The sequence below is a fragment of the Enterobacter sp. E12 genome (assembly GCF_014596715.2).
Lineage (GTDB): Bacteria > Pseudomonadota > Gammaproteobacteria > Enterobacterales > Enterobacteriaceae > Enterobacter > Enterobacter bugandensis.
The window spans coordinates 3,499,841-3,615,183 of sequence record NZ_CP115601.1; the positions used below are offsets into that span (position 1 = coordinate 3,499,841).

The following is a 115,343-nucleotide window of genomic DNA, read 5'->3' on the forward strand; positions in this document are numbered from 1 at the left end:
TGGAAATGCTCGCCATAATAAGGACGAGACGGATTTACCACGTCCTGTGATTGAACTGGAGTGTGAGCTGTAATGGGTCAGGAAAAGTTATATATCGAGAAAGAGCTAAGCTGGTTAGCATTTAACGAACGTGTACTCCAGGAAGCGGCAGACAAAAGTAACCCGCTGATCGAACGCATGCGTTTTTTAGGCATTTATTCCAACAACCTGGATGAGTTCTACAAGGTTCGCTTTGCCGAGCTGAAAAGACGCATCATCATCAGCGAAGAACAGGGCTTAAACTCGCACTCGCGGCATCTGCTGGGCAAAATCCAGTCCCGCGTGCTGAAAGCCGATCAGGAATTTGACGGCCTGTATAACGAACTGCTGCTGGAGATGGCGCGCAATCAAATCTTCCTGATTAACGAACGTCAGCTTTCCGTTAACCAACAAAACTGGCTGCGCCACTACTTTAAACAGTACCTGCGCCAGCACATTACCCCGATTCTCATCAACCGCGAAACCGATCTGGTGCAGTTCCTGAAGGATGACTACACCTACCTGGCGGTGGAAATTATTCGCGGTGAATCCATCCGTTATGCCCTGCTGGAGATCCCGTCCGACAAGGTGCCGCGCTTTGTAAACCTGCCGCCGGAAACCCCGCGCAGACGCAAGCCGATGATCCTGCTGGATAACATCCTGCGCTACTGTCTGGACGACATTTTCAAAGGCTTCTTCGATTACGATGCGTTAAACGCCTACTCGATGAAGATGACCCGTGACGCCGAATATGACCTGGTGCACGAGATGGAGGCCAGCCTGATGGAGCTGATGTCCTCCAGCCTGAAACAGCGCCTGACGGCTGAGCCGGTGCGCTTTGTCTATCAGCGCGACATGCCGGACGCCATGGTGGAGATGCTGCGCGAGAAGCTGACCATTTCGCGCTATGACTCCATCGTGCCGGGTGGCCGTTACCACAACTTTAAAGACTTCATTGGCTTCCCGAACGTTGGCAAAGCCAATCTGGTGAACAAACCGCTGCCGCGCCTGCGTCATATCTGGTTCGATAAATTCCGCAACGGATTCGACGCCATCCGCGAGCGCGACGTGCTGCTCTACTACCCGTACCACACCTTTGAACACGTGCTGGAGCTGCTGCGTCAGGCCTCGTTCGATCCGAACGTGCTGGCGATCAAAATCAACATCTACCGCGTGGCAAAAGATTCCCGCATCATCGATGCGATGATCCACGCGGCACACAACGGCAAAAAAGTCACCGTGGTGGTTGAGCTGCAGGCGCGCTTCGACGAAGAGGCGAACATTCACTGGGCGCGCCGCCTGACGGAAGCGGGCGTGCACGTGATCTTCTCCGCGCCGGGTCTGAAAATTCACGCCAAGCTGTTCCTGATCTCGCGTAAAGAGGGTGATGACGTGGTGCGCTATGCCCACATCGGCACCGGGAACTTTAACGAAAAAACCGCACGGATTTATACCGACTACTCGCTCTTAACCGCTGACGCCCGCATTACCAACGAAGTGCGCCGGGTGTTTAACTTCATCGAAAACCCGTACCGCCCGGTCAGCTTCGACTATCTGCTGGTCTCACCGCAGAACTCGCGCCGTCTGCTGTACGATATGATCGATAAAGAGATTGCCAATGCCCAGAATGGGCTGTCGTCCGGCATCACGCTGAAGCTTAACAACCTGGTCGATAAAGGGCTGGTGGACAGGCTGTACGCGGCGTCCAGCTCCGGCGTGCCGGTTAACCTGCTGATCCGCGGCATGTGCTCGCTTATTCCGGAACTGGAAGGCATCAGCGACAATATTCGCGTTATCAGCATCGTTGACCGCTACCTGGAGCACGATCGGGTCTATATTTTCGATAATGCGGGCGATAAACAGGTTTATCTCTCTTCGGCAGACTGGATGACGCGCAATATTGACTATCGAATTGAAGTCGCGACGCCGCTGCTGGATCCGCGTCTGAAACAGCGTATCCTCGACATTATCGAGATCCTGTTCAGCGATACGGTGAAGGCGCGCTATATCGACAAAGAACTCAGTAACCGCTACGTACCGCGCGGCAACCGCCGTAAAGTGCGGTCACAGCTGGCGATTTACGACTATATCAAATCACTCGAGCAACCCGATTAACCTATGCCGATAAATGATAAGACCCCACGCCCGCAGGAATACGCCGCGGTCGATCTTGGCTCTAACAGTTTTCACATGGTCATCGCCCGTGAGGTGGATGGCGCGCTGCAGATCATCGGTCGTCTGAAGCAGCGCGTACACCTGGCGGATGGGCTTGATGAGCGCAGCATGCTCAGCGAAGAGGCGATGGAGCGCGGTTTAAACTGCCTGTCGCTGTTTGCCGAACGCCTGCAGGGCTTCTCGCCCTCCAGCGTTTGCATCGTGGGCACCCACACGCTGCGCCAGGCGCTGAACGCGCCGGAGTTCCTCAAGCGGGCCGAAAAAGTGATCCCCTACCCGATTGAGATCATCTCCGGTAACGAGGAGGCGCGTCTGATTTTCATGGGCGTTGAACATACCCAGCCGGAAAAAGGGCGCAAGCTGGTGATCGACATCGGCGGTGGTTCTACTGAGCTGGTGATCGGCGAAGACTTTGAGCCGCGCCTGGTGGAGAGCCGTCGCATGGGCTGCGTCAGCTTCGCGCAGATGTACTTCCCCGGCGGCACCATTACCCGTGAAAACTTCCAGCGGGCGAAAATGGCTGCGATCCAGAAGCTGGAGAATCTGGCCTGGCAGTACCGCATTCAGGGCTGGAACGTGGCGCTGGGCGCGTCGGGCACCATCAAGGCGGCGCATGAAGTGCTGCTGGCGATGGGTGAAAAAGACGGTTTTATTACGCCTGAACGCCTGACCCTGCTGACCGAAGAGGTGCTGAAGCATAAAAGTTTTGACGCCCTAAGCCTGCCGGGGCTTTCCGACGAGCGTAAGGCAGTCTTCGTGCCGGGCCTGGCTATTCTCTGCGGCGTGTTTGACGCCCTGGCGATTAAAGAGCTGCGCCTTTCCGACGGCGCGCTGCGTGAGGGGGTGCTGTATGAGATGGAGGGCCGCTTCCGCCATCAGGACATTCGCAGCCGCACCGCACAGAGTCTGGCCAACCAGTACAACATCGACCGCGAGCAGGCGAAGCGCGTGCTGGAAACCACGGTGCAGATGTACGAGCAGTGGCAGGAGCAGAACCCCAAGCTGGCGCACCCGCAGCTTGCCGCGCTGCTGAAATGGGCCGCGATGCTGCACGAGGTGGGGCTGAACATCAACCACAGCGGGATGCACCGCCATTCAGCGTATATTCTGCAAAACAGCGATCTGCCCGGCTTCAACCAGGAGCAGCAAACCATGATGGCGACCCTGGTGCGCTATCACCGTAAAGCCATCAAGCTCGACGATCTGCCGCGCTTCACGCTGTTTAAGAAAAAGCAGTTCCTGCCGCTTATTCAGCTGCTGCGCCTGGGCGTGCTGCTGAACAATCAGCGTCAGGCCACCACCACACCGCCGACGCTGAAGCTGAAAACCGACGATCACCACTGGACGCTGAGCTTCCCGCACGACTGGTTCAGCCAGAACGCGCTGGTCCTGCTGGACCTGGAAAAAGAGCAGCAGTACTGGGAAGCGGTCACCGGCTGGATGCTCAAAATCGAGGAAGATAGCGCCGACGTCGCCGCGTAACGGCTCAGGCGTCCGCCGTGGACGCCTCTGCTTCCAGCAGTGACTCAAGCGGTGCCGGTCTGCCAATCAGATAGCCCTGCACATAATCAATGCCTAGCGCGTGCACCGCGCTACGTATCTCTTCGGTCTCGACATATTCCGCCACCACCAGCATCTTCTTCATGCGCGCCAGATGACAGATAGAGGCCACAATCTGGTAATCCAGACTGTTGTTGACGATATTGCGGATGAAATCGCCGTCGATTTTGAGAATGTCCGCATCCACGCTTTTCAGCCGCGCATAGCTCGCATAGCCGGTACCAAAATCATCGATAGCAATGCGTACCCCCATTTTCTGCAGCTGCCGCAGGATGTGGAGCCCCTGCTCCGCGTTGCAGAAGGTGCTGCACTCCGTCACTTCAAAGATCAGCTGCCACGGCTCAATGGCATATTTCGCCAGCAGGCGACTCACCTCAAGCGGGAACTGCACCCGACACACCGTTGAAGGGGCCAGATTAATGGCAAAGCGCTGGCCGGGCAGCCGTTCGCGATGCGCGGCGAGGAAGCGCAGCGTATGCTCCAGCACCCACAAATCCACCCGCGAAGAGAGGCCAAACTCCTGGGCTATCGGCAGGAATTGTTCAGGGGAGATCAACAGCCCGTTTGCATCAGTCATCCGCAGCAAGACCTCATGATACCTATCGCCACGCAGGCCGCGTACGGGCTGAACGAGCAGCGTGAATGCGTTGTTATCCAGCGCACGCTGCAGGCGACTCATCACGGCGACTTTATCCTTCAGGCTGCGCTGCAGATGGACGGCGCCGCGCTGCTGAAGATTTTCCGGGTGGTTAGAGGAGAGCGACAGATCGGCCACCACCCCCAGCTCACCCAGCACCAGATAGAGGTGGTTAACCGGCGAACGCACATAGCAGTAGCTCACCCCCACCTGCGGCTGCAGCGGCATGCCGTCCCAGACAAAGCGGAACTGCTTGATGTGCTCGTCCAGGGTTTCAATCCGCTGCTGGTGCGATTCGGCGTTAAGGCGAACCGCAATGTCACAGCCCGTCAGGTGATAGACCTGCTCATTGGGCTGGAGCGTGCCGTTAACCCATTGCGCCAGCTGCTGTTTGTACTGAATGCGCAATAACACGCCATAGTTACGGCCCAGAATTTCAAGCTCCGGAACGCGGAGTAAACAGAGCGCCGACCACGGGTTTTTTGCCAGATCTCGCGAAAGCGCCCGCAGGTTAGGCATATGCAGAACCGGGTCGAGCAGCGCCAGCCTGCGGGAGCGTTTGTTCACCGCCCGCTGCCGGGTCGCCAGCATCGACATGTAAATCACCACAAACGAGAAGACCAGATAGCTGGAAGAGGTGATTGCCAGCTGAATGTCGTACCCCTGGTTCACGGGGATATAGCGGTAAAAATAGTGAATAGACACCAGCAGTATCGGGATCCAGATAAGCGAAATCAGCTTATAGCCAAAGCGCATCGCCCCCCAGAGCATCACCGGCATCAGCAGCGACAGGGTGTAGTTAGTGGTGAAAATCGAACTGTTTTCATTCATCGGCAGCAGCAGGAGCGAAAGCAGCCCGGCAAGCGCAATGGCCCAAATCAGAAACTCAGCGCGCGTCACCTTTTTGTCTATCTGGGTACGGATCTGCGAGATGAGGCTTTTGAGATAGCGCGGATGACGAATCAGGCGGATCAGCAGATAACTTAACGGCACGCCCGTCAGACCGCTGACCAGCAAGGCCTGATAGTTGATCAGCGTGCGAATGTTGAGGGGGTTAAGCCCTGCCAGGCTCTGGCGACTCTCATACACGCCCAGATACACCGCAAACTGGAACAACAGCAGAAACAGCGTCGCGGGGCAGAAGGCCTGCCAGAAGATGCGCTGCGCCATCAGCCGTACGTCGCCGTACGCCGTCATATTGCGTCTGGGCGCAAACACCCGGTAGCCGCCCCAGCTAAGCACTATAGGGACAATAAAATGGAGCACGCCGGCGACGGTTTCAAACATCCCGACCGACGGGTAATAGCGGATAAACAGCGACAACACGATCCCGGGAAGGGCTTCCAGACCAAAAAACATCATCAGCGAAAGCAAAAACGAGAGCGGTAAATAATAAAGTGCCGCTATCCCGTCGCCCAGGTGCGTGAACGTATTCGCCACGCTCAGTACGGGAAGTAAAACCACCGGTAAAATAAGCGGCAATACCCACCAGCGGTGTTTATTCTTTTTCAGGAAAGCAAAAATGTTCATAGATGCCCGGTTAACCCCCTTTTTCTCCAGAAGGAAAATAATGACAGGCATCCAACCTGACCTGGCGCCGCCCGGCGACGTGCGGGGCGAACGGTATGGAGGAGGGATTTTAAATATCAGGGCCGGGAATCCGTTGACATAAATCAAACTATTTTACGCAAATAAGCTTTGCGCAGCGTTTTTTTGAAATAATTTTCTTCATATTATCAATATGGTAAATGCAAATATTAATTTCAATAACAATAATTAATGTAAACGTTGACGGTTATTTACACATGACGGAATTGACCCTCTCTTTCCGCTGTGCCTTAATATCCCCGTCGCCCAGAAGGGCATGCCCAGGAAAAAGAAGAGTGAGTCAGGCCACGCGTATGCGCAAACGACACCGTTTTAACACCCGGATGACCCGCATTATACTGCTCATCAGCTTTCTGTTTTTCTTTGGCCGCTTCGTTTACTCTTCCATCGGCGCCTGGTATCACCATCAGGACAAAATCCAGTCGCAGCAAACGGGTCTGGTGGTCGACGCCCCCGTGCGCTAGCCACAACATCGGGCTTCCCTGCCCTTAGCTGTTAAAGCACGAATCCACCGTCAATCGTCAGGCTCGCTCCTGTCATATATCCAGACTCTTCTCCCGAAAGCCATGCGGCAAGCGATGCGATCTCCTCTGGCTGCCCAATGCGTTTCAAAGGGATATGTGCAGTGATCTGCTCTTCCATTCCGGCCGTCATATCCGTGGCAACGGGGCCGGGCTGGATATTGTTGATTGTGATCCGTTTCGGAGCCAGATCCAGCGCCAGGTTTTGCACCATGGCTGCCACCGCAGCTTTACTCATCGCATAAACGCTACTTCCTGCATGCCCGGTTCGCACAGCGGTATTGCTGCCAATGGTGATTATCCTCCCCCCTTCCCTCATTCGCTTAGCTGCCGCCTGGACAGAGAGGAAAACGCCGCGCACGTTCACCGACAGGGTGGCGTCCAGATCGTCCAGCTGATAATCCTCAAGCATGCCCAGCCGCAGTACGCCTGCGTTCACTACGGCAACATCCAGCCTGCCGTAGTGGTTAATCGTGGCATCGACCGCGGCCTGAATCGCCGTTGCGTCAGCGCTATCAGCGTTAATCGCCAGCGCCACCCCGCCCGCATCAGTAATTGATGAGACGAGAGCATTAACCCGGTCCGGGCGTGATACCCATGTCACGGCAACGCGATAGCCTTCCTTCGCCAGCCGCGTCGCTATAGCCGCGCCAATTCCGCGTGCGCCGCCGAAAATCAATGCAACTTTTTCACTCTTCATGATGTTTTCTCCGGGAAGTATCCGCATCGGATGGATGTGCCTGAAGGCACCATGCCAGCAAACGTCTCGTCATGCTCAGACGAAATGTATCGCACTGTATCTCCCCCACCTGGCTTACGCATCGATACAAAAATCCCGCTTAAGCAAACAGACGCGATACATAAAAATGGTCTGCTGTCTCTCGTGACATAAACCCACGAGGAGATACCGAAATGATTCGCCAGCATCTGTTACTTCCTTTACTCGCTCTGACGACTTCCGTCTGCGCCGCGCCCCTGAGCGGCCTCAGCGCCGCCGATGTTAATGGCCCAGCCGCCGTTGCGCCGTTGGCACAGCCGCAGCCGCCCGCAAAGCTGATAGTCGATCCACCGCTTGCCGGGCCGCTAAGCAAAGGCGCGGTGTTTATTCAGTACCGGGCCGAAAACCTTCGCATTGAACCTGTATTCGGGCCCGACGCGCTGAAAGTCACTCCACGCATCGGCCACATCCACGTCGTGGTTGATGACGCGCCGTGGCACTGGGCTGACGCCAGCGGAGAGCCGGTGATTCTGGTGGGTCTGCCCGCCGGTAAGCACAAGGTGACGATTATTCTGGCCGATCCGACGCATAAGCCCCTCGATCACAAAACCCTCGAATTCACCGTGCCGCCACACGCGGCGATCCGCCATTTTTAAGGAGTCTGAAGATGAAAGCACTGTCTGTACTGACAGCAGGCCTGCTGGCGCTTTCGGCTAGCGCTTTTGCGGAGAATAAAACCAGCGTCGTGCTGGTGCACGGCGCGTTTGCCGACGGCAGCAGCTGGAATAAGGTGATTACCCGGCTGCAAAAACACCATACCGAGGTCATCGCCGTTCAGCTCCCGCTTACGTCGCTAAAAGATGACGTAGCGGCCACCCAACGCGCCATCGCCCGTGCTAAGGGGGACGTCGTGCTGGTCGGTCACTCCTGGGGTGGCACCGTGATTAGCGAAGCGGGCAACGATGCACGGGTCAAATCGCTGGTTTACGTGGCGGCGTTCGCGCCGGATTCCGGCCAGTCGACGGCAGAGCTGGCGAATACCTTCCCGGCCCCGCCCGGAAGTGCAGGCATCGCTAAAACGGCTGAAGGTTACTTATACCTGCCGACCGAAGCCGTCAGGAAGGATTTCGCACCGGATGTCAAACCGGCTGAACAACTGACCATCGCCGCCACGCAGGGGCCAATTAAAGCCGATGCATTTGGCGAAAAGGTCATTCACGCCGCGTGGCACAATAAGCCGAGCTGGTATGTGGTGAGTGAGAATGACAGGATGATTAACCCCGCGCTTGAGCGCGCAATGGCGAAAACGATCCACGCGAAAACCACGCGGGTCGCGGCGAGTCACGTGTCGATGGTGAGCCAGCCAGAGGCCATCGCCCGAACGATTGAGCAGGCGTTAGAAGCAAGGTAAGCGTTTCACAGGCCGGGTAAGCGCAGCGCCACCCGGCAAAAAAGCCGCTTCAGCGGCTGCCTGTGGCGGGATAATCCTGATTAATCCACGCATGGTCCTCTTCCCAGGTGAACATCCATTTGCGCACCGGACCGGCCATCACGTTGAGGTAGTAGCTGTCATACCCGGCCATCGTCGCCACCGGGTGGTATCCCTTCGGCACCATGACCACGTCACGGTTATAGACCGCCATACACTCATCCAGCGCTCTGTCGTCGGTGTAAACCCGCTGCATGCAGAACCCCTGCTCCGGGTTGAGGCGATGGTAGTAGGTCTCCTCCAGGTAAGTCTCCCGGGGCGGGTTATCCGTGTCGTGCTTGTGGCTCGGGTACGAGCTGGTGCAGCCCTCGTTAGTCCAGACTTCCACCACCAGCAGGCTGTCGGCGGGCTTGTCTTCCGGCAGAATGTTGTGCACGTAGCGCTGGTTATGGCCCTTGCCGCGCGCTTCAGCGTCGATATCCTGCGGCGCAATCAGCCGCGTCGGATACGTGCCCTTGCCGGGGGCGGCGCAGACCGCCAGCTCGAGCCTCGTCAGCGCCTTCACCTGCACCGTCTCCTGCGGGGTAACGTACACCGCCCACGGCTTGATGCGCTCGAACGGGCTCATCCGCTCGCCGATGTCGTTAAACTGCGCGGAAGGCGTGCTGATGGAGGCGCGTCCGGCGACCAGCACCAGGCAGCGCTCTTCGCTGACGGCGGGCAGCGTCAGCTGCTGCCCCTCATGTAGCTCATACGCCTCAAAGCCGACGTATCCCCACCCTGCGCGTTCCGGCGTGACGGACTGGGTGCGCCCCTCCGCGTTCGGCTGCTGCCAGCGTGATAACAGACGTGACATGTCACCTCCTCAAATAAGCCCGGCGTCGCGCGCCAGGCGGCTCAGGTTGTTATACCCCAGACGAGCGTAGGTCAGCGGATGGGCAATCGCCGGATCCTGCTCGGCCTCCACCACCAGCCAGCCGCGATAGTCCTGCGCCTTCAGCAGACTCATGATCGGCGGGTAATCGACGCAGCCGTCGCCCGGCACGGTAAACACGCCGCTCAGCACCGCATCGAGGAAGCTGGTTTTGCGGTTTTTCACGTCCGCCAGCACGTCGGCGCGCACGTCTTTGCAGTGAACGTGGTTGATGCGCGACGCCCAGCGCTGCGCCACCGCCAGCGGATCGGCCCCGGCAAAGGTCAGGTGACCGGTGTCCAGCAGCAGTCCCACCGCCTCTCCGGTGTGGGTCATCAGGTTGTCCACATCGTCGGCGGACTCAATCACCGTACCCATGTGATGATGGTAAGCAATCTGGACTCCCTGCTGCTGCGTGTAGCGGGCAAATTCGGTGAGCTTCTCGCCGTACTCCTTCCAGCGCGCCTGAGGGAAGCGCGGACGCAGATGCACCGGGGTCTGCTGCTCGCCGTGAATGCAGCCGCTCACTTCCGCAAAGACCAGCACCTTCGCCCCCAGCTCGCGCAGCAGCGTCAGGTGCGGCTGAACGGCGGCGATCTCCGCCTCCACGCTGCGCTCCAGCAGGCGGCCGGAGTACCAGCCAGAGACCAGCTGCAGGTCGTGGCGCTGCAAAATCGGGCCAAGCAGGCGCGCTTCGCGCGGAAATTTGTTGCCCAGCTCGAAGCCGGCAAAACCGGCCTCTTTCCCTTCGCTCAGGCAGGTCTCCAGCGAGGTTTCCGCGCCGAGGGAAGGCAGATCGTCGTTCGTCCACGTCAGCGGGTTAATGCCTAATTGCACACTCATTGTTATCTCCATTATGCGTGTCCGCGCTCGCGCCACCAGGCGATAAGCTGCAGGTAGTTGTCCCGGATGCGCGCCACCAGCTGCGCATCGTCAATATCGTGCTTCAGCCACGCGCGGGAGGCGTCGCCAAACAGCGTGCGCCCCACGGCGAAGCCTTTAACCAGCGGCTGCCCCGCTGCGGCCTTGAAGCCCGCGCGCAGCTGTTCCGCCGGAGCGTCCAGACCGAGGATCACCACCCCGCGGCAGTGCGGGTCCCGGCGTTCGATAATCTCGCCGAGCGCCGTCCAGCCGTCGGCGGAAAGCGGCGGCAGCTTCCACCAGTCCGGGTAAATGCCCAGGTTGTAGAAGCGGGAGATGGCGCGCAGGTAGAGCTCGTCGCTGCGCGGCATGCTGGCGGGCAGGATCACCTCCAGCAGCAGCTCGTGCCCGGACCGGCAGCAGGCGTGGTACACCTCAGCGATTTTCTGCTCCTGCTCCAGGCGCAGGCCGTGGGCGTCTTCCGGGTGGAAAAAGACCAGGCACTTCACCACGTGCTCCTGCGGCCAGCTGATAAGCTGGGTGCCGATATTGCCGTGCTCCATCTCCAGCGGCCGGGAGCCCGGCAGCTCAATGGGGCGACCAATCCACCACCCTTCCCCGGTGATCGCGTTCAGCGCGTCCTGACCAAAGGTGCCGTCACACAGCAGGCCGGCTTTGCCCTCCAGCCCGGCGCGGCTCGCCGCCTCGCGGCTGGCCTGCAGGATCAGCTGCTTCAGCGCCGGAATGCGCTTAAGCGACGCACCGCACTGCATCGCCATATCCTCAAGCTGGCTGCGGTGGTCGAAAGCCATCACGCACAGCTCCGGCCATTCGCGGCGGCGGGTGGTCACCCGGTGGAGATGGTTAAGACGCGGGTCAAGATCCGGGCGCGGCACATCCGCAGCGCGGGAGAGATAGTCATCCAGCTCGATTTTGCTAGGCATCGCCGGGGCGCAGCCGTGGCGCGAGACCACCAGCGCGCCGCAGGCATTGGCGTAGCGGCACGCCTGCTCCCAGCCCTCGTCGTTCAGGTAGCCGCGCAGCAGGCCGGACATAAACGCGTCCCCCGCCCCGAGAACGTTCAGCACCTCCACGCGCACGCCGGTCACCGTCAGGCCGTCGTCCAGCCGGGACGGAATGGCGTCGGTATAGACCGAGCAGCCCAGCGCGCCGCGCTTGCAGACCAGCGTTGCGTGACACACGTCGCGCACCCGCCCCAGCGCCTGCAGGGTATCCGTGCTGCCGCCCGCAATGTGGAACTCCTCTTCGGTGCCGACAATGACGTCGAAGAGGTGCAGTACCTCCTGCAGCTCGCGGGTGACCTGGTCGGCGGCGATAAAGCGCGTTTCGCCGTCGCCTAAGGAGGTGAGCCCCCACAGCACCGGGCGGTAATCAATGTCCAGCACCGTGCGCACGCCGTGACGGCGGGCATAGCCCAGCGCCGTCAGCACCGCCTCACGGGTCTGCGGATGAGAAAGATGGGTCCCGGTGATGGCAAGACAACGTGCGGAGGCAATGTAGCTTTCGTCCACATCGCTGGCGGTAATCGCCATATCCGCGCAGTTATCGCGATAAAAAATCAGAGGAAAGGTGTCCCGGTCTTTAATGCCGAGTAGCACCAGCGCCGTGAGGCGCTCTTTATCGGTAATCAGATGGCTGGTATCGCAGCCTACCTGGTTGAGCTCTTCGCGCAGGAAGCGGCCCATATGTTCATCGCCGACGCGCGCCAGCATCGACGAGCGCAGGCCCTGGCGCGCGGTGCCGTACGCCACGTTGCCGGAGGATCCGCCAAGGTATTTGGCGAAGCTCGACACGTCCTCCAGGCGGGCACCAATCTGCTGACTATAGAGGTCTACCGCCACGCGGCCCATGCATATCACATCAAACTGCTTTTCCACGTTGATACCTCATCAGACAATGTCGTTCACGTTCAGCCAGCGGCCTTCCCGGTGCGAGAGCGCAATCGCGTCCAGCACGCGCGACACCTTCCAGCCCTCTTCGAAGTCCGGCCACATCGGCGCGTCGGCGGCAATCCCGTCCACCAGGTCGCGCACCTCCACCGTTTTTTGATCGTTAAAGCCAATTCCGTGGCCTGCGCCCATGCAGAACGCGGCGTAGTCCGGGTGCGCCGGGCCGACGAGCAGCGTGCGGAACCCCTGACGGTTCACCGGATCGTCATGCAGATAGAGCTTTAGCTCCGCCATGCGCTCCTGGGTGAAGCTGATGGCGCCCTTCGTCCCGGTGATCACGTACGAGAGCCCCATCTTGCGGCCGCAGGCGACGCGGGAGGTTTCAATGACACCCTGCGCCCCGCCCGCGAAGCGCACCATCGCGTGGGCCTGATCCTCGTTTTCCACCGCAATCATCTCTGACGATCCGGCCTTCGCCGGGCGCGCCGGGACCACGATCTTCAGATCGCCGCAAACCTGCTCGATATCGCCCACCAGGTACTGAGCCATATTGACGATATGCGCCGCGAGGTCGCCCAGCGCGCCCAGCCCGGCGGTCTCTTTAAAGCAGTGCCAGTGGATGGGCGACAGCGGGTCGGCCATGTAGTCTTCGTTGTGGGTGCCGTAGAAGTGGATCACATCGCCAATCTCGCCGCGGCCGATAATCTCCTTCGCCAGCTGCGCCGTCGGGTTCTTCATGTAGTTGAACCCCACCAGCGTTTTCACCCCGGCCCGCTTCGCGGCGTCGACCATCTCGCGCGCATCGTGGGCGTTGAGCGCCAGAGGCTTCTCCGAGTAGACGTGCTTGCCGTGGCGGATCGCCTCCAGCGCCATCTCTTTATGCAGGTGGTTGGGTGAGCAAATATCCACCACGTCAATGGCCGGGTCGGCCACCAGCGCCCGCCAGTCTCCCGTTGAACGGTTAAAGCCAAACGCCCGGGCGCGCTCTGCCGCCAGCTCCGGCGTGACTTCCGCCACCATCTCGCGCACCAGCCTGCCGCGAAGGTTGAACACCGTCGGGGCCTGGGCATAGGCGATAGCGTGCGCCTTGCCGATATACCCGGTGCCAATCAATCCAATACGAACCTCTTTCATCACGATCCTCACAGTGCGCCGCGACGGCTCTTGGCGTAGGTATCAAACGCCACCGCCAGAACGATAATTAACCCGGTGATAATCTGCTGGTAGTAGGCGGAGACGTTCATCAACACCAGACCGTTAATCAGAATACCCATGATGATGGAGCCGATAATGGTGCCGCCGATGCGCCCGTAGCCGCCCATCAGCGAGGTGCCGCCAATCACCACCGAGGCGATGACGCGCAGCTCAAAGGAGATCCCGGCCACCGCCTCGGCGCTCCCCAGACGCGCGCTCAGGATGAAGCCCGCCAGCCCGGCCAGACAGCCAATCAGCACGTAGACGCTGACGAGCACGCGCTTGACGTTAACCCCCGCCAGGCGCGCCGCCTCCGGGTTGCCGCCGATGGCGTAGACGAAGCGGCCCCAGCGGGTTTTATGCAGCGCCAGATAGCCGCCGACGGCGACGATGGCGAAGATCCAGATCGGAATGGAGATGCCGAGCAGCTCGCCGCGTCCCCACCAGCGGTAGCCAGGGTCGAAACCAGCGATCGGCGCGCCGTCGTTGATCACCAGGGTCAGGCCGCGCCAGATGGTCATCCCGCCGAGGGTGACGATAAACGGCGGCAGGCGCAGGCGGGTGACACCCAGGCCGTGCAGGAAGCCAATCGCCGTGCCCATCGCCAGACAAATCCCCAGCCCGATCAGCCAGCTCATGCCGCCCCAGGCGTTCGGGTCGACGGTGGTGAAGTTATCGCCCTTAATGACGTACGCCGCGGTCATGGCGCACACCGCCAGAATGGAGCCCACGGAGAGGTCGATCCCGGCGGTCAGAATGACGAAGGTCATCCCCACGGCCATGATCCCGTAAATGGACACCTCGGTCAGGATGTTGAAAATGTTGCGTTCAGAGAAAAAGTTACTGTTCTGCGACTGGAAGAAGATCAGCAGCAGGATCATGAAAATCAACACCCCGAAGCGCTCGAAGAAGGCGATGGGATCGATGCGTCCGGCGCGTTTGACCGGGGCCTGCGTTTTAGAAATCATCTGCGTCATGAGAAACTCCGTTATGCCGCGTTCAGGGCGTTGTGGTTGATGGCCATCATTGTCATCAGCCGTTCTTCGTTAGCGTCGTCACCGTGGATCTCGCCGGTCACCCGGCCTTCGCTGAGGGTGATGATCCGGTCAGACACCGCCATCACTTCAGGCAGATCGGAGGAGATCACGATCACCGCCACGCCCTTTTTCGCCATGTCAAACAGCACCTGGTGCACTTCCGATTTGGTCCCCACGTCAATGCCGCGCGTCGGCTCATCGACGATCAGCACCCGCGGGTTGAGCGCCATGCAGCGCGCGAGGATCACCTTCTGCTGGTTACCGCCGGAGAGCTTGCGCACCTCCTGCGCGCTGTTGACCATTTTGATCTGCAGGGCCTGGCGATAGGATTCAATCAGATCGTCCTCTTTGCGGGTGTTCACAAACCAGCGCCACTGCAGCAGTGAGGATAGGCACGAGAGCGACAGGTTGTCGCGAATCGACAGTCCTAGCACCGCCCCCTCTTTTTTGCGGTCTTCCGGCACCAGCGCCACGCCCTGGTCGAGGGCATACAGCGGGTCGCGCGGCTGGTAAGGCACGCCGTCCAGCTCAAAGCTCCCGGAGGTAAAGGCGTCTGCGCCAAACAGGCAGCGTGCCACCTCGGTGCGTCCCGCGCCAACCAGCCCGGCAATGCCCAGAACTTCCCCGGCATGGACGTGGAAGCTGATGTCGTGCAGCGCGATGCCATGCGGATCCAGCGGCGGCTTTTCGCGGCTTAGCCCCTTCACCGCCAGGCGGACAGGTTTGTCTTGATGATGGGTTTCGCTGGCGGGGCGACGGTTAAAGGCCACGTCGCGCCCGACCATCAGGCGGATCAGCTGTTCGACGTTGGTCTCCGCCACCGCGCCGGTGCCGGTGAAGCGGCCGTCCTGGAATACGGTGAAGCGATCGCAGAGCTGGAAAACTTCGTGCAGGCGGTGGGTAACGTAAATAATGCTCACGCCGCGGTTTTTAAGCTCCCGCACCACGCGGTGCAGGCTTTCCACCTCGCTGTCGCTCAGCGCGGCGGAAGGTTCGTCCATAATGATCAGGCGGGCGTTGAGGGTCAGCGCCCTGGCGATCTCCACCATCTGCTGCTGGGCGACGCTCAGACGGGCGACAGGCGTGGTCGGCGCAACGTTTAGCTGCAGGTAATCGAGAATGACCTGCGCCTCCTGGTTTACCGCCCTTTCGTCGACGATCAGGTTCCGTTTACGCGGCTCGCGCCCGAGAAACATGTTTTCCGCGACGGTCATGTTGGGCAGCAGGTTGAATTCCTGATAGATGGTGATAATGCCCTTGTTCTGCCGTTCCACCGGGGAGTCGTCCACCGGCAGCATTTCGCCGTTGAACCAGATATCCCCGCGGGTTTGCGGCTGCGCGCCCGCAAGCGCCTTCAGCAGCGTGGATTTTCCCGCTCCGTTTTCCCCCAGCAGGGCGTGGATCTCGCCCGCGCCGACGGTCAGCTGGGCGCTGCTTAGCGCCCAGACGCCGGAAAAGCTTTTTGCCAGGTCGGTCACTTTCAGTAAGGGTTGCGACATCGGTCTGCTCCTCCTCATGTTGAGCCGCCAGAGGCGGCTCGGGACATATCAGTTACCGGCCTCACCGATACGCTCAGCCTGCTGCAGGTTCTCTTTGGTGATCAGCGTTGGCGGGTAGTCGGCCCCGGTGATGGCTTTCTTCTCGCGCACGTTGGCCACCAGCTGGCTCATCGCCGTCTGCACCGCAAAGCCCGGACGCTGATCCGCCGTTACCGCCAGCCAGCCGTCGCGCACGCGGGCCAGCGCTTCCGGTACCGCATCAAAGCCGGTCACGAGGATTTCACCCGGCTTCACGCCCTGGCTCTGCAGGGCTTCAATCGCGCCTAGCGCCATATCGTCGTTGGCGGAGAGGATCACCTGCGGGCGTTTCGGTAGCGAAGGCAGGACGCTTTCGACGATGCGCATCCCTTCAGAACGCATCCAGTTGCCAGTCTGATCGGCGACGATCTTGTACTTATCCCCGCCCGCCTTCAGGCTGTCGCGGATCCCTTTGGTGCGTTCAATATTGGAAGAGGAACCCGGCTGGCCGGTGAGCAGGATGATCTCTGCCCCGTCGGGGAATTTGGTTTTGACGAAGTCGCCAATCGCCTGGCCGCCTTTGTAGTTGTTGGCGCCAAAGTGGGGCACTTTCTTCTGGCTGTCGACGGAGCGGTCCAGGGTGACCACCGGCAGCTTCGCATCCTGAATTTCATCCACCGCGCTGGAGACCGCGTTCACGTCGTTCGGGGAGACGATAAAGCCCTGCGCCCCGCGGGTGATGGCGTTTTCCAGGTCAGCCACCTGCTTCGGTGAGCTGCCCTGCCCGTCCAGTACCTGAAGCTTCACGCCCATCTCTTTCGCGGCTTTCACCGCCGTGCGCTGCATGTGAACCTCAAACGGCATGGCCAGGTTTGGCGTACTGAACACAATTTGCTCGTTTTCGGCGAGGGCGGCCCCGGACGTCATGGCGATGAGGGCGGCTAAGATCAGTTTTTTCATTATTATGTCTCTCTGTGTAGGGTTGTTGTGTTTAGAGGACGATCTCGCGCTGGCTACGCAGCGACTCCAGCGCTTTATCCGCGAGGTACAGCGCACGTTCACCATCATCGCCGCTGCAGTCAGGCACCGCTTCGCCGCGCAGAACCGCAACAAAGTGTTCCCATTCCGCGGCGTAAGCGGATTTGTAGCGCTGCAGGAAGAAGTGTTCCGGCAGCGCGCTGGTGCAGCCCTCTTTGCCGTAGTGCTGCACCTGGTTTTCCAGAATATTGCCGGCGCACAGCAGCCCTTCGGAGCCGTGCAGCTCCAGGCGCTGGTCGTAACCGTAAGAGGAGCGGCGGCTGTTGACGATGGTCGCCATCGCGCCGGAGGCATATTTCAGAACGATAAACGCGGTATCGATATCCCCCGCCTCGCCAATCGCCGGATCCACCAGGTTACTGCCCTGGGCATACACCGACACCGGCTCTTCGCCCATGATGAAACGGGCCATGTCGAAGTCGTGAATGGTCATATCGCGGAACATGCCGCCGGAGACGCGCACGTACTCCGCGGGCGGCGGAGACGGGTCGCGGGAGATGATCAGCAACGATTCCGGCTTGCCGATGCGTCCGGCCTGGGCATCGGTTTTCACGCGGCGGAACTGCGGGTCAAAGCGGCGGTTAAAGCCGATGAACAGCGGCACGTCGTACTCTTTAACCACTTTCAGGCAGTCGCGCACGCGGGCGAGGTCGAGGTGTACCGGCTTTTCGCAGAAGATAGCCTTGCCGTGGCGGGCGGCCATTTCAATCAGATCCGCGTGGGTGTCGGTGGCGGAGGCGATCAGCACGGCGTGAACGTTAGGGTCGGTCATCGCCTCATCCACGCTCTGCTGGCGGGCCTGATACTGTGCGGCGAGACGGGTGGCAAATTCCTGATTCGGGTCAACCACGGACCAGAGCGTAGTCGCGCCGTGGCTGGCGATGTTAGCTGCATGTACCTGGCCAATTCGGCCAGCGCCCAGTAAAGCAATGTTAAACATAACGGCTCCCGGTGTTGGTGAATGCTGTGAACTAACGACCCTATAAATAAAACATTTATTTCATTTTTATAAATAGTGAAAATTATGTTTTTGAGTGCGGGTTAACACTTTTGAGATGAATGAGATAAATTTTGTTATCAATCTCACAACACGGGAGGACGTGCGACTCACCCCAAAGGGGCGAGGGAGAAAAGGCCGCACCGAATCATCCCCTCTCCCCTTTGGGGAGAGGGTTAGGGTGAGGGGAAATGAAATGAAAATTTCGTTATGGCGGTAAATCTTAATACTGACGGGCTTTTTTCACCTGCGCCTGGGTTTGCTCAGCGGCCTCACGCACGGCAGACGATTCCGCCACCTGCGCATCACCGGTTCGCCACCAGGAGGCGTAGTCGTGGGTCATAGTCTTCGGCAGCACCTTGATGTCCAGCAGCGTGGGGCCAGGATGCGCGCGTGACGCCTCAAGCGCCGCCCGCAGGCTCTGCTCGTCGTTCACCCGCCACGCGCGACAGCCGTAGCTTTCCGCGTTTTGCGCGAAGTCGACTTTCACCAGCGGCCCGTCAAGCCGCCCGGTTTCCGGGTTGCGATGACGGTTTTCCGTGCCAAAGCTGCCCATTCCGTGCCCCATTTGCAGGTTGTTGATGCAGCCGAAGCTGGCGTTATCAAACAGCAGAACGGTGACATTAATGCCCTCCTGCACGGCGGTTTGCAGCTCGGAGTGCAGCATCATGTAGGAGCCATCCCCCACCATGGCGTAAACCGGCTGCTCGGGGCGGGCGAGCTTCGCGCCGATGGCTGCCGCAATCTCATAGCCCATGCAGGAATAGCCATACTCCAGGTGATAGCTGTCCGGCGTTTTGACCTGCCAGAGGCGCTGTAAATCTCCCGGCAGCGAACCGGCCGCGCCCACCACGATGGCGTTATCTTCCACATGCTGATTGATCAGCCCCAGCACCCGCGTCTGGGTCAGGCGGGTGTTGAGCGTCTCGCCGTATTCCGCCAGCTGCGCGTCCAGATGCCCCGCCACTTCGGGCGCGTCGTCCGGATGCCACTGGCGATCCCACAGGCGGCGGCACTCATCGCGCCACGCGGATTTCGCCTGGGCGATCGCCTCTCCCCAGCCGCTGCGGTAATCGCCGAGCGCGTGGGTTAAGGCCTGGAGCCCGGTTTGGGCATCGGCAATCAGCGCGGTGGCGTCCAGCTTCAGGGCGTCAAACTCGGCCACGTTCAGCAGCAGGAATTCGACGTCCGGGTGGGAAAAGAGCGCCTTGGAGCCGGTGGTAAAGTCGGTCAGGCGCGTGCCGACGCCAATCACTAAGTCAGCCTGTGGCGCGAGCTGGTTGGCGGCCATTCCGCCCGTCACTCCTACGCCGCCGAGGTTAAGTGGGTGGTCACTTACCAGCGCCCCCTTCCCGGCCTGCGTTTCGGCAAACGGTAGCTGCAGCGTCTCGACAAATTCGCGAAACGCCTCATGCGCGCCGGAGTAGCGTACGCCACCGCCGCACACCACCAGCGGACGGCGTTTGCGGGCAATCAGCGCCCGCGCCTGCGCCAGACGCTGCGGATCGGGCGGACGACGCTCGATGTGGTGCACGCGACGCGCGAAGAAGCTCAGCGGGTAATCCCACGCTTCCCCCTGCACGTCCTGCGGCAGACAGAGGGTCACCGCTCCGGTATCTGCGGGGTCAGTAAGCGTTCGCATCGCGCTTAGCATGGCGCTCATGAGCTGCTCGGGGCGGTTGATGCGGTCCCAGTAGCGGGAAACCGGACGGAAGCAGTCGTTGGTGCTGATGCTGAGATCGTGATACTGCTCGATCTGCTGCAGCACCGGGTCCGGCTGGCGGCTGGCGTAGATATCGCCCGGCAGCAGTAAAAGCGGGATGCGGTTCGCCGTGGCGGTGGCCGCTGCCGTGACCATATTGGCGGCGCCCGGCCCGACTGAGGAGGTGACGGCAAAAATGCGCTGGCGGCGGTGCTGTTTGGCGAATCCCGTCGCCATGTGGGCGATGCCCTGCTCGTTGCACCCCTGCATGATTTTCAGATGACCGGGATCCTGCTCCAGCGCCTGGCCAATACCCAGCACGTTGCCGTGCCCAAAGATCGTCGCCACGCCCTCCACGAAGGGCGTTTCGTTGCCGTCAACGCTGACGTACTGTTGATTCAGGAACCGGACCAGCGCCTGGGCCATGGTCATACGTTCGGTTTGCATAATGCCTCCTGTCAGCCCAGCGTCGGCATGGAGAACGCAGCGCCTGTCTCCTGCTGCATTTCCGGCCAGCGCGCGGTGATAGTTTTCATTCGGGTGTAGAAACGCACGCCGTCGTTGCCGTGCACGTTGAGCGCGCCGAAGATGGAACGCTTCCAGCCACCGAAACTGTGGAATGCCATCGGTACCGGGATCGGCACGTTGACCCCCACCATACCCGCCTGCACCTCTTCGCAGAAGCGGCGCGCGCAGCCGCCGTCACGGGTGAAGATCGCCGAGCCATTACCATATTCATGGCAGTTAATGAGGTCCACCGCGCTGGCGTAATCTGCTACGCGCACCACAGAAAGCACCGGGCCAAAAATCTCTTCTTTATAGATGGTCATCTCCGGTGTGACGTTATCGAACAGCGTCGGCCCGACGAAGTAGCCCTGCTCGTGGCCCTTCACGCTGAAGCCGCGCCCGTCCACGCGCAGTTTCGCCCCCTGCGCTTCCCCGCTGTCGATATAGCCCAGCACCTTGCTGCGGTGCGCGGAGGAGATAAGCGGCCCCATTTCGTTTTCCGGTGTTTGGTCCAGCCCCGGCCCGACGCGCAGCGCTTCAATCTGTTTTTCCAGCCTGGTGCAGAGGTCATCGGCGGTTTTATCCCCCACCGCCAGCACCACCGAGAGCGCCATGCAGCGTTCCCCCGCCGCGCCGTAGGCCGCACCCATGATGGCGTTGGTCGCCATCTCCATGTCAGCATCCGGCATTAAAATGCAGTGGTTTTTCGCGCCGCCCAGCGCCTGACAGCGCTTACCGTGGGCGGAGGCGGTCTGGTAAATGTATTCGGCAATCGGCGTGGAGCCGACAAAGCTCACCGCCTGCACGCGCGGGTCGGTCAGGAGCACGTCAACGGACTCTTTATCCCCCTGCACCACGTTGAAGACGCCGTCCGGCAGGCCTGCCTCTTTTAGCAGCTGTGCCAGCGCGAGCGCGAGAGAAGGGTCTTTTTCCGATGGCTTCAGCACGAAGGTATTCCCGGTCGCCAGCGCAATTGGGAACATCCACATCGGCACCATCGCCGGGAAGTTAAACGGCGTGATCCCGGCGCAGACGCCGAGCGGCTGCATCAGCGAGTGGCTGTCGACGCCGGTACCGACGTTCGCAGAGTGTTCACCCTTTTGCAGATGCGGGATACCGCAGGCAAATTCCACCACTTCCAGGCCGCGGGTCAGTTCGCCCACCGCGTCGGAGAAAACCTTGCCGTGCTCTTCGCTGATGATGCGGGCCAGGCGCGTCATGTTCTCTTCCAGCAGCGCCTTGAAGCGGAACATCACGCGCGCGCGCTTAAGCGGAGCCTGGCGCGCCCACGCGGGAAACGCCTGCTGCGCGGCGGCAATCGCCTGCTCCGTTTCCTGCGCCGTACTCATCACCACCTGGCGGATCTGCTCGCCGGTGGCCGGGTTGAAGATCGCCTGAACGCGCTGGCCTGAACCAGTGACACATTCGCCGTGAATAAAATTCGCTACCGTCTCCATCCTTAACCTCTCGCTGTTGATACGTGACTGTTACCTGAACGCTGTGTACAGGACACTATATATGAAACAAATATTCCATTTTAAGTTGAAATAAAATAAATAATGATTATTGTGATCAAGGATGGATTTTTATGTTAACAGCCAGCAACACTGAAGCTGCGTGCGCTATTAAGGGATTTCGGGCGAGGAAATGACTGAAGCTTCTGTTTCATTTTTGCTGCCAGATGGATGGCCGACATTTAAAAGACGCAGTTTTGCGTTTAGAATCATCAGACTGTATTTGGGGGATAACATGACGACAGCAACCAGCCTGAACGAACTGCAGCAGCAAATCCGCGATCGCTACGATAGCCTGAGCAAGAGGCTGCAGCAGGTCTCCCGCTACGTGCTGGATAACACCAACAGCGTGGCCTTTGATACGGTTGCCGTCATTGCCGAGCGCGCCGACGTGCCGCCTTCGACGCTGATCCGCTTTGCCAACGCCTTTGACTTCACCGGCTTCAACGAAATGAAACAGCTGTTTCGCATGAACCTGGTGGAGGAGACTGCCAGCTACAGCGACCGCGCGCGGCTGTTCCGCGAAATGGAGAGCGAGGCCGTGCCGGAAACGCCGCTCGATATTCTGCAGGAGTTCGCCCGCTCGAACGCGCAGGCGCTGCAGCAGCTGGCCGCCCGCGCCGAGCCGGAAATGCTGGAGCGCGCGGTACAGCTGCTGGCCGACGCCGACACTATCTACATCGCCGGACTGCGCCGCTCGTTTAGCGTCGCGGCCTACCTCACCTACGCCCTGAGCCACCTGGAGTGCCGCCCTATCCTGCTCGACGGCATGGGCGGGATGCTGCGCGAGCAAATCAGCCGCATTAAGGCGCGCGACATCGTGGTGTCGATCAGCTTCTCGCCATACGCGGAAGAGACGGTGATGGTCAGCGAAACCGCCGCCAGCGTCGGCGCGCGGCAGATCGTGATTACGGACAGCCAGATAAGCCCGCTGGCAACGTTCAGCGATCTCTGCTTTGTGGTGAAAGAGGCGCAGGTGGACGCGTTCCGGTCTCAGTCGGCGACGCTGTGCCTGGTGCAGTCGCTGGTGGTGGCGCTGGCGTATCGGTTGGGTGAAGGGAAATAAGGCAATAAAAAACCCCCTGCGCAGGCAGAGGGTTTGGGTGTTAATTCAGAGGGAAATCATTCCCACTCAATCGTAGCCGGTGGCTTACCGCTGATGTCATATACGACTCGCGATATCCCATTGACTTCGTTGATTATTCTGTTAGACACGCGGCCTAAGAAGTCATACGGCAGATGCGCCCAGTGCGCGGTCATGAAGTCGATGGTTTCCACCGCACGCAGGGAGACAACCCAGTCGTACTTACGGCCATCGCCCATGACGCCTACAGAGCGAACCGGCAGGAACACGGTGAACGCCTGGCTTACTTTGTTGTACAGGTCAGCTTTGTGCAGCTCTTCGATGAAGATCGCGTCCGCGCGACGCAGCAGGTCGCAGTACTCTTTCTTCACTTCGCCCAGCACGCGCACGCCCAGACCCGGACCCGGGAACGGGTGACGGTAGAGCATGTCGTACGGCAGACCCAGTTCCAGACCTATTTTACGCACTTCGTCTTTGAACAGCTCGCGCAGCGGTTCAACCAGACCCATCTTCATCTCTTTCGGCAGGCCGCCCACGTTGTGGTGAGATTTGATGACGTGCGCTTTACCGGTTGCGGAGGCCGCAGACTCGATCACGTCCGGGTAGATGGTACCCTGCGCCAGCCACTTCACGTCTTCCAGCTTCAGCGCTTCTTCGTCGAACACTTCGACGAAGACGCGACCGATGATCTTACGTTTCGCTTCCGGATCGTTCTCGCCTTTCAGCGCGTCCAGGAAGCGCTGCTCGCCTTCCACGTGAACGATGTTCAGACCGAAGTGGTCGCCGAACATGTCCATGACCTGCTTCGCTTCGTTCAGACGCAGCAGACCGTTGTCCACGAAGACGCAGGTCAGGTTTTTGCCGATGGCACGGTGCAGCAGCATCGCGGTGACGGAGGAGTCCACGCCGCCGGAGAGGCCGAGGATCACTTTGTCATCGCCAACCTGCTGGCGGATACGCTCAACGGCGTCGTCGATGATTTTTGCCGGGGTCCAAAGGGCTTCACACTGGCAGATGTCACGCACGAAGCGCTCCAGCATGCGCATACCCTGACGGGTGTGGGTCACTTCCGGGTGGAACTGCACGCCGTAGAAGCGTTTTTCTTCGTTCGCCATGATGGCGAACGGGCAGCTTTCGGTACTGGCAACGGTCACGAAGTCGGACGGGATGGCGGTAACCTTGTCGCCGTGGCTCATCCACACGTCCAGCAGCGGCTTGCCGTCTGCGGTCAGGGAGTCTTCGATACCGCGCACCAGCGCGCTGTCGGTGACAACTTCAACCTGCGCGTAGCCGAACTCACGTTCGTTAGAGCCTTCTACGTGGCCGCCCAGCTGCATCGCCATGGTCTGCATGCCGTAGCAGACGCCGAATACCGGCACGCCCGCTTCGAACACGTACTGCGGCGCGCGCGGGCTGTTCTCTTCGGTGGTGCTTTCCGGGCCGCCGGACAGGATGATGCCGCTTGGATTGAATTCGCGAATCTGTGCTTCCGTGACATCCCACGCCCAGAGCTCACAGTAAACGCCCAGTTCACGTACGCGACGCGCCACTAGCTGAGTGTACTGAGAGCCGAAGTCCAGGATGAGAATGCGATGTTTATGAATGTTTTCCGTCATTGACGCTAATTCCGAGGCAAGTGAAACAGATTAAATAAATCGCCCGACACGAGGTCGGGCGAAGAAAAATCAGGAGCCCAGACGATAGTTCGGGGACTCTTTGGTGATCGTCACGTCGTGAACGTGGCTCTCCTGGATACCCGCGCCGCTGATGCGTACGAATTCCGCTTTAGTACGCAGCAGGTCAATGGTACCACAGCCGGTCAGACCCATACAGGAACGCAGGCCGCCCATCTGCTGGTGAATGATCTCTTTCAGACGGCCTTTATAGGCCACGCGGCCTTCGATACCTTCCGGTACCAATTTGTCAGCAGCGTTATCGGTCTGGAAGTAACGGTCAGAGGAACCTTTGGACATCGCGCCCAGGGAGCCCATTCCACGGTAAGATTTGTAAGAACGGCCCTGGTAGAGTTCGATTTCGCCCGGGGATTCTTCGGTACCAGCGAGCATGGAGCCTACCATTACGGCAGCAGCGCCCGCGGCGATGGCTTTAGCGATGTCGCCAGAGAAGCGGATACCGCCGTCAGCGATAACCGGAATACCGGTGCCTTCCAGCGCTTCAACCGCGTCAGAAACCGCGGTGATCTGCGGAACGCCCACGCCGGTCACGATACGGGTGGTACAGATAGAGCCAGGGCCGATACCCACTTTCACCGCGCTGCAGCCGGCGTCAGCCAGCGCGCGAGCGCCTGCGCCCGTCGCCACGTTGCCGCCGATGATCTGCAGGTCAGGGTATTTTGCACGGGTGTCACGAATACGCTGCAGCACGCCTTCGGAGTGGCCGTGAGAGGAGTCAATCAGCAGGACGTCAACGCCCGCCGCCACCAGCGCGTCAACGCGCTCTTCGTTACCTGCACCCGCGCCTACGGCAGCGCCGACGCGCAGACGGCCATGCTCGTCTTTACAGGCGTTCGGTTTACGTTCTGCTTTCTGGAAATCTTTAACGGTGATCATGCCGCGCAGGTGGAAGTTCGCATCCACAACCAGCGCTTTCTCAACGCGTTTTTCGTGCATTTTTGCCAGCACCACGTCGCGAGTTTCGCCTTCGCGGACGGTCACCAGACGCTCTTTTGGCGTCATGTAGACGCTGACAGGCTGGTTCAGGTCAGTCACGAAGCGCACGTCACGACCGGTGATGATGCCCACCAGTTCATTGTCTTCGGTCACTACCGGGTAGCCGGCAAAGCCGTTACGTTCGGTCAGGGCTTTCACTTCGTGCAGGGTAGTGGTTGGCAGAACAGTCTGAGGATCGGACACGATGCCGGACTCATGCTTCTTCACGCGGCGAACTTCTTCTGCCTGACGTTCGATAGACATGTTTTTGTGGATAAAGCCAATGCCGCCTTCCTGTGCCAGGGCGATAGCCAGGCGCGCTTCAGTCACGGTGTCCATTGCCGCGGAGAGCATAGGAATGTTCAGACGAATGGTTTTCGTCAACTGCGTGCTGAGGTCGGCAGTATTCGGCAGAACGGTGGAATGAGCGGGAACGAGGAGGACGTCGTCAAACGTCAGTGCTTCTTTAGCGATACGTAGCATGGGCAATATCTCTGACCTGGGTGGTTAAATATTGCCGTGGCATTATACAGAGCGTAACCGATTGCATCTACACTTTTTTGAAAAAATGCTTGCGAATGCCTCTCAGCAGGTTACTATCGACTGAATAACTTGCTGATTTAGAATTTGATCCCGCTCACATGTTATCCTCTCAATCCCCCTCAATTTATACTGTCAGCCGCCTTAATCAGACGGTGCGTTTGCTGCTTGAGCAGGAAATGGGGCAGGTCTGGATCAGCGGTGAAATCTCAAACTTCACGCAACCGTCTTCCGGACACTGGTATTTTACCTTAAAAGACGATACCGCCCAGGTGCGCTGCGCGATGTTCCGCAACAGCAACCGTCGCGTGACGTTCCGTCCGCAGCACGGCCAGCAGGTTCTGGTTCGCGCCAATATAACCCTGTATGAACCGCGCGGTGATTATCAGATTATCGTCGAGAGCATGCAGCCTGCGGGCGAAGGTCTGCTGCAGCAGAAGTACGAACAGCTTAAAGCCAAACTCTCTGAGGAAGGTTTGTTCGACCAGCAGTTCAAAAAACCGCTGCCCTCACCCGCCCACTGCGTTGGGGTCATCACCTCGAAAACCGGTGCAGCGCTGCACGATATTTTGCACGTGCTTAAGCGTCGCGACCCTTCCCTGCCCGTCATCATCTACCCGACCGCCGTTCAGGGTGACGATGCGCCAGGCCAGATTGTACGCGCCATTGAACTGGCAAATGCGCGTAAGGAGTGTGACGTGTTGATCGTCGGGCGCGGCGGCGGCTCGCTGGAAGACCTGTGGAGCTTTAACGACGAGCGCGTGGCGCGGGCAATCTTTGCAAGCGATATCCCCGTGGTGAGCGCCGTCGGGCATGAAACGGACGTGACAATCGCGGATTTTGTTGCGGATCTGCGTGCGCCTACCCCGTCCGCGGCGGCGGAAGTGGTGAGCCGTAATCAGCTGGAGCTGCTGCGTCAGCTTCAGAACGGCCAGCAGCGTCTTGAGATGGCGATGGACTACTTCCTTGCCAACCGTACCCGCAGCTTTACCCAGCTTCATCACCGTCTTCAGCAGCAGCACCCGCAGCTTCGTCTGGCGCGTCAGCAGACCGTGCTGGAACGCCTGCGTCAGCGCATGAACTTTGCGCTTGATAATCAGCTTAAGCGCGCGGTGACGCGCCAGCAGCGTGTGACCCAGCGCCTGAACCAGCAGAATCCGCAGCCGAAAATCTATCGTGCGCAAACGCGCATTCAGCAGCTGGAATATCGTCTGGCGGAGATTCTCCGGGCGCGCCTGAGCACCACACGTGAGCGTTTTGGCAACGCGGTGACCCATCTGGAAGCCGTCAGCCCCCTCTCCACGCTGGCGCGCGGCTATAGCGTAACGACGGCAGCGGACGGCAAAGTGCTGAAGCAAACCAAACAGGTGAACACCGGTGACGTTCTTACCACCCGCCTGTCTGACGGCTGGGTGGAAAGCGAAGTGAAATCAATTAAACCGGTGAAAAAGACGCGTCAGCGCAAAACCGGATAATTCTTCGCCGGTTACTTACTATACTGCTGCTATTCCCTTTTTTAATAAGGAGAGCAGCATGTCCCATCTTCGTAGCGTTATTCCCCCTTATATTCTTCGTCGTATTATCGAAAGCGGTTCCGAACCGCAGCAGCGCTATGCCCGTCAGACCTTAACCCACGTCCAGACGCTGATGGCGCATATGCCGGGCAAACCCGCCGCGCCGCACGTGAATAAAGCCGGTCAGCTTGAGCGCGATATCTACGATGCGAAACAGACCCAGGAGCTGCCGGGTACCCAGGTGCGTTACGAGGGCCAGCCGTCGAATGGCGATGTGGCCGTGGACGAGGCGTACGATTATTTGGGTATCACCCATGATTTCTTCTGGAAAGAATATCAGCGCGATTCGCTCGATAATAAGGGGCTGATTTTGACCGGCACCGTTCACTATGGTCGGGAATATCAGAACGCCTTCTGGAACGGTCAGCAGATGGTGTTTGGCGACGGCGACGGGGAGATCTTTAACCGCTTTACGATTGCCATCGACGTGGTGGCACACGAGCTGAGCCACGGCGTCACCGAGACCGAAGCCGGGCTAATCTATTTCGAACAGTCAGGCGCGCTGAATGAGTCCCTGTCAGACGTGTTTGGTTCGCTGGTGAAACAGTACCATCTCAAGCAAACCGCCGATAAAGCAGACTGGTTGATTGGTGAAGGGCTGCTGGCCGCGGGCATTAACGGCAAAGGGCTGCGCTCCATGTCTGAACCCGGCACCGCCTACGACGATCCCCTGCTCGGCAAAGACCCGCAGCCCGCGCACATGAAAGATTTCATCAAAACGCGCGAGGATAACGGCGGCGTCCATCTTAACTCCGGCATCCCCAACCGGGCGTTTTACCTGGCCGCGACGGCGATCGGCGGTTACGCCTGGGAAAAAGCCGGTTATGCCTGGTACGACACGGTTTGCGATCGCAATCTGGCGCAGGATGCGGATTTTGATGCCTTCGCAAAACTGACGATAGCGCACGGAGAGAAACGCTCCGGTAGCGACGTTGGGGCGGCGATAAAACAGGCCTGGGAACAGGTGGGAGTGCTGTAAATGCAGGTTCCGGAACTGACGGATGACGCCGTGGTTGAGCTGGCCCGGGAAGGCGGCGTCGCTTTTATTCCTAAGCTGAGCGGCCAGCGTACCATCGCGCTCTCCTCGCTTAATGAGGCCCAGCGCCAGCGCCTGGTGAGCATCCTGGAGCAGGCCTTTCCACGCGGTCAGCCGCCGGGTCAGGCGTCGTCACCCGGCAGCGGTGACCAGCGCTATTTCCGCATCCAGATTATCTGGACCGGCCAAAATCAGGCGCACTACGCCGATATCATCGTGCTGGTACCTGAGCAGGAAGCGCCCGAGTCGCTGGTCGAGCTGTGGAAAAAAGGCGAAGATTGCGTGTGCGATTAATCTTCGGCCGGAACAAACTCCACGCGCTTTTTAGAAATTAAGCCGTGGCCGTTCTGGCAGAAATAGTCCACCGCCCCGCAGGCCTTTAAGACCTGGAGTGGCTGATGGCACTCCGGGCAGCGGGCTTCGAGCGCAATATCTTTATTACAGCTGTCACAGTGCGCCGCCCCGTTCAGGGGTTCAAGCTGTGCCTGGCAATCCGGGCAGGTAATGGTCATGGTGTCTCCTTCAGGGCGTTCAGGTCTGCGATAATTTTACCACGTCTTCAGTGCGGGCCACGCAACTGTTGCTGCAAGGTCAGCAGCAGCGCCACCTCATCGATCCTGCGGCGCGTTGTGCGGCTCACCTCCTGCGGATCGCGCTCAAACAGACTGTTTGCGCCAAGAATATGACCGGCAAGACAGCGTTCGTAGATCGTGCCGGGGATATGCCAGCGCTGAATAGTCTTACCTTTAACTAGCTTCAGCACATCTTCCGCACCGCGTCGGTCGTAGTTGATAATGCGCCCGTCGCGTAAATAGAGACGCAGGCCCTTTTGCCCGCCCGCGGGTCCCGCGTATTTATTAAGCCAGATGCCCACCGGCACGCCGCTGATGGTTCCCTGCAAGTGCGCCTCGCCTTCCGCGGTGGTCAGGTCACCCTTTGCAATATCGTGGCCCAGGCGGTCTTTAGCCGTTACCATCTGCAGCGTCATATCGTCCTGACCGCCCAGATAGCGCAGCGTTTCACGCAGCATCGCCAGCACGTGCGTTCCGATATCCAGAATCACGCCGTCCGGGTGGCGAAGCGTTCTGGTATCCGGTTCTCCGGTCGCGAAATTGAGCGCGATGGGTTCCCCTGCGGCGTTATATCCGCTCGGCTCCTGCAAAAAACCTTCGATTCTGGCAATGTCAGATACATGGCCGACCAGCGACCGCTTCACCGTTTCGATGCGCGCCATCCAGTGATCGAGCGCCAGCACGCGGGACGCCACGCCGGGCGTTGCCAGCAGCGCGTTGAGTTTTTCGATTTGAGGAAGCGTAGCGACAATCGGTTTTTCAATCACAATCCGCGGAACCGGCGAGGCAATCGCCAGCTCAAGCACCTCTAGGTGGTGCAGCGATGCAGTGGTAATAAAAAGGGTATCCAGCGGGGTGGCTAAAAGCGCCGCAAGCGAGGCGCAGCGCGTAACGCCTTCAGGGTGCTTTGCGGGGAGAACATCAAAGCCGAAACAACGAACAGCGCCATCGAACAGATTACGTAGTGCGGGCAGATAGGCTGTTTCCACTACCGCACCAAGACCAACAAATCCTAACTGCATGGTTTCACCTCAGGAAGTACAGTGCCGGGGCATAACGCCTGCCCCGGCACACTGAGGTTTATGAGGCGCTAGCTGCCGGTTTAGTTTGTGCATTTTCCAGCATGCGGCGCACCGGAACAATGAGGACGATCAGCACTGCGGCACAAATCAGCAGCGCGATGGAGCAGCGCGCGAAGAGATCCGGCAGCATATCCAGCTGGTCGGCCTTCACGTGACCGCCAATCAGGCCCGCCGCCAGGTTACCCAGCGCGCTGGCGCAGAACCACAGCCCCATCATCTGGCCGCGCATTCTCTCCGGCGCCAGCAGGGTCATGGTCGCCAGACCGATCGGGCTCAGGCACAGCTCACCCAGCGTCAGCATCAAGATACTGCCCACCAGCCAGAACGGCGACACGCCCGCCCCGCCGTTGCTCAGCACGTTCTGTGCCGCCAGCATCATCAGGCCAAAGCCCGCTGCCGCACACAGAATACCGATAACAAACTTGGTGATGCTGCTCGGGCGAATGTTCATGCTCGCGAGCTTTGGCCATGCCCAGCTGAACACCGGGGCCAGCAGGATGATGAACAGGGCGTTGATCGACTGGAACCATACCGCCGGAATTTCAAAATCACCGATCATGCGGTTAGTGTAGTCGTTGGCAAACAGGTTGAACGAGGTTGGCTTCTGCTCAAACGCGGACCAGAAGAACGCGGCGGAGACCAGCAGAATAAAGCAGACCAGCAGCCTGGCGCGCTCTTTGCGGTTCAGGCCCGCGAAGATGAACAGGTAGATGAAGTAGAGGGCAACAGACGCCGCAATTACGTAGACCAGCACGCTGGCTACCGCGACCGGGTTAATGACAATCACGCCCTGCGCGATCAGCGTCACGAGCGTTGCCACGCCTGCCGCCAGCGCCAGCAGCCAGACGCCCACGCCGTTGCGCTTCACCACCGGGCTGTTCCATGTCGAGTCCAGACCGACTTCGCTGTCGTAGCGCTTCATCGCCGGAACCGCAAACACGCGGAAGATAATCAGCGCCACCAGCATCCCGATGCCGCCAATACCAAAGCCCCAGTGCCAGCCGTGGGTTTTGATCAGCCAGCCAGAAATCAACGGGGCGATGAACGAGCCCATATTAATGCCCATGTAGAACAGCGAGAAACCGCCGTCACGACGCGCATCGCCTTTTTTATACAGGGTGCCGACCATCACCGAGATACAGGTTTTGAACAGGCCAGAGCCGAGCACGATGAACATCAGGCCGATAAAGAACAGGTTGTTGCCCATGATAGCCGACAGCGCAATCGACAGGTGGCCGAGCGCGATCAGAATCGAACCGTACCAGACGGCTCTCTGCTGGCCGAGCCAGTTATCCGCCAGCCAGCCGCCCGGGAGTGCGGCCAGGTACATGGTGCCGGCAAAAATACCGACAATCGCCGAGGCGTTTTCGCGCGCCAGCCCCATCCCGCCGTCATAGACGGTGGCGGCCATAAACAGGATCAGCAGCGGGCGAATGCCGTAGAACGAGAAACGCTCCCACATCTCGGTAAAGAACAGCGAACCGAGCGGATAAGGATGGCCGAAGAAGGTTCGGCTCTCTTTTTGATTAACAGAGGATTGCATAATTCTCCCGAAAGGTATGTGTCGTGCTTGTAAACACCAGCAGGTACGCCGGCCAGTTACGTATCTGACCGATTTTTTACATGCGGCGAAAAGTTAGTTAACCATTTGATAACCAGTCGCTAGTTTTGTCTAGTACCGGACCAGGGACTTTAAGATGAAAATTCGACGATTGTCTACTTTTCTGGATTTAAAGATGGTTGGGAGTGAATAGTGATTGACTTCACACAGAGAGAACCGACGGTATGATTGGGCCAAAAAAAAGCCCGCGATAAACGCGGGCCTTTTTGAGATCGGCAATGATTATTTGCTTTTCTTAATGTGCTTAATCAAACGCTTACGCTTACGCATCTGGTTCGGCGTCAGGGTGTTGCGCTTGTTGGCGAACGGGTTTTCCCCTTCCTTAAACTGGATACGAATAGGCGTGCCCATCACGTCCAGCGATTTACGGAAGTAGTTCATCAGGTAGCGCTTGTAGGAATCCGGCAGGTCTTTCACCTGGTTGCCGTGAATCACCACGATTGGCGGGTTATAGCCACCGGCGTGGGCATATTTCAGCTTCACGCGACGACCGCGCACCAGCGGCGGCTGGTGGTCTTCCGCTGCCATATTCATGATACGGGTCAGCATGGCGGTGCTCTGACGACGGGTGGAGCTGTCGTAGGCTTCACGCACGGATTCGAACAGGTTACCGACGCCGCTGCCGTGCAGCGCAGAGATAAAGTGCACGCGGGCAAAGTCGATAAAGCCCAGACGGAAGTCCAGGGTCTCTTTCACCTGCTCGCGCACTTCATTGCTCAGGCCGTCCCACTTGTTGACGACGATGACCAGTGAGCGCCCACTATTGAGGATAAAGCCGAGCAGAGAGAGATCCTGATCGGAGATACCTTCGCGCGCGTCGATGACCAGCAGCACCACGTTGGCATCTTCAATCGCCTGCAGGGTTTTGATAACGGAGAATTTTTCCACCACGTCGGTGATTTTTCCGCGCTTACGTACACCGGCGGTGTCGATGAGGACATACTCACGTTCATCGCGCTGCATCGGGATGTAGATGCTGTCACGCGTAGTGCCCGGCATGTCGTAAACCACCACGCGCTCTTCACCCAGAATACGGTTAGTAAGCGTAGACTTACCTACGTTTGGACGACCGACGATAGCCAGCTTGATCGGCAGATCCTGCGGGTTGAAGTCATCCTCAGGCTCTTCTTCTTCGCCCTCTTCACCGTCTTCGAACTGCGCCCAGTATGCGGCGTCTTCGTCCACCTCTTCCGGCGGGTTCACTTCGTCCACCCACGGCAGCAGAACGGTTTCCAGCAGGCTGGTCACACCGCGGCCATGCGATGCCGCAATCGGGTGGATATCCCCCATGCCCAGAGACCAGAAGTCCGCGATAGCCTGATCGGCATCGATGCCGTCAGTTTTGTTCGCCACCAGGAAAGTTGGCTTTTCGCGAGAACGCAGGTGCTTAGCGATTGCGGAGTCCGCCGGCATCAGGCCAGCGCGCGCATCCACCATGAACAGCACAACATCTGCTTCTTCAATCGCCAGCAAGGACTGTTCCGCCATGCGGGTTTCAACGCCGTCTTCTGTGCCATCAATACCGCCGGTATCAATACAGATGAACTCGCGTCCTTCCACCTCTGCACGACCGTACTTACGGTCACGCGTCAGCCCCGGGAAATCCGCAACCAGCGCATCACGGGTGCGTGTTAAACGGTTAAAAAGAGTGGATTTTCCAACGTTAGGGCGCCCGACAAGCGCGACCACAGGTACCATGTTTGAAGCCTCATAAAATTCAAATAAACGTCGCATTCGCGGCGTTTTTAAAAATGTCAAAACGGCTCCTGAGTGAACAGGAGCCGTTTAGTATACTACAACCGCCGGGTAATTAACGCGTGATCGCGTACAACGTGCCGTCTTTTGCCTGAATCAGCAGTTTGCCGTCAGCCACAACCGGGTCGGTCAGGAAGCCTGAACCGTCCACTTTCTGCTGCGCCACAAAGCGGCCATTCTCTGGATCAACCCAGTGCATATAGCCTTCGCTGTCGCCAACCACCAGGCTACCGTTGTACAGCACTGGCGCGGTCAGCAGACGGTGCAGCAGATCGCTTTGCGTCCACAGCGTCACGCCGCCTTCGGTGCTCAGCGCCAGCAGGCGATCGTTCTGGTCAACCATATAGATGCGGTTACCGTCCACGATGAAATCATTCACAGAGCCCAGCTCACGTTTCCACATGATCTGGCCGCTGCGCAGGTCCAGCGCGGTCAGGTTGCCGTTATAGGCCAGGGCGTAAACCACACCGTCAACGATAACCGGAGTAGTATCTACGTCGCTCAGGCGGTCGATTTCAGTTGAGCCAGTGGCCTGCGAGATACGCTGCTGCCAGATCATCTGGCCCTGCTGCATCAGCACGGCACTCACGCGACCGTTGTCACCACCCACAATGGCAGCGCCAAATGCGGTTGCAGGTGCGGATTCACCGCGCAGAGACAGCGCTGGCATATCCAGGTTAACGGTCCATTTCACCAGGCCGTCCGCTTCATTCAGCGCCTGCAGCTGGCCGTTGCTGGTATGGATCAGCACCAGCCCGTCGCTCACGACCGGACGTGACAAGGATTCACCGGCTACGGCGGTCTGCCATGCAACAGAACCATCGCTGGCATTCAGCGCGTAAACCTGCGCTTTTTCGCTGCCCACGTAGACATGCCCACCGGAAACGGTCAGGCCGCCAGACAGCAGTGCAGGTTTACGGGAGAACCAGCCGTCTTTTTCCGCCAGGTTAACGGACCACACTTCTTTCCCGTCATCGGCGTTCACCGCTTTCACGGTACCTTTGCGGTCAGCGGCATAGACAACGCTGTCTGCATACGCAGGATGAAGGTTGGAATAGAAATCACCAATCCCACTGCCCACGGAGACATCCCACGCGGTGGATGGGGTAAACTGGTTTTCAACCGTCGGCAGTGGGGACATTTTCACAACGTCTTCTTCGCCACTGAACAGTGAACAACCACTTAATAACGTAACAGAAAGCAGTCCTGGCAGAAGTAATTTACGCAATTGCATCGGGTCCCTCTCAGACGGACAAATTATTTATTTTCATCTGCATCATTTCGCTCAGCGCAGGTGACGCTTTGCTCTCTACGCCAGCTTGCCACGCTTTACGCGCGCCCGCTTTGTCACCTTTGCTCAGCAGTGCTTCACCGCGCAGATCGGCAACGATGGCAGCAAAACCTTCGCCTTTGATGGTATCGAGCGTTTTCAGCGCGTCGTCAGCTTTTTTCTGCTGAACCTGAATACGTGCCAGGCGCAGATTGATCACCGCTTTCAGGTTTTCATCGCTGGCAGCAGCAAGGCCCTGAGACAGCTGAGCAGCGGCTTTATCCAGTTCGTTTTTATCAACGTACTGCTGAGCCACTTCCAGCGCTGCCAGCGCACCGTAGGTGTTTTTGTTGTCAGCGGCAAATTTCTCTGCCGCAGCCAGCGTTTGCGGCTGGTCGGCACGAATCGCGCTAACGGTATTTTCATAGGACAGGGACGCGCCGCGCGCGGAATCCGCCTGATGGTTGTTCCAGTAACGCCAGCCCACCAGCGCACCCACACCTAAAATAACCCCAACAACCAGCGCTTTGCCGTTTTCAGCAAAGAAGCGTTTAATCGCGTCGACCTGATCGTGTTCGTTCTCGTACATTTCCACGCCGTCTTTCTCCTTAGCCCAATAGAGTGCGCAAGTGCGCCGCAACGCCGTCCTGCGTTACCGTTGTCTGCTCACCAGAGCGCAGGTCTTTTACAACCACTTCGCCGTTAGCCACTTCGGACTCGCCCAGCACCAGTGCAATACTTGCGCCCCACTTATCGGCACGAGCAAACTGTTTTTTGAAGTTGCCGCCGCCATGGTTGGTCATCAGCTTAACGCCCGGCAGCGCATCGCGCACGCGTTCGGCAAGCTGCATCGCCGCAGACTGCGTTTCCGCGCCTGAAGCCACCAGGTATATATCGACAACGGAATCTGCTTTAAATTCCGGATTAACTGCCTGAACCAGCAAAACAAGTCGCTCAAGACCCATCGCGAAGCCAACCGCAGGCGCCGCACGACCACCCAGTTGCTCAACCAGACCGTCATAACGGCCGCCGGCACACACGGTGCCCTGAGAACCGAGGCTGGTGGTTACCCACTCAAACACGGTGCGGTTGTAGTAGTCCAGACCGCGCACCAGACGCTGGTTCACGGTGTAGGCAATGCCCGCCGCTTCGAGCAGCTTGCACAGGCCGGTAAAGTGTTCGCGAGACTCGTCGTCCAGGTAGTCACCCAGCGCAGGGGCATCGTTCAGCAGCGCCTGAACATCAGGGTTTTTGGAATCCAGCACGCGCAGCGGGTTGCTGTACATGCGACGTTTGCAGTCTTCGTCCAGCTTCTCTTTATGCTGCTCCAGGAACGCCACCAGCGCATCGCGGTAGTTAGCGCGCGCTTCCAGAGAACCGATTGAGTTCAGTTCCAGCGAAACGTGCTCAGAGATACCGAGGGCGCGCCACCAGCGGGCGGTCAGCATAATCAGTTCGGCATCGATGTCCGGGCCCTGCAGGCCAAAGACTTCCACACCCAGCTGGTTAAACTGGCGATAACGACCTTTCTGCGGACGTTCGTGGCGGAACATCGGGCCGATATACCACAGGCGCTGCTCCTGATTGTACAGAAGACCATGTTCGATGCCGGCGCGTACGCAGCCCGCCGTACCTTCCGGACGCAGGGTCAGGCTGTCGCCGTTGCGGTCCTCAAAGGTGTACATCTCTTTTTCAACCACGTCGGTCACTTCACCGATCGCGCGTTTGAATAACGGGGTCTGCTCTACAATCGGCAAACGGATTTCGCTGTAACCGTAGCTGCCGAGCACCTGCTTCAGCGTGCCTTCAATGCGCTGCCAGATGGCGGTTTCGCCAGGCAGGTAATCGTTCATGCCGCGGATGGCTTGAATGTTTTTTGCCACGTTTATTCTCTTTCTATATACAAAAAAAACCCAAAGAATGGGTTCAATCATACATGGGAAGCGGCACGCTTCCCATCACGTTATTTTTCAACCTGCTGAACGCTGATGCGCTGTGTCTCGTCCATCATCGCGGCTTTGGCGCGGATGCGGGCTTCAAGCTGGTCAATCATGTCGCTATTATCCAGACGATCTTTACGAACGCCATCTTCATAGAGACCACTTTTCTTGTTACCGCCGGTTACGCCCAGGGTTGAGACCAGCGCTTCACCCGGACCGTTCACGACACAGCCGATGATGGAGACGTCCATCGGGGTGATGATGTCTTCCAGACGCTGCTCCAGGGCATTCACCGTGCCGATCACGTCAAATTCCTGACGCGAACAGGTTGGGCAGGCAATGAAGTTGATCCCACGCGAGCGGATACGCAGCGATTTCAGAATATCGAAACCGACCTTGATCTCTTCTACCGGATCCGCCGCCAGCGAGACGCGCAGGGTGTCGCCGATCCCTTCGGAGAGCAGCAGGCCCAGGCCGATCGCAGACTTCACCGAACCGCTACGCAGGCCGCCCGCTTCGGTTATCCCGAGATGCAGAGGCTGGTCGATCTGTTTTGCCAGCAGACGATACGATTCAACGGCCAGGAAAACGTCAGAGGCTTTAACGCTGACCTTGAACTGATCGAAGTTAAGACGATCCAGATGATCGACGTGACGCATGGCGGATTCGAGCAGCGCCTGCGGCGTTGGCTCGCCATACTTTTCCTGCAGATCTTTTTCCAGAGAGCCGGCGTTCACGCCGATACGGATTGGAATGTTTTTGTCGCGGGCGCAGTCAACCACCATGCGAATGCGTTCTTCATTGCCGATGTTGCCCGGGTTAATACGCAGGCAATCAACGCCGTATTCAGCAACTTTCAGCGCGATACGGTAGTCGAAGTGGATATCTGCAACCAGCGGCACGCTGACCTGCTGTTTGATCAGCTTGAACGCCTCAGCGGCATCCATAGTGGGCACTGAGACGCGAACAATGTCCGCGCCTACACGCTCTAATGCTTTGATTTGGTTGACCGTTGCTTCCACATCCGTGGTGCGCGTATTGGTCATCGACTGGACGGCGATAGGTGCCCCATCGCCGACTGGCACATTCCCAACGTAAATCCGTTTCGATTTTCTACGTTGAATCGGAGCCTGGTTATGCATGAAAAATCTCCCGCGTTGCCCGTCTGTTACTGTGCTGCTGATTGTTCGGCATTAACGGTAAGACGTGCAACCTGGTTAGTTCTGATAAAGCGGCTCAGGTCGACAGGTTTTCCTTGATACTGGATCTGTACCGCTGCCGGAGCGCCGATTTTAAGTTTGTAAGGTGCCTGACCCGTTAGGTTTAGCGTGCCATCTTTCCGCTGCAGGCCGCTGAACAGTTTTTTACCTGTCGCGTCAGTCACTTCCAGCCAACAGTCAGCCGTGAAGTTCATCACCAGCGCGTTTGGATCGGCGGCTGGCGCGGCGGTTGCAGCCGGGTCGGTCGGCAGGGACGCCGCGGCGTTGTTCGCCGGCTGAGTCGGTGCAGGGGCGTTCGCCGCAGTATCGACATTTGCCTGAGAAGGGGCGACGACTGCGTTTTGATCCTGAGCCTGAGGCGCAGCGGTGTTCGCCGTTGCGGCCGGAGCCTGTGCTGCATCGGTTGCCGGAGCCGTTGTTTGCGGCTCGCTTGAGGCCGCCGCACCGTCGGTGTTCAGCGGAACGCTCTGGGCACCACTATTGCTCGCCTGATTGAGTTCAGCGGAGGATTGATCGGCCATAGTGGTGATCTCTTCCTGCTGCGCCTTGTGGTTTTGCCACCACCATGCGCCAGTCAGGCCGACAACAACAAACAGCACCAGCCAGGTAAAGCTCATCAGCCAGCCATCACGTTTTTTACGACGTTTCCCCAGGGAGAAAGTTTGCATCGGGGCAACTTTTGCTGCACGAACCGGTGCCTGCTTCTCCATCATTGGCAGTAATTCGTTTTCGGGGATGTGCACCAGTTTTGCGTAAGAGCGGATATAGCCGCGCAGAAATGTTGAAGCCAGATCGGCAGGCGCCTTATCTTCTTCAATATCGCGAACCGTGGAAACTTTCAGGCACAAGCGTTCTGCAACAGCTTGCTGGCTGAGTCCGAGTTGTTCACGGGCGTTGCGAAGACGAACGCCAGTGGAGAGTGCTTCATGTTGGTCGTGAGTGGCTTCAGTATTCATTCGCTACAACTACTGGTACGTGAAAAAAAGGGTTCAGGTGCCGGTGAGTCACAATGCCGCCCGCACCGCGAAACTTCAGGTCAGTTAACCTTGAACAGACAGTATAAGACTGTCAGCCGGTAGATGACAGTGCAGCTCTGCCCGCGTGGCTAAACTGTTGTTACGTCGTTACATACTGCCCGAAACTCATATGAAACGCACCGTAATTATTAATCAAACGTCACGAATCTGACTGATTATTCAGTCAGATTATGCATCACAGCGTAGATAATGCGCCGTGATGCATAATAATCAAACAGCTTTAACCGCAATGGTCTCGCCCTGCATGCGTTTACGCAGGGTACGTTTGGTACGGTCAATGACGTCACCGGCCAACTGTCCGCATGCAGCATCAATATCATCACCGCGGGTTTTACGCACGATGGTGGTGAAACCATACTCCATCAGCACCTTGGAGAAACGGTCGATACGGCTGTTCGAGCTACGGCCATACGGCGCGCCCGGGAACGGGTTCCATGGGATCAGGTTGATTTTGCATGGCGTATCCTTCAGCAGTTCAGCCAGCTGATGCGCGTGCTCAGTACCGTCGTTGACGTGGTCCAGCATCACGTACTCGATGGTGACGCGGCCCTGGTTTGCGTTGGATTTCTCCAGGTAGCGACGCACGGCAGCGAGGAAGGTTTCGATATTGTACTTTTTGTTAATCGGTACAATTTCGTCACGAATTTCATCGTTTGGCGCGTGCAGGGAGATAGCCAGCGCAACGTCAATCATGTCGCCGAGCTTATCCAGCGCAGGCACAACGCCTGAGGTAGACAGCGTCACGCGGCGCTTGGACAGGCCAAAACCGAAGTCATCCAGCATGATTTCCATCGCCGGCACCACGTTGGTCAGGTTCAGCAGCGGTTCGCCCATCCCCATCATTACCACGTTGGTGATCGGACGCGTGCCGGTCACTTTTGCTGCACCCACGATTTTCGCGGCGCGCCAGACCTGACCGATGATTTCAGACACGCGAAGGTTACGGTTAAAACCTTGCTGAGCCGTAGAGCAGAATTTGCACTCCAGCGCACAGCCCACCTGAGAAGAGACGCACAGCGTGGCACGATCGTCTTCCGGGATGTAGACGGTTTCAACGCGCTGATCGCCTACGGCAATCGCCCATTTGATGGTGCCGTCTGCCGAGCGCTGCTCTTCCACCACCTCCGGCGCGCGGATTTCAGCCACTTCTTTGAGCTTGTTGCGCAGCACTTTGTTGATGTCGGTCATCTCATCAAAGTTGTCGCTGCAGTAGTGGTACATCCATTTCATTACCTGATCGGCACGAAACGGCTTCTCACCCATATCTTTAAAGAACTCGCGCATCTGCTGACGGTTCAGGTCCAGCAGGTTAATTTTTCCATTTTTATTGGGAACCGCAGGAATGGCGACTTCGGAGGTATTCACTAGTTCAGACATAATTTTTTCCGGCCTCGTTGTTACACGTTGTGGCCCTTGGTGGGTTGAAAAGAAACGCCCCGGAAAGCGGTCTGCTCGTCCGGGGCGTTGCATTGTACAAAGTCTGGCGCAGGGATGCCACGTTTGCACGCGGCATTTACGAAATTATTAGCGAGTGCGCGGGCACACTTCGCCTTCAGCGAAGAAGAACGCGATTTCGCGCGCGGCAGACTCAACGGAGTCAGAACCGTGGGTGCCGTTCTCGGTGAAGCTGTCCGCGTAGTCAGCGCGCAGGGTACCTGCCAGCGCGTTGTCCGGGTTGGTTGCACCCAGCAGATCGCGGTGACGCTGTACTGCGTTTTCGCCTTCCAGCACGGAGACCACGATTGGACCGGAGGTCATGAACTCCACCAGGCCGTCAAAGAATGGACGACCTTCGTGCTCAGCGTAGAAACCGCGAGCCTGCTCAACGGTCAGGTGCAGCATTTTGGTGCCAACGATCTTAAACCCTGCTGATTCAAAGCGAGCGAAGATGCTGCCAATAACGTTTTTTGCCACCGCGTTTGGTTTGATGATGGAAAAAGTACGTTCAATAGCCATTGATAACCTCTGTAAAATGTTCTGTTGTTTTGCATACCTGAGTATGGTGTGGCGCGGATTATAAAGAGCAATAGCGCCATTGCCTATGGTTCTGCATAACATTTTTTTAAAATGAGACGAAGATTAGCAACAGGCAGGATTTCGCATACCGTGTTGATGGCGTAAACAGAGCGGGCACTGCTTTTCATCAGGCGTAAATGACCAGAACTGGCGCTGGCACGTCAGGCAAACTGCTTTATATGCGGGAGTGGCCACGTTTTTTGCCGGTCCATCTGTTTCTGCGACGTTTATCGCCTCGTGCTGACATACTGCCTCACAGCCACCGCAGCCGGTACAGCGCCCGGTCTCCACCACCAGCGCGGCGTTCTCAAACCGAAACGCGTTTTCCGGGCAGCTTCGCCAGCACGCACCGCACAGCACGCACTTATTAATATCGAGTGCGATATCTGACTCGCTAAATGTCGAGAATGCCCTGCGCAGCTCCCGCGGCCCCGGGGAAACGCGACAGGCTTTTACATCCTCGCGGGGAACGTGCATCAGCGCACGACGAGCGATATTCACCTCGCCGATCGGTATGAGCTTAAACCCCCACTCCGCTTCACCACGGCGACGAAGCGCAAGATTAAGCCGGGCAAGCGCCAGCAGCCAGTCAGGGTATTGCTCTGCGTCGATACTGATAAAACGAACCCGGCGTTGCGCGTGCCACAGCAGCAGCTCATTCACCCCAGGTGCGCGTTCAGTAAAAGGCCCAACAAGGGTATCTCCACGCAGAAATCGCCTTCGCGGCGCGATGCCGGTAATGGCCCCGGAGGGGCAGACGAACAGGCAGTCACCGCATTCAATACAGCGATTTTCATCAACCGAGACGCCGGTTTCCGTAAAAGAAAAAGCCTGCGCTGGACAAACGTCCGCGCAGGCGCAGCAGGAAGCGTGGCGAAAACGGCGACGGACGCACGCATGCGTCACGTCCATCGCCGGGGCAAACGTCAATCTGCCCATCAGCCAATACTGAAGAAAACGAAGCGCAGCATCAGTTCACCCACAATCAGCAAGCCGCTGCCCAGCAGCAGCGTGCCGCGCGCCGCTTTCAGGCCGCCCGCAGCAAAGCAGAGCATACCTGCAACGGACACGCACCAGCTCAGCAGATGTACCGCGCGCAGCTGTTCGAGCATCCGTAGCGGTGCGTGAGGGAACGTCACCACGGTATTGTCCATGGCAGTGATGTCTGCCAGCCAGACGGGCTGCATCACCAGACGCACAAGCACCACCAGCGTGATAATGACAACCGCCGCACGCAGGGTAGTCTGGGAATGCATCCCAACTGCCATGCAGGCTGAACCGATGATACCCACCGAGCCGATAAACAGTACCAGCGTGTTAATGTGCTTCCAGGTCACCACGGACGCGTGCATGTAGATTTGTGCCATGCAGAACACGTCCACCAGCCCGACAAGACCCGCCACGGCCAAAAGCAGCTTCCAGCCAGGCTTATTGGAAAACATCAGCAGCACGGCGAGGCCAAGCGCCGCCAGGTAAAGGCTGGCGAAGATAATCTCGCGGCTCAGCCACGAGCTGGAGACGTGGCGTAGCGCGTTCAGGGCGTTGAGCGGATAGCCCATATGCAGCGCTGAGGCGAGCAGCCCCAGGCTCGCCAGTACAAACGCCCCAGCGGCAGGCAGCAGCGCGCTACGCGGTGTAGTATGCGCCCCTCCGAACGCCAGCCAGAGCGTCACGCCAACCGATCCCTGCAGGAACAGCGTAAAAATCAGCAGCGGTAACTCATGCATGACGTTTCCCCTCTTTCTCTGCGCCCTGATGCGCTTTGATCACCAGGTTCGGTTTTGTAATCGAGGAATCAGGCAAGCCCTTCACATCGCATACCGCACCGTATTTCGCCCGAAGTTCATCAATAGGCCCAAATTTGATCGCCTCAAGCGGACAGGTTGCCACGCAGACGGGCTGCTCGCCCTTCGCCTGCAGATCCACGCAAAAATCGCATTTGGACATCTGCCCGGTCTGCTCGTTGAGCTGTGGCGCGCCGTAAGGGCAAGACCACGCGCAGTAGCCGCAGCCAACGCACTTGTCCGTATCAACGCGCACGATGCCGTCGCCCGGACGCTTGTGCATTGCGGTGGTCGGACAGTTTTTGGTGCAGATTGGGTCCGCACAGTGGTTACAGGAAATAGAGAGCGTGTAGGCAAAAACGTTGTTGCTAACGCCGCCCTGCCCGGTTGGGATGAAATTCCCGCCGTTGACTTCGTATACGCGACGGAAACGACGTCCGACCTCAAGGTTGTTTTTGTCTTTGCACGCCACCTGGCATGCCTTGCAGCCCGAGCAGCGGGAAGAGTCAATATAGAAACCCAGCTGTTTATCGCTCACCGGCGCGTAGTGTTTAAACTGACTCATGCTTTAGCTACCTCCACCAGCATGGTTTGATGGGAATTCCCTTTCGCAAGCGCGGTAATACGGGCAGAGCTGAGCACGTTCGCGCAGCCGCCTTTATCGACGCCCTGTTCGTCCGGCTGCCACCAGGCGCCTGCCTGCATGGCAACAACGCCCGGAATGATGCGCGGCGTGACTTCAGCCGGAATTTCACAAATGCCGCGCGCGTTATGAATGCGCACGGTATCCCCCTGGGAAATGCCGCGCTTTTGCGCGTCCTGCGGGTTAATCCACAGCTTTTGCTGCTGCGCCTCAATCAGCCACGGGTTGGCGTACTGGGTTGAGTTAGCACGGTTTTTCCCTTTCCAGGTGATCAGCTGCAGCGGGAAGGTTTTCGCCAGTTCGTCTTCCGGCCCTTCGTGGGCGGGCACGTAGTGCGACAGCGCCGGAATCTCCGGATGGTGCATGTCGTACAGACGCTTCGAGAAGATCTCAATTTTCCCGGACGGCGTCGGGAACGGATGATTTTGCGGATCGCGAATATTGTCTTCAAAAGCGACGAAGGGCGCGCTTTTGAAAAGATGCTGGCGCGTCTTTTGTAGCGTCGCGAAGTCTGGCAGGTTTTCATCTGGCATGGAGAGCCGCGTCTGCTCCCAGATGTGCTCAATCCACGCTTTTTCGTCACGGCCCTCGCTGAATGCAGGTTCGACGCCAAGCTTAGCAGCAACTTCCCGCAGCCAGTCGTAGTCTGAACGGCGTTCGAATTCAGGTTCAATCAGCTTTTCCGACAGGATCAGATAGCTTGCCGTGCCCCAGGTTTCGCCGATATTCCAGCGTTCCATAAAGCTGGTTTCCGGCAGGAGAAGATCGGCGTATCGGGCGCTCGGCGTCATAAACAGATCGCTTGCGACGATAAACTCGATTTTCGACTCGTCTTCCAGCACGCGCGTCGCCTGATGCAGAGCCGGGTTCTGGTTAGCCAGATAATTTCCCGCCAGCGAGAAGAGGATGCGGATATTGCTGTCCAGCTTCTCTGCATCCTTCAGGCCGTCTTCCGCCGTTACCTTAGAAGCATCATCGGCAGCCTGCACCCAGTTCATCACCGATATTTTGGCTTTTACCGGGTTATCCGGCATCTCCGGCCCGGCAGCAAATTTACGATTAGCGCAGCCGCCATAGCCTGCCGCCCAGCCGCCCTTCACCCCAACGTTACCCGTCAGCGTTGCCAGTAACGTCGAGCCGCGCGCGGTGCGCTCGCCGCAGTTATGGCGCTGCGGTCCCCAGCCCTGGATCAGCGCGGCGGGTTTGGTGGTTGCGTAGTCGCGCGCCAGCTGACGAATGGTCTGCGCAGGCACGTGGGTGATTTTCTCTGCCCACTCGGGCGTTTTCGCCACGCCATCTTTTGCGCCGCTCAGATAAGCCATCAGGGATTCATTGGCCGGAACGCCTTCCGGCATGGATGCTTCGTCAAAGCCCAGGGTATAGCGCTGGATGAAGTCGCGATCGTGCAGATTCTCCGTGACGATCGTGTACATCATGGCGTCCATCAGGGCGTTGTCTGTTGTGGGAAGCAGCGGGATCCACTGGTCGGCAAGAGAGGAAACCGTATCGGAATAGCGCGGATCGACGACGATAAAGCGCGTGCCGTTTTGCTTCATCTTCTGATAGAAGTAGTTGCTGTGACCAAAGATCGTCTCCGTCGGGTTATGTCCCCAGAGGATGACCAGTTTGGTATCCAGCAGGGTGTCCAGAGAGCTGCCGCTGGCGGCGGTGCCGTAGGTATACGGCGTGGCTGCCGCCGTGTTGCCCATACTGACCGAGTGATAGCTTTCAAGATAGCCGCCGGTTAAGTTGAGCAGACGACGAACCATTTTATCGCCGGAAAACGTTCCGCCGGATACCGCAGTGCCCACATGCACATAGCGTGAGGCAGCGCCGTATTTTTGTGTAATCGTTTTTAATTGATTCGCAATAAGCGTGGTGGCTTCATCCCAGGTAATACGCTCGAATTTTCCTTCGCCACGTTTACCCACGCGTTTCATTGGATATTTAAGCCGATCGGGATGATAAACAAATTTCCGATAAGCGCGGCCACGAACGCAGGCGCGCATAACAGGCATTTGAGGATCCAGTTCATTATCCGGACGCGTTGAAATTCTTGTGACTACGCCCTCACTGACGTGAGCGCGAATATCACATTTACCGCCGCAGTCAAACGTGCTGCAGGTTTGCACCACTTTTTCTTCAGGCGTCGCGTGTGTTGCCGCTGCACTCTGTGCCTGTGCTTTACCTGTTGTCGCTACAAAAGGAAGGGCGGCGAGCGCCGACCCTGCCTGAATAAAATGACGCCGGGATAGCGCGGGAATAAGCCCCTCTCCCTGATTTTTATTTTTCTTCATTGCTCGTTCCTTAAAATAAAAACGCATTCTCGTTTTTTTTCAGGAACGAATATTGATAATTATCAAACTAACTCTTCGGGGGTAACACTTAACGGTCTAATTCAAAATTCACTGTCGCCGTTTGTCCTGAGTCATCCATTACAAGTAATTGATATTCGCCAGGCAAATATAATTTTAATGAATGAGTATTATTGCGGCCTTCTAACGGTTCTCCATTTAAAAACCACCAGCGCCCATCTTCTCCTCCAGTCGTAATAACAGATAGCGTCACGTTCCCTTCACCAGGGAGTCGCTTAATAACAGCCCCCTCTCTGATACCCGAAATCATAAGCGGTGCTGCATTGTTATTATCCAGCGGCGGGCAGAGCGTCGATCTCGCAGGAAGACGCGCAGCCCTTTTTTCCGCTGCGGGCAGCCACGGCTCCAGCGGCAGCGGCCAGACGTCGAGAACTTTTTCTGTGGCATCAGGGCAATCTGCCGCCACACGCTTGCCCGTTTTATCCAGCCAGACCGGGAAACGAATGCCGCGAATGCCTTCCTGTTCCGGCAGCAGCAGCGTGGGTGGTTCACTCCCTTCGAGCAGCCAGGTCGAAAGACGACGCCGACAGTTTTCACTGCCTTCCGGCAGCGACTGGCCGCCCGGCCAGCAGATCACGCCCCGCCCAACGCTTTCCGGGCGCGGATCGCGCGGCAGGCGGGCCTCGTCTATTGTCGAGCGTGACTGAAGCAGGTTATTCACCTGGTTTAATAGCGGAACCGCGCTGGCAAAACCAAACTGCCCCGCTACCGGCGTGCCGTCAGGTCGCCCTGTCCAGATACCTATTACATACCGGGCATTGAGACCGATGGCCCAGGCATCGCGGTAGCCATAGCTGGTGCCCGTTTTCCACGCCAGCGGCGCAATTTGCGGCAGTGCACTGTCCGGCAGCGGCTGCGCTTCATTCGCCAGAATACGGCGAATAATCCACGCCGAACCTGGCGATAACAGCGGGCGTTCAGTTAGCGGGTCGCCCGGCTGTAAGCGCAGCCGGCCCGCCTTGCCATGCCTTGCAAAGGCGCTGTACGCGGCGGCGATATTCGCCAGCCTCGCGCCTGCGCCCCCCAGGATTAGCGACAGATTCGGCTGCGCTCCGGCAGGCAGGATCAGCGGCAGGCCTGCGTTACTCAGCATCCCGGCAAACCGTTTGGGACCGTAGGCTTCCAGCACCTGGACGGCTGGCAGGTTGAGCGAGCGCACCAGCGCTTCACTCATGCTGACCGGCCCGTGGAACCCGCTGTCAAAATTTCCCGGGCGATAATCACCGGTTTTTCTGGGCACGTCCTGAAGCAAGGAGGCGGGATGGATCAGGCCATCATCCAGCGCCATACCGTAGATAAACGGTTTCAATACCGAGCCCGGGGATCGGATCGCGTTAACCATATCCACATGGCTGAAACGCGTGTCATCATTGATATCCACCGAGCCGACCCAGCCGCGCACCTTCATGTCGGTATGGTCGACCACGATCATCGCCAGCGAACTGCGTGCCGGCAGGCGGGATTTCCAGTTCATCGCCAGCTCTTCCAGCTGCCGTTGCAGTCCGGCATCCAGCGTAGTGACAATCTTTGTGTCGCGGCTTTTGCCGAGCATCATGCGTGCAAAGAGCGGCGCCAGCTGCGGCATCTGCCGGGGAGCCAGCCATACCGGCTCTTCACGGGACTCCTTCACCTGCTTTGCTGACCAGACGCCCTGAATCATCATGCGATCGAGCACTTTGTTGCGTGCCGCTTCGGCCCGCTCGGGCCAGCGATCCGGGCGCAGACGGCTGGGTGCCTGCGGCAGTACCGCCAGCAACGCCGCGTCGGAGTAGCTCAGCTGCGACGGGGGTTTCCCAAGGTAGGTCCAGCTTGCTGCTCCCACGCCCTGCAGCGTGCCGCCAAACGGAGCACGATTGAGATAGAGCGTAAGAATGTCACGCTTAGAGAGGTGCCATTCCAGCTGCATCGCCCGCCAGAGCTGGCGAATTTTGCCGCCAAAGGTGCGCGGATGCGGATCCAGCAGGCGTGCCACCTGCATGGTAAGCGTGCTTCCTCCCGAAACCACTCTTCCGGAGCTGAGATCCTGCCAGGCGGCGCGCAGAACAGAGAGCGGGTTTACGCCCGGATGCTCCCAGAACCAGCGATCTTCGTACTGGATCAGAGCCTCAATATAACGGGGAGAAACCTCTTCAATGGTCACCGGGTAGCGCCAGATGCCTTTGCTGTCGGCAAAACGCCAGAGCGGCGCGCCCTTCTCGTCCACCACAACTCGTGCGGGGTTAACCTCTTTCAGAGGCAGCGGCCACAGGCGGTCGGCGGCGACAATCAGCCCCCCTAAAACGAGAAGCGCTCCCGCCAGCCAAAGCCAGCGGGAGCGTGTCAGACGCGCTATCAACATATTACGGAACAACAATCAGCGGGCCGCTGGCCGCACCCGTTGCCCGCCACTGCGGAACGTACATAGACTCCACCATCGGAACCGGCACCTGGTAGGTGCCCGGCGTTACGGCACGGGCCAGATAAACCAGCGTAACCGGCTGACCTTCGTTTACCGGCACGGCGGCCACAAAGCGGTCGTCGCGGAACTCCATGTGCTGAATGTCCGCCTGCTGCATCTGGCTGAGCAGGTTCTGCACTTCGCTGCCGCTGTCCTGCAGGCTTGCGCTGCTGCTCGCCAGGTTCTGGTTTTCCAGCTCCAGACCAGCCGGGAGGAGATCCACAACCAGCGCATCCGGCACGTTCTGGCTGGCTTTCACTTCAAGCCAGACCAGCACCAGCTCACCGCTCTTCAGCGAAGAGAGCGATTTGCTGCTGCCATCGGTTGCCAGGATATGACGTTCAACCTGCAGCACGTTGGAACTCGGCTGAGGCGCATATTCCGGATAGCCGGTACTGTCCAGACGTACCCACAGCGGTGCCGTGCCGGTATTGGTTACCTGAAGCGCACCAAGCTGGTCGCCGCTTACGTTTTGTACCTGCGCCTTATCGCCGCCTGATGCGGTATCAGACAGGGAGGTTTTCGCCTGCCATGCGCCTGACAGGGTTTGCAGCGAACGTCCGGCCAGGAACAGCGCATTGCTCTCCTGGGTGGATAGCCAGCGCTGGCTGAATGCCTGTTCAGAAAGAGCAATCAGCAGCGTATTTTGCGCATCCGGCAGCAATTTATACTCCTCCAGAAGGGAGAGCATCAGCGCGTTATCGCGAAGCGGGCTGCCGTAATCGGCCATCCATGTTTTGCTGTCGTTGCGCGGCGTTTTGAGCGCCAGATCCAGCGCCTGCTGGCTGCGCGGCGCGTCGCCCATCAGTTTGAGCGCCATACCCAGCTGCATCAGCGGCAGCCCGGAGGCGGCCTGAGCGTGGCGATCCCAGATTTCACGCAGCGCGCCCAGCGGGGCTTTTTGCTGACGCGCCAGCACCAGCGAGGCATACGCCTGCACGGCAAATTTGCTGGCCTGGGTGTCGTCGCTGTAGCGGATAGACATCATGCCCGGATCCTGCAGATAGCGCAGCAGTCGGTTGTTGGCGTTGTTCACCGCATCGGCAGGTACGCTATAACCCTGCTCGCCCGCGCGCACCAGGAAGTCAGTCACATAGGCGGTCAGCCAGTACTCTTCCGGGCCGTTTTTATCCCACAAAGCAAAACCGCCATCATCACGCTGCATCTGCAGCAGACGGGAGATCCCAATATCAATGGCAGCACGGCGCTGGTCATCGGTATCTCCTTTTATACCAAGCGCGGTAAGCTGCGCGGCGTTGGTATAGAGTGACGGGAACAGGCCGCTGGTGGTCTGCTCCAGGCAGCCATACGGATACGCCTGCAGTTCACGAATATAGCGCGCCAGGTTGAGCGGTGGTTTGCCGCTCAGCAGCAGTTGCCCCTGCAGGGTGGCAGGAGAGAAACCGTTGCTGTGCTGCGCCGGTGCGGTCCAGGACTCGCCGGGGTTCAGCATGGCACCGGTATTGACCGTCTGCGCCGGGAATGCCGGACGTACGCCAATTTTCCAGCTTTTCTGCTGCGGTGCGAAGGTTTCGCCCGGAAGCTGCAGGCCGGTCACCTGCGCGACCACTTCACCGTCACCATAACCGTCCAGTGCGCGCACCGGAATAAACAGCGTGCTGCGCGCCCCCGGTGGGAGCTGGACAGGCTGAGGCTGCGCGCCTTCCAGTGACAGTTTGCCTGCCGCGCTCAGGGCGACGTTCAGCGATTGCGGTTTGTCGGTCAGGTTAGTGAGATCCAGCGTCAGCCGTGAGGTATCTCCACTTGCCAGGAAGCGCGGAGTATTAAGCTCGGTAATAACCGGCGCGGCCACCACAACCTTGCTTTCGCTACTGCCGAAATCATCTTCCGTCCACGCCTGCGCCATCAGACGCAGTTCGCCGTTGAAATCACCAATCGGCAGCGTAACGGTGCCTTCTCCGTTGGCATCCAGCGTAACCGGCTGAGCCTGTTGGGCAATAATGGTGACGTGGTTCACCGGCGGTTTACCGCCGCGCTTGAGTTCATCGCCGTCACCACCGAAACGCAGCGCGGCCATGCGGCCCTGCCCTTCAATGACCTGGCCGTAGATATCATAGATATCCGCGCCGTAACGCTTCTGGCCGAAGAAGGCTTGCCATGGATCTGGCGTAACGTAATCGGTAATGTTCAGCACGCCGCTGTCCACCGCCGACACCAGCACGTTCACTTTCTGCGGAACCGCCCCCTCTTTCACGCTGGCCTTCACCTTCACAGAGAGCGTCTGGTTTGGACGCATTTTTTGCGGGTTATCCAGCGCAATGTTCAGGCGGCGATTTTCGTCGCCCATCGGCAGATGCAGCAGACCAACCGCGCGCTTCGGCGTAGCGGATTTGGATTTATCGCCAGGACGCACCACCAGCGTACTGAGATAGAGATCGTGACGTTTCCAGGCTTTATCCACCGGAATGGAAAGATCGAGCCCGTTTGCCGGTACGTCGATCTCTTTCCACCACAGCGGCCCTTCGCTGGACTCGATCATCGCATAGCCCTTGCCTGCGGCTGGCGCTGCAATGTGCAGCTGGATGGTATCGCCTGGCTGATAGGCCGGTTTATCCAGTTTCAGGGTCACGCGGTCAGGGCGCGCCGCACCCGTGCCGTCGCTGTTATCCTGCCAGCTGTAACCTGCCCAGAAGCGCACGCTGCTGACCACATCATCAGGCGCTTTCACTTCCAGACGGTATGAGCCCCACTCCACCGGGAAGGTGACTTTGCCGGTTTCATCGGCCTTAAGGCTAAGCTCCTGCTCGCCCTCAATCAGATCTTTTTGATCAAACTGAGACTGCCAGCCTTCGCTCTCGGACCAGTTCCAGAAATAGTCGCGGCGTTCACGGATCAGGCGTACCTGCAAACCGGATACCGCTTTTTTCGCGCCGCTGGCATCGGCATAGACGATGTCAAAGTTGGCGTTACCGTTCTCGTCGACGATCGGTTGGTTGACGGTGGTATCGGTACGGTAGTCGTAGACCGCCTTACTGGCGAACTGCGGACGGATACCCGGCAGTTGCGCCGCCGGCCAGATAGCCTGCTCCGCGCGGCGCGTCACCGGACGACCGCCTGATTCCAGCAGGCTCGCCTGCAGGATCAGCTGCAGAGGAGAGTGTACCTCTTTCCACTGGCTTTCGATGGTGACCTGCCCGTGCCCCTGCTCATCCAGCGTAAGCTGCACTTCATCCAGACTGCGGCTCAGGTTTTCTTCCGCAATATCACCAAACTGGAAGCCGGGCAGCGCAGCAACGGCCTCACGCAGCGGACGCAGGAAAAGCTGGCCCTGAAGAGAATTGCCGTTGGCCGGAGCGCCATACAGGTAATAGCCCACGATGTTGAAGTCCACCTCATCCTGTGGGGAAACCGGTGCTTTTTGTCCCGTCAGATTGAGCGCCATACGCTCGGGCATAAAATCTTCGACGTGGAAATCCCACAGGCGCTGCTGGTTATCGCCCGTATTGGCGCGAATATGCCACATGCCGGTCTGCGCGCCGCTATCCAGCGGGTAGTTGAAGCGGTAGAGGCCGTTCTCAGGCTGAACAACGATCGTGCGTGCCACCTGGCCGTCCGGGCGCAGCACGTCAAGCTTCACGGGCTGATCGGGAAGCGGTTTTCCGTCGCTGTCGCGCAGCAGGCCGTTAAGAATAACCGTTTCACCCGGACGATAAAGATCGCGTGGGCCAAACATAAAGAATTGCTTGCTGAAGCCGGGGCTACCGGCGATGTCAAACTCTGCCAGGTCGAGCGCTGGGAGCTTGAGATCGAGCAGCGTAGTCTGGCCGTCTTTGCTGGCGAGGATCAGCGCGGCTTCTTTGTCTGTTTCAAGCTTCGCATGGCCGTCGGCGTCGCTGCTGGCTTCGGCGAGCGTCTGACCTTTGTCATTCAGCAGCGTGACGGTGACGCCGGACTGCGCCGCACCGTTTTCCAGGCTCTGGGTGAAAATGTCCAGCCGGTTATGATAGCGGTGAGCAGACAAACCGATATCGCTCAGGGTAAAGAGCGTTGCGGCATTGCTGTAGTTGTAGTGCCCTGCCTGGTTCATGACGGCGATATAAACGCCGGACTGCTGAAGCGGCTTGATATCTTTAAGCGGCAGGAGCAGTTTTTCACGCGTGTTGCGCGCCGGGTTGAGGTCAAAACGACCGGTATAGACCAGTTCCGCCATCTTCAGCAGATTGTCAGATTCCCAGTTGGTCAGCGAGTTGCGGTACTCCCACTGGCTGACAAACGAGGCCAGCGATTCCGGCTTCACGCGGTAGAAATTGACGTCCACATTGTTGACGTTAAGCGCCATCACCGGCAGCCCTTCCACCACTTTGCCCGGCAGCAGCGAGCCGCGGCTGGCGAAACCGACCGACGGCTCTATATCTCGCGTGGTCAGGGCTTTTTCATAATCAATGCCAAAGGTCGCTTTGTTCAGCGCCACCAGGCCACGATCCACGGTGATAACCAGATTACGGTTTGGCTCCAGATGGCGCAGGCGCAGCTCTTTCAGGTTAGGCGCAAGTTCCCACGCCCCGTCAACTTTGCCGCTTTTCTTATCCACGACGTGAACCGTCTTCGCGAAATCCTGTTCCGGATCCAGCGGGACAGAGAAGGTCAGCACCAGCGTAGCGGCGCCGTCCAGTTGCACCTCAGACGCATCAAGCAGAGTCAGCGCTTTTCCCTGACTCTGGGCGGCCATTTTAGCCAGCTTTTCAGCGTCGGGCTTTTCCGCGGCTTTCGGTGTTGATGCGGTGGATGCTGCGGGAGCCGCAGCCTGAGGTTTATCGTCGCTGTTATCACAGCCGACAAGCGTAAAGGTGGTGAGCAGCGCGAGAGAGATCGCGGCTAAGCGAAACGGTTTCATCCTGTGTCCCTGGCCTGAGGGGGCCTGTTGGTCGTCGTCCGGATAAGTATTATCCGCAAGTTTCGTTAATACAAAAAGTCCAATTTAAGAATCTGGAAAGCGCCTCGCAGAATGGCATCACGCCGCTACACCGGGATGGAACCGCGATCACAACGCATAACGTCACATGTTACCTTTTACGTCATTTGTTTTTAAAACAAGAAGATAGCTGGATATGTTCGCTCAGAGCCTGCTAGTTTTATGACCATGACGCACCCCGAGTGCGCGGTTCAAAAAGAGAGAAAGCCATGAAACGAGCCGTGAACGCCCTACAAAATTTCGGAAAATCATTATACGGACCGGTACTTATCTTACCGATTGTCGGTCTGTTTATCGCCTTTGGCAATGTGCTGGGCAACGGTAACCTGGCCGAATACCTGCCGTTCCTTGGTCATCCGCTTATCCAGAGTATCGGCCAGCTGATCGCCAAATCTGCCGTGTCGGTGCTGGTCAACCTGGCGCTGGTGTTTGCCGTCGGGATCCCGATTGGTCTGGCGACGCGCGATAAAGGCTACGCGGCGCTGATTGGTCTGGTGACTTTCGTGGTGTTTATCAACGCCATGAACGTGACGCTGCAGCTGCAGGGCGAGCTGGCCCCCGCTGAGCAGATGAAAGCTGCGGGGCAAAGCATGGTGCTGGGCGTTCAGGTGCTGGAGATGGGCGTTTTCGCCGGGATCCTGACCGGGGCGCTCTCCGGTTACCTGTATAACAAATACTCCGGCGTACAGTTTAACGGCGCGATGGCGATTTACTCCGGCCACTGTTTTGTGGCGATTGTCATGTTGCCCGTCTCTATGCTGCTCGGCGTGGTAATGAGCGAACTCTGGCCGTTTGCCCAGCACGGCATTAGCGCCCTGGCGCTGGCAATTAAAGGCTCCGGCCCGTTCGGGGTGGCGATCTACGGTTTCCTTGAGCGCATTCTGGTGCCGACCGGCCTGCACCATCTGGTTTATACGCCGTTCCTGTATACCGAACTGGGGGGCACGCAGGAGGTGTGCGGCACGGCTTATCAGGGGGCGCGCAATATCTACTTCGCCGAGATGGCCTGCCCGGACGTGAAGCAGCTCAGCAGCACGGTAGTGTGGGACGCGCGCGGCATCAGCAAGATGTTCGGCCTGCCCGCCGCCGCGCTGGCGATGTACATGACCGCGAAGCCGGAGCGTAAAGCCGTTGCGAAAGCCATTCTGATCCCGGCGGCGCTGACCTCGCTGCTGGTCGGCGTGACCGAACCGATTGAATTCTCCTTCCTGTTCGTCGCCCCGCTGCTGTTCGTGGTGCATGCGGTCCTGACCGGTATTGGCATGATGCTGTTCTCGCTGCTGGGCGTTCATGCCATCGGCGCCAACGGGATTATCGATTTCATTCTCTACAACCTGCCGCTCGGCACCGAGAAATCCAACTGGCCGATGTACATCGTGGTTGGGCTGATCATGTTTGCCCTCTACTTCGTGGTGTTCCGCTTCCTGATCCTGCGTTTCAACATGAAAACGCCGGGCCGTGAGGATGAAGATCAGGAGACACGCCTCTACAGCAAGCAGGAGTACCAGGCGAAAGGCAATAACGACGGGCTGGGCGAGTCCATCGTGGTGGGCCTGGGCGGCCGGGAAAATATTGAGGTTGTGGATAACTGCTACACCCGCTTACGCGTCACGGTGAAGGATGTTGCCATCATCGACGAGCCGCGCCTGAAGGCGACCGGCGCGAAAGGGGTTATCAAACAAGGTAACAACGTTCAGGTGGTCTACGGGCTGCACGTCAAAAAAATGCGAGAAGCCGTTGAGACGTTTCTCTGAAAGGAGCTAAAGATGTTTACACCCCCATTCATTCTGTCGATTGCCGGCGGCGGCAGCACTTACACGCCGGGAATTGTGAAAAGCCTGATGGTGCGCCTGCAGGATTTCCCGCTGGCCGAAATCCGCCTCTATGACATTGACGAGGCGCGTCAGAACACCATTGCGCCGGTGGTTGAGAAAGTGATTCGCGACCACAGCCAGAGCATCAAATTTACCGTCACCAGTGACCCGGAAGTGGCCTTCAGCGGCGCGCATTTCGTTTTCGCCCAGATGCGCGTCGGCCAGTACAAAATGCGCGAGCAGGATGAGAAGATCCCGCTGCGTCACGGCGTCGTCGGCCAGGAGACCTGCGGCCCCGGCGGGCTGGCCTACGGACTGCGCACGATCCTGCCAATGGTCGAGCTTATCGATCTGGTGGATCGTTACGCGCATGAGAAAGCCTGGATCGTGAACTACTCCAACCCGGCGGCGATCGTCGCGGAGGGCGTGCGACGCCTGCGACCAAATGCTCGCGTGCTGAACATCTGCGATATGCCGGTCGCGGCGATGCGTAATATGGGAGCCATTCTGGGTGTCGATCGTCGCAAACTGGAGGTGGACTACTTTGGCCTGAACCACTTCGGCTGGTTTACCCGCGTGCTGGTGGACGGCGAGGACAAATTACCGGAGCTGCGTAAACATATCGCGAAGTTTGGCCTGCTGACGGAAGATGCCGCAAAAACCGATCCGCAGCACTCGGATCCTTCGTGGGTTAAAACCTGGCGCAACATCAAGCCGATTATGGATAACTTCCCTGAGTACCTGCCGAACCCGTACCTGCAGTACTACCTGATGCCGAACCAGATTGTGGAGCATCAGAACCCGGACTATACCCGCGCCAATGAAGTGATGAACGGGCGTGAGAAAAAACTTTTTGCTGCTGCTGAAGAGTACAAGCGCACCGGGATTTTACCGGATGCCTTCCACGTGGGCGTTCACGGCGAGTTTATCGTCGATGTCGCCTGCTCGCTGGCCTTTAACCTGCGCCAACGCCATCTGGTAATGGTGGAGAACCGCGGGGCGATTACCAACCTGCCTTATGATGCGGTGGTGGAAGTACCCGCCTATATCACCTCCGAAGGGCCGGAGCCTGTGCGCGTGGGGCTGGTACCGCTGTTCCACCAGACCCTGCTGCAACAGCAGCTGGCGTCTGAACAGCTGCTCGTAGAGGCGACCATCGAAGGCAGCTATGAGAAAGCGCTTCAGGCGTTCACCCTCAACCGCACCGTGCCCACCATGGAGCACGCAAAAGCGATTCTGGATGAAATGATAGAAGCCAACCGCGACTACTGGCCTGCGCTGCAAAAAGCCTGGCAGGACGGCGAAACGGTGAAAAAATAGGGGCTTGCTCGCGAGTTGAACGTGGTTTGCTTGTCGGTGTCAGAAAAAACACCGACAATCCTTTTTTACGGAAAAGAATGGAGGCAACCCATGTCCACCTCATATTTTGTCGCCGCCGACTGGCTGATTGAGCACGGCGACGATCCGGATGTCCAGATTATTGACGCGCGTATGGCCCCGCCGGGCCAGGAACATCGTGACGTTCCCGGTGAATACCGCGCAGGGCATCTGCCTGGCGCGGTATTTTTTGATATCGAAGCCCTCTCCGATCATACCTCTCCCCTGCCGCACATGCTGCCGCGCCCGGAAGCGTTTTCCGTGGCGATGCGCGAGCTGGGCGTCAGCAAAGACAAACATCTTGTTGTTTACGATGAAGGCAATCTGTTCTCCGCGCCGCGCGCATGGTGGATGCTGAAACAGTTTGGCGTGGAAAAAGTCTCGATTCTGGCGGGCGGTCTGGCGGGCTGGAAGCGTGACGAGCTGCCGCTCCAGCAGGGCGACGTGACGCTGCCGGAAGGCGAGTTCGACGCGACGTTCGACGCTAACGTGGTGAAGCGCCTGACCGACGTACTGGTCGCGAGCCATGAAAAGACGGCACAAATCGTCGATGCGCGCCCTGCACCACGCTTTAACGCTGAAGCGGATGAACCACGTCCAGGGCTGAGACGAGGCCATATTCCAGGTGCGCTGAACGTGCCGTGGGGCGACCTGGTGTTTGAGGGCGAGCTGAAAACTACCGACGAGCTGCGTGCCATTTTTGACCGCGCGGGCGTGAATTTACATCGCCCGATTATTGCCAGCTGCGGCTCCGGCGTGACGGCCTGCGTGGTGATCCTGGCGCTCGCCACCCTCGGCGTCAACGACGTTACGCTCTACGACGGCGCCTGGAGCGAATGGGGGGCGCGTGACGATCTGCCAGTTGAACCGGCGAAATAATGGATAACCGCCTGGCCACGCTGTTAACGCGCGGGGCGTCCCTGACCCGCGCGGAGTATCGCGTCCTCGCCCACCTGACGGAGCATCCGCTGCTGGTGGGCAACATCACGGTGCGCGAACTGGCGCAGGCGACGTTTGTTTCTACCGCCACCATTATGCGGCTGTGTCAGAAGCTGGGGTTTAGCGGCTTTAGTGAGTTTATCTGGCACTGCAAGCAGTTGCTCTCCGACACGCCGCATATTGCCGCTCAGGCGCAATCCCTTCCTGAGCTCCCGGCGCTGTTTAATCAGTTTATCGCTAACTATCAGCACACCTTCCAGTGGATCACGCAGGAGAAGCGCCAGCAGTTCGCCGACCTGCTGCGGCAGAAAGAGAGCTTTTTTCTCTACGGGGCCGGGTTTTCCTATCTCTTTGCCGAATACCTGACCAAGAAGCTGCAGGTGTTGGGCAAAACGGCGTTCATCTCCGGGCCGGGGGACAGCCGAAACATTTTTCTCAGCAACGCTGCGCGTTATCAGGTATTTATTGCCGTCTCCCGCAGCGGCGAAACGGAACAGGTGCTGGATAAGGCGCGGATTGCCAAAAACGTCGGCATGACGGTCGTCGCCTTTACCCGCGCCTCGGCCAATACGCTGGCGGGCATGGCGGACGTGCACTTTGCGCTGTATGACGAGGCGGTGCACTTCGCTGCCGAAGCCGCGGGCGTGACGTCCTTTGAGTCGAATCTGGTGCTGCTGATGGATTTACTGCTGCTGGAGGCAACGGGGTGACATTCACCCCGCCGTAATCAGATGATGCGGTTGGTCTTGAGATCGCGCAGGAAGCCGCCCCAGCGACGCTCATAGAACGGCGTGATGTGCTCGGTAATAAAATGGCTGATGCCCTTCTCACCGTTTTTCACCTGACAGATATCGATCGGCTCATCGCCCGGCAGCGTGTCGGTGGCCACGCTTCCCGCCGCCTGAACGATCTCGTCGAAATCGCCATCGGCTTCAATACCGATCAACAGCACCGGCTTTTCGTCCGCGCGCTCTTTAATGGAGCAGAGAAACGCGCGCCTGACGGGCTTGAGCGTTTTGAACAGCGTCGTCAGGGAATCGATCATCTGCGCAGGCGGCTCGGCCACCTCAGATAGCAGCAGCGTTTCGCCCCCTTCCAGCACTTCCTGCGTGCTGAGCGGATTGCCCTCTTCACCAATCAGGTGGCTGATCTCGCGCGGGGTGAACTCTTTCCCGGTTGGCAGCTTAGCGTTAAGGAACAGCGTCTGGCCCAGCGTCATTTCGAACAGCGTGCGCACCGGCATCACCACGAACGCCTGTTCATCTTCTACCGCTTCCTGCAACGCTTCCAATGAAGTGAAGAACGGGATAACCGACGTGCCGTCATCTTTCTCCCAGTGCAGCAGATCCAGCGCGCTGTCTTCGACAACCTGCTCACCTTCCGCCGCGGTGCCCGGTACCCAGACGGTGGATTCCAGCAGCGTGCGGAAAAATGCCGGACGGTGGGCGGGCTCGGTCGCCGCCTGTTCCAGCAGGGTTTCTAATTCGTTTTTGGTATCTGACATAGTTTGGCTACTTCAATAAACGCCGGGTGGCGCTTTGCTTACCCGGCCTACAAAACCACAGGCCCGTGCAAGCGCAGCGCCGCCGGGCAAAAAAGATCACTCAGCCGTCAGCAGGTTCGCCACGGTACGCACGCCCAGACCGGTCGCACCCGCGGACCACTGCTCAACTGCCGCCTTACGGTAGGTTGCGGAGCAGTCGATGTGCAGCCAGCCTTCGTGATAGTTCTCAACGAAGTGCGACAGGAAGCCTGCTGCGGTACTTGCCCCCGCCGGGTACGCCGCGCTCGCGGTGTTATTCAGCTCGGCAAAGTTAGACGGCAGCTGGCTGCGGTGGAACTCGGCCAGCGGCAGACGCCAGAACGGTTCGTTTTCCGCAGCCGCGCTTGCCAGCAGGCGAGCGGCCAGCTTGTCGTCAAAGCTGAACAGCGCGTGGTAGTCGTTGCCCAGAGCGGTTTTCGCCGCGCCGGTCAGGGTCGCCATGTCGATAATCAGCTCTGGCTTCTGGGCAGAGGCGTCGATCAGGCCATCGGCCAGCACCAGACGGCCTTCGGCATCGGTGTTCATCACTTCGACATTTTTACCGTTGCGGTAGCGAATGATGTCGCCCAGCTTGAAGGCGTTGCCGCTCACCATGTTGTCCGCGCAGCACAGGTAGAGCTTCACGCGCTTGTTCAGACCGCGGGTGATGGCGAATGCCAGCGCGCCGGTGATGGTTGCCGCGCCGCCCATGTCGGACTTCATGGAATCCATGAATGCGCTCTGCTTCAGGCTGTAGCCGCCGGTGTCGAAGGTGATACCTTTACCGACCAGGCAGGCAAAGACAGGCGCTTCTTTATCGCCGGTTGGGTTGTAATCCAGCGCCAGCAGGACCGGAGGACGTTCGGAGCCACGGCCCACGGTATGAATGCCCATGTAGTTCTGCTCGCGCAGATCTTCACCTTTGGTGATGCGGTAGGACATGTTATCCCCCGCCACGCCGCACAGCAGGTCAACCGCACGCTGCGCCAGTTGCTCAGGGCCTAACTCCTCCGCCGGGGCGTTAATGGTGTCGCGCACCCAGTCGATAATTTTCAGGCGGCTTTCCAGCTCTTTTTGACCGGCTTCGTTGAGGTTCGCCCACTCAATTTTGCGGGTGCCTTTCGGGCCTTTGTAGCCCGCCCAGAACGCCCAGCTGCGGTCAGTATCCCAACCTTCGCCTTCCAGCGAGACATGCTTAATGCCCAGGCCGTCAATTTTACGCGCGGCGCGCTGGATCAGACCTAAATCATCTTTGCCCGTCAGGTGCAGGGTGATACCGTCGTTGTTGATGCTGTAGCTGGCTTTCTCGCCCCAGCGCGCGTCGGCGGGCTGCGTAGAGAGCGTAATCTTCATCGCTTCGGTCATTTTATTTATCCTTATTAGCAAACGGGCCGCCTGAAGGCAGCCCGTTAAGTGATTTACTCTGCTTCATCTAACCAGACTAACAGAATCGCCTCCAGAATTTTTTCATTGGATGCGTTTGGATCGTCGTCGAAATCCTCTAAATCGCAGATCCACTGGTGCATGTCGGTGAATCGTACGGTTTTGGGATCGAGATCCGGGTTCGCGTCGTAGAGCGCTTCGCCGATTTCACGGCTGTCTGTCCACTTCAGTCCCATATTAATGCTCGCGTGCGTGGTTGATGGTGTAGCGTGGGAATTCCACGACCAGATCTTCATCGGTCACCGCGGCCTGGCAGCTCAGGCGGCTGTCTGGCTCCAGACCCCATGCTTTATCCAGCATGTCGTCTTCGTCTTCGGTGCTCTCGGCGAGAGAGTCGAAACCTTCACGCACGATGCAGTGGCAGGTGGTGCAGGCACAGGATTTTTCACAGGCGTGTTCCACTTCGATACCTGCACGCAGGGCAACATCGAGAATGGTTTCACCGGTCTTCGCTTCCAGAACAGCGCCATCCGGACAGAGGTCCGCATGAGGCAAAATAACAATCTTTGGCATATTAAACCTCGTCCACGGACTGGCCTTTCAGCGCGACGCGGACAGATTTGTCCATGCGGCGAGCAGCGAAGTCCTGGGTTTGTTTATCAACGTTTTTAATGGCTTCTTCTATTGCGTCAGCGTCATTGCCTTCGGCGACTGCGCGTAAGCGCGCGGCAGCCTCGTCAATCACCTGACGCTCGGCGGCGCTTAACAGCGCGGCATCGGCAGCGAGCGCCCCGTTCAGACTTTCCAGCACGCGTGCGGCTTCAACTTTCTGCTCAGCCAGCATACGCGCCTTCACATCCTGCTCGGCGTAGCTCATTGAATCCTGGATCATGGAGGCGATTTCGCCATCGGTCAGGCCGTAGGACGGCTTCACCTGGATGGACGACTCCACGCCGGTTGATTTTTCCATCGCCGTGACGCTCAGCAGGCCGTCCGCATCTACCTGGAAGGTCACGCGAATATGCGCCCCGCCAGCTGGCAGCGCCGGGATGCCGCGCAGCGCAAAGCGCGCCAGAGAGCGGCAGTCCTGCACCAGTTCGCGCTCGCCCTGCATCACGTGGATGGACATCGCGGTCTGGCCGTCTTTGAAGGTGGTGAACTCCTGCGCACGCGCCACCGGAATGGTGGTGTTACGCGGGATCACTTTCTCCACCAGGCCGCCCATGGTTTCTAAACCGAGAGACAGCGGGATGACGTCCAGCAGCAGCATTTCACTGTCCGGCTTGTTGCCAACCAGAATATCGGCCTGGATAGCGGCGCCGACGGCAACCACTTTGTCCGGGTCGATGGAGGTCAGCGGCGTGCGGCCAAAGAATTCGCCCACGCGCTCGCGCACCAGCGGCACGCGCGTTGAGCCGCCCACCATGACCACTTCCAGCACCTCGTCAGCCTCCACGCCCGCATCCTTCAATGCGCGACGGCAGGCCAGCAGGGTGCGTTTAACCAGAGGCGCAATCAGCTCGCTGAACTGGTCGCGGGTGATTTCACCCTGCCAGCCTGCGACATTAACACTGACCGACTGCGCATCGCTCAGCGCAATTTTGGCGTCGATGGCCGCATCCAGCAGTTCGCGCTGAACGCGCGCATCGCTGCGATCGCTGATGCCCGCCTGCTCGCGGAAGTAGTCCGCCAGCAGATGGTCGAAATCATCGCCGCCGAGCGCGGAATCCCCGCCGGTCGCCAGCACTTCAAACACGCCGCGGCTCAGGCGCAGGATAGAAATATCAAAGGTACCGCCGCCGAGGTCGTAAACCGCAATCACCCCTTCCTGACCGGAGTCGAGGCCGTAGGCAATCGCCGCCGCCGTCGGTTCGTTCAGCAGGCGCAGCACGTGCAGGCCCGCCAGACGCGCGGCGTCTTTGGTGCCCTGACGCTGTGCGTCGTCAAAATAGGCCGGAACGGTGATCACTACGCCGTCCAGATCGCCGCCGAGCGTCGCCGTCGCGCGCGCCGCCAGCGCTTTGAGGATGTCAGCAGACACGCGAATTGGGTTCAGCAGGCCGGCCGCCGTGGCAATCATCGGCAGACCGTTTTCACTGGCCTGCAGCTGATACGGCAGGTGCGGGTAGCGGGTCTGGATATCGGCCAGCGAGCGGCCCATCATGCGCTTTACGGAGCTGATGGTGTTGGCCGGATCGCGCGCGGCGTTGGCGCGGGCGTCATAGCCGACCGCGTGACCCTGCTGCTGGTAGTGGACCACGGAAGGCAGCAGATGGCGGCCCTGCTCGTCGGCCAGCGTTTCCGCCTGGCCGCTGCGCACGGTCGCCACGAGGGAATTGGTGGTGCCCAGGTCAATACCGACCGCCAGACGACGCTGGTGCGGTGCGGCGCTTAAGCCAGGCTCACTAATTTGTAATAAGGCCATAATTGCTTCCGAAATTAAAAATCGAGCAGCTTTTCTTCGAGTTGTTCAGCGCTGCTTCGCAGTTTATCGAGAAAACGGAGTTTGCGCACAGTGTCTGCCGCCACGTCCCAGGTCTCGTTGTTCAGTTGCTCCACCATCTGCTGATGGCGGGTATCGAACATGCCCTTCACGCGCGTGATAAAACGTTCCAAACGCGCTTCGTCTTTGGCCTGTTCAATCTCATCCAGCTCTTCGCGCAGCTCTAGCTGTTCCATCAGAAACGCGGTGTCGCGCACGGTGTGCTGTTCGCTCGCCAGATCGAAGCCGTGGAGCGAGAGCAGATATTCTGCACGCGCCAGCGGATGGCGCAGCGTCTGCCAGGCCTGGTTGATGGTCGCGGAGTGCGATACCGCAGCCAGCTGCTCTGCCTGCGTCCCGCTGGCGAATTTATCCGGATGATACTGACGCTGCAGATCCTGAAAACGGACCGTCAGCGCCTGAAGATCGATCGGGTATTGAGCGGGTAGTCCGAAGAGAGTGAAGTAATCCATAACAATCTCAGGGGTAGCCTGTTAGAACAAACCCCACGCGCAGCAAAGCCACGGTGGGGTTTCGGATGACGCGCGGTTAAACGTGGAAGCTTTCGCCGCAACCACACTCGTCTTTGACGTTCGGGTTCGTGAATTTGAACCCTTCGTTCAGGCCTTCTTTTACGAAGTCCAGCTGAGTGCCGTTGAGAAATTGCAGGCTTTTGCCATCGACCACCACCTTCACGCCCTTGTCTTCAAACACGGTGTCATCAGACGCCGGCTCGTCAACAAACTCCAGTACGTAAGCCATACCAGAACAGCCGGAGGTACGTACGCCCAGTCGCAGGCCAAAGCCTTTACCACGGTTCGCCAGAAAAGAGCTTACTCGCGCGGCAGCGCTGTCGCTAAGGGTAATCGACATACTCAAACCTCAATTATTTTGCTTCACGTTTGCTTTTGTAATCCGCAATGGCGGCTTTGATCGCGTCTTCTGCCAGAATTGAACAGTGAATTTTCACCGGCGGCAGTTCGAGTTCTTCAGCAATATCCGTGTTCTTAATTGCCTGTGCTTCGTCCAGAGACTTGCCCTTCACCCACTCGGTGACCAGGGAGCTGGACGCAATTGCAGAACCGCAGCCGTAGGTCTTGAAGCGCGCGTCTTCAATGATACCTTCATTGTTGACTTTAATCTGCAACTTCATTACGTCGCCACACGCCGGCGCACCAACCATGCCGCTACCGACAGATTCATCGCTGTTGTCAAAAGAGCCAACGTTGCGCGGGTTCTCGTAATGATCGATAACTTTTTCGCTGTATGCCATGATTGAATTCTCCTTATATACCGATTAGTGATGTGACCATTCAATGCTGTTCAGATCCACGCCCTGCTTGAACATTTCCCACAGTGGAGAAAGGTCGCGCAGACGGCCAATGGAGTTACGAACCAGCTTGATGGTGTAGTCAATCTCTTCTTCGGTAGTGAAACGACCTAAAGAGAAACGGATAGAGCTGTGTGCCAGCTCGTCAGTCATACCCAGCGCGCGCAGCACGTAGGATGGCTCCAGGCTTGCAGACGTACAGGCAGAACCGGAAGAAACGGCCAGGTCTTTCAGCGCCATGATCAGCGATTCGCCTTCAACATAGTTGAAGCTGACGTTGAGGATGTTCGGCGCGCCCTGCTCGAGATCGCCGTTCAGATACACTTCTTCCATATCTTTCACGCCGTCCCACAGACGGTTACGCAGCGTGCGCAGGCGCGCCATCTCGGTTTCCATCTCTTCTTTCGCAATGCGGTACGCTTCGCCCATGCCCACGATCTGGTGAACAGGCAGCGTACCGGAACGCATGCCGCGCTCGTGACCGCCGCCGTGCATCTGTGCTTCGATGCGGATACGTGGCTTACGACGAACGTACAGCGCGCCGATCCCTTTCGGGCCATAGATTTTGTGGCCGGAGAAGGACATCAGGTCTACTTTCAGCTGGCTCAGGTCGATAGGCAGTTTGCCCACGCTCTGGGTCGCGTCCACGTGGTAGATGATACCGCGCGCGCGGCACATTTCGCCGATGGTGGCGATGTCCTGAACGACGCCGATTTCGTTATTAACGTGCATGATGGAGACCAGGATGGTGTCGTCACGCATCGCCGCTTCGAGCTCTTTCAGGTCAATAATACCGTTGCTCTGCGGCGCCAGATAGGTCACTTCGAAACCTTCACGCTCCAGCTGGCGGCAGGTGTCCAGCACGGCTTTGTGTTCGGTTTTGCTGGTGATGATGTGCTTGCCTTTTTTCTGATAAAAGTTGGCTGCACCTTTGATCGCCAGGTTGTCGGATTCGGTCGCACCGGAGGTGAAAACAATCTCACGCGGGTCGGCACCCACCAGGTCAGCAATCTGATTACGGGCGATATCCACCGCCTCTTCAGCATGCCAGCCAAAACGGTGTGAACGGGAAGCTGGGTTACCAAAGTTTCCGTCCAGGGTCAGACACTGCATCATTTTCTCGGCAACACGCGGGTCCACCGGCGTGGTTGCGGAGTAGTCGAGATAAATCGGTAATTTCATTGCTCTATAAACTCCGTACATCGCTTCAATGCAAGGAATCAGGCAACCGGCTGGATGTACGACCGAGTACGCGGGGTGTGACCACCCCGGCCTGATTCTGAAATACTTATCGTTTTATTACGCGCGTAATTTGACGTCGATAGCGTCCTGCGCGCGGGTGCTGCGTTGTGAATCATGGCTGTGCTGACGACCTGATACGTCCAGAACTTCCTGGTTATTGACCAGTTCACCGAGGGTGATGTTGTTCAGGAAGCCGGTCAGACGGTCGCTCAGATCGCGCCACAGCGCGTGGGTCAGGCACTTATCGCCGCCCTGGCAGCCGCCTTTACCCTGGCAACGGGTTGCGTCAACGGATTCATCCACCGCGCTAATCACTTCGCCAACCGCAATACTGCCCGCGTCTTTACCCAGCAGATAACCGCCGCCCGGGCCACGAACGCTGGACACCAGTCCATTTTTACGCAGTCTGGAGAACAGCTGTTCCAGGTAAGAGAGGGAGATCCCTTGTCGTTCAGAAATATCAGCCAACGGAACCGGGCCCGCTTCGGAGTTGAGCGCAACGTCCAGCATCGCGGTCACGGCATAACGCCCTTTAGATGTCAGTCTCATGTCTTACTTAACCTCAAACTCGCCCCTGCCCGGGGTTTTTTATTGTAAAATGGGGGTATTGCATAGCAGGGCCAAGTCTGACATTCCTGACTAAAATGGTCAACTATTTACTTGACTGTTTTAGTCAGGTATTTAACCTTCTGTGCCTTCATAATATAGGTGCGGCCTGATGCCCTCACCCCAACCCTCTCCCACGGGGAGAGGGGGAAATCGGCACTACTCTTTATTCTTCTGTTCAATCGACGCCAGGATTCCGCGCAGGATGTTCAGCTCCTGGCTTTCCGGACGCGCGCGGGTAAACATGCGGCGCAGCTTGTTCATTACCTGGCCAGGGTGGCCTTCACGGATGAAGCCGGTAGCGAGCAGCGTCTGCTCCAGGTGACCGTAGAAACGCTCAAGGTCGTCCACCAGCGGGTAGGCCGTCTCTTCTTTCGGTTCTGCCTGCTTCTCCTGCGTCGCCAGCCACGCCATGCGCACTTCGTAGGCGATTACCTGCACCGCCATTGCCAGGTTCAGCGAGCTGTATTCCGGGTTGGCGGCAATTGCCACGTGGTAGTGGCACTTCTGCAGTTCGTCGTTGGTCAGACCAACGCGCTCGCGGCCAAACACCAGCGCAACCGGTGCCTGCTCTGCTTCTGAGACGCTTTTCAGGCCGCATTCGCGCGGATCCAGCATCGGCCACGGCAGCGTGCGTGAACGCGCGCTGGTGCCGACAACGAGGCTGCAGCCGGCCAGCGCTTCGTCGAGGGTATCAACGATCTGCGCGTTGCCGATCACGTCGCTGGCCCCGGCCGCCAGGGCGATAGCCTGAGAGTCTGGTTTCACCAGCGGATTAACCAGCCACAGGTTCGTTAAGCCCATGGTTTTCATAGCGCGGGCAACGGAGCCCATGTTGCCGGTGTGCGATGTTTCGACCAGCACGATTCGAATGTTTTGCAGCATAATTTTTAGATGTCTGGGTTCAGTGTCTGAAGAATATTCGGGCATATTATCATAAACGGGAGACATAATCCGATCCCGCTGCTATACTCTGCGCCGATTTTCCTGTTCTTTAACATCCAGTGAGAGAGACCGATGCATCCGATGCTGACCATCGCCGTGCGCGCAGCGCGCAAGGCGGGTAATGTAATTGCCAAACACTACGAAACGCCAGACTCCGTAGAAACCAGCCAGAAAGGCAGCAATGATTTCGTGACTAACGTCGATAAAGCCGCAGAAGCGATTATTATCGAAACGATCCGCAAATCTTACCCGCAGCACACCATCATCACCGAAGAAAGCGGTGAACATGAAGGTACCGATCAGGATGTTCAATGGGTTATCGATCCACTGGATGGCACCACCAACTTCGTTAAACGCCTGCCACACTTCTCTGTGTCAATCGCAGTACGCATTAAAGGCCGTACTGAAGTCGCCGTTGTTTACGATCCAATGCGTAACGAACTGTTCACCGCGACCCGCGGTCAGGGCGCACAGCTGAACGGCTACCGTCTGCGCTGCAGCAACGCACGCGACCTGGACGGCACCATCCTGGCGACCGGCTTCCCATTCAAGGCGAAGCAGCACGCAACCACCTATATGAATATCCTGGGCAAGCTGTTCACCGAATGCGCGGACTTCCGTCGCACCGGCTCTGCTGCGCTGGATCTGGCCTACGTGGCAACCGGCCGCGTTGACGGTTACTTCGAACTGTCACTGAAGCCGTGGGACTTCGCTGCGGGCGAGCTGATCGCACGTGAAGCAGGCGCGATTGTTTGCGACTTCACCGGCGGCCACAACTACATGACCACCGGCAACATCGTTGCGGGTAACCCACGCGTTGTTAAAGCCATGCTGGCCAACATGCGTGACGAGCTGAGCGATGCGCTGAAGCGTTAATCTCCTCATCTCAGCCCTCTCCCCAAAGGGGAGAGGGTGCTAAACGGCGCCGCGCTCATCCACATCGTTACCGCCGCCACCAGCAGAATCACTCCCCCCGCCAGCGCGAGCGTTGTCCATCCTACCTGCCGCCACAGTACCGGCGTTTTATTGCCGCTGAGTTTTACCGCAAGCTGACGGAAGCTGTGAACCAGCAACGCCAAAGACGAAATGGTGAGAGAGGTTCCTGCCGCCATCGCCAGCGCCGAGAGCATGCCCCAGCCGAACACGCCAATCACTTTACTGAACAGCAGCACCATGATTGCCCCCGAGCACGGGCGCATCCCCATAGAGAGAACTATCATCAGCCGCGCGCGCCAGTCGTCACCGCTCTGTAATTGTTCCTGCGTCGGCAGATGCTGATGCCCGCATCCGCAGTGTTCATCATGAACGTGGTGCGGCGTAAAGGTTTTGAATTTGGGCTTTTGCAGCAGCGCGCGCAGCTTTTTCAGCGCCCGCCAGCAGAGGATCAGCCCCAGCACGCCGACCAGCGCATAGCTGCCCTTCTCCAGCCAGAAGCTGCTCAGGTGCAGCTGGCGCGCGGGAAGCTGTAATAGCGAAAGCACAACCACCACCAGCGCAATCGCCACGCCCCCCTGAAGCAGCGAAGAGGCCAGCGTCAGGCCAATGCTTGATTTCAGCTTCGACGGATGGGTGGCAAGCCAGGTGGTGATGACGATTTTGCCGTGCCCCGGCCCCAGCGCGTGCAGCACGCCATAGATAAAGCTGAACGCCAGCAGAGAACCGCCCGCTTTGGTCGGGTTCTCCGCCACCGCCTTCAGCAGCCCGCTCATCTGCTGGTTGACCTCACGCTGCCAGATGATGCTTTTCATCATCACCTGCGGCCAGGCCTGCCACAGCCAGAGCGAACCGCAAACGGTGAGCAGTAGAAAAAGCGCCAGCGGCCAGAGGTGCAGCCAGCGGCGCGGCTTTCGTACCGGAGAGGAGATCACTGACATTGTAACGTTACCTTCTGCGCAAACTGTTTACCCAGTTCCATGTCCTCCGGTGGGGCATCCTCTTTATCAAGAGAGACAGCAAAATTCAGCGTCTCTTCGCTGGGCTTCGGGGTGTGAACCGTAATGTTGCAGGTTTTTTGCAACGACGCAGGAAGCTGCACGTCGCTGTCCTCGGCGTAGCTCATATCGACGTAGTACGTTGGGTCAAAAGTGGAAAACGTATAGGTTTGTCCTGCCAGCGGCTGCGGATGCGCCAGTGGGAGCACGAACGTCAGCACCGCCTGATGTCCGTCGCGGGACATGCCGTATTCTGTCGGGCGATTGAGGAACTTCACCTTTTGTCCGTTATGCCAGAACTCGGTGAAGTAGTGCTGCCCGAGCACGTTGGCCATCACTTCTGCCGCCAGCTTTTTCCAGATTTCGTCGCCGGGCTTCGCGTTACCCGCATCATAAAGCAGATCCGCCGAGGTGATTTCATCCATCGTCCAGCGCATTTTCAGGCCGCTCAGCTGCGTGCCGTCGGTGACCAGCTCGGTTTTCAGGCTGATAAAACTGTGAGGATGTGCGCTGGCGGTAAAGGTGATAACCGCCAAAAATAACGCCATCGCATTTTGTTTAACTGTCTGCATCAATTCCTCACGTCAAAAATTCTGTGATGTTCCCCAGCAATCCTGAGTGAAAGGCCTGCCGGCGCGCTTTTCAGCGCCCATCCTTTAGCTATTCTTATCAAACATTCACACTGGATACCCGACAGATGATGACGACGCTTGAAATTCCATCTGTGCTTTCCAGTTCGCAGCGCCGCTGCCAGGTGCTTTTGATGCTTTACCTGCCCGATGCTGCCGTCACCGCACAGAGCATAATCGCTGCCAACGGCGTGGACGAGGTCATGGCACGGCAAGATATAGCCGAGACGCGCGATGAAATCCAGCGCTATCACCGGCTGGATATCGTCACGCACCATGACGGTAGCTACCGAATTGAAGGCACTGCCCTGAATCAGCGTTTATGTCTGCTGCACTGGCTGCGCAGGGCGCTCCGCCTTTGTCCGCAGTTTGTCTCGCACCAGTTTACCCCAGCCTTAAAAACTGCGCTTAAACAGCACGGCATCGCGCGGCCGCTCTACGACGATGCTAACCTGCGGGCGCTGATCGGCTTCTGCTCACGCAAGCTGCAGCGTCAGTTTGAATGCCGGGACGTCCAGTTCTTACAGCTCTACTTGCAATACTGCCTCATCCAGCACCACTTAGGGAATACGCCGCAGTTTTCCCACGCGCAGCGCAGCTGGACCCAGTCGCGGGGAGAGTATTTTACGGCGCAGGAGATTGTTCGTCACTGGAAGCGGCGCGTGCCGCAGGGCGCGCACGTGGACGAGCAGCTGTTTCTGGCGCTGCTGTTTATGATGCTCCGCACGCCCGATCCGGTGCTTGATAAACACCAGCAGGATCAGCGCCTCCGCCGCGCCATTGTGCGCATGGTGGCCCGTTTCCGCTCCCAGACCGGGATGAACTTCAGCGATGAGCAGGGGCTGACCGATCAGCTGTATATCCATCTGGCTCAGGCGCTGGACCGCTCGCTGTTTGAGATCGGCATCGACAATAGCCTGCCTGAGGAAATTCACCGTCTCTATCCCCGGCTGTTACGCACCACGAAAGAGGCACTCTTTGAGCTGGAAGCCGAATTTGGGCTGCGGTTCTCCGATGAAGAGATGGCGCTGGTAGCGGTTATTTTCGGCGCCTGGCTGATGCAGGAGACCGATCTGCATGAAAAACAGGTAGTGCTGCTGACCGGGGAGGATAAATCCTGTGAGGAGGTGATTGAACAGCAGCTGCGCGAATTAACCCTGCTGCCGCTCAACATTCGCTATCTGACGCTGCAGGCGTTCCAGAAAGAGGGGGCACCGCGCGAAGCCGCGCTGGTTGTCACCCCCTATCCTACCGTGCTGCCGCTGTTCTCGCCGCCGCTGATCCACGCGGTTGAATCACTTAACGCGCAGCAGCAGGAACATATTCGCGCCATGCTGGAATCGTAATCAGGCGCGCGCGGCCACTTTCGGTCGAACAAACATCGCCGGGAGCGCCACCAGCGCCATGACCCAGAACACGCCGTGTCCCAGATGCTGATACAGAAAGCCCGCAAAGACCGTCATCACCGCAATGCTGCCGCCCATCGCCACCGCAGAGTAGACCGCCTGCAGACGGATCACGTCCCCGCCCTCGCGCGCCGCGATATAGCGCATCGCCGCCAGGTGGCACACGGTGAAGGTGCCGCAGTGAAGGATCTGCGCCATAATCAGCCACGGCAGTTCGGTCGTCCAGCCCATAATCCCCCAGCGCGCCACGCCGCAGACCGCGGAAAGCAGCAGCAGATCGCGCGCGCCGAAGCGGCGGAACAGCTTTTTGCTGAGGGCGAAAATAATGACTTCTGCCACCACCCCCAGCGACCACAGGTAACCGACCGCTGAGGCCGAGTAGCCCGCCCCCTGCCAGTAGATGGCGCTGAAGCCATAGTACGCCGCATGCGCCCCCTGAAGCAGACAGACGCACGCCAGAAAACGCCAGCTCTGGGCCACCAGGCTCCGCCAGGCGGGCCAGCCGGCGCTCTCCTGATGGCGACTCTCCCCTTGCGGCATCACCGACGGGCGCAGCAGCATGCCCAGCAGCATCGAGGCAATACCGATACTCAGCAGCGCCAGAATCGCGCGGTAGTCGTAAAGGCTGACCAGTTTCCCCACCAGCGCAGAGCCGATCACGAAGGCAATCGATCCCCAGAGGCGCACACGGCCATAATCCATGGTGATCTGCTTTTGCCAGGTGTTCGCCAGCGCATCCGTCAGCGGCACCAGCGGGGAGAAGAACAGATTAAAGCCAACCATCACCACCATCAGCCAGGCAAACTGGTGGCTGACCCAGAAGCAGGCCGCGAAGACCAGCGTCAGCAGGGCCAGAATGCGCACCGCTTTAATCAATAAGGAGGGATCGCTGACGCGGGGGGCAATCAGCAGGCTTCCGAGGAAACGCGCCACCAGCCCCGCGCCCAGCAGGATGCCAATGGTTTCTGGCGTCAAACCAATTCCCTTAAGCCAGACGCTCCAGAAAGGCAGAAAAATACCGTAGCTAAAGAAGTAGGTGAAGTAGCTGAGCGCCAGCCAGCGCGTGGAATGCAAGACCATGAATCCCTCCCGAAATGGAGGCGATAGTCTGGCGTTTATCCTGCACTTTAGCAAGTCGTTAGCGCGCTATAAATTAACGATAAATTAACGTCATGGACAGCCGGTCGGCGTATGGCGTGAGCGGCAAAATTGTATTACGTTTAAAAGACATCGCCTGAAGAGGTCGTTTGCCATGAACAGCTTACGTTATTTCGATTTCGGCTCCTCACGCTCCTTCCTGCTATTGATTGCCCGAATTGCCATCGTTGTCCTGTTTATTATTTTTGGCTATCCCAAGCTGACGGGTTTTAGCGGCACCGTTCAGTATATGACGTCGCTCGGCGCCCCCATGCCGATGCTGGCGGCCATTATCGCCGTAGTAATGGAGGTTCCCGCCGCTATCCTGATCGTGCTCGGCTTTTTCACCCGCCCCCTCGCGGTGCTCTTTGTCTTCTATACGCTGGGCACGGCGATTATCGGTCACCACTACTGGGATATGACCGGAGATGCGGTTGTGCCGAATATGATTAATTTCTACAAGAACGTCAGTATTGCTGGCGCGTTTATTTTGCTGGCGATTGTGGGACCGGGGGCCATTTCCCTGGACCGACGTTAAGCCATAAAAAAAGGCCGCAAGCGCGGCCTTTTTTATTTCTGCAAAGCAGAGGAATTATGCGTATACCGGGAAGCGTGCGCAGATATCCAGAACTTTACCTTTGACGCGCTCGATAACCGCTTCGTCATTGATGTTGTCCAGAACGTCACACATCCAGCCAGCCAGCTCTTTCACTTCCGCTTCTTTGAAGCCGCGACGCGTCACGGCCGGAGAACCGATACGGATACCGGAGGTCACGAACGGGCTCTTCGGATCGTTTGGCACGCTGTTTTTGTTCACGGTGATGTTGGCGCGGCCCAGGGCAGCGTCAGCTTCTTTACCGGTCAGGTTCTTATCAACCAGGTCCAGCAGGAACAGGTGGTTTTCAGTCCCGCCGGATACCACTTTGTAGCCACGGTTCAGGAACACTTCCACCATCGCTTTGGCGTTCTTAGCAACCTGCTGCTGATACACCTTGAACTCTGGCTCCATCGCTTCTTTCAGCGCGACCGCTTTTGCGGCGATAACGTGCATCAGCGGGCCGCCCTGCGCGCTTGGGAACACGGCAGAGTTCAGTTTTTTGTACAGCTCTTCGTCACCGCCTTTCGCCAGGATCAGGCCACCACGTGGACCCGCCAGGGTTTTGTGAGTAGTGGTAGTCACAACGTGAGCGTGAGGAACCGGGTTCGGGTAAACGCCTGCGGCAATAAGGCCCGCAACGTGCGCCATGTCAACGAACAGGTACGCGCCGATGCTGTCTGCGATTTCACGCATTTTTGCCCAGTCAACGATACCGGAGTAAGCAGAGAAGCCACCGATGATCATCTTCGGCTTGTGCTCTTTGGCCTGCTTAGCCATATCTTCGTAGTCAATTTTACCGGACTCATCAATACCGTAAGGAATGATGTTGTACAGTTTGCCGGAGAAGTTAACCGGGGAGCCGTGAGTCAGGTGGCCGCCCTGCGCCAGGTTCATACCCAGAACGGTATCGCCCGGCTGCAGCAGCGCGGTGTAAACAGCGAAGTTAGCCTGAGAGCCGGAGTGCGGCTGAACGTTCGCGTAGTCAGCGCCGAAGAGTGCTTTCGCACGGTCGATAGCCAGCTGCTCAACGATATCAACGTATTCGCAACCGCCATAGTAGCGCTTGCCCGGGTAACCTTCAGCGTATTTGTTGGTCAGCTGAGAGCCCTGCGCCTGCATCACGCGCGGGCTGGTGTAGTTTTCGGAGGCGATCAGTTCGATGTGCTCTTCCTGACGTACTTTTTCCTGCTCCATAGCCTGCCACAGTTCGGCATCATAATCGGCAATGTTCATTTCACGCTTTAACATCCGCATCTCCTGACTCAGCTAACAAGTAAATTTTGGCCTGAAAAGGCAGTCCTGTTGGACGACGGGCAACAGTATAACTGAATAGTTCTGTGATAACAGGTCTTGACAAACGATTTTACGCAAACGTTTTCCTTCACGCCACGCAAGGGTTTGAGGAATAAAGATCTCACTATTTCCAGCGGATTTCTTTTCAGGTTTGTGATGCGTATTTTTCATCTTGCAAAGAACCATTTACAAAGCATGGGTATTTTTTATAAGATGCATTTAAAATACATTATTAGGTAATATCAGAAGGAAGCTGCCATGCTCGACGCTCAAACCATCGCTACCGTTAAAGCCACCATTCCCCTGCTGGTGGAAACCGGCCCTAAACTTACCGCCCATTTCTACGATCGCATGTTCACGCACAATCCGGAGCTCAAAGAGATTTTCAATATGAGCAACCAGCGTAACGGCGATCAGCGTGAAGCGCTTTTCAACGCCATCGCGGCCTACGCCAGCAATATCGAAAACCTGGCGGCGTTGCTGCCTGCGGTGGAAAAAATCGCGCAGAAGCACACCAGCTTCCAGATCCAACCCGAGCAGTACAACATCGTCGGCACTCACCTGCTGGCAACGCTGGACGAAATGTTCAGCCCGGGCCAGGAGGTGCTGGACGCCTGGGGTAAAGCCTACGGCGTGCTGGCAAACGTGTTTATCAACCGTGAAGCGCAGATCTACAGCGAAAACGCCAGCAAGAACGGCGGCTGGGAAGGAACGCGCGCCTTCCGTATCGTCGAGAAAACGCCGCGCAGCGCGCTTATCACCAGTTTTGAATTTGAGCCGGTTGACGGCCAGCCGGTGGCCGATTACCAGCCGGGCCAGTATCTGGGCGTATGGCTGAAGCCTGAAGGCTTCCCGCACCAGGAGATCCGCCAGTACTCTCTGACCCGCAAACCAAACGGTAAAGGCTACCGCATTGCGGTGAAGCGCGAGGACGGCGGTCAGGTATCCAACTGGCTGCATAACGAAGCGAGCGTGGGCGACGTGGTTCATCTGGCCGCGCCGGCGGGCGACTTCTTTATGGCCATTGAAACCAATACCCCGGTCACGCTGATCTCCGCGGGCGTAGGCCAAACGCCAATGCTGGCGATGCTGGATACGCTGGCGAAAGCCAACCACAGCGCGCAGGTTAACTGGTTCCACGCAGCGGAGAACGGCGACGTGCACGCCTTTGCGGATGAAGTGAAAGCGCTGGGAGCGACCCTGCCGCGTTTCACCGCGCATACCTGGTATCGCCTGCCGACGGAGGCAGACCGCACTGCCGCACGCTTTGACAGCGAAGGACTGATGAATTTAAGCCAGATGGAAGGGGCGTTTAGCGCGCCGGAAATGCAGTTCTACGTCTGTGGACCCGTGGCGTTTATGCAGTATGCCGCGAAGCAGCTGGTTGAGCTGGGCGTGAATAAAGACAACATTCATTACGAATGTTTCGGGCCGCATAAGGTGCTGTAACGCAAAAAGCCCCTCGTTCGAGGGGCTTTTTTTTCGCCGGGTGGCGAATGGTTAAATCGCGGCGTCGTCTTCTTCGCCGGTACGGATACGGATCACGCGCGCCACGTCAAAGACGAAGATTTTCCCGTCGCCAATTTTGCCCGTCTGCGCCGTGCGGATAATGGTATCCACGCAGGTATCGACGATATCGTCGCTGACCACGATTTCAATTTTCACTTTCGGCAGAAAGTCGACCATGTACTCTGCGCCACGATAAAGCTCGGTGTGGCCCTTCTGACGACCAAAACCTTTCACTTCCGTCACGGTCATCCCGGTGATGCCTACTTCCGCCAGCGCTTCACGTACATCATCCAGTTTGAAAGGTTTAATAATCGCATCAATCTTTTTCATGGTGGGTCCTTAAACTCTTGCCTGTAAGCTGCCTCGTAATCGATTGCTCACAGTACCATACGGCATTACTCTTTAAAATCGTTTGCTTCCAGCTCGTGGCGTGAGAGCAGCTTATAGAACTCGGTGCGGTTGCGTCCGGCCATCCGCGCCGCGTGGGTCACGTTGCCTTTGGTGATCTGCAGCAGCTTGCGCAGATAGTTCAGCTCGAACTGGTTACGCGCTTCCGCAAACGTCGGCAAGGCCGTGTTCTCCCCTTCCAGCGCCTGTTCAACCAGCGCGTCGCTGATAACGGGCGAGGACGTCAGCGCCACGCACTGCTCAATCACGTTCACCAGCTGGCGCACGTTACCCGGCCAGCTGGCGGCCATCAGCCGTTTCATCGCATCAGTCGAAAAGGCGCGCACGAACGGTTTATGCCGATCTGCCGCCTGGCGCAGGAGGTGATTCGCCAGCAGCGGAATATCTTCCGCACGCTCCGCCAGCGCCGGGATCTTCAGGTTCACCACGTTCAGACGGTAGTAGAGATCTTCACGGAACTCGTTGCGGGCCATCACTTTGGGCAAGTCGCGGTGGGTGGCGGAAATGATTCGCACGTTAATATCAATATCGCGGTTGCTGCCCAACGGGCGCACTTTGCGCTCCTGAAGTACGCGCAACAGTTTGACCTGCAGCGGCGCAGGCATGTCGCCAATTTCGTCGAGGAACAGCGTGCCGCCTTCCGCGGCCTGGAACAGCCCTTCCCGGCTGCTTACCGCGCCGGTAAATGCGCCGCGGGCATGGCCAAAAAGTTCAGACTCAAGAAGCTGCTCTGGCAGGGCACCGCAGTTAATGGCGATAAAGGCATTTTTACTGCGCGGGCTGGCGTTGTGGATCGCCTGCGCCAGGATCTCTTTCCCGGTTCCGCTCTGGCCGTTAATCAACACGCTGACGTCTGACTGTGCGACCATTCGCGCCTGCTCAAGCAGACGCAGCATTATCGGGCTGCGGGTGACGATAGATTCACGCCATGCGTCGTCTCCGGAGGGCGCGGCGTGCTCCAGCGCACTGTCGATAGCTTTGTAGAGCGCGTCTTTATCTACCGGCTTGGTGAGGAAGCTGAACACGCCCTGCTGGGTTGCGGCGACGGCATCCGGGATTGACCCGTGCGCCGTCAGGATAATGACCGGCATGCCAGGCTGCTGCTTCTGGATTTCGGCGAACAGCTGCATGCCATCCATTTCGTCCATCCGCAGGTCGCTGATCACCAGGTCAATCTTTTCGCGGCTGAGGACTTTAAGCCCCTCCTGCCCGCTTTCCGCGGTCACCACGGTGTAGCCTTCACTCACCAGACGCATCCCCAGCAGCTTTAACAGGCCGGGATCGTCATCCACCAGTAAGAGATGGGCTGGTTTACGGCTCGTCATGCTTCACATCCTCTTGTTTCGGCATATCGCTGTCCGGTGCAGCAGATGAACTACCGGGCTGATATTTACGCGACGAGAGCTGTCTTTCGATATCGGTCAGGTTTTCCAGCTTTCGCGTCGTGGTATCCAGCTGAGTACGTAAATGCTGTTGCTGTTGGCGCAGCGTATCCAGCTCGCTGTCGGTTGACTGCTGTAACTTGCTGTAGCGGGAGCGCTCTTCAGACAGCTGCAGCTGTAACGTCTGCCCATCCCGCCAGAGCTGGTATACCGGGCGCACCTGTGCGGGAAGATTGATCACAAACGTGTCCAGACGGGTCACGTTGGCCCGACGTTCAACGGGGGTAATTTTCGCATCGGCCAGTAAAATCCCACGCTTGAAAGCGTCCTGCCAGGTGTCTTCATCCAGCATCGCCGCCTTCATGCGGGCGTCTACCGGCGCAAGCCGCTGGGCGCAGTCTATTCCGCGCAGCCAGAACAGCGGGTTATTTTCGACATCATGCCCTGACAGATTCCAGATATCCTCACAGCGGGTAGAGAGGAAATCCGCCAGCTGGTTATCGGGCCATTTGTCTTCCTGTTTACCGCTTATCGCACTTTGCGGCGCATGGGAAACGCACCCCGCCAGAACTAAACAGGGTAGACTCAGGCGACCCGCTTTGCTGGAAAACACCGCGCGTATGGCGCGGAAAAAGACGTGTGACATACTCACCAGATATAGATTCATTTTATTAATTTTTCCGGCTCAGGGGCAGTTCAATACGGAAGCAAACATCTGAACGTTCGTCCGTGGCAATGTTTAGCTCACCCTGCATGCGTCGTATGCAGTCCCGGGCAATGCTTAATCCCAGACCGCTTCCTTTTACCGCGCCTTTCCGCTGATGACTCCCCTGGAAAAAGGGTTCGAAGATCATGGTTTTTTCGTCATCGGGGATCGGGGTGCCGGTGTTTGCGACGTCAATAAACACCCGGGAGCCCTTCGTATAACTTCGGATATAAATGTTACCGGATTCAGTACCATAGTGCACCGCATTGGAGTAAAGATTATCCAGAACGCTCATTAATAGCATGGGTTCAGCCAGGCAGGTCGGCGCATTCAGCTCCACCCCGGTATGCATCATTTTAGCTCTTGCCGGCAAGCTATGGGCGGAGATCACCATATCCACCAGTGGCTCAATCTCCACCTCTTCCAGTACCACCGTCCCGTCAGCCAGCTTGCGGTTATAATCCAGAAGCTGCTCGATCAGCTTTTGCAGGTTGCGGCTGCTGGCGTCCAGAATTTCGACAATCTCTTTCTGCTCCGGCGTAAGCGGCCCTGCCACCTCGTCCGCCAGCAGCTCCGTTCCTTCACGCATGCTGGCCAGCGGGGTTTTCAGCTCATGGGAAATATGGCGCAGGAACTGATGACGCTGGGATTCCAGCCACGCCAGGCGCTCGGATAGCCAGATAATGCGCTGACCGACGGATCGCAGCTCGCGCGGGCCTTTAAAGGCAACCGTATCCCCGAGCGATTTCCCCTCCCCCAGGCGGTTGATCATACGCTGAATACCCTTTACCGGGCCGATGATCATGCGGGTAAAGAGCAGCACCAGCCCGAGGCTCACGAGGAACAGCACCAGCGCCTGCCAGCCGAAGAACTGGCCGCGCTCGGCAATCTCCTGCTGCAGCTGCTGGCCGCGAGAGAAAATGACCGTGCGCGTTGACTGCACCATTTCGGTATTGGCGGCGGCGAATGCCTCAAGGCGCGCGGCGGCAGCCGCATCCGGGCCGCTGTTCTGGCACTGCAACTGCGCGAGATCGTTCAGATCCTGACGTAACGCCTGATACAGCCTGTCGTCCGGCAGCACGCCCGCGTGGGCATCCAGCATTTCGCTGTAGCGCTTGCGCTGGCTCTGGTACACCTTCTCCAGCGTCCGATCGTCGAGCACGCAGTACTGACGATAGCTACGCTCCATCTCCAGCGCAGCGTTGGTCATCGCTTCACTGCGTCTGGCATCGATAAGCGTGGTGCGGTTCGTCAGCGCCGCCTGGGCACTCAGCGCATTGAGGCTCTGCCATGCCTGCCAGGCGAGGATCAGCAGCGGCAGCAGGATCAGCAGAAAGGCCATCATCACGAGCTGTCGCAGGGAGCGGGGAAAAACGGGCCAGCGTTTCAACGCATTACTCTCTTCATGGGGGTTTACGGAGAGCGTAACTGAGTCTGCCCTTCAGATACAACAAAGCCGGGTAAAAACCCGGCTTTGTTATGGAATAAGGCGGTGCCTAACTCGACGTTTCGCCCTGGCCTGATAAAGCATCGCTATGATCAGTAGTTGGACGGCAGGCACCTTTTTGTGCGTCATTCGAAGTTTATGTAGCACGTCCCGAAGGGGCTGACATAAGAAGGTGAATGAGCCACTGGTTAATATTATGCAACACCCATGCCAGAATGCAAAACAAAATATTAACACATTGAAATATATATCTTTTATTGGTTTAATCTATTTGTTGTGCGCTGAATGATTTCCAGGCTAAGTGTCGCTATTAAGCAACACCTTAACGGGAACCTGTCCTGCCATATATAAATCAATAAGTTAAATGTCTCCATTTGGAGACACCCATATACCATCTTTGTCGCAATTTTGCGACACGCATAAAAAAACCCGGTGGCGCTACGCTCACCGGGTCTACAAAGTACCTGCTTTACATCTTAACCCAGCTGTTTACGCGCGTTGCGGAAGATACGCATCCACGGGCTGTCCTCGCCCCAGTTTTCCGGGTGCCAGGAGTTGCTCACGGTACGGAACACGCGTTCAGGGTGCGGCATCATGATGGTCGCGCGACCGCTTTCGCTGGTCACCGCCGTAATACCATTGACGGAGCCGTTCGGGTTCGCCGGATAGGTTTCCGTGACCTTGCCGAAGTTATCGACAAAGCGCAGCGCCACCAGGCCTTTGCTCTCGAGCTGCGCCAGATGGGCCGCATCGCGCACTTCTACCTGACCTTCGCCGTGGGAAACGGCGATTGGCATCTGAGAGCCAACCATCCCCTGCAGCAGCAGAGACGGGCTCTGAGTCACTTCTACCAGACTGAAGCGCGCTTCGAAGCGGTCGGACTGGTTGCGCACAAAGCGTGGCCAGGCTTCGCTGCCCGGGATCAGCTCGCGCAGGTTAGACATCATCTGGCAGCCGTTGCACACGCCCAGCGCCAGGGTTTGCGGACGATGGAAGAAGGTCTCGAACTCGTCGCGCACGCGGCTGTTAAACAGAATGGACTTCGCCCAGCCTTCGCCTGCGCCCAGCACGTCGCCGTAGGAGAAACCGCCGCACGCCACCAGCGCATGGAAATCTTCCAGACCGGTACGCCCGGCCAGCAGGTCGCTCATGTGGACGTCGATAGCGTCAAAGCCCGCGCGGTGGAAGGCTGCCGCCATCTCAACGTGGGAGTTAACGCCCTGCTCGCGCAGCACCGCCACTTTCGGACGCGCGCCGGTCGCAATGTACGGCGCAGCGATGTCTTCGTTGATGTCGAAGGAGAGCTTAACGTTCAGGCCAGGATCCTGGTCATTCGCTTTCGCGTTATGCTCCTGATCGGCGCATTCCGGGTTATCGCGCAGGCGCTGCATCTGCCAGGTGGTTTCCGCCCACCACATACGCAGCGTGGTACGGCTTTCGCTGAACACAGCGTGACCGTCGGCCTCAATGACGAAGCGGTCGCCCTGAACGGCTTTCCCCAGATAATGGACGCAGTCTACCAGACCGTGCTTCGCCAGAATCGCTTCCACCGCCTCGCGGTCTGCGGCGCGAACCTGAATCACCGCACCCAGCTCTTCGTTAAACAGCGCCGCCAGGCGGTCTTCGCCAAGCGTCGCAATGTTCGCTTCCACGCCGCAGTGGCCGGTGAAGGCCATCTCTGCCAGGGTCACCAGCAGGCCGCCGTCGGAACGGTCGTGGTAGGCCAGCAGCTTGCGCTGTGCCACCAGCGCCTGAATTGCGTCGTAGAAGCCTTTTAGCTGCGCCACGTCGCGCACGTCGGCTGGCTTGTCGCCAAGTTGACGGTAAACCTGCGCCAGTGCGGTGGCGCCCAGCGTGTTGTGGCCCTTACCCAGGTCAATCAACAGCAGGGCGTTATCTTCGGTCGCCAGCTGCGGCGTAACGGTATGGCGCACGTCTTCCACGCGGGCAAACGCGGTGATCACCAGCGACAGCGGAGACGTCATCTCGCGCTGCTCATTACCCTCCTGCCAGCGGGTTTTCATCGACATGGAGTCTTTACCCACCGGAATGGTCAGGCCGAGGGCTGGACACAGCTCCTCACCCACCGCTTTCACGGCTTCATACAGGCCAGCGTCTTCACCAGGGTGACCGGCTGCCGCCATCCAGTTCGCGGAAAGTTTGATACGTTTGATGTCGCCAATCTGCGTCGCCGCGATGTTGGTCAGCGCTTCACCGACCGCCAGTCGTGCAGAAGCGGCGAAGTCCAGCAGCGCGACCGGGGTGCGTTCACCTAGCGCCATCGCTTCACCGTAGTAGCTGTCGAGGCTCGCGGTGGTCACGGCGCAGTTCGCCACCGGGATCTGCCACGGGCCAACCATCTGATCGCGGGATACCATACCGGTCACGGTACGGTCGCCAATGGTCACCAGGAAGGTTTTCTCTGCCACAGCAGGCAGGTGCAGCACGCGGTTGACCGCTTCCGCCACGGTAATGCCCTGGCGATCCAGCGCTTTGCCCGCTGCTTTACGGGTTGTTACGTCGCGGGTCATCTTCGGCGTTTTACCGAGCAGCACGTCCAGCGGCAGATCGATCGGCTGGTTGTCGAAATGGGTGTCGCTCAGAGTCAGGTGTTGCTCTTCGGTTGCTTCACCGATGACGGCATACGGCGCGCGTTCGCGGCGGCACAGCTCGTCAAACAGCGGCAGCTGGTCGGCCGCAACCGCCAGCACATAGCGCTCCTGGGATTCGTTACACCAGATTTCCAGCGGGCTCATGCCCGGCTCATCGCTCAGGATATCGCGCAGGTTGAAACGGCCACCGCGACCGCCGTCGCTCACCAGCTCCGGCATAGCGTTGGACAGGCCGCCCGCGCCCACGTCGTGGATGAACAGAATCGGGTTAGCATCGCCCAGCTGCCAGCAACGGTCGATCACTTCCTGGCAGCGACGCTCCATCTCAGGGTTGTCACGCTGCACGGACGCGAAGTCGAGATCCGCATCAGACTGGCCGGAGGCCATAGAGGAGGCCGCGCCGCCGCCCAGACCGATGTTCATCGCCGGGCCGCCCAGCACGATCAGCTTCGCGCCGACGACGATCTCGCCTTTCTGCACATGATCGGCACGGATGTTGCCGATCCCGCCTGCCAGCATGATCGGTTTGTGGTAGCCGCGCAGTTCTTCGCCGTTGTGGCTGTCCACCTTCTCTTCGTAGGTACGGAAGTAACCGTTCAGCGCCGGACGTCCAAATTCGTTGTTAAACGCCGCGCCGCCCAGCGGGCCTTCGGTCATGATATCCAGCGCGGTCACGATGCGCTCTGGCTTGCCGAAATCTTCTTCCCACGGCTGTTCAAAGCCAGGGATGCGCAGGTTGGAGACGGAGAAACCGACCAGACCCGCTTTGGGTTTCGCCCCACGACCGGTCGCCCCTTCGTCACGGATTTCGCCGCCGGAGCCGGTCGCCGCACCCGGCCACGGAGAAATGGCCGTCGGGTGGTTGTGGGTTTCCACTTTCATCAGAATATGCGCAGGCTCCTGATGGAAGTCATAGCGCCCTGCTTCGCGATCGGCGAAGAAGCGGCCCACCTCGGAACCTTCCATCACCGCAGCGTTGTCTTTATAGGCAGACAGCACGTGGTCAGGGGTTTGTTCCATGGTGTTTTTGATCATTTTGAACAGCGACTTCGGCTGCTGTTCGCCGTCGATAATCCAGTCGGCATTGAAAATCTTATGGCGGCAGTGCTCAGAGTTGGCCTGCGCGAACATGTAGAGTTCGATGTCGTTCGGGTTGCGGTTGAGCTTAACGAACGCGTCCTGCAGGTAGTCAATTTCGTCTTCTGCCAGCGCCAGGCCGAGACGCAGGTTGGCGTCAATCAGCGCCTGACGGCCCTGCCCCAGCAGGTCCACGCTCTGTACCGGTGCAGGCTGATGATGGGAGAAAAGCTTCTGTGCGTCATCAAGAGAGGCAAACACGCTCTCCATCATGCGGTCGTGCAATTCAGCCGCAACCGCCTGCCACTGCGCGTCGCTCAGGGTAGAGGCTTCGACGTAGTACGCTACGCCGCGCTCCAGACGGTTAATCTGGCTCAGGCCGCAGTTGTGGGCAATGTCGGTGGCTTTGGAAGACCAGGGGGAGATGGTGCCCGGACGCGGCGTCGCAAGGATCAGTTTGCCGGTTGGCGTATGGCTGCTCAGATTTGGGCCATACTTGAGCAGGCGTTCCAGCTGTACGCGCTCCTCTGCATTCAGGGGGGCATTCAGGTCAGCAAAATGGACATACTCAGCGTAAATATTGCTTACCGGAAGGTCGGCCGCCTGAAAACGTGCCAGCAGTTTGGTAATACGGAAGGCAGACAGTGCAGGCGAACCACGCAGAATTTCCATCATAAGTCTCTCGTCTTCGAAGCGCCGGGGCGCTTACAGTGTGCGCAAGGGGGGAAAACGGGCGTCATTATAGAGAATCCTGAGCGCCGACGAAACCGTTTGCGTCGAAATAAAATCGACTTCAGTGTTTAACAATAGATGTGACCTGTCTCTCTAATTGGTTGCCAAGTGGCGCAAGTTTACGCAAAATGCCGCTCATTCAATGACAAACCTTATGATTAACATGGCTACAGCAGACTGAGGCAACCGGCGTCGCAGAGAATTAACTAATTGAAAAAATTAAAGATTAATTATCTGCTCATCGGCATTGTAACGTTGCTGCTGGCAGTGGCCCTCTGGCCTTCCATCCCCTGGTTCGGCAAAGCCGAAAATCGTATCGCCGCCATTCAGGAGCGGGGGGAACTGCGCGTCAGTACCCTTAACTCTCCGCTGATTTACAGCGACATCAACGGCAAAATTATTGGTCTGGATTATGAGCTGGCGCAGCAGTTTGCCGATTATCTGGGCGTGAAGCTTAAAATTACCGTCCGCCAGAACATCAACCAGCTGTTTGACGACCTGGACAACAACAACGCCGATATCCTCGCTGCCGGGCTGGTCTATAACAGCGAGCGCAGCAAGAACTACCAGCCGGGCCCGACCTACTACTCCGTTTCCCAGCAGCTGGTTTATCGCGTCGGGAGCCTGCGCCCGCGTACGCTTGCCTCGATCAACGCGCAACAGCTGACGATTGCTCCCGGCCACGTAGTGATTGACGACCTGCGTGAGTTAAAGGAGAAAAAATACCCGGATCTGAGCTGGACGGTTGACCCTAAACTCGGCACAACGGAGCTGCTGGAGCAGGTCAAAGATCAGAAACTGCCCTACACCATCGCCGATTCGGTGGCGATCAGCCTGTTCCAGCGGGTGCATCCTGAAATCGCCGTGGCGCTGGACGTGACGGACGAACAGCCGGTGACCTGGTTTACCCATCTGGACGATGACCAGACCCTCTCGGCGGCCATGCTGGATTTTTATAACACCATCAATGAAGACGGCACGCTGGCGCGACTTGAGGAGAAGTACCTCGGCCACGGGGATGACTTTGACTACGTTGACACCCGCAGCTTCCTGCGCGCGGTTGACAGCGTCCTGCCTGACCTGCAGCCGCTTTTCGAAAAATATGCCCAGGAGATTGACTGGAAACTGCTGGCGGCTATCTCGTACCAGGAGTCCCACTGGGACACCCAGGCCACGTCGCCAACGGGCGTACGCGGACTGATGATGTTAACCAAAAATACCGCGCTAAGCCTGGGCGTTAACGACCGTACCGATGCGGAACAGAGCATCAGCGGCGGGGCGCGCTACCTGCAGGATATGATGGCTAAAGTCCCGGAAACCGTGCCGGATGAGGAACGGATCTGGTTTGCGCTGGCGGCCTACAACATGGGCTACGCGCACATGCTTGACGCGCGGGCTCTGACGGCGAAAACGAAGGGAAACCCGGACAGCTGGTCAGACGTAAAACAGCGCCTGCCGCTGCTGAGCCAGAAGCCATGGTACAACAAGCTGACGTATGGCTACGCGCGCGGACATGAAGCCTACGCCTACGTGGAAAATATACGTAAGTATCAGATTAGCCTGGTCGGCTATCTGCTGGAGAAAGAGAAAGAGGCAACAGAGGCAAAACAGCTGGCGGAAAGTTATCCGGTTGTGGCGCCGGACGAGCTTAATCATCCGACAACTTCAATTCTGCCTTTTGTTGCTTTTTCTGCTGACGGCGCATTCGAAAGAAATCGCTTAATAGCCCCGAACACTCTGGTGCAAGTACCCCACCGATAGTCTGCACCTGATGATTCATTCCTGGATGACCCAGCACGTCCATCAGTGAACCGACCGCACCGGTTTTTTCATCCCGCGCTCCAAACACCAGGGTACCGATTCGGCTGTGCACCATCGCCCCGGAGCACATCACGCAGGGTTCAAGGGTGACGTACAGGGTGGTATCAAGCAGACGATAGTTTTGCAGCACCAGCCCGCCCTGACGAAGCGCCATAATTTCGGCGTGCGCGGTAGGATCGTGGCGGCCAATAGGACGGTTCCACCCTTCCCCAATCACCCGGTTGTTATGAACCAGCACCGCGCCCACGGGCACTTCGCCCTCGTCCCAGGCCCGTTGAGCCAGCGCCAGCGCGTGGCGCATCCAGTATTCATGATTGTGTTCTGAGGTGGACAAGGGCTGATACTCCAGTCTAAAAGCGGGCGGCATTATACACAGCCCTTATAGATAAGACTATTCGAGTTGCTGAAGTTCACCGAGGGGAGTAACGCGCCAGCGGTGCTGGCAAAAATAGAGCAGCGGGTTGTCCTGCTTGCTGTCGCTGTAGCCGCTGTAAAGGCGCAGCGGCGTGCCGATGCGTTTTTCCAGCTGGACCACTTTTTCATGCCCCAGACAGCGCATCGTCAGGACCCAGCCGCCGTAGCCGCGGGAAATTTGCGTGGCGATAAGGTTTACGCGCGGCAGCCAGGGGGTATCAAAGTAGACCTGCTCCACCAGCGTCTGCGGGGAGCCGGTAATCAGCCAGATATCGGCATCGTTGGCGTCAAGATAGCTGGTCAGGCGCGCCTGCACCACGGGAAACGCTGCAACGTGGCCGCGGAACCAGAGAGCGAACTCCTTTTCGAGCTGTTTGAGCCGCGCTTCGCTGTGGCCAAACGTACATCCCCACAGCAGCAGGCTCATCGGCCAGCGCGCCGCCCGGCCTTTTACCAGCAGCGCGATGCCAATGAGAGGTAAGAGCGGTAAGACGAGCAGCGCGTTCAGAGGCTGACGCCGCAGCAGGTAGCGCATAAACGTACCAAACATATCCTGCTGATGCAGCGTTCCATCCAGATCGAAAAAGACAACGCGACGCTCGTGATTGGCCAAACCTTACTCCTCTGGGTCGTTGAATCCTAACAGCCAGGTAAACAGGAACCCGGCGATCACTGCTACTAAATAGCCTAACAGATAGAGCATGACTTTTCCGGTCACGATGGTTAATGCCAGCGGTAAACCGGAGAGACCAAAGGTGATAACGGTGGCGACTTTCCAGTAGCTGATGAGTGCCCCGCCTACCGCGCCCCCCAGACAGGCCGCAAGGAACGGTTTACCCAGCGGCAGCGTGACGCCGAATATCAGCGGCTCGCCAATGCCGAGCAGCCCGACCGGCAGCGCCCCTTTAATCACTTTTTTCAGGCGCGCGTTGCGGGTTTTCATCAGGACGGCAATCGCTGCCCCCACCTGCCCGACGCCCGCCATCGAGAGAATAGGCAGCAGCGCGTTATAACCGTGCGCCTGCACCAGCTCGACGTGGATCGGCACCAGCCCCTGATGCAGGCCGGTCAGCACCAGCGGCAGGAAGGTACCTGACAGCACCGCCCCCACCAGCAGGCCGCCGCGGTCGATAGCCAGAGACGCGCCGTGGGCGATGGCGTCAGAGATCCACCCGCCGAGTGGCTGAAGGACCACAATCGCGACGCTACCGGTAATTAACGTGGTTAGCAGCGGGTTGAGGATAAGCTCAATCGAGCCAGGCAGAACCGCGCGTAGCTTTTTCTCGATCCAGCACATAAGAATAACCACCAGCAGCACGGCAATCACCCCGCCGCGACCAGGCTGGAGCGCCTCGCCAAACAGCGTGATTTGCGCCAGCTGCGGGCTGGACAAGATCCCTGCCATTACGCCGCCCATGGCCAGCGAGCCGCCAAACACCTTCGCGGTATTGACCCCGACCAGGATGTTCATAATGGCAAACACCGCGCTGCCGAAGATCCCGAGAATGCCCAGCAGGTTCGGATACTGCGTGGCAAAATCCCCGACGATATCTGGCCGCTTAAGGATGTTGATGATCCCGGTGATCAAGCCGGAAGCTATAAACGCCGGGATCAGCGGGATAAAGACGTTTGCCAGCTGTCGCAGCGCATCGCTCATGGGAGCTTTGTATTTGGCCTTCGCCTGCGCTTTGGTGCGTTCAGCGTCGTCAACCGTCACGCTTGCACCGCCGACCATCAGCGCGCGCATGGCATCGACAACCTGCGCCGCCTTGCCCGGCCCGACGATCAGCTGGTGTTGCTGCCCCTGTTTTACGTAGCCGCTGACGCCGGACAGCTTCTTCAGGCCCGGCACGTCAAGCTGGTCGTCGTTATGCACCTCGACGCGCACGCGCGTCATGCAGTTTTCCAGACGCTGAATATTTTTCTCCCCGCCTATCCCCTGCAGGATATCGCTGGCGAGCGCTGCTGTTTTGTCCATAAACGCCTCTGCTAGTTTTCTAAAGCCGCCCGTAAGAAGCCGTTGTGCGCATCAAGTCTGGCTCGCGCAGCCGCCGCGTCCAGCCCGCTTAAGATCATCAAAATGGCTGGTTTTACGTCGTGATCGGTCTGCCTGAGCACCGCTTCTGCCTCTTCACGGCCCGCGCCTGTCGCCTCCATCACCATGCGGCAGGCTCTGTCCACCAGCTTGACGTTGGTGGCCTGCATATCGACCATCAGGTTCTGGTAGACCTTGCCGAACTTCACCATCGCACCGGTGGAGATCATATTGAGCACCAGCTTTTGCGCGGTCCCGGATTTCAGGCGCGTGGAGCCGGTGAGCGCTTCCGGCCCAACGACCGGAGAGATGGCGATAGCGGCCACCTGCGCAATCGGCGAGCCGGGGTTGCAGGAGATGGCGACCGTCGTGCAGCCGGTCCGGTTGGCGTATTCCAGGCCGCCAATGACGTACGGCGTGCGCCCGGATGCCGCCAGGCCGACCACCAGATCGTTCGCCGTCAGGTTCAGATCCTTCAGGTCATCCTCACCCAGCTGTTTGTTGTCCTCTGCCCCTTCAACGGCCTTCAGCAGCGCGCCGGGACCACCAGCAATCAGGCCAACCACCAGGCCGTGCGGAACGCCAAAGGTGGGCGGACATTCCGAGGCATCCAGCACCCCGAGACGCCCGCTGGTACCGGCCCCCATATAGATAATGCGACCACCGGCCTTAAGAGCTTCCGCCGCCGCATCGACCGCTTTCGCCACCTCTGGCAATGTCTCTTTCACTGCCTGCGCGACCAGCGTATCCTGTTGATTAAAGCGGTTAACCAGCTCCAGGGTGGAGAGCGCATCCAGATCCATGGTTTGCGGGTTACGCGTTTCAGAAACAAGTGAGCCAAGATTCATTTTTTGTACCTCAAGAATTTTTAATTCATAATAATCACACTATAATGGAATATAAAATTCATTCAGGCGAGCAGAATTCGTTTTTGCGCAGACAATCACATTTCCGCCGGGAGTACTCATGAACTGTTTAATTCGCATTCGCCAGCGCTACGCCGGCTTTGCTCAAAGCGACAAAAAGCTGGCGGATTTTCTGCTTTCTCAGCCCGATCGCGCCCGCCACCTCAGCTCACAGCAGCTGGCAAGCGAAGCTGGAGTGAGCCAGTCAAGCGTGGTGAAATTTGCCCAGAAGATCGGGTTTAAGGGTTTTCCCGCTCTTAAGCTGGCAATCAGCGAAGCGCTGGTGAGTAACCCGAATCCGCAGTCCATGCCGGTGCATAACCAGATCCGCGGCGATGACCCGATGCGTCTGGTTGGGGAAAAGCTGATCAAGGAGAATGTGGCGGCCATGCACGCCACGCTGGACGTGAATACCGAAGAGAAATTACTGGAAAGCGTGGCGATGCTGCGGGCGGCGCGGCGAATTATTTTAACCGGTATTGGCGCGTCCGGTCTGGTGGCGCGTAATTTTGGCTGGAAGCTGACTAAAATCGGTTTTAACGCCATCGTCGAGCAGGATATGCACGCCCTGCTGGCGACCGTGCAGGCGATGGATCCTGACGATCTGCTGCTGGCCATCTCCTACTCCGGCGAGCGCCGCGAGATCAACATGGCGACCGACGAAGCCCTGCGCGTCGGCGGCAAAATTCTGGCGATCACCGGCTTTACGCCTAATGCGCTGCAGCAGCGGGCAACGCGCTGTTTGTATACCATTGCCGAAGAGCAGGCCACGCGCAGCGCGGCAATTTCGTCCACCAGCGCACAAATGATGCTGACGGACCTGCTGTTTATGGCGCTGGTACAGCAGGATCTGGAGCGCGCGCCTGAGCGCATTCGTCACAGCGAAGAACTGGTAAAGAAACTGGTTTGACGCGTATAATGCCCGCCCAGTTTGTGTTGTTTCTGAGAATTTCCTGATGGCGCTGTTAATTACCAAAAAATGCATCAATTGCGATATGTGCGAACCCGAATGCCCGAACCAGGCGATTTCGATGGGCGACAGCATTTACGAGATTAACAGCGACCGCTGCACGGAATGCGTCGGCCACTATGAGACGCCGACCTGCCAGAAGGTGTGCCCGATCCCCAACACTATTCTGAAGGATCCGACACACGTCGAGAGCGAAGAGCAGTTGTGGGATAAATTTGTCCTGATGCACCACGCGGACAAAATTTAGCTTTCGATAATCACCGTCGCGCTGGCATAGTGGCGTTCATCTGCGATCGTCACGTGCATATGATTCACCCCCAGCTTCTCCGCCAGCTTTTGCGCTTCACCCCACAGACGCAGGCGCGGTTTGCCCAGCTCATCATTAAAAACTTCGAACTGGTTAAATGCCAGGCCGTTACGAATGCCGGTCCCGAAGGCTTTGGCTGCCGCCTCTTTTACCGCAAAGCGCTTTGCCAGAAAACGCACCGGCTGCTGGTGCGCTTCCCAGATGGCCCATTCGTTATCGCTCAGCACGCGCCTTGCCAGGCGATCGCCGCTGCGGGCGATCACCGCTTCAATGCGGGCTATTTCGACGATATCGGTGCCTAAGCCCAAAATGGCCATTATTGACGCGCTTCCAGCATCAGGCGTTTCATCTCTGAAACCGCCTCTTTCAGGCCGCTCATCACCGCGCGGCCAATAATGGCGTGGCCGATGTTCAGCTCGTGCATTTCCGGAAGAGCAGCAATGGCCTTCACGTTGTGGTAGGTCAGGCCGTGACCGGCATTAACCTTCAGTCCCAGGCTCGCGGCGTAGGTGGCCGCTTTGGCGATACGCTCCAGCTCTTTGGCCTGCTCGGCATCGTTTTTAGCATCGGCATAGCAGCCGGTGTGAATTTCGATATACGGCGCGCCCACGTCGGCTGCCGCTTTAATCTGCGCGAAATCGGCGTCGATAAACAAAGAAACCAGGATACCGGCATCCGCCAGGCGCTTGCAGGCATCGCGCATTTTGTCCTGCTGCCCCGCCACGTCCAGTCCACCTTCGGTGGTCACTTCCTGGCGTTTTTCCGGCACCAGGCAGCAAAAGTGCGGTTTGGTCTCGCAGGCAATGGTCAGCATCTCTTCGGTGACCGCCATCTCCAGATTCATACGGGTGTCCAGCGTCTGACGAAGAATGCGCACGTCGCGGTCGGTAATGTGGCGGCGGTCTTCACGCAGGTGAACGGTAATGCCATCGGCACCAGCCTGTTCAGCGATAAACGCCGCCTGAACCGGATCGGGATACGCCGTGCCGCGCGCGTTGCGCAGGGTGGCGATGTGGTCGATGTTGACGCCTAACAGTAATTCAGCCATGACAATCCTCGGTTTTCTTTCTGATGCTGTGGTCTAACGTTTGGGCATAAACTGCCTGAATAATTCGCGGCTCTTTAAGGGCTTGCCGCCAAGATACGGCTTGAGGGCAATCCGGGTAAAGCGTTTTGCTGCGCGCAGGGTATCGGCGTCCGGAAACTCGCGTTCATAAAGTGCTCTGAGCTGGCGTCCGGTAAAAGTACTGTTATCAACGACGACGCTGGCAATAAAGCCTTTTTCTTCGCGGTAGCGGTAGGTCATGGTGTCTTCCACCTCATCACCGCTGCCTGCGCAGTGCAGAAAATCCACGCCGTACCCGAGGTGGCCCAGCAGCGCCAGTTCGAAACGACGCAGGGCGGGTTCGGGCGTGCCGGTCGCACCCGCCAGAGCCTGGATACAGTGCAGATAATCGAAGAAAAGTTCCGAGAAGCGAGTCTCATGTTCAAGGACGCGGGAGATGAGCTCGTTGACATACAGACCGCTGTAGAGCGTGATGCCAGAAAGGGGAAGCGCCAGAGAGACGGCTTCAGCGCTGCGCAAGGTTTTGACTTCCCCTCGCCCGCCAAAGCGAACCAGCAGCGGCGTAAAAGGCTGTAGGGCACCCTTCAGATTAGAACGTTTGGAACGTGCGCCTTTCGCAACAAGGCGCACGCGGCCCGACTCTTCCGTGAAGACGTCCAGCATCAGGCTGGTTTCGCTCCAGGGACGACTATGGAGAACGAAGGCGCGCTGCCAACCTTCCATTATACTCGTCGTCTTGAGTTACTGATCTTCGCCGTAACCGAGGCTGCGCAGAGCACGCTCATCATCGGCCCAGCCAGATTTCACCTTCACCCACAGTTCCAGATGAACTGGCGCTTCGAACATCTCCTGCATGTCCTTACGGGCTTCGATACCGATGGTTTTGATCTTGGCGCCTTTGTTGCCGATCACCATCTTCTTCTGCCCTTCACGCTCGACGAGGATCAGGCCGTTAATGTCGTAGCCACCGCGCTCGTTGCTCTGGAAACGCTCGATCTCCACCGTCACAGAGTACGGCAGCTCGGCGCCCAGGAAACGCATCAGCTTTTCACGGATGATTTCAGACGCCATAAAGCGCTGAGAGCGATCGGTGATGTAATCTTCCGGGAAGTGGTGAATCGCTTCTGGCAAGTGCTTACGTACGATGCCCGCGATGGTATCGACGTTCAGGCCGGTCTCAGCAGACAGCGGAACGATATCGAGGAAGTTCATCTGGCTGCCCAGCCACTGCAGGTGCGGCAGCAGGTCAGCTTTTTCCTGCACGTTGTCAACTTTGTTGACCGCGAGGATCACCGGCGTTTTGCCGTCACGCAGCTTGTTCAGTACCATTTCGTCGTCCGGCGTCCAGCGGGTGCCTTCCACTACGAAAATCACCAGCTCTACGTCGCCGATGGAGCTGCTCGCCGCCTTGTTCATCAGACGGTTAATGGCACGCTTCTCTTCCATGTGCAGGCCAGGGGTATCGACGTAGATTGCCTGATACGCGCCTTCAGTATGGATGCCGACGATGCGGTGACGCGTGGTTTGCGCCTTACGCGAGGTGATAGAAATCTTCTGCCCAAGCAGATTATTCAGCAGGGTGGATTTGCCGACGTTCGGACGTCCGACGATGGCAATAAATCCGCAATAGGTTTTTTCTTCGCTCATTCCAGCTCCAGCATTTTTAACGCCTGTTCGGCGGCAGCCTGTTCAGCCTTACGGCGGCTTGAACCTGTGCCCACCACCGGTTCACTCAGGCCACTGACCTGGCAATGGATGGTAAATTCCTGATCGTGCGCTTCGCCACGAACCTGCACCACCAGATAGGATGGCAGCGGCAGATGACGGCCCTGCAAATATTCCTGCAGGCGCGTTTTAGGATCTTTTTGTTTATCGCCCGGGCTAATTTCGTCCAGACGGGTCTGATACCAGTTAAGGATCAGCTTTTCTACGGTCTGGATATCGCTGTCCAGGAACACGCCACCAATTAATGCTTCGACCGTATCGGCAAGAATAGATTCACGACGGAAGCCGCCGCTTTTCAGTTCACCCGGCCCAAGACGCAGACATTCGCCCAGTTCAAATTCGCGCGCGATTTCAGCGAGGGTGTTGCCGCGCACCAGCGTGGCGCGCATGCGGCTCATATCACCTTCGTCCACGCGCGGGAAACGATGATAAAGCGCATTCGCAATCACGAAACTTAAAATAGAGTCACCCAGAAACTCGAGACGCTCATTATGTTTGCTGCTGGCACTGCGATGGGTTAATGCCTGTTGCAACAACTCCTGATGATGAAAAGTGTAGCCCAGCTTCCGTTGAAGCCGATTAATTACGATGGGGTTCATGCGATACCAATAAATGAATGCGTCAAAAATGCAGCACACGAAACCGACCTGAGAAAACCAACGCGGTTTCGTGTGCCGTGGCACCCTTGCAGGGCCAACCTTAAACTTCGGGGGAATATTCTATACACAACGACAGGGGATGTCGTTAGTTCAAAGAGATTTATCGAGGAAATAATTCACGTAGCCGCGAAATAACGCGGCTACGTGTTCTTTTCCTGAGAATTAATGGATTCCGCCAATACGATTCAGGCGCACGCCGGTCGGCCACTCGCCTTCCTGCTTCTCAAAACTCATCCAGATCGCGGTTGCTTTACCCACCAGATTCGCTTCCGGCACAAAGCCCCAGTAACGGCTGTCCGCGGAGTTATCACGGTTATCGCCCATCATGAAGTAGTGTCCCGGCGGTACGATCCAGCTGGCCAGCTGCTGACCCGGCTGTTTGTAATACATCCCCACCTGGTCCTGCGCGATTGGCACGGTCAGAATGCGGTGAGTGACATCGCCCAGCGTCTCTTTGCGCTCAACCAGACGAATGCCGTTCTCTTTGGTTTCACCTTTTGGCACCTGGAAGAACCCGCTGGTCGCTTCACCGCCGTTACGACGGGCGAAAGTCTGCACGAAATCACTTGGCTCAACGTTTGAGTAGGTGATTGGCAGCGCGTTTTCACACGCGGTACCGGAGCTGCAGCCCGGCTGAACGGTGACTTCCTTCGCAACCGGATCGTAGGTCACTTTATCACCCGGCAGACCCACCGCGCGCTTAATGTAATCCAGACGCGGATCGTCCGGATATTTAAACACCACGATGTCGCCACGTTTCGGATGCCCCGTTTCGATCAGCGTTTTCTGGTAAATCGGATCTTTAATGCCGTAGGCAAACTTCTCAACCAGAATAAAATCACCGATCAGCAGCGTTGGCATCATTGATCCCGATGGGATCTGGAACGGCTCATAAATAAACGAACGTACCACCAGCACAATCGCCAGCACCGGGAACACCGACGCGCCCGTTTCCAGCCAGCCCGGTTTCGGGCCAACTTTCTTCAGGGTTTTCGCGTCAAGCGCATCGCCAGTCGCTGCCTGCGCGGCAGCCTGACGTTCACGGCGTTTTGGGGCGAAGATAAACTTATCCAGGCACCACAGCAGGCCTGTCACCAGCGTAGCGATGACCAGGATCAGGGCAAACATGTTCGCCATGCCAACTCCTTAAAGGTTATTTGCCGTCTTTACCGACATGAAGAATGGCAAGGAATGCTTCCTGCGGCAGCTCAACGTTACCGACCTGCTTCATACGCTTCTTACCTTCTTTCTGCTTCTGCAGCAGCTTTTTCTTACGGCTGACGTCACCGCCATAGCACTTCGCCAGAACGTTTTTACGTAGCTGCTTCACGGTTGAGCGGGCAATGATGTGGTTACCGATGGCCGCCTGAATCGCAATGTCAAACTGCTGACGTGGGATCAGATCTTTCATCTTCTCAACCAGCTCGCGGCCACGGTACGGCGCATTGTCGTTGTGGGTGATCAGCGCCAGCGCATCCACACGCTCGCCGTTGATCAGCACGTCCACGCGCACCATGTTGGAGGCCTGGAAACGTTTGAAGTTGTAATCCAGTGACGCATAGCCACGGGAGGTAGACTTCAGACGGTCGAAGAAGTCGAGTACCACTTCCGCCATAGGGATTTCATAGGTCAGCGCCACCTGGTTACCGTGGTAAACCATGTTAGTCTGCACGCCACGCTTCTCAATACAGAGCGTAATAACGTTCCCCAGGAACTCCTGCGGCAGCAGCATGTGACATTCTGCAATAGGCTCGCGCAGCTCGTGAATGTTGTTCAGCGGCGGCAGCTTGGACGGGCTGTCGACGTAGATCACTTCTTTCGAGGTGGTTTCTACTTCGTAGACTACCGTTGGTGCGGTGGTGATCAGATCCAGATCGTATTCACGCTCCAGACGCTCCTGAATAATCTCCATGTGCAGCAGGCCGAGGAAGCCGCAGCGGAAGCCGAAGCCCAGCGCCGTTGAACTTTCTGGCTCGTAGAACAGGGAGGCATCGTTCAGGCTCAGCTTGCCGAGCGCATCGCGGAAGTTTTCGTAGTCGTCAGAGCTGACCGGGAACAGACCCGCGTAAACCTGCGGTTTCACCTTTTTGAAGCCAGGCAGCGCTTTGTCTGCCGGGTTACGCGCGCCGGTCAGGGTATCGCCCACTGGCGCGCCGAGGATGTCTTTAATCGCGCAGACCAGCCAGCCCACCTCGCCGCATTTCAGCTCGGTACGGTCAACCTGTTTTGGCGTGAAGATACCCAGACGGTCTGCGTTGTAGACCTGTCCGGTACTCATAACCTTGATTTTGTCGCCTTTACGCATGGTGCCGTTTTTGATACGCACCAGTGAGACCACGCCCAGGTAGTTATCGAACCAGGAGTCGATGATCAGCGCCTGCAATGGACCATCCGGGTCGCCTTCCGGGGCCGGAATATCACGTACCAGGCGTTCCAGCACGTCGGTCACACCCACACCGGTTTTCGCGGAGCAGCGTACGGCGTCGGTCGCGTCAATGCCGACAATGTCTTCAATCTCTTCCGCCACGCGCTCAGGATCGGCGGCTGGCAGGTCGATTTTGTTCAGAACCGGCACAACCTCGAGATCCATTTCCATCGCGGTGTAGCAGTTCGCCAGGGTCTGGGCTTCAACGCCCTGCCCGGCATCAACCACCAGCAGCGCACCTTCACAGGCCGCCAGCGAGCGTGATACTTCATAGGAGAAGTCAACGTGGCCTGGGGTGTCGATAAAGTTCAGTTGATAGGTTTCGCCATCAGAAGCTTTATAGTCGAGCGTCACGCTCTGCGCTTTGATGGTGATACCGCGTTCGCGTTCCAGGTCCATGGAGTCCAGTACCTGGGCTGCCATTTCACGATCAGACAGGCCACCGCAAATCTGGATAATACGGTCAGACAGCGTCGACTTACCGTGGTCAATGTGAGCAATGATCGAAAAGTTACGTATGTTCTTCATATAGTTAAATAATTATGCCTTACGAATTCCTGGAGGCCGCTGTTCTTAGCCTGACGTTTTTCAGTGCGAAAACGCAGCATTCTACACTACATACCCGCAACCTGGAAATGCACTTAGAGCCAAGCATAGCGCGAAGAAATGGCGTTTTCTTTTTTGAGATGTAAATAATGATAAAGCCCGGTGGATCACCGGGCCTCAGAAGAGAGCGTCTCGACGCGAAGTTGGTCAGGCGCCAGCGCAACGCTCAGAATAACGGGCTGCCACTCATCGCGCGCGGCGAGCTTCGGTGAGATGCCTTTGGCAAGCCAAAATCCCCCTACGCCACCCAAAGCTGCGCCGCACATGGCGGCCACGTCGGTGCCAAACAGCATCTGGAAAAGGCCGCCCATGACAAACAGCCCCACCAGCGGGGAGAGATAGACCAGCATCGCGGAACTCAGCAGACTGCCTTCCGTAATGCCCAGTTCCACCTTCTGACCCGCCACCAGCGGCTGTTCGCTCGGCACGGAGATCGTATGCGATGTCTGTGGCCCTAACTTATTCAGCACGCGACTGCCACAACCGGCTCGGGATGCGCAGCTATTGCATGAGGCTTTAACATCACAGCTGACCAGCGCAATACCATTCTGCCACGAGACGACGGTCGCCCACTCTTTAATCATTGTGCGGCCCTGAATTTAATGCTGTCTGAAATGCGCTTCGCCGTCTGCGGAGGTAATTCCCCCACAATCGTGATTTCTGCGTTATCGCGAACCGTGGTGCTGACCGTACGACGCCCGGTACGAAGCATTTGTTCAGCGCTGTTTGCCGTTGCGCGGTTGATATTCACCGAGAAGCTGAACAAGCCATCGGAATAGAGGCGTGATTCAACCGGCGTATCAATGGTGGGCAACTGACGACGGCTGCTGGACACTTCGCTAAAGCCTTGCGGTATCCAGGAAGGAACCCAGTTGAAATTAGCGGAGTCCCCTGCTGGAACAGAAAGCAGCGGCGGCAGGCTGGCCTTCGCCAGATTCTGCATGCTGTTACCAACCTGATTGTTCACGCTGAAGGAGATGACGCGGAACTGTTCAAGCGTCTCGCCGTCGCGGTCGAGCAGGTCCACGCGCATCGGCAGCTTGGTTTCCGCATCAATCCAGACGATATAGCTGTAGCGCGTGCCATCGCGCGCAACCACGCGGATCACTTCACACAGCCTGTCTGCAATACGGGTACGCCCTACCGAAATAAAATCATAGTAAGGGGCAAGTCGTTTGAAGTCGGTATAGATAAGCGACGGTAGAGAATCAACGATATAGTCGCCATTCAGGGTGAAAGGCTCCAGACCGGGCTCGAAATAGCTGATTTCGTTGCCACGCTGGACAACTTCCCGACGCGGGCCATCCATCTGTAAAAGCTGGGCGAGCGGCTGGTTATCAAGACGGGCATGGCGATAGCGTAACGACTCGACGCCCTGCTTGTTGATGCTGATAAATGCCAACTCGTAATTGAGTGACTGGCTGGCCAGATTCATTTGCTGCAACAACGCCCCGGATGAAACATCAGCCGAGGCGTTAGCAGAGAAGAACAGGCTACCCGCCATCAGAGACATGGCGAACCAAAGTTGCTTCATTACTGCGATTGCGTTCCTAAAGTTTGGTTTCCGGGCACCTGCACAGCAGCTTGCTGAGTTTGGGCCTGCTCAAACTGAAGCTGTTCAGAGTGCAGACGACGCTGCAACTCATAATCCTGCAACATCGCATTAATGCGACGGCGCTGCTCCTGAACCTGCTGTTGCTGACCGCCGCTGGCGGAGGCATCAGCCGGTACGCCCAGACTTACCGGGCTGGCTTTGCCCATCATCGGCAGTGTGTTAAACACTGGCGCTTCTGGCTGCTGATTAGTTTCAGACTGAGTATTATAGTGCTGGACGCCAACGATAACTGCAAGCGATACGCATGCAGCCACCCCCATTTGGGTGAGCTGGCTGGCCCACGGACGCACTTTTTGCCAGAACGGCATTTTCTGCCACTGGTGCGGTGCGGGTTGCGCTTCAGGAATCAGCGGAGTGGTCTGATGAACAGGCTCATTCTCGATGGCCGCCATCACGCGGGCTGAGATATCGAAATGGAGAACCTCTCCGGTATCACCGCGCAGCGTGTCACGGATGAGATGGTAACTCTCCCAGGTCTCTTGCATTTCGGGAGAATGAGACAGCTCGTTGAGCAGCTCACTATCCAGCGTCTCACCATCCATTAAAGCGGAAAGTTTTTCTTTCTGCATGCCTAATACCTTTTCCAGTATCCCGCTATCGTCAACGCCTGATAAGCGGTTGAACTTTATTATCAATAGCTTCTCGCGCACGGAAAATTCGTGAACGAACCGTGCCGACCGGACAATCCATGATAGCGGCTATCTCTTCATAGCTCAGACCATCAAGCTCCCGTAACGTAATTGCCATGCGTAAATCTTCCGGGAGTGACTCGATCGTGCGAAAAACAATTTGTCTCAGTTCTTCTGACAACATTAAGTTCTCAGGGTTCGAAATTTCTTTCAGCGCACCGCCACTTTCGAAGTTTTCGGCGTCGATAGCGTCTACATCACTGGACGGCGGACGACGACCCTGAGCAACCAGGTAATTCTTTGCCGTATTGACAGCAATACGGTACAGCCAGGTATAAAAAGCACTATCTCCCCGGAAAGATTCCAGCGCGCGATAGGCCTTAATAAAAGACTCTTGCACCACATCAGGTACATCACCTGACGGTACATAGCGGGAAACCAGACTCGCCACCTTATGCTGGTAGCGCACCACCAGTAGGTTAAAGGCTTTCTGATCTCCCTTCTGGACCCGTTCAACCAGGACCTGGTCCGTTAACTGCTCGCTCATCCGAGGTAATGTCTCCCCAAACCTAAATTCCACGCGTTATCGAAACGCCACTCTATAACTACCGCACTTTGAGCAAGCACCAGCTTAGAGTGTCTGATCTTCAATAAGTTCCGTAACGCCTTTGTTTTTGTTCATCGCGCCGCAGACCGTTCATTTTCTCTCATTATAAGTCTGTTCACGATACGCACCACTTTCTGACAAGAAACATCTTTTTCCCGCCAGAAGAGTAACGCAACACAGGCTTTATTTCACCACAAAATCTGACGCTAACGATCTGCTTCGCAAAATAATTTCATTTATTTACCCTTCGTTTACCCCTGCCTGCGCGTTTAGTCATTGCAACTTCCCTTAAAAAAAACGTGCGATATCTCGCATTCAGGTGCTATTCTGCCCCAACACTGTTTAGTAAATTAAACAATAATCATGAACACAACACCTGAACTTCATTGTGATGTACTGATCATCGGCAGCGGCGCTGCCGGTCTCTCTCTGGCGCTGCGTCTGGCTGAACATCAGAACGTTATCGTTCTGAGCAAAGGCCCGATAAGTGAAGGCTCCACATTTTATGCTCAGGGCGGCATTGCCGCGGTATTTGACGAGACCGACAGCATTGCATCACATGTGGAAGATACGCTGATTGCCGGGGCCGGGATCGTGGATGCGCACGCGGCAGAGTTTGTCGCCAGCAATGCCCGCCATTGCGTTCAGTGGCTTATCGATCAGGGTGTTTTATTCGATACTCAGGCTCAGCCCAACGGTGAAGAGAGCTACCACTTAACGCGTGAAGGCGGCCATAGCCACCGCCGCATCCTGCACGCCGCGGATGCTACCGGAAAAGAAGTGGAAACCACGCTGGTCAGCAAAGCGCTGAACCATCCTAACATCCGGGTCCTTGAGCGGAGCAACGCGGTTGATCTGATCATTTCCGACAAGATAGGCCTGCCCGGCACGCGTCGCGTGGTGGGAGCGTGGGTCTGGAACCGTAATAAAGAGAAGGTGGAAACCTGTCAGGCGAAGGCTGTGGTGTTGGCTACAGGTGGCGCCTCTAAGGTGTATCAGTACACCACGAATCCGGATATCGCTTCCGGGGACGGTATCGCTATGGCCTGGCGCGCCGGCTGCCGCGTGGCGAATCTCGAATTTAATCAGTTTCACCCCACCGCCCTGTTCCACCCTCAGGCGCGAAATTTCCTGCTGACGGAAGCCCTGCGCGGCGAAGGGGCTTATCTGAAACGCCCTGACGGTACCCGCTTTATGCCGGACTTTGACGCCCGCGGTGAACTGGCGCCGCGTGATATAGTTGCCCGCGCCATCGACCACGAAATGAAGCGCCTTGGCGTGGACTGCATGTATCTCGATATCAGCCATAAGCCGGCAGAATTCATTCGCCAGCACTTCCCGATGATTTACGAAAAGCTGCTCAATCTTGGCATTGATTTAACACGCGATCCGGTGCCCATTGTGCCAGCCGCCCACTATACCTGCGGCGGCGTGATGGTTGACGATCACGGACGCACTGATGTAGACGGTCTGTATGCTATTGGTGAGGTCAGCTATACCGGGCTACACGGCGCGAACCGTATGGCGTCTAACTCGCTGCTTGAATGTCTGGTGTACGGCTGGTCAGCGGCGGAGGACATCACGAAGCGCATGCCTTACGCCCGTGAAACAGAGCGTTTACCGGCCTGGGATGAAAGCCGCGTGGAGAACCCGGACGAGCTGGTAGTGATCCAGCACAACTGGCACGAGCTACGGCTGTTTATGTGGGACTACGTTGGAATTGTGCGCACCACGAAACGTCTGGAACGCGCGTTGCGCCGCATTACGATGCTGCAGCAGGAAATTGATGAATATTATGCCCATTTCCGCGTCTCCAATAATCTGCTGGAGCTGCGCAATCTGGTGCAGGTTGCCGAGCTGATTGTTCGCTGCGCGATGATGCGTAAAGAGAGCCGCGGTTTGCACTACACACTCGACTACCCGGATCGGCTTGCTGAGTCCGGCCCGTCGATACTCGCCCCGCAGGTTTACATAAACAAATAAAACGCCTGGGTCAGAGCCGTGTAATCTTCGGAATAACGCTGGTCTGGCCCACGGATCACCATACGGTCATTAAAACACTCACCCTCTTTTGGCGAAAGCGCCAGCAGCACGCGGTGCGGCAATCGGCCTTCCGTATCAGAGATGTCAGTTCGCAAACGTAACGTCCAGCCGATCTCCTGCGCGGTAGCGATAAACGTGTTGCCCGTACTTTCTGGCAGCACCACGCAGAAAAAGCCCTCTTCTGAGATAAGTTCAGCCGCGTTGACGAGCAGCGCTTTGTGATCGAGTGAACCGGTATAGCGCGCCTGTTCACGTTCCGGTGTACCGCACTCCACGCCGGGCTCGTAGTAAGGGGGGTTGCTGACAATCAGATCGTAACGCGCCGTCTGCTCTGGTGCCCAGGCCAGCACGTCCGCGCACTTAACGGTTATCCGGTCAGCCCAGGGTGACTCGGCCGCGTTTTCACCCGCCTGCCCTGCGGCCTGCGCATCCAGCTCAACGGCATCAATAGTGACATGCTCTTCAGTACGCTGCGCCAGCATCAAGGCCACCAGCCCGCTGCCGGTACCGATATCAAGAATACGCTTAACACCTGCGACAGGTGCCCATGCTCCCAGTAAAATGCCGTCTGTACCGACTTTCATGGCACAGCGATCGTGAGCGACAAAAAATTGTTTAAACGTAAAACCATCGCGGCGCAGCTGCGCTTTGAGTTGAGACATGTCAGGGCAACCTTCTAAGTGAAACTGGAGTAGCATAGGGGAAAGCGAAGTGGCCGCAAAGCGATATCCATACAAACAGATGAAGATTACAGCCGTAACGTCTATAATCAGCGCCCCACACAGAGGTAGAACATGACTGTAACGACTTTTTCCGAACTTGAACTCGATGAAAGCCTGCTCAATGCTCTTGAGAGCAAAGGCTTTACACGCCCGACCGCCATTCAGGCAGCGGCCATTCCGCCTGCGCTTGAGGGCCGCGATGTGCTCGGTTCTGCGCCAACCGGCACGGGGAAGACAGCAGCCTATTTGCTGCCTGTGTTGCAGCATCTGCTCGACTTTCCACGTAAAAAATCTGGCCCGCCGCGTATTTTGATCCTGACGCCTACGCGCGAGCTGGCCATGCAGGTTGCCGATCATGCGCGTGAACTCGCGGCGAATACGCATCTGGATATCGCCACCATCACCGGCGGCGTTGCGTATATGAACCACGCCGAAGTGTTCAGCGAAAACCAGGACATCGTCGTCGCGACGACGGGCCGCCTGCTGCAGTATATTAAAGAAGAGAACTTCGACTGCCGCGCGGTAGAAACGCTGATCCTCGACGAAGCGGACCGCATGCTGGACATGGGCTTTGCGCAGGATATCGAGCATATTGCAGGTGAAACGCGCTGGCGTAACCAGACGATGCTGTTCTCTGCCACCCTTGAAGGGGATGCGATTAAAGACTTCGCAGAGCGTCTGCTGGAAGATCCGGTGGAAGTCTCTGCGACGCCATCCACGCGAGAGCGTAAAAAAATCCATCAGTGGTATTACCGTGCGGACAACCTTGAGCATAAGGTTGAGCTGCTCAAGCACCTGCTGAAGCAGGAAGACGCCACCCGCACTATCGTGTTTGTGCGTAAGCGCGAGCGCGTGCACGAGCTGGCTGAAATGCTGCGCAACGCCGGGATCAACAACTGCTATCTTGAAGGTGAGATGGCGCAGATCAAGCGTACCGAAGGCATTAAGCGCCTGACCGATGGCCGCGTTAACGTGCTGGTCGCAACAGACGTTGCCGCCCGCGGGATCGACATCCCTGACGTGAGCCATGTCATTAACTTCGATATGCCGCGCAGCGGAGATACCTACCTGCACCGCATTGGCCGTACCGGTCGCGCGGGCCGCAAAGGGATTGCAATTTCACTGGTTGAAGCGCATGACTACCTGCTGCTGCAGAAAATTGGCCGCTATGTTGACGAGCCGCTGAAAGCGCGCGTTATTGATGGCTTGCGCCCAACCACACGTGCGCCGAGTGAAAAAATGACGGGTAAACCGTCCAAGAAAGCGCTCGCGAAACGTGCTGAGAGAAAAGAGAAAGAAAAAGAGAAGCCGCGCGTGAAGCAGCGCCACCGCGATACCAAAAACATTGGTAAGCGTCGTAAGCCAAGCGCTGCCGCGCAGGAAACGAAGACTGAAGAGTAAGAAAAAGCCGGGGTAATCCCCGGCTTTTTTGTTCCCCCCCGTGGCTGAAGCCTTACAGGCTTTCAGTAAAGGTACGGGCGATAACGTCGCGCTGCTGTTCTGGAGTCAGTGAGTTAAAGCGAACCGCATAACCAGACACGCGGATAGTCAGCTGTGGGTATTTTTCCGGGTGCTCAACGGCATCCATCAGCGTTTCGCGGCGCAGCACGTTAACGTTCAGGTGCTGACCCCCTTCAACGCGCACTTCCGGCTGCACTTCCATTGGGATTTCACGGTATTCGATTTCGCCCAGTTTATTCACCGGTACGATTTCATCTTCAGCAAAACCCGCTTTCGCAACCACACAGCGCGCTTCATTTTTCTCGCTGTCCAGCAGCCAGAAAGAGTTGAGCAGATCGTCATTTGCCGCTTTGGTAATCTGGATACCTGTAATCATGTGTTGCCTCCCTTAGGCTACATTAACTGATGCTGGCCTTACGCGGCCAATTGGTAAAACCATTGTTTCTTGTGTGTATATATATCATTCACACCACGGCGATTTATTGATTTAAATCAACAAAAATAGCAACCACATAAAGAGTGTGGTTTGAATTTATTGCTTTAGATCAATTTCATACCCCCATCGACTCAACTTAACCTGCATCATTTCAAAATAAATTTAACGACTTAGCACGCATTTCAGCGCGTAATTTTGCTCACAAGCGTTAAACAGGTAAGCTAGTGACAGATTGAGATTCGCAGGAGAGCGACATGACGACACCTTTAACCTGGCATGACGTGCTGGCAGAAGAAAAGCAGCAGCCTTATTTTATCAATACGCTCAGTACCGTTGCCGCTGAGCGTCAGTCCGGGCAAACGATTTATCCGCCGCAAAAAGATGTATTCAACGCGTTTCGCTATACCGAGTTGAGCGATGTGAAAGTCGTCATTCTGGGCCAGGATCCCTATCACGGCCCTGGGCAGGCGCACGGGCTGGCATTTTCCGTACGCCCAGGCGTGGCGATCCCCCCTTCTCTGCTCAACATGTATAAAGAGCTTGAGGGAACCGTGCCCGGGTTTACCCGCCCCAACCACGGTTATCTGGAAAGCTGGGCGCGCCAGGGCGTGCTGTTATTGAACACGGTGCTCACCGTACGGGCGGGCCAGGCGCACTCGCACGCCAGCCTTGGGTGGGAAACCTTTACCGATAAAGTTATCAGCCTTATCAACGAGCATCGTGAAGGGGTCGTGTTTTTACTCTGGGGTTCTCACGCGCAGAAGAAAGGGGCAATTATCGATCGTCAGCGTCATCACGTGTTGAAGGCACCGCACCCGTCACCGTTGTCTGCCCATCGCGGTTTCTTTGGCAGTAATCATTTTGTTCTGGCAAATGAATGGCTGGAAAAACGTGGCGAAACGCCAATTGACTGGATGCCTGTGTTACCGGCAGAGAGCGAGTAGGGTTTGAATGTGCCGGGTCAGGCCCGGCACATAAGAGGCTTATGCCTTATTCTGACGCCACCACTCGGCCAGCAGCACGCCGGTCGCAACGGATACGTTCAGACTTTCCACATTGCCCGTCCCGTCGATGGAGACGCTCAGATCCGAACTGGAGAGCGCCGCATCAGACAGACCATCGCGTTCCTGACCCAACACCAGCACCATCTTGCGCGGCAGCGTCGCTTTAAACAGCGGCGTACCGGCATGGCTGGATGTGGTCACGATGGAATAGCCCGCTTTACGGAACTGCTCAAGGGCATCCAGAACGCTGTCGCCGGTGATCGGCTGTACGTGCTCGGCTCCGCCTTCCGCAGTACGGATCGCGGCGCCGGATTCCAGCAGCGCGGCATCCTGCAGCAGCACGCCCTTCACGCCAAAATGCGCGCAGCTGCGCATCATTGCGCCCAGGTTGTGCGGGTTGCCCACGTCTTCCAGCGCCAGCACGCAGTCATCGGCATCTGCCTGGCTGACCCACTGCTGAACTGTCGTGCCGTTACGTTTTTTAATCAGGAAGCAGACGCCGCCGTGGTGCTCGGTACCGGACGCTTTTGTCAGTTCAGCATCATCAACCACGTGGTAAGCTTTGCGGTTCGCGGCCATCCAGCGCAGCGCTTCTTTAAAGCGCGGGGTCACGCTCTGGATAAACCAGGCGCGGACGATACACTCAGGACGGCTCTGGAACAGCGCCTGGCAGGCGTTCTCGCCATATACGCGGGTCTCTTCCGCGCGCTGACGACGCAGCACTTCCGGGTCGATAAAGCTTTTACCGCTGATACCGCCGTGATCGGCTTTTTCCGGCGTCTCATCGCCAGGGGCGCGAGAAACGGTGCGCCACGGAGAGGCGTTATCACGTGAGAAGTCATCACGCGGACGGTCATCGCGCTTGCGATCGTCACGCTTGCGGTCATCACGTTTGCGGTCATCACCGCGGTTATTTCTGTCATCGCGGGCGGGGCGACGGCCACCGTCTGCACGAGAGGACGCTGGACGCCCGCCACCTTTTCCGGTACGCGGATTTTGGGTGCGTTTATCAGAGTCATCATCACTGCGGACATACATCACTTTGACCTTGCCGCTTTTGTTTTTCATTTCGTCGTTCATGCTTTTCTCCACCAGCGCTGCGCGAAGCGCGCAGATTACCCGATGTGCCAGCGCATAGCCATAATTTCGTACAAAAGCCTGTGACTATTGTTCCCATTGAATAAAACGCATTGTCGTTTCATACAGGCTCACTGATAATATGTAACATATCAGAAACATTATCGGCGTTCTGCCGCTGTCCCACGGCTCTATCAGAGGTTAGTTATGAATACCGTATGTGCCAACTGTCAGGCTTTAAACCGCATTCCGGACGATCGGATGGATGACGGTGCGAAATGCGGACGTTGTGGCCATGAATTGTTTGATGGCGATGTCATTAACGCGACGGGTGCTACGCTGGACAAACTCCTCAAGGACGATCTCCCGGTGGTGGTCGATTTCTGGGCGCCATGGTGCGGTCCGTGCCGCAGCTTCGCGCCAATCTTCGAAGATGTGGCCGAAGAGCGCAGCGGAAAAATGCGGTTCGTTAAGGTTAATACCGAGGCCGAACGCGAGCTAAGCGCACGTTTTCGTATTCGCAGTATCCCGACCATCATGATTTTCAAAAATGGTGAAGTGATCGATATGCTCAACGGTGCGGTTCCAAAAGCACCTTTTGATAGCTGGTTAAACGAATCGCTGTAACATTCCCGGGGCACACCTTGTGCCCCGTTCCCGCCTCTGCGAAAATAGGGTTTTTCCTCCATTTCGCCCATGACTGATAACGCTGTCCTTAAATTACGCGCCGAACGCCTTGCGCGCGCTACTCGCCCCTTTCTTGCTCGTGGCAATCGCATACGTCGCTGTCAGCGCTGCCTGCTGCCGCTGAAGGTGTGTCTGTGCGAGACGCTGGCCCCAAGTACTGCGGAGAGCCGCTTTTGTCTGGTCATGTTCGATACCGAGCCGATGAAGCCCAGTAATACGGGGCGTCTTATTGCCGATATTCTGCCGGATACCGCCGCGTTTCAGTGGTCGCGCACTGAGCCACCTCAGGCTCTGCTCGACCTGGTGGCAAGCCCGGACTACCAGCCGATGGTGGTTTTCCCGGCATCTTATGCGGGTGAACAGCGTCAGGTCCTTACCGCGCCGCCATCTGGCAAACCACCGCTGTTTATTATGCTGGACGGTACCTGGACCGAAGCGCGGAAAATGTTTCGCAAAAGCCCTTACCTCGACGCTCTGCCGGTTATTTCTGTCGATCTTTCCCGCGTCTCGGCCTACCGCCTGCGCGAAGCGCATGCTGACGGGCAATACTGCACTGCCGAAGTCGCCATTGCGCTACTGGATTTAGCAGGAGATACCGCTGCAGCTGGCGCCCTGGGCAACCATTTCTCATGCTTCCGGGAGCGCTATCTGGCGGGAAAAACCGTTCATAAGGGCAGCATCACAGCAACGGAGACAGAAAGCGTTTAAAATCATCAGGTCGCTTGCATTCACAGGAGGCCTGCATGAGCCAGAGAGGGTTAGAAGCGCTACTCCGTCCTAAATCCATTGCCGTCATCGGCGCATCAATGAAACCGGATCGTGCAGGCTATCTGATGATGCGCAACCTGCTGGCCGGAGGATTTAACGGTCCCGTTATGCCCGTCACGCCGTCTTATAAGGCCGTTCACGGCGTGCTTGCCTGGCCGGACGTGGAGAGCCTGCCTTTCGTACCGGATCTCGCCGTTCTGTGTACAAACGCCAAACGCAATCCGGAACTGCTGGAGTCACTCGGCAAGAAAGGATGTAAAACCTGCATTATTCTCTCGTCTCCGCCTGAACAGCAGCCCGAACTGCTGGCCTGTGCCAGCCGCTATCAGATGCGCATTCTCGGGCCGAACAGCCTGGGTCTGCTCGCGCCCTGGCAGGGGCTGAACGCCAGCTTCTCCCCGGTGCCGATCCGTAAAGGCAAGCTGGCGTTTATCTCGCAGTCGGCTGCGGTCTCAAACACCATCCTTGACTGGGCGCAGCAGCGTGAAATGGGATTCTCCTACTTCATTGCTCTGGGCGACAGCCTGGATATTGACGTTGACGAACTGCTGGATTTCCTGGCGCGAGACAGCAAAACCAGCGCAATCCTCCTTTATCTTGAGCACCTGAGCGACGCCCGTCGTTTTGTTTCCGCTTCGCGTAGCGCATCGCGCAATAAACCGATCCTCGTTATCAAAAGCGGTCGCAGCCCTGCGGCGCAGCGTCTGCTGCAGTCTCATTCCGGTATGGATCCGGCCTGGGATGCTGCCATTCAGCGCGCGGGGTTGCTGCGGGTGCAGGATACACACGAGCTTTTTTCCGCCGTTGAGACGTTGAGCCACATGCGTCCGCTGCGCGGCGAGAAGTTAATGATTGTCAGCAATGGCGCGGCCCCTGCCGCGCTGGCGCTGGATGAGCTTTGGCTGCGTAACGGCAAGCTGGCCACGCTGGGTGAAGAGACGCTGCAACGCCTCAGAGAGGCGCTTCCGGCAAGCGTGACGCCCGGCAATCCGCTTGATTTGCGCGATGATGCCAGCAGCGATCGCTATATCAGGGCAATCTCCATTTTGCTGGACAGCCAGGATTTCGATGCGCTGATGATTATCCACTCCCCCAGCGCGGCCGCGCCGGGCAGTGAAAGCGCGCGGGCGCTGATTGAGGCGGTACGAAATCATCCGCGCGGCAAATATGTCACCCTGCTGACCAACTGGTGCGGTGAGTTTTCCTCTCAGGAGGCGCGACGCTTGTTCAGTGAAGCCGGACTGCCAACCTACCGCACGCCGGAAGGCACCATCACGGCATTTATGCATATGGTGGAATATCGCCGCAACCAGAAACAGCTGCGTGAGACACCTGCCTTGCCCGGAAACCTGACGGCGAACACCGTCGACGTTCATCGGCTGTTACAGCAGGCCATTGAAGAAGGCGCGACCTCGCTTGATACGCATGAAGTGCAGCCCATACTGGGCAGCTACGGGATGCAAACTCTGCCAACCTGGATCGCCAGCGACAGCGCTGAGGCCGTACATATAGCCGAACAGATTGGCTACCCGGTCGCCCTTAAGCTCCGTTCCCCCGATATCCCGCATAAGTCTGACGTTCAGGGGGTCATGTTGTACCTGCGTACGGCAACGGAGGTGCAGCAGGCAGCCGATGCCATTTTCGATCGCGTCAAAATGGCCTGGCCGCAGGCCCGGATCCACGGACTGCTGGTGCAAAGCATGGCTCACCGCGCGGGCGCCCAGGAACTGCGGGTGGTGGTTGAACACGATCCTGTCTTCGGCCCGCTCATTATGCTGGGGGAAGGCGGCGTTGAGTGGCGTCCAGAGGAACAGGCCGCGGTGGCGCTACCGCCGCTGAACATGAATCTGGCGCGCTATCTGATCATTCAGGCGATTAAAAGCAAAAAGATCCGTGGCCGCAGCGCCCTGCGTCCGCTCGATATTGCCGGGTTGAGTCAATTCCTGGTGCAGGTGTCTAACCTGGTTGTAGATTGTGCGGAGATCCAGCGGCTGGATATCCATCCGCTGCTCGCCTCCGGCACTGAGTTTACGGCGCTGGACGTAACGCTGGATATCGCGCCATTTGAAGGGGACAGAGAGAGCCGCCTGGCGATCCGTCCGTATCCTCTGCAGCTGGAGGAGTGGGTCGAGATGAAGAATGGGGAACGCGCCCTGTTCCGCCCTATTCTGCCGGAAGATGAACCGCAGCTGCGTGCCTTTATTTCTCAGGTTACGAAAGAAGATCTCTATTATCGCTACTTTAGCGAAATCAACGAATTTACCCACGATGATTTAGCCAATATGACCCAGATCGACTACGATCGAGAGATGGCGTTTGTCGCCGTTCGACGTTCCGATCGGGGCGATGAGATCCTCGGCGTGACGCGCGCAATTTCCGATCCGGATAACATTGACGCGGAATTTGCTGTGCTGGTGCGCTCCGATCTTAAAGGCCTGGGTCTGGGCAGACGACTGCTGGAAAAACTCATCAGTTATACGCGAGATCACGGATTGTTACGCCTGAATGGCATTACTATGCCGAACAATCGCGGTATGGTGACCCTGGCGCGAAAACTCGGATTTGACGTTGATATTCAGCTGGACGAAGGTATTGTCGCCTTATCCCTCGGCCTGACACCAGCAGACAAACCCGAGTAAGCTACTGGAAATGTTACCCACTTTGGACGGGACTGGTGGTATCATTGTCCGCTTATGTTGTTTGCATGGTACAGACAACCCTTCAATGAACAGAGAAGAAACGCACTGTGATGTTGTCAAAATTTAAGCGTAATAAACATCAACAACACCTTGCTCAACTACCGAAGATTTCTCAGTCAGTTGATGATGTAGAGTTCTTTTACGCTCCCGCTCATTTTCGGGAGACGCTTCTGGAAAAGATTGCCAGTGCCACGCGACGCATTTGCATTGTGGCCCTGTATCTTGAACAAGATGAAGGCGGGCGTGCGATCCTGAACGCGCTCTATGAAGCCAAGCGTCAGCGTCCGGAGCTGGATGTTCGCGTGCTGGTTGACTGGCATCGCGCCCAGCGTGGCCGTATTGGCGCGGCCGCTTCAAACACCAATGCAGACTGGTATTGCCGCACGGCGCAGGAAAATCCTGGCGTCGATGTACCTGTTTATGGCGTCCCGGTGAATACCCGCGAAGCGCTCGGCGTCCTTCATTTTAAAGGATTCATCATCGATGACAGCGTGCTTTACAGCGGCGCAAGCCTCAATGATGTCTATCTTCATCAGCTCGATAAATATCGCTATGACCGCTACCATCTGATCCGTAATCCTCAGATGGCCGATATCATGTTTAACTGGGTTGATAAAAACCTGGTACATGGCCGTGGCGTTAATCGCCTTGACGATCCCGAGCGCCCTAAGAGCCCGGAAATCAAAAACGATGTTCGCGCCTTCCGCCAGGAGCTCCGCGATGCTGTTTACCATTTTCAGGGCGACGCAAACAACGAAGAGTTATCCGTTACTCCGCTGGTTGGGCTTGGCAAATCAAGCCTGCTGAATAAAACGATCTTCCATCTGATGCCGTGCGCGGAGCAAAAGCTCACCATCTGCACGCCGTACTTTAACCTTCCTGCCGTGCTGGTGCGTAATATCATTCAGCTGCTGCGCGATGGTAAAAAAGTGGAAATTATCGTTGGGGATAAAACGGCGAACGACTTCTTCATACCTGAAGATCAGCCGTTCAAAATCATCGGTGCGCTGCCTTATCTTTATGAAATTAACCTGCGCCGCTTCCTGAGCCGTTTACAGTATTACGTAAACACTGACCAGCTGGTTGTGCGTCTGTGGAAAGATGAAGACAACAGTTACCATCTGAAAGGTATGTGGGTCGACGATGAGTGGATGCTGCTGACCGGTAACAACCTGAACCCGCGCGCGTGGAGACTGGATCTGGAAAACGCGATCCTGATCCATGACCCGCAGCATGAGTTAGCCGCACAGCGTGAGCGTGAACTGGAGTTGATTCGCACGCACACCACGGTGGTTAATCATTACCGCGAGCTGCAGAGCATTGCCGATTATCCGGTGAAAGTTCGCAAGCTGATTCGCCGCTTGCGTCGTATCCGTATTGACCGACTTATCAGCCGAATTCTGTAATGTCCAGGCCCTGTTACCCGCAGGGCTTTTTTATGGAGCCCGTTGATGCGTATTCCTCTGTTACTGAGCGCTTTCTTTCTGACTGGCTGCAGTCATATGGCCAATGATAGCTGGTCCGGTCAGGACAAAGCACAACACTTCCTCGCTTCCGCTATGCTGTCTGCAGCCGGTAATGAGTACGCGCAGCATCAGGGATACAGCCGGGACCGTAGCGCGGCGATAGGGTTGATGTTCTCAGTGGGCCTTGGGGCATCAAAAGAACTATGGGATAGCCGCCCCTCAGGGAGCGGCTGGAGCTGGAAAGATTTCGCCTGGGACGTAGCCGGCGCAACAACCGGCTACGCCGTCTGGCAGATGGCACATTATTAAAGGCGGATACCTTTTCCTTTGCGATGCAGCATCAGCGAGACAATAAACGCCAGCGCTCCCATTACGGTGACATACCAGAAGAAGGTCGTTTCACTGCCCCATGACTTAAGCGATAGCGCGACATACTCCGCCGAACCGCCAAACAGGGCATTCGCGACCGCATAAGAGAGGCCAACACCCAGCGCCCTCACCTGTGCGGGAAACATTTCCGCTTTCAAAATGCCGCTGATTGCCGTGTAAAAACTGATAATAATGAGTGCCACCATGATCAGCGCGAAAGCGGCATACGGCGACGTTGTCTGCTGTAGCGCAGTCAAAAGCGGAACGGTACCCAGGGTGAGCATGCCGCCAAAGATCAGCATGGAGGTGCGGCGACCTATTTTGTCCGACAGCGCGCCGACAATCGGCTGGATAAGCATAAAGACGAGTAACGCCACCGTCATGACGACGCTCGCAACTTTTGCATGCATGCCCGTGGTGTTAACCAGATATTTTTGCATGTAGGTGGTAAAGGTATAGAAACTTAGCGAGCCCGCGGCGGTAAAACCTAACACCATCAAAAATGCTTTGCGGTTTCGCCAGAGCCCCTTCATCGAGCCCGCCTCTTTCAGCGCCCTGACCTCCTGTTGAGAGGTTTCATCAAGCTGACGGCGTAGCCACAGGGCGACAACCGCCAGGGCAGCGCCCATAGCAAACGGGATGCGCCAGCCCCAGGCGTGCAAATCTTCATCGCTAAGGATTTGTTGCAGGATCACCACAACCAGTAACGCCAGCAGCTGTCCGCCAATGAGGGTCACATACTGGAATGATGCATAGAAACCTTTTCGGCCTTCAACCGCCACTTCGCTCATGTATGTCGCACTGGTGCCGTATTCCCCACCGACCGACAGCCCCTGGAACAGACGTGCCAGCAGCAGCAACGCGGGTGCCCATGTTCCGATAGTGTCATATCCGGGCAGGCAGGCAATCACCAGCGAGCCGACGCACATCATGCATACGGAGATGAGCATTGAGGTCTTGCGCCCTTTTCTGTCTGCGATCCTGCCGAACAGCCATCCACCGATAGGGCGCATCAGGAACCCGGCGGCAAAAACGCCTGCGGTTTGCAGAAGCTGAGTGGTGGTATTCCCGGACGGGAAAAAGATATGCGCAAAGTAGAGTGAACAGAATGAATAGACGTAAAAGTCAAACCACTCTACGAGGTTCCCCGAGGAGGCCCCAACGATTGCCCAAACCCGACGACGGGTATCCTTACCTGCCAAATTGGTGTTATCCGTATCTGCACTGGCTACGGTTTCTGTCATTTTAAAATCCCCTGTCTCACATTGCGGGTCATTGCCCACAAACAGTAAAACCGGATTTAAAACGAATCGTTAGGTAAATAAAATGTTTCTAATATGTTTCATTGCGTTTTGTGAACTCGATCAGGTATCGAATTATTAGCGGACGTAGTAATTATCCCCACTTCTGCTGATGCGCCTTTTTTCGCTGCAAATAATCTTCATCTGCACGAATTTTATCCCACCACTTTTTGAAGACCGCGGCGGCTTCGGCTTTTACTGGATCGCAATCCAGCGGTTTGACCTGGCGCTTCTCATCGTACTTTTTACCGCCTTTATGGTTGGCGTATCGTCTGGCGCGCGTATAGCCCATCTGAATGAATTTACGCGCCATATCCATACCCACAAAGTCGTTTTGCTGACGATATTCTTCAAACAGGGCGTAAATTTCTTTTGCCGATCGCGCTGCAACTTCAGCATCTTTGTATCGCCAGTGCGGAAGGATCTCGCTTTTGTAAGGTTCCACCATGAGCACACCCTGCTCTCCCCGCCCCACCTGATACAGCTCTGCATGGTCACGGAAATTAATGTTGGCAAAATCTTGTTGGTAATTAAAGGGACGTGTCAAAGCGGCACCATTGTTAAAATCGTTTTAACAATTGTAGGCACGGTCAGGCGGTGCCGCCACCCGGTATTTTCCGGCGCACAAAGCAAAAAACCCCGCACCTTACGGTACGGGGTTCTTCTTAATTGATGCCTGGCAGTTCCCTACTCTCACATGGGGAGACCCCACACTACCATCGGCGCTACGGCGTTTCACTTCTGAGTTCGGCATGGGGTCAGGTGGGACCACCGCGCTAAAGCCGCCAGGCAAATTCTGTTAATCTGTATCAGGCTGAAAATCTGTCTCTCACCGCCAAAACACCTTCGGCGTTGTAAGGTTAAGCCTCACGGTTCATTAGTACCGGTTAGCTCAACGCATCGCTGCGCTTACACACCCGGCCTATCAACGTCGTCGTCTTCAACGTTCCTTCAGGAGACTTAAAGTCTCAGGGAGAACTCATCTCGGGGCAAGTTTCGTGCTTAGATGCTTTCAGCACTTATCTCTTCCGCATTTAGCTACCGGGCAGTGCCATTGGCATGACAACCCGAACACCAGTGATGCGTCCACTCCGGTCCTCTCGTACTAGGAGCAGCCCCCCTCAATTCTCCAGCGCCCACGGCAGATAGGGACCGAACTGTCTCACGACGTTCTAAACCCAGCTCGCGTACCACTTTAAATGGCGAACAGCCATACCCTTGGGACCTACTTCAGCCCCAGGATGTGATGAGCCGACATCGAGGTGCCAAACACCGCCGTCGATATGAACTCTTGGGCGGTATCAGCCTGTTATCCCCGGAGTACCTTTTATCCGTTGAGCGATGGCCCTTCCATTCAGAACCACCGGATCACTATGACCTGCTTTCGCACCTGCTCGAGCCGTCACTCTCGCAGTCAAGCTAGCTTATGCCATTGCACTAACCTCCTGATGTCCGACCAGGATTAGCTAACCTTCGTGCTCCTCCGTTACTCTTTGGGAGGAGACCGCCCCAGTCAAACTACCCACCAGACACTGTCCGCAACCCGGATCACGGGTCCACGTTAGAACACCAGCC

At 57.5% G+C, this 115,343-nt stretch carries 100 protein-coding genes and 2 rRNA genes (1 of these 102 cut by a window edge); 28 read left to right on the plus strand and 74 right to left on the minus strand.

Annotated features, from left to right (window positions below; translation table 11 throughout):
- Window positions 1-72: 72 nt before the first annotated feature.
- Window positions 73-2,133: a polyphosphate kinase 1 gene (ppk1, locus tag IB212_RS16750; protein ID WP_041908755.1), complete on the plus strand. Its 2,061-nt coding sequence runs from the start codon at window positions 73-75 to the stop codon at window positions 2,131-2,133.
- 3 nt (window positions 2,134-2,136) lie between these two features.
- Window positions 2,137-3,675, plus strand: a complete 1,539-nt coding sequence (gene ppx / locus IB212_RS16755) for an exopolyphosphatase (protein WP_028014034.1) — start codon at window positions 2,137-2,139, stop codon at window positions 3,673-3,675.
- Between the two features lie 4 nt (window positions 3,676-3,679).
- Here the strand turns inward: ppx and IB212_RS16760 are convergent, their stop codons facing one another.
- Window positions 3,680-5,920: an EAL domain-containing protein gene (locus IB212_RS16760; RefSeq protein ID WP_041908753.1), complete on the minus strand. Its 2,241-nt coding sequence runs from the start codon at window positions 5,918-5,920 to the stop codon at window positions 3,680-3,682.
- A 371-nt stretch (window positions 5,921-6,291) separates the two neighbouring features.
- Between IB212_RS16760 and IB212_RS16765 the strand changes: the two genes are divergently transcribed.
- Entirely contained in the window at window positions 6,292-6,462 is a 171-nt protein-coding gene (locus IB212_RS16765) for a YfgG family protein (RefSeq protein ID WP_041911983.1), read from the plus strand.
- A 31-nt stretch (window positions 6,463-6,493) separates the two neighbouring features.
- On the opposite strand, the gene IB212_RS16770 is transcribed toward IB212_RS16765, so the two are convergent.
- Window positions 6,494-7,219, minus strand: coding sequence for a 3-oxoacyl-ACP reductase family protein (locus tag IB212_RS16770; protein ID WP_075206238.1), 726 nt, complete (start codon window positions 7,217-7,219; stop codon window positions 6,494-6,496).
- A gap of 212 nt (window positions 7,220-7,431) precedes the next feature.
- Between IB212_RS16770 and IB212_RS16775 the strand changes: the two genes are divergently transcribed.
- Window positions 7,432-7,893 carry a DUF6130 family protein gene (locus tag IB212_RS16775; RefSeq protein WP_041908752.1) on the plus strand — a complete coding sequence of 154 codons (462 nt, stop codon included), beginning with the start codon at window positions 7,432-7,434 and terminating at the stop codon, window positions 7,891-7,893.
- An 11-nt stretch (window positions 7,894-7,904) separates the two neighbouring features.
- Window positions 7,905-8,648, plus strand: a complete 744-nt coding sequence (locus IB212_RS16780) for an alpha/beta fold hydrolase (RefSeq protein ID WP_188246009.1) — start codon at window positions 7,905-7,907, stop codon at window positions 8,646-8,648.
- A gap of 49 nt (window positions 8,649-8,697) precedes the next feature.
- On the opposite strand, the gene iolB is transcribed toward IB212_RS16780, so the two are convergent.
- From iolB to IB212_RS16830, 10 genes are all read right to left on the minus strand, one after another.
- Entirely contained in the window at window positions 8,698-9,522 is an 825-nt protein-coding gene (iolB, locus tag IB212_RS16785) for a 5-deoxy-glucuronate isomerase (protein WP_041908750.1), read from the minus strand.
- A gap of 9 nt (window positions 9,523-9,531) precedes the next feature.
- Window positions 9,532-10,422, minus strand: coding sequence for a myo-inosose-2 dehydratase (iolE, locus tag IB212_RS16790; RefSeq protein WP_028014042.1), 891 nt, complete (start codon window positions 10,420-10,422; stop codon window positions 9,532-9,534).
- Between the two features lie 11 nt (window positions 10,423-10,433).
- Complete coding sequence (gene iolC / locus IB212_RS16795; protein WP_041908747.1) at window positions 10,434-12,338, minus strand: bifunctional 5-dehydro-2-deoxygluconokinase/5-dehydro-2-deoxyphosphogluconate aldolase; 1,905 nt, start codon at window positions 12,336-12,338, stop codon at window positions 10,434-10,436.
- A 12-nt stretch (window positions 12,339-12,350) separates the two neighbouring features.
- Window positions 12,351-13,484, minus strand: a complete 1,134-nt coding sequence (locus tag IB212_RS16800) for a Gfo/Idh/MocA family protein (protein WP_041908745.1) — start codon at window positions 13,482-13,484, stop codon at window positions 12,351-12,353.
- A gap of 8 nt (window positions 13,485-13,492) precedes the next feature.
- Window positions 13,493-14,521, minus strand: a complete 1,029-nt coding sequence (locus IB212_RS16805; RefSeq protein WP_028014045.1) for an ABC transporter permease — start codon at window positions 14,519-14,521, stop codon at window positions 13,493-13,495.
- A gap of 11 nt (window positions 14,522-14,532) precedes the next feature.
- A complete protein-coding gene (locus IB212_RS16810) occupies window positions 14,533-16,080 on the minus strand; it encodes a sugar ABC transporter ATP-binding protein (protein WP_028014046.1) in 1,548 nt (515 codons plus the stop codon).
- A 48-nt stretch (window positions 16,081-16,128) separates the two neighbouring features.
- A complete protein-coding gene (locus IB212_RS16815) occupies window positions 16,129-17,058 on the minus strand; it encodes a sugar ABC transporter substrate-binding protein (protein WP_041908742.1) in 930 nt (309 codons plus the stop codon).
- A 31-nt stretch (window positions 17,059-17,089) separates the two neighbouring features.
- On the minus strand, window positions 17,090-18,076 hold the full coding sequence (iolG, locus tag IB212_RS16820) for an inositol 2-dehydrogenase (protein WP_041908740.1): 987 nt from the start codon (window positions 18,074-18,076) through the stop codon (window positions 17,090-17,092).
- 280 nt (window positions 18,077-18,356) lie between these two features.
- Entirely contained in the window at window positions 18,357-20,282 is a 1,926-nt protein-coding gene (gene iolD / locus IB212_RS16825) for a 3D-(3,5/4)-trihydroxycyclohexane-1,2-dione acylhydrolase (decyclizing) (protein ID WP_041908738.1), read from the minus strand.
- Between the two features lie 11 nt (window positions 20,283-20,293).
- Complete coding sequence (locus tag IB212_RS16830; protein ID WP_041908736.1) at window positions 20,294-21,799, minus strand: CoA-acylating methylmalonate-semialdehyde dehydrogenase; 1,506 nt, start codon at window positions 21,797-21,799, stop codon at window positions 20,294-20,296.
- Window positions 21,800-22,091: 292 nt separating this feature from the next.
- On the opposite strand from IB212_RS16830, the gene IB212_RS16835 reads away from it, so the two are divergent.
- Window positions 22,092-22,922, plus strand: coding sequence for a MurR/RpiR family transcriptional regulator (locus tag IB212_RS16835; protein ID WP_008502123.1), 831 nt, complete (start codon window positions 22,092-22,094; stop codon window positions 22,920-22,922).
- A 56-nt stretch (window positions 22,923-22,978) separates the two neighbouring features.
- On the opposite strand, the gene guaA is transcribed toward IB212_RS16835, so the two are convergent.
- Both guaA and guaB read right to left on the minus strand, forming a co-directional pair.
- Window positions 22,979-24,556, minus strand: a complete 1,578-nt coding sequence (guaA, locus tag IB212_RS16840) for a glutamine-hydrolyzing GMP synthase (protein ID WP_003860599.1) — start codon at window positions 24,554-24,556, stop codon at window positions 22,979-22,981.
- 69 nt (window positions 24,557-24,625) lie between these two features.
- Entirely contained in the window at window positions 24,626-26,092 is a 1,467-nt protein-coding gene (guaB, locus tag IB212_RS16845) for an IMP dehydrogenase (RefSeq protein WP_014884799.1), read from the minus strand.
- A 158-nt stretch (window positions 26,093-26,250) separates the two neighbouring features.
- Between guaB and xseA the strand changes: the two genes are divergently transcribed.
- The 3 genes from xseA to IB212_RS16860 are packed head-to-tail and all read left to right on the plus strand — an operon-like array spanning window position 26,251 to window position 29,053.
- Complete coding sequence (xseA, locus tag IB212_RS16850; RefSeq protein ID WP_041908733.1) at window positions 26,251-27,624, plus strand: exodeoxyribonuclease VII large subunit; 1,374 nt, start codon at window positions 26,251-26,253, stop codon at window positions 27,622-27,624.
- A gap of 58 nt (window positions 27,625-27,682) precedes the next feature.
- Entirely contained in the window at window positions 27,683-28,702 is a 1,020-nt protein-coding gene (locus tag IB212_RS16855) for a M4 family metallopeptidase (RefSeq protein WP_028014052.1), read from the plus strand.
- A complete protein-coding gene (locus IB212_RS16860; protein ID WP_041908731.1) occupies window positions 28,703-29,053 on the plus strand; it encodes a protealysin inhibitor emfourin in 351 nt (116 codons plus the stop codon).
- On the opposite strand, the gene IB212_RS16865 is transcribed toward IB212_RS16860, so the two are convergent.
- The 17 genes from IB212_RS16865 to IB212_RS16945 all read right to left on the minus strand — a co-directional run bounded on the left by IB212_RS16865 (window position 29,050) and on the right by IB212_RS16945 (window position 53,366).
- Window positions 29,050-29,271, minus strand: coding sequence for a zinc ribbon domain-containing protein (locus tag IB212_RS16865; protein ID WP_028014054.1), 222 nt, complete (start codon window positions 29,269-29,271; stop codon window positions 29,050-29,052). The genes IB212_RS16860 and IB212_RS16865 overlap by 4 nt on opposite strands.
- 47 nt (window positions 29,272-29,318) lie before the next feature.
- Complete coding sequence (locus tag IB212_RS16870) at window positions 29,319-30,353, minus strand: oxidoreductase (protein WP_041908729.1); 1,035 nt, start codon at window positions 30,351-30,353, stop codon at window positions 29,319-29,321.
- A 58-nt stretch (window positions 30,354-30,411) separates the two neighbouring features.
- Window positions 30,412-31,956, minus strand: coding sequence for a peptide MFS transporter (locus IB212_RS16875; RefSeq protein WP_041908728.1), 1,545 nt, complete (start codon window positions 31,954-31,956; stop codon window positions 30,412-30,414).
- Between the two features lie 300 nt (window positions 31,957-32,256).
- Entirely contained in the window at window positions 32,257-33,732 is a 1,476-nt protein-coding gene (der, locus tag IB212_RS16880) for a ribosome biogenesis GTPase Der (protein ID WP_028014057.1), read from the minus strand.
- Window positions 33,733-33,844: 112 nt separating this feature from the next.
- On the minus strand, window positions 33,845-35,023 hold the full coding sequence (gene bamB, locus IB212_RS16885; RefSeq protein ID WP_028014058.1) for an outer membrane protein assembly factor BamB: 1,179 nt from the start codon (window positions 35,021-35,023) through the stop codon (window positions 33,845-33,847).
- 10 nt (window positions 35,024-35,033) lie between these two features.
- Window positions 35,034-35,654 (minus strand): YfgM family protein, encoded by a 621-nt coding sequence (locus IB212_RS16890; RefSeq protein ID WP_028014059.1) that lies wholly within the window; start codon window positions 35,652-35,654, stop codon window positions 35,034-35,036.
- Between the two features lie 13 nt (window positions 35,655-35,667).
- Window positions 35,668-36,942, minus strand: coding sequence for a histidine--tRNA ligase (gene hisS, locus IB212_RS16895; RefSeq protein WP_028014060.1), 1,275 nt, complete (start codon window positions 36,940-36,942; stop codon window positions 35,668-35,670).
- 80 nt (window positions 36,943-37,022) lie between these two features.
- Window positions 37,023-38,141 carry a flavodoxin-dependent (E)-4-hydroxy-3-methylbut-2-enyl-diphosphate synthase gene (gene ispG / locus IB212_RS16900; RefSeq protein ID WP_025757688.1) on the minus strand — a complete coding sequence of 373 codons (1,119 nt, stop codon included), beginning with the start codon at window positions 38,139-38,141 and terminating at the stop codon, window positions 37,023-37,025.
- Window positions 38,142-38,167: 26 nt separating this feature from the next.
- Window positions 38,168-39,175: a cytoskeleton protein RodZ gene (rodZ, locus tag IB212_RS16905; RefSeq protein ID WP_041908725.1), complete on the minus strand. Its 1,008-nt coding sequence runs from the start codon at window positions 39,173-39,175 to the stop codon at window positions 38,168-38,170.
- A 291-nt stretch (window positions 39,176-39,466) separates the two neighbouring features.
- Window positions 39,467-40,633 (minus strand): bifunctional tRNA (adenosine(37)-C2)-methyltransferase TrmG/ribosomal RNA large subunit methyltransferase RlmN, encoded by a 1,167-nt coding sequence (locus tag IB212_RS16910; protein ID WP_028014062.1) that lies wholly within the window; start codon window positions 40,631-40,633, stop codon window positions 39,467-39,469.
- Between the two features lie 147 nt (window positions 40,634-40,780).
- Complete coding sequence (gene ndk, locus IB212_RS16915; RefSeq protein ID WP_003860625.1) at window positions 40,781-41,212, minus strand: nucleoside-diphosphate kinase; 432 nt, start codon at window positions 41,210-41,212, stop codon at window positions 40,781-40,783.
- Window positions 41,213-41,335: 123 nt separating this feature from the next.
- Entirely contained in the window at window positions 41,336-42,211 is an 876-nt protein-coding gene (locus tag IB212_RS16920; RefSeq protein WP_041908724.1) for a 4Fe-4S dicluster domain-containing protein, read from the minus strand.
- The gene (locus IB212_RS16925) at window positions 42,211-42,999 is read right to left on the minus strand and encodes a DmsC/YnfH family molybdoenzyme membrane anchor subunit (protein ID WP_041908722.1); all 789 of its coding nucleotides are present in this window, start codon (window positions 42,997-42,999) and stop codon (window positions 42,211-42,213) included. Before IB212_RS16925 ends, IB212_RS16920 begins: the two co-directional genes overlap by 1 nt.
- Entirely contained in the window at window positions 42,992-43,621 is a 630-nt protein-coding gene (locus IB212_RS16930; RefSeq protein ID WP_003860631.1) for a DMSO/selenate family reductase complex B subunit, read from the minus strand. The genes IB212_RS16925 and IB212_RS16930 overlap by 8 nt, the downstream gene beginning before the upstream one ends.
- A complete protein-coding gene (locus IB212_RS16935) occupies window positions 43,618-45,996 on the minus strand; it encodes a DMSO/selenate family reductase complex A subunit (protein WP_041908720.1) in 2,379 nt (792 codons plus the stop codon). The genes IB212_RS16930 and IB212_RS16935 overlap by 4 nt, the downstream gene beginning before the upstream one ends.
- 88 nt (window positions 45,997-46,084) lie before the next feature.
- Window positions 46,085-48,412, minus strand: a complete 2,328-nt coding sequence (pbpC, locus tag IB212_RS16940) for a peptidoglycan glycosyltransferase PbpC (protein ID WP_041908718.1) — start codon at window positions 48,410-48,412, stop codon at window positions 46,085-46,087.
- Window position 48,413: 1 nt separating this feature from the next.
- Window positions 48,414-53,366 (minus strand): alpha-2-macroglobulin, encoded by a 4,953-nt coding sequence (locus IB212_RS16945; RefSeq protein ID WP_041908716.1) that lies wholly within the window; start codon window positions 53,364-53,366, stop codon window positions 48,414-48,416.
- 287 nt (window positions 53,367-53,653) lie between these two features.
- Here IB212_RS16945 and IB212_RS16950 point away from each other — a divergent pair, with 287 nt between their 5' ends.
- From IB212_RS16950 to IB212_RS16965, 4 genes are all read left to right on the plus strand, one after another.
- Window positions 53,654-55,198 (plus strand): PTS transporter subunit EIIC, encoded by a 1,545-nt coding sequence (locus tag IB212_RS16950; protein ID WP_041908714.1) that lies wholly within the window; start codon window positions 53,654-53,656, stop codon window positions 55,196-55,198.
- Window positions 55,199-55,210: 12 nt separating this feature from the next.
- Complete coding sequence (locus IB212_RS16955) at window positions 55,211-56,578, plus strand: 6-phospho-alpha-glucosidase (protein WP_041908712.1); 1,368 nt, start codon at window positions 55,211-55,213, stop codon at window positions 56,576-56,578.
- Window positions 56,579-56,668: 90 nt separating this feature from the next.
- Window positions 56,669-57,514 carry a 3-mercaptopyruvate sulfurtransferase gene (gene sseA / locus IB212_RS16960; protein WP_041908710.1) on the plus strand — a complete coding sequence of 282 codons (846 nt, stop codon included), beginning with the start codon at window positions 56,669-56,671 and terminating at the stop codon, window positions 57,512-57,514.
- Complete coding sequence (locus IB212_RS16965) at window positions 57,514-58,284, plus strand: MurR/RpiR family transcriptional regulator (protein ID WP_028014071.1); 771 nt, start codon at window positions 57,514-57,516, stop codon at window positions 58,282-58,284. The genes sseA and IB212_RS16965 overlap by 1 nt, the downstream gene beginning before the upstream one ends.
- A 17-nt stretch (window positions 58,285-58,301) precedes the next feature.
- On the opposite strand, the gene sseB is transcribed toward IB212_RS16965, so the two are convergent.
- From sseB to trmJ, 11 genes are all read right to left on the minus strand, one after another.
- Complete coding sequence (sseB, locus tag IB212_RS16970; protein WP_032648693.1) at window positions 58,302-59,078, minus strand: enhanced serine sensitivity protein SseB; 777 nt, start codon at window positions 59,076-59,078, stop codon at window positions 58,302-58,304.
- A 96-nt stretch (window positions 59,079-59,174) separates the two neighbouring features.
- Window positions 59,175-60,461, minus strand: a complete 1,287-nt coding sequence (gene pepB, locus IB212_RS16975; RefSeq protein WP_060572542.1) for an aminopeptidase PepB — start codon at window positions 60,459-60,461, stop codon at window positions 59,175-59,177.
- A gap of 53 nt (window positions 60,462-60,514) precedes the next feature.
- Window positions 60,515-60,715, minus strand: coding sequence for a Fe-S cluster assembly protein IscX (gene iscX, locus IB212_RS16980; protein ID WP_003860650.1), 201 nt, complete (start codon window positions 60,713-60,715; stop codon window positions 60,515-60,517).
- A 1-nt stretch (window position 60,716) separates the two neighbouring features.
- Window positions 60,717-61,052: an ISC system 2Fe-2S type ferredoxin gene (gene fdx / locus IB212_RS16985; protein WP_003860652.1), complete on the minus strand. Its 336-nt coding sequence runs from the start codon at window positions 61,050-61,052 to the stop codon at window positions 60,717-60,719.
- Between the two features lies 1 nt (window position 61,053).
- A complete protein-coding gene (gene hscA, locus IB212_RS16990) occupies window positions 61,054-62,904 on the minus strand; it encodes a Fe-S protein assembly chaperone HscA (RefSeq protein ID WP_047364172.1) in 1,851 nt (616 codons plus the stop codon).
- 14 nt (window positions 62,905-62,918) lie between these two features.
- Window positions 62,919-63,434, minus strand: coding sequence for a co-chaperone HscB (gene hscB / locus IB212_RS16995; RefSeq protein WP_045260178.1), 516 nt, complete (start codon window positions 63,432-63,434; stop codon window positions 62,919-62,921).
- A 76-nt stretch (window positions 63,435-63,510) separates the two neighbouring features.
- Window positions 63,511-63,834: an iron-sulfur cluster assembly protein IscA gene (gene iscA, locus IB212_RS17000; protein ID WP_003860659.1), complete on the minus strand. Its 324-nt coding sequence runs from the start codon at window positions 63,832-63,834 to the stop codon at window positions 63,511-63,513.
- A gap of 13 nt (window positions 63,835-63,847) precedes the next feature.
- A complete protein-coding gene (gene iscU, locus IB212_RS17005; protein WP_003860661.1) occupies window positions 63,848-64,234 on the minus strand; it encodes a Fe-S cluster assembly scaffold IscU in 387 nt (128 codons plus the stop codon).
- 24 nt (window positions 64,235-64,258) lie between these two features.
- Complete coding sequence (gene iscS / locus IB212_RS17010) at window positions 64,259-65,473, minus strand: cysteine desulfurase (protein WP_003860663.1); 1,215 nt, start codon at window positions 65,471-65,473, stop codon at window positions 64,259-64,261.
- Window positions 65,474-65,590: 117 nt separating this feature from the next.
- The gene (gene iscR / locus IB212_RS17015; protein ID WP_008502158.1) at window positions 65,591-66,082 is read right to left on the minus strand and encodes a Fe-S cluster assembly transcriptional regulator IscR; all 492 of its coding nucleotides are present in this window, start codon (window positions 66,080-66,082) and stop codon (window positions 65,591-65,593) included.
- A gap of 216 nt (window positions 66,083-66,298) precedes the next feature.
- Window positions 66,299-67,024, minus strand: a complete 726-nt coding sequence (gene trmJ, locus IB212_RS17020) for a tRNA (cytosine(32)/uridine(32)-2'-O)-methyltransferase TrmJ (protein WP_028014076.1) — start codon at window positions 67,022-67,024, stop codon at window positions 66,299-66,301.
- 132 nt (window positions 67,025-67,156) lie between these two features.
- Here trmJ and suhB point away from each other — a divergent pair, with 132 nt between their 5' ends.
- Window positions 67,157-67,960 (plus strand): inositol-1-monophosphatase, encoded by an 804-nt coding sequence (suhB, locus tag IB212_RS17025; protein WP_028014077.1) that lies wholly within the window; start codon window positions 67,157-67,159, stop codon window positions 67,958-67,960.
- Window positions 67,961-67,965: 5 nt separating this feature from the next.
- On the opposite strand, the gene IB212_RS17030 is transcribed toward suhB, so the two are convergent.
- Both IB212_RS17030 and IB212_RS17035 read right to left on the minus strand, forming a co-directional pair.
- A complete protein-coding gene (locus IB212_RS17030) occupies window positions 67,966-68,958 on the minus strand; it encodes a nickel/cobalt transporter (protein ID WP_041908699.1) in 993 nt (330 codons plus the stop codon).
- Window positions 68,949-69,587, minus strand: a complete 639-nt coding sequence (locus IB212_RS17035) for a DUF1007 family protein (RefSeq protein ID WP_028014079.1) — start codon at window positions 69,585-69,587, stop codon at window positions 68,949-68,951. The genes IB212_RS17030 and IB212_RS17035 overlap by 10 nt, the downstream gene beginning before the upstream one ends.
- 125 nt (window positions 69,588-69,712) lie before the next feature.
- On the opposite strand from IB212_RS17035, the gene csiE reads away from it, so the two are divergent.
- Window positions 69,713-70,990 (plus strand): stationary phase inducible protein CsiE, encoded by a 1,278-nt coding sequence (gene csiE / locus IB212_RS17040; protein ID WP_041908697.1) that lies wholly within the window; start codon window positions 69,713-69,715, stop codon window positions 70,988-70,990.
- Here the strand turns inward: csiE and IB212_RS17045 are convergent, their stop codons facing one another.
- The gene (locus tag IB212_RS17045) at window positions 70,991-72,130 is read right to left on the minus strand and encodes a 3-phenylpropionate MFS transporter (RefSeq protein WP_028014081.1); all 1,140 of its coding nucleotides are present in this window, start codon (window positions 72,128-72,130) and stop codon (window positions 70,991-70,993) included.
- Window positions 72,131-72,302: 172 nt separating this feature from the next.
- On the opposite strand from IB212_RS17045, the gene IB212_RS17050 reads away from it, so the two are divergent.
- The gene (locus tag IB212_RS17050; protein ID WP_028014082.1) at window positions 72,303-72,725 is read left to right on the plus strand and encodes a DoxX family protein; all 423 of its coding nucleotides are present in this window, start codon (window positions 72,303-72,305) and stop codon (window positions 72,723-72,725) included.
- Between the two features lie 54 nt (window positions 72,726-72,779).
- Here IB212_RS17050 and glyA read toward each other — a convergent pair whose 3' ends face one another.
- Window positions 72,780-74,033, minus strand: a complete 1,254-nt coding sequence (gene glyA, locus IB212_RS17055) for a serine hydroxymethyltransferase (RefSeq protein ID WP_025757663.1) — start codon at window positions 74,031-74,033, stop codon at window positions 72,780-72,782.
- 303 nt (window positions 74,034-74,336) lie between these two features.
- On the opposite strand from glyA, the gene hmpA reads away from it, so the two are divergent.
- Window positions 74,337-75,527: an NO-inducible flavohemoprotein gene (gene hmpA, locus IB212_RS17060; RefSeq protein WP_041908691.1), complete on the plus strand. Its 1,191-nt coding sequence runs from the start codon at window positions 74,337-74,339 to the stop codon at window positions 75,525-75,527.
- Window positions 75,528-75,578: 51 nt separating this feature from the next.
- Here hmpA and glnB read toward each other — a convergent pair whose 3' ends face one another.
- From glnB to purL, 5 genes are all read right to left on the minus strand, one after another.
- A complete protein-coding gene (gene glnB, locus IB212_RS17065; protein WP_003860685.1) occupies window positions 75,579-75,917 on the minus strand; it encodes a nitrogen regulatory protein P-II in 339 nt (112 codons plus the stop codon).
- Window positions 75,918-75,982: 65 nt separating this feature from the next.
- Complete coding sequence (gene glrR / locus IB212_RS17070) at window positions 75,983-77,320, minus strand: two-component system response regulator GlrR (protein ID WP_028014084.1); 1,338 nt, start codon at window positions 77,318-77,320, stop codon at window positions 75,983-75,985.
- The gene (qseG, locus tag IB212_RS17075; RefSeq protein WP_028014085.1) at window positions 77,307-78,044 is read right to left on the minus strand and encodes a two-component system QseEF-associated lipoprotein QseG; all 738 of its coding nucleotides are present in this window, start codon (window positions 78,042-78,044) and stop codon (window positions 77,307-77,309) included. Before qseG ends, glrR begins: the two co-directional genes overlap by 14 nt.
- Window positions 78,045-78,048: 4 nt before the next feature.
- Window positions 78,049-79,473: a two component system sensor histidine kinase QseE/GlrK gene (qseE, locus tag IB212_RS17080; protein WP_041908685.1), complete on the minus strand. Its 1,425-nt coding sequence runs from the start codon at window positions 79,471-79,473 to the stop codon at window positions 78,049-78,051.
- Between the two features lie 533 nt (window positions 79,474-80,006).
- Window positions 80,007-83,894, minus strand: coding sequence for a phosphoribosylformylglycinamidine synthase (gene purL / locus IB212_RS17085; RefSeq protein WP_188246008.1), 3,888 nt, complete (start codon window positions 83,892-83,894; stop codon window positions 80,007-80,009).
- 267 nt (window positions 83,895-84,161) lie between these two features.
- Between purL and mltF the strand changes: the two genes are divergently transcribed.
- On the plus strand, window positions 84,162-85,712 hold the full coding sequence (gene mltF / locus IB212_RS17090) for a membrane-bound lytic murein transglycosylase MltF (RefSeq protein WP_188246007.1): 1,551 nt from the start codon (window positions 84,162-84,164) through the stop codon (window positions 85,710-85,712).
- Here mltF and tadA read toward each other — a convergent pair.
- From tadA to murQ, 4 genes are read right to left on the minus strand one after another with little or no spacing between them, the layout of a single operon-like run.
- The gene (gene tadA / locus IB212_RS17095; protein WP_188246006.1) at window positions 85,600-86,139 is read right to left on the minus strand and encodes a tRNA adenosine(34) deaminase TadA; all 540 of its coding nucleotides are present in this window, start codon (window positions 86,137-86,139) and stop codon (window positions 85,600-85,602) included. The genes mltF and tadA overlap by 113 nt on opposite strands.
- 24 nt (window positions 86,140-86,163) lie before the next feature.
- Window positions 86,164-86,799: a phosphatidylglycerophosphatase C gene (yfhb, locus tag IB212_RS17100; RefSeq protein ID WP_028014089.1), complete on the minus strand. Its 636-nt coding sequence runs from the start codon at window positions 86,797-86,799 to the stop codon at window positions 86,164-86,166.
- Window positions 86,800-86,802: 3 nt separating this feature from the next.
- On the minus strand, window positions 86,803-88,164 hold the full coding sequence (locus IB212_RS17105) for a PTS transporter subunit EIIC (RefSeq protein WP_041908677.1): 1,362 nt from the start codon (window positions 88,162-88,164) through the stop codon (window positions 86,803-86,805).
- Between the two features lie 11 nt (window positions 88,165-88,175).
- Window positions 88,176-89,069, minus strand: a complete 894-nt coding sequence (gene murQ / locus IB212_RS17110; RefSeq protein WP_041908675.1) for an N-acetylmuramic acid 6-phosphate etherase — start codon at window positions 89,067-89,069, stop codon at window positions 88,176-88,178.
- A 118-nt stretch (window positions 89,070-89,187) separates the two neighbouring features.
- On the opposite strand from murQ, the gene IB212_RS17115 reads away from it, so the two are divergent.
- A complete protein-coding gene (locus IB212_RS17115; protein WP_028014092.1) occupies window positions 89,188-90,036 on the plus strand; it encodes a MurR/RpiR family transcriptional regulator in 849 nt (282 codons plus the stop codon).
- Window positions 90,037-90,082: 46 nt separating this feature from the next.
- A complete protein-coding gene (locus IB212_RS17120; protein ID WP_028014093.1) occupies window positions 90,083-90,343 on the plus strand; it encodes a YfhL family 4Fe-4S dicluster ferredoxin in 261 nt (86 codons plus the stop codon).
- Here IB212_RS17120 and acpS read toward each other — a convergent pair.
- From acpS to rseD, 12 genes are all read right to left on the minus strand, one after another.
- Complete coding sequence (gene acpS / locus IB212_RS17125; RefSeq protein ID WP_028014094.1) at window positions 90,340-90,720, minus strand: holo-ACP synthase; 381 nt, start codon at window positions 90,718-90,720, stop codon at window positions 90,340-90,342. The genes IB212_RS17120 and acpS overlap by 4 nt on opposite strands.
- Window positions 90,720-91,451, minus strand: coding sequence for a pyridoxine 5'-phosphate synthase (gene pdxJ / locus IB212_RS17130; protein ID WP_041908673.1), 732 nt, complete (start codon window positions 91,449-91,451; stop codon window positions 90,720-90,722). Before pdxJ ends, acpS begins: the two co-directional genes overlap by 1 nt.
- Window positions 91,452-91,484: 33 nt before the next feature.
- Window positions 91,485-92,192 (minus strand): DNA repair protein RecO, encoded by a 708-nt coding sequence (gene recO, locus IB212_RS17135; protein ID WP_028014096.1) that lies wholly within the window; start codon window positions 92,190-92,192, stop codon window positions 91,485-91,487.
- 18 nt (window positions 92,193-92,210) lie between these two features.
- A complete protein-coding gene (gene era, locus IB212_RS17140) occupies window positions 92,211-93,116 on the minus strand; it encodes a GTPase Era (protein WP_028014097.1) in 906 nt (301 codons plus the stop codon).
- Window positions 93,113-93,793, minus strand: a complete 681-nt coding sequence (gene rnc, locus IB212_RS17145) for a ribonuclease III (protein WP_003860711.1) — start codon at window positions 93,791-93,793, stop codon at window positions 93,113-93,115. Before rnc ends, era begins: the two co-directional genes overlap by 4 nt.
- A 222-nt stretch (window positions 93,794-94,015) precedes the next feature.
- Window positions 94,016-94,990, minus strand: a complete 975-nt coding sequence (lepB, locus tag IB212_RS17150) for a signal peptidase I (RefSeq protein WP_047364182.1) — start codon at window positions 94,988-94,990, stop codon at window positions 94,016-94,018.
- A gap of 16 nt (window positions 94,991-95,006) precedes the next feature.
- The gene (gene lepA / locus IB212_RS17155) at window positions 95,007-96,806 is read right to left on the minus strand and encodes a translation elongation factor 4 (RefSeq protein WP_028014099.1); all 1,800 of its coding nucleotides are present in this window, start codon (window positions 96,804-96,806) and stop codon (window positions 95,007-95,009) included.
- A gap of 185 nt (window positions 96,807-96,991) precedes the next feature.
- Complete coding sequence (gene rseC, locus IB212_RS17160; RefSeq protein ID WP_045260167.1) at window positions 96,992-97,468, minus strand: SoxR-reducing system protein RseC; 477 nt, start codon at window positions 97,466-97,468, stop codon at window positions 96,992-96,994.
- Complete coding sequence (rseB, locus tag IB212_RS17165; RefSeq protein ID WP_041908666.1) at window positions 97,465-98,418, minus strand: sigma-E factor regulatory protein RseB; 954 nt, start codon at window positions 98,416-98,418, stop codon at window positions 97,465-97,467. The genes rseC and rseB overlap by 4 nt, the downstream gene beginning before the upstream one ends.
- Complete coding sequence (gene rseA, locus IB212_RS17170) at window positions 98,418-99,068, minus strand: anti-sigma-E factor RseA (protein ID WP_014832926.1); 651 nt, start codon at window positions 99,066-99,068, stop codon at window positions 98,418-98,420. Before rseA ends, rseB begins: the two co-directional genes overlap by 1 nt.
- A gap of 31 nt (window positions 99,069-99,099) precedes the next feature.
- A complete protein-coding gene (gene rpoE / locus IB212_RS17175) occupies window positions 99,100-99,675 on the minus strand; it encodes an RNA polymerase sigma factor RpoE (protein ID WP_028014102.1) in 576 nt (191 codons plus the stop codon).
- Window positions 99,672-99,755 (minus strand): rpoE leader peptide RseD, encoded by an 84-nt coding sequence (rseD, locus tag IB212_RS17180; RefSeq protein ID WP_231940818.1) that lies wholly within the window; start codon window positions 99,753-99,755, stop codon window positions 99,672-99,674. The genes rpoE and rseD overlap by 4 nt, the downstream gene beginning before the upstream one ends.
- Window positions 99,756-100,098: 343 nt before the next feature.
- Here rseD and nadB point away from each other — a divergent pair, with 343 nt between their 5' ends.
- On the plus strand, window positions 100,099-101,718 hold the full coding sequence (gene nadB, locus IB212_RS17185) for an L-aspartate oxidase (protein WP_188246005.1): 1,620 nt from the start codon (window positions 100,099-100,101) through the stop codon (window positions 101,716-101,718).
- On the opposite strand, the gene trmN is transcribed toward nadB, so the two are convergent.
- A complete protein-coding gene (gene trmN / locus IB212_RS17190; protein WP_028014104.1) occupies window positions 101,703-102,440 on the minus strand; it encodes a tRNA(1)(Val) (adenine(37)-N(6))-methyltransferase TrmN in 738 nt (245 codons plus the stop codon). The genes nadB and trmN overlap by 16 nt on opposite strands.
- A gap of 132 nt (window positions 102,441-102,572) precedes the next feature.
- On the opposite strand from trmN, the gene srmB reads away from it, so the two are divergent.
- Window positions 102,573-103,901, plus strand: a complete 1,329-nt coding sequence (gene srmB / locus IB212_RS17195; RefSeq protein WP_041908660.1) for an ATP-dependent RNA helicase SrmB — start codon at window positions 102,573-102,575, stop codon at window positions 103,899-103,901.
- A gap of 52 nt (window positions 103,902-103,953) precedes the next feature.
- On the opposite strand, the gene grcA is transcribed toward srmB, so the two are convergent.
- Window positions 103,954-104,337, minus strand: coding sequence for an autonomous glycyl radical cofactor GrcA (grcA, locus tag IB212_RS17200; RefSeq protein ID WP_006176733.1), 384 nt, complete (start codon window positions 104,335-104,337; stop codon window positions 103,954-103,956).
- A 314-nt stretch (window positions 104,338-104,651) separates the two neighbouring features.
- Between grcA and ung the strand changes: the two genes are divergently transcribed.
- Entirely contained in the window at window positions 104,652-105,341 is a 690-nt protein-coding gene (ung, locus tag IB212_RS17205; protein ID WP_023333064.1) for a uracil-DNA glycosylase, read from the plus strand.
- 39 nt (window positions 105,342-105,380) lie between these two features.
- Here the strand turns inward: ung and IB212_RS17210 are convergent, their stop codons facing one another.
- Window positions 105,381-106,481 carry a tRNA/rRNA methyltransferase gene (locus IB212_RS17210; protein ID WP_041908658.1) on the minus strand — a complete coding sequence of 367 codons (1,101 nt, stop codon included), beginning with the start codon at window positions 106,479-106,481 and terminating at the stop codon, window positions 105,381-105,383.
- A 204-nt stretch (window positions 106,482-106,685) separates the two neighbouring features.
- Here IB212_RS17210 and trxC point away from each other — a divergent pair, with 204 nt between their 5' ends.
- The 5 genes from trxC (at window position 106,686) to IB212_RS17235 (ending at window position 112,407) form a co-directional block, all read left to right on the plus strand.
- On the plus strand, window positions 106,686-107,105 hold the full coding sequence (gene trxC, locus IB212_RS17215) for a thioredoxin TrxC (RefSeq protein ID WP_028014108.1): 420 nt from the start codon (window positions 106,686-106,688) through the stop codon (window positions 107,103-107,105).
- A gap of 69 nt (window positions 107,106-107,174) precedes the next feature.
- Window positions 107,175-107,873: a tRNA-uridine aminocarboxypropyltransferase gene (tapT, locus tag IB212_RS17220; RefSeq protein WP_045260163.1), complete on the plus strand. Its 699-nt coding sequence runs from the start codon at window positions 107,175-107,177 to the stop codon at window positions 107,871-107,873.
- 35 nt (window positions 107,874-107,908) lie between these two features.
- Window positions 107,909-110,572, plus strand: a complete 2,664-nt coding sequence (locus IB212_RS17225) for a bifunctional acetate--CoA ligase family protein/GNAT family N-acetyltransferase (protein ID WP_188246004.1) — start codon at window positions 107,909-107,911, stop codon at window positions 110,570-110,572.
- A gap of 110 nt (window positions 110,573-110,682) precedes the next feature.
- The gene (gene pssA, locus IB212_RS17230; protein ID WP_023331103.1) at window positions 110,683-112,038 is read left to right on the plus strand and encodes a CDP-diacylglycerol--serine O-phosphatidyltransferase; all 1,356 of its coding nucleotides are present in this window, start codon (window positions 110,683-110,685) and stop codon (window positions 112,036-112,038) included.
- Between the two features lie 45 nt (window positions 112,039-112,083).
- Complete coding sequence (locus IB212_RS17235) at window positions 112,084-112,407, plus strand: YfiM family lipoprotein (protein WP_041908650.1); 324 nt, start codon at window positions 112,084-112,086, stop codon at window positions 112,405-112,407.
- Here the strand turns inward: IB212_RS17235 and IB212_RS17240 are convergent.
- The 4 genes from IB212_RS17240 to IB212_RS17255 form a co-directional block, all read right to left on the minus strand.
- Entirely contained in the window at window positions 112,404-113,711 is a 1,308-nt protein-coding gene (locus IB212_RS17240; protein WP_045630972.1) for an MFS transporter, read from the minus strand. The genes IB212_RS17235 and IB212_RS17240 overlap by 4 nt on opposite strands.
- 151 nt (window positions 113,712-113,862) lie before the next feature.
- The gene (locus IB212_RS17245; RefSeq protein WP_045260159.1) at window positions 113,863-114,315 is read right to left on the minus strand and encodes a DUF4385 domain-containing protein; all 453 of its coding nucleotides are present in this window, start codon (window positions 114,313-114,315) and stop codon (window positions 113,863-113,865) included.
- A gap of 127 nt (window positions 114,316-114,442) precedes the next feature.
- Window positions 114,443-114,558 (minus strand): 5S ribosomal RNA (rrf, locus tag IB212_RS17250).
- Window positions 114,559-114,624: 66 nt separating this feature from the next.
- Window positions 114,625-115,343: ribosomal RNA gene (locus tag IB212_RS17255) — 23S ribosomal RNA — on the minus strand; it runs 2,185 nt beyond the window's last position.

Bases quoted from the DNA above. Each gene is read 5' to 3' on its own strand.
- ppk1 (WP_041908755.1), top strand. From the start codon at position 73: ATGGGTCAGGAAAAGTTATATATCGAGAAAGAGCTAAGCTGGTTAGCA.
- ppx (WP_028014034.1), top strand. From the start codon at position 2,137: ATGCCGATAAATGATAAGACCCCACGCCCGCAGGAATACGCCGCGGTC.
- IB212_RS16760 (WP_041908753.1), bottom strand. From the start codon at position 5,920: ATGAACATTTTTGCTTTCCTGAAAAAGAATAAACACCGCTGGTGGGTA.
- IB212_RS16765 (WP_041911983.1), top strand. From the start codon at position 6,292: ATGCGCAAACGACACCGTTTTAACACCCGGATGACCCGCATTATACTG.
- IB212_RS16770 (WP_075206238.1), bottom strand. From the start codon at position 7,219: ATGAAGAGTGAAAAAGTTGCATTGATTTTCGGCGGCGCACGCGGAATT.
- IB212_RS16775 (WP_041908752.1), top strand. From the start codon at position 7,432: ATGATTCGCCAGCATCTGTTACTTCCTTTACTCGCTCTGACGACTTCC.
- IB212_RS16780 (WP_188246009.1), top strand. From the start codon at position 7,905: ATGAAAGCACTGTCTGTACTGACAGCAGGCCTGCTGGCGCTTTCGGCT.
- iolB (WP_041908750.1), bottom strand. From the start codon at position 9,522: ATGTCACGTCTGTTATCACGCTGGCAGCAGCCGAACGCGGAGGGGCGC.
- iolE (WP_028014042.1), bottom strand. From the start codon at position 10,422: ATGAGTGTGCAATTAGGCATTAACCCGCTGACGTGGACGAACGACGAT.
- IB212_RS16800 (WP_041908745.1), bottom strand. From the start codon at position 13,484: ATGAAAGAGGTTCGTATTGGATTGATTGGCACCGGGTATATCGGCAAG.
- IB212_RS16805 (WP_028014045.1), bottom strand. From the start codon at position 14,521: ATGACGCAGATGATTTCTAAAACGCAGGCCCCGGTCAAACGCGCCGGA.
- IB212_RS16810 (WP_028014046.1), bottom strand. From the start codon at position 16,080: ATGTCGCAACCCTTACTGAAAGTGACCGACCTGGCAAAAAGCTTTTCC.
- IB212_RS16815 (WP_041908742.1), bottom strand. From the start codon at position 17,058: ATGAAAAAACTGATCTTAGCCGCCCTCATCGCCATGACGTCCGGGGCC.
- iolG (WP_041908740.1), bottom strand. From the start codon at position 18,076: ATGTTTAACATTGCTTTACTGGGCGCTGGCCGAATTGGCCAGGTACAT.
- iolD (WP_041908738.1), bottom strand. From the start codon at position 20,282: ATGCAAACCGAACGTATGACCATGGCCCAGGCGCTGGTCCGGTTCCTG.
- IB212_RS16830 (WP_041908736.1), bottom strand. From the start codon at position 21,799: ATGGAGACGGTAGCGAATTTTATTCACGGCGAATGTGTCACTGGTTCA.
- IB212_RS16835 (WP_008502123.1), top strand. From the start codon at position 22,092: ATGACGACAGCAACCAGCCTGAACGAACTGCAGCAGCAAATCCGCGAT.
- guaA (WP_003860599.1), bottom strand. From the start codon at position 24,556: ATGACGGAAAACATTCATAAACATCGCATTCTCATCCTGGACTTCGGC.
- guaB (WP_014884799.1), bottom strand. From the start codon at position 26,092: ATGCTACGTATCGCTAAAGAAGCACTGACGTTTGACGACGTCCTCCTC.
- xseA (WP_041908733.1), top strand. From the start codon at position 26,251: ATGTTATCCTCTCAATCCCCCTCAATTTATACTGTCAGCCGCCTTAAT.
- IB212_RS16855 (WP_028014052.1), top strand. From the start codon at position 27,683: ATGTCCCATCTTCGTAGCGTTATTCCCCCTTATATTCTTCGTCGTATT.
- IB212_RS16860 (WP_041908731.1), top strand. From the start codon at position 28,703: ATGCAGGTTCCGGAACTGACGGATGACGCCGTGGTTGAGCTGGCCCGG.
- IB212_RS16865 (WP_028014054.1), bottom strand. From the start codon at position 29,271: ATGACCATTACCTGCCCGGATTGCCAGGCACAGCTTGAACCCCTGAAC.
- IB212_RS16870 (WP_041908729.1), bottom strand. From the start codon at position 30,353: ATGCAGTTAGGATTTGTTGGTCTTGGTGCGGTAGTGGAAACAGCCTAT.
- IB212_RS16875 (WP_041908728.1), bottom strand. From the start codon at position 31,956: ATGCAATCCTCTGTTAATCAAAAAGAGAGCCGAACCTTCTTCGGCCAT.
- der (WP_028014057.1), bottom strand. From the start codon at position 33,732: ATGGTACCTGTGGTCGCGCTTGTCGGGCGCCCTAACGTTGGAAAATCC.
- bamB (WP_028014058.1), bottom strand. From the start codon at position 35,023: ATGCAATTGCGTAAATTACTTCTGCCAGGACTGCTTTCTGTTACGTTA.
- ispG (WP_025757688.1), bottom strand. From the start codon at position 38,141: ATGCATAACCAGGCTCCGATTCAACGTAGAAAATCGAAACGGATTTAC.
- rodZ (WP_041908725.1), bottom strand. From the start codon at position 39,175: ATGAATACTGAAGCCACTCACGACCAACATGAAGCACTCTCCACTGGC.
- IB212_RS16910 (WP_028014062.1), bottom strand. From the start codon at position 40,633: ATGTCTGAACTAGTGAATACCTCCGAAGTCGCCATTCCTGCGGTTCCC.
- ndk (WP_003860625.1), bottom strand. From the start codon at position 41,212: ATGGCTATTGAACGTACTTTTTCCATCATCAAACCAAACGCGGTGGCA.
- IB212_RS16920 (WP_041908724.1), bottom strand. From the start codon at position 42,211: ATGGGCAGATTGACGTTTGCCCCGGCGATGGACGTGACGCATGCGTGC.
- IB212_RS16925 (WP_041908722.1), bottom strand. From the start codon at position 42,999: ATGCATGAGTTACCGCTGCTGATTTTTACGCTGTTCCTGCAGGGATCG.
- IB212_RS16930 (WP_003860631.1), bottom strand. From the start codon at position 43,621: ATGAGTCAGTTTAAACACTACGCGCCGGTGAGCGATAAACAGCTGGGT.
- IB212_RS16935 (WP_041908720.1), bottom strand. From the start codon at position 45,996: ATGAAGAAAAATAAAAATCAGGGAGAGGGGCTTATTCCCGCGCTATCC.
- pbpC (WP_041908718.1), bottom strand. From the start codon at position 48,412: ATGTTGATAGCGCGTCTGACACGCTCCCGCTGGCTTTGGCTGGCGGGA.
- IB212_RS16945 (WP_041908716.1), bottom strand. From the start codon at position 53,366: ATGAAACCGTTTCGCTTAGCCGCGATCTCTCTCGCGCTGCTCACCACC.
- IB212_RS16950 (WP_041908714.1), top strand. From the start codon at position 53,654: ATGAAACGAGCCGTGAACGCCCTACAAAATTTCGGAAAATCATTATAC.
- IB212_RS16955 (WP_041908712.1), top strand. From the start codon at position 55,211: ATGTTTACACCCCCATTCATTCTGTCGATTGCCGGCGGCGGCAGCACT.
- sseA (WP_041908710.1), top strand. From the start codon at position 56,669: ATGTCCACCTCATATTTTGTCGCCGCCGACTGGCTGATTGAGCACGGC.
- IB212_RS16965 (WP_028014071.1), top strand. From the start codon at position 57,514: ATGGATAACCGCCTGGCCACGCTGTTAACGCGCGGGGCGTCCCTGACC.
- sseB (WP_032648693.1), bottom strand. From the start codon at position 59,078: ATGTCAGATACCAAAAACGAATTAGAAACCCTGCTGGAACAGGCGGCG.
- pepB (WP_060572542.1), bottom strand. From the start codon at position 60,461: ATGACCGAAGCGATGAAGATTACGCTCTCTACGCAGCCCGCCGACGCG.
- iscX (WP_003860650.1), bottom strand. From the start codon at position 60,715: ATGGGACTGAAGTGGACAGACAGCCGTGAAATCGGCGAAGCGCTCTAC.
- fdx (WP_003860652.1), bottom strand. From the start codon at position 61,052: ATGCCAAAGATTGTTATTTTGCCTCATGCGGACCTCTGTCCGGATGGC.
- hscA (WP_047364172.1), bottom strand. From the start codon at position 62,904: ATGGCCTTATTACAAATTAGTGAGCCTGGCTTAAGCGCCGCACCGCAC.
- hscB (WP_045260178.1), bottom strand. From the start codon at position 63,434: ATGGATTACTTCACTCTCTTCGGACTACCCGCTCAATACCCGATCGAT.
- iscA (WP_003860659.1), bottom strand. From the start codon at position 63,834: ATGTCGATTACCCTTAGCGACAGCGCTGCCGCGCGAGTAAGCTCTTTT.
- iscU (WP_003860661.1), bottom strand. From the start codon at position 64,234: ATGGCATACAGCGAAAAAGTTATCGATCATTACGAGAACCCGCGCAAC.
- iscS (WP_003860663.1), bottom strand. From the start codon at position 65,473: ATGAAATTACCGATTTATCTCGACTACTCCGCAACCACGCCGGTGGAC.
- iscR (WP_008502158.1), bottom strand. From the start codon at position 66,082: ATGAGACTGACATCTAAAGGGCGTTATGCCGTGACCGCGATGCTGGAC.
- trmJ (WP_028014076.1), bottom strand. From the start codon at position 67,024: ATGCTGCAAAACATTCGAATCGTGCTGGTCGAAACATCGCACACCGGC.
- suhB (WP_028014077.1), top strand. From the start codon at position 67,157: ATGCATCCGATGCTGACCATCGCCGTGCGCGCAGCGCGCAAGGCGGGT.
- IB212_RS17030 (WP_041908699.1), bottom strand. From the start codon at position 68,958: ATGTCAGTGATCTCCTCTCCGGTACGAAAGCCGCGCCGCTGGCTGCAC.
- IB212_RS17035 (WP_028014079.1), bottom strand. From the start codon at position 69,587: ATGCAGACAGTTAAACAAAATGCGATGGCGTTATTTTTGGCGGTTATC.
- csiE (WP_041908697.1), top strand. From the start codon at position 69,713: ATGATGACGACGCTTGAAATTCCATCTGTGCTTTCCAGTTCGCAGCGC.
- IB212_RS17045 (WP_028014081.1), bottom strand. From the start codon at position 72,130: ATGGTCTTGCATTCCACGCGCTGGCTGGCGCTCAGCTACTTCACCTAC.
- IB212_RS17050 (WP_028014082.1), top strand. From the start codon at position 72,303: ATGAACAGCTTACGTTATTTCGATTTCGGCTCCTCACGCTCCTTCCTG.
- glyA (WP_025757663.1), bottom strand. From the start codon at position 74,033: ATGTTAAAGCGTGAAATGAACATTGCCGATTATGATGCCGAACTGTGG.
- hmpA (WP_041908691.1), top strand. From the start codon at position 74,337: ATGCTCGACGCTCAAACCATCGCTACCGTTAAAGCCACCATTCCCCTG.
- glnB (WP_003860685.1), bottom strand. From the start codon at position 75,917: ATGAAAAAGATTGATGCGATTATTAAACCTTTCAAACTGGATGATGTA.
- glrR (WP_028014084.1), bottom strand. From the start codon at position 77,320: ATGACGAGCCGTAAACCAGCCCATCTCTTACTGGTGGATGACGATCCC.
- qseG (WP_028014085.1), bottom strand. From the start codon at position 78,044: ATGAATCTATATCTGGTGAGTATGTCACACGTCTTTTTCCGCGCCATA.
- purL (WP_188246008.1), bottom strand. From the start codon at position 83,894: ATGATGGAAATTCTGCGTGGTTCGCCTGCACTGTCTGCCTTCCGTATT.
- tadA (WP_188246006.1), bottom strand. From the start codon at position 86,139: ATGCCGCCCGCTTTTAGACTGGAGTATCAGCCCTTGTCCACCTCAGAA.
- IB212_RS17105 (WP_041908677.1), bottom strand. From the start codon at position 88,164: ATGGACAAAACAGCAGCGCTCGCCAGCGATATCCTGCAGGGGATAGGC.
- murQ (WP_041908675.1), bottom strand. From the start codon at position 89,069: ATGAATCTTGGCTCACTTGTTTCTGAAACGCGTAACCCGCAAACCATG.
- IB212_RS17115 (WP_028014092.1), top strand. From the start codon at position 89,188: ATGAACTGTTTAATTCGCATTCGCCAGCGCTACGCCGGCTTTGCTCAA.
- IB212_RS17120 (WP_028014093.1), top strand. From the start codon at position 90,083: ATGGCGCTGTTAATTACCAAAAAATGCATCAATTGCGATATGTGCGAA.
- acpS (WP_028014094.1), bottom strand. From the start codon at position 90,720: ATGGCCATTTTGGGCTTAGGCACCGATATCGTCGAAATAGCCCGCATT.
- pdxJ (WP_041908673.1), bottom strand. From the start codon at position 91,451: ATGGCTGAATTACTGTTAGGCGTCAACATCGACCACATCGCCACCCTG.
- recO (WP_028014096.1), bottom strand. From the start codon at position 92,192: ATGGAAGGTTGGCAGCGCGCCTTCGTTCTCCATAGTCGTCCCTGGAGC.
- era (WP_028014097.1), bottom strand. From the start codon at position 93,116: ATGAGCGAAGAAAAAACCTATTGCGGATTTATTGCCATCGTCGGACGT.
- rnc (WP_003860711.1), bottom strand. From the start codon at position 93,793: ATGAACCCCATCGTAATTAATCGGCTTCAACGGAAGCTGGGCTACACT.
- lepB (WP_047364182.1), bottom strand. From the start codon at position 94,990: ATGGCGAACATGTTTGCCCTGATCCTGGTCATCGCTACGCTGGTGACA.
- lepA (WP_028014099.1), bottom strand. From the start codon at position 96,806: ATGAAGAACATACGTAACTTTTCGATCATTGCTCACATTGACCACGGT.
- rseC (WP_045260167.1), bottom strand. From the start codon at position 97,468: ATGATTAAAGAGTGGGCGACCGTCGTCTCGTGGCAGAATGGTATTGCG.
- rseB (WP_041908666.1), bottom strand. From the start codon at position 98,418: ATGAAGCAACTTTGGTTCGCCATGTCTCTGATGGCGGGTAGCCTGTTC.
- rseA (WP_014832926.1), bottom strand. From the start codon at position 99,068: ATGCAGAAAGAAAAACTTTCCGCTTTAATGGATGGTGAGACGCTGGAT.
- rpoE (WP_028014102.1), bottom strand. From the start codon at position 99,675: ATGAGCGAGCAGTTAACGGACCAGGTCCTGGTTGAACGGGTCCAGAAG.
- nadB (WP_188246005.1), top strand. From the start codon at position 100,099: ATGAACACAACACCTGAACTTCATTGTGATGTACTGATCATCGGCAGC.
- trmN (WP_028014104.1), bottom strand. From the start codon at position 102,440: ATGTCTCAACTCAAAGCGCAGCTGCGCCGCGATGGTTTTACGTTTAAA.
- srmB (WP_041908660.1), top strand. From the start codon at position 102,573: ATGACTGTAACGACTTTTTCCGAACTTGAACTCGATGAAAGCCTGCTC.
- grcA (WP_006176733.1), bottom strand. From the start codon at position 104,337: ATGATTACAGGTATCCAGATTACCAAAGCGGCAAATGACGATCTGCTC.
- ung (WP_023333064.1), top strand. From the start codon at position 104,652: ATGACGACACCTTTAACCTGGCATGACGTGCTGGCAGAAGAAAAGCAG.
- IB212_RS17210 (WP_041908658.1), bottom strand. From the start codon at position 106,481: ATGAACGACGAAATGAAAAACAAAAGCGGCAAGGTCAAAGTGATGTAT.
- trxC (WP_028014108.1), top strand. From the start codon at position 106,686: ATGAATACCGTATGTGCCAACTGTCAGGCTTTAAACCGCATTCCGGAC.
- tapT (WP_045260163.1), top strand. From the start codon at position 107,175: ATGACTGATAACGCTGTCCTTAAATTACGCGCCGAACGCCTTGCGCGC.
- IB212_RS17225 (WP_188246004.1), top strand. From the start codon at position 107,909: ATGAGCCAGAGAGGGTTAGAAGCGCTACTCCGTCCTAAATCCATTGCC.
- pssA (WP_023331103.1), top strand. From the start codon at position 110,683: ATGTTGTCAAAATTTAAGCGTAATAAACATCAACAACACCTTGCTCAA.
- IB212_RS17235 (WP_041908650.1), top strand. From the start codon at position 112,084: ATGCGTATTCCTCTGTTACTGAGCGCTTTCTTTCTGACTGGCTGCAGT.
- IB212_RS17240 (WP_045630972.1), bottom strand. From the start codon at position 113,711: ATGACAGAAACCGTAGCCAGTGCAGATACGGATAACACCAATTTGGCA.